Genomic DNA, 108,663 nt, shown 5'->3' on the forward strand with positions numbered 1-108,663 from the left:
GCGCAGTGTTTGAACTGCTCGACTGTCTCGCGGAGGAGTGGGTCGGCCCCTTCGGGAGTGTCGAGTTTGATGACGGCGGTTCGACGGTATCCCACTGTGTTTCACATATTTCCCTGTGGTTATTTAATAGTAGGGAGTCGGCCTGCCTTCGTAGCGTGGTTTGTGTACCGAGTTGTCGGCTTCCTCCCCGAGGTCAAGCCTCGGAGCATCCGCCTTGACTTTTCTGTGAAGCCGTACTCGCCCGCCGCGTCGGCCCACTCGATTTCGAAGTCGTCGAAGCCGGCGGTGAAGTATTCGAGGCCCGCGACGGTGCCGTCCCACCAGAGGTTGTTGACGGTGTCGCCCTGCCCGAGCGCGCTCGCCATGTCCGGGAACCACGGGAAGTGGGTGAACACGTTCGTCGGCGGTTCGTCCAGCGTGACCGTCCCGACCGGCGACAGTTCGGCCGTGTAGCCGGAGTCGTCCGTCTCGGTTTCAGTCGTCGTCTCGGTGGCTTCCGTCTCGGTTTCGGTCGCCGTGGCGGCCTCGGTCGTCGTCGCCGTCCCGTCGTCGCCCGACTGCCCGGCGCAGCCCGCGAGCACCCCGCCACCGAGAAGCGCGCCACCGTACTTCAGGTAGTCTCTCCGCGTCGGCCCCGCGTTCTCGTCGGTCTGTTTCATACGAATTAGGCCCACCTAAACCAATATAGGTGCTTCGAAGTTTAGGCCGGGCTAAAAACAAGTGACACGACGGGGCGCGGCCGTCGCCTCACCGGCGGTCGGCGCTGACGCTAGGGTTCGGACACGTCGACGACCTGCTTGCCGATGTTGTCGCCGGAGAACAGGCCGAGGAACGCGTCGGGCGCGTTCTCCAGGCCGTCGACGACCGTCTCGCGGTGTTCGAGGTCGCCCGACGCGACCCACGACCCGAGTTGCTCGCTTGCCTGTTCGAACCGGGTCGCGTAGTCGCCGACGAGCAGTCCCTGCACTTTCGCCCGCGGCGCGATGAGCTGCGGGAGCTTTCGCGGGCCGGTCGGCACGTCCTCGTCGTTGTAGTGGGCGATCTGTCCGCAGACGGCGACGCGGGCGTCGAGGTTCAGCTTCGTGAACACCGCGTCGGTGATGGGACCGCCGACGTTGTCGAAGTACACGTCCACGCCGTCGGGCGCGGCGTCGTCGAGCGCCGCCCGGTAGTCGTCGACATCCTTGTAGTTGATTGCGGCGTCGAAGCCGAGGTCGTCGGTGAGCCACGACACCTTCTCGTCGGAGCCGGCGAAGCCGACGACGCGACAGCCGTTGAACTTGGCAATCTGGCCGACGACGGAGCCGACTGCACCGGCCGCGCCGGACACGACGACCGTCTCGCCGGGCGAGGGGTCGCCCACTTCGAGTAGGCCGAAGTACGCCGTCCGGCCGGGCATCCCGAGCACGCCGAGATATGCGGGCAGGTCCGCGACGGATGGGTCGACGGGCGCGACCTCGCTCGCGTCGAGGACGCTGTAATCGGCCCACGTCCCGTTGCCGGTCACGAAGTCGCCGGCGTCGTACGCGTCGCTTTTGCTTTCGACGACTTCGCCGACGACGCCGCCCTGTAGTGGGTCGCCGACCGACCACGGTTCGGCGTACGACTCCGCGTCTCGCATCCGCCCGCGCATGTACGGGTCGACGGAGAGATACCGCACGCGAACGAGCAGCTCCCCGTGTCGCGGCTCCGGGAGGTCGCCCTCGCGGAGTTCGAAGCTGTCCATGTCCGGTTCTCCTTCGGGCCGTTCGGCAAAAATCCACTCGCGGTTCGTTTCGCGCATACCCGAACACCGACCCGCGACGGTAAGGACGGTGTTGTTTCCAGCAGCACCGTCCGGTTCGACGCGGCGGCAGGCTCCGCCTCGGGTCGGGGGCGCACCACCTTCGCCGAACCCAGCCCCTATTTGGCCGGGGCGACTACGTGACGGCGAACGATGCAGGTCGCAGTCATCGGCGCGAACGGCGGTATCGGACGGGAACTGCTCCCGCGACTCGCGGACGCCGGCCACGACCCCATCGGCGTCGTCCGCGACGAATCGCAGTTCGAGGCGGTCCGCGACCGCGGCGGCGAGCCACGACTGGGCGACCTCGAAGACGACTTCGACGCGGCGCTCGACGGGGCCGACGCGGTCGTCTTCACCGCCGGCTCCGGCGGATCGACCGGCGCGGACAAGACGCTGATGGTCGACCTTTGGGGCGCTCGGCGGGTAGTCGACGCCTGTGTCGACGCGGGCATCGACCGCTTCGTGATGATTAGCTCGGTCGGCGCGGGCGACCCGCTCGCGGGCCCCGAGCCCCTGCGCCCGTATCTGGTCGCCAAGCGCTGCGCGGACGACCACCTCGAACAGTCGTCACTCGACGCCACGATTCTCCGCCCCACGAGGCTCACCGACGCGGAGGGCACCGGAACCGTCTCGCTGACCCTCGACGAACGTGACGACACGCCCGAGATTCCGCGAGCCGACGTCGCCCAAGCGGTCGTCGCCTGTCTCGATATCGACCGGACGGTCGGCGAGACGATGCACCTCACGGGTGGGGACACGCCCATCGAGCAGGCGCTCGGTGGCGACGACTGAGTCGATATTATATGGATATAGACACTTAGTACAGATGATAGAAGTGCAATAAATAAGCAATAGCGAGAAGCAAGACCAGTTTTTGCTGCTCCCAATAGAGCAACAAATTCGACATTCTAGTACTTCTATTGAGTATCTTTAGTAGACATGTACAGATAGCAGCGACTATCTGCAGTCCCTTATTCAGTACGCACAGTCTCGAGAATAATGCGCTAATGTAAACATGCACAGAAACAACATTACTATATTAGGTATTTATCTACCCATATCCGAAGATACATTTAAGAAGCGTGGTCAACTAAGAGTAGTAACCACGTATGAGGACACCCACAATACGTGCTGTGTGGGAAGAGACGACAACTGTCCTCGGAAGTAACCTCGACGGGATGGTACGTGACTCGCCAGCTACCCGTTACCGGTCGGCGTCTTGTGTTGCCGTTTGTACATTGATGCGCCTAATTGTTGATGGAGTCACCGACAGCAACTTTACGAGTCGCGAGCTGTTGGACGACGAAGAGCGTGATAATCACGCCAGCGCCCGCGTACTGAACTGTCGAGTTGGGATACACCATCGTGAGGACACCAACCACAAAGAACGCCACTCGAGTGCCGAGTTGCGCCAATTTGCCGTAGCCAAAGCGGTAGTTGATTCCGTGGATGATACTGATGCCACCCAGCAAGATGAGCAGCCCGGTGAAGACGGCACCGCCACTGAGTACCCCTGAGACGATGACAGGGTGATAGATGAACGAGAACGGCAAGACGAACAGTGGGGCGGCGACTTTGATGGCCTCGTAGCACGTCTCGACGAAGTCAGCATTCGCGATACCGGCGGCGACCGCAGCACATGTCGCAATCGGTGGCGTGAGCCCCGAGAGAATCGCGCCGTAGAAGACGAAGAAGTGGGCAGCCAGATCGGGGACCAGGAAGCGACTGACGAGCGTTGGGGCCACAAGGAGTGCCACGACGGTGTAGGCGGCAGTCGTCGGCATCCCCAAGCCAAGGAGGATACAGATCACCATCGAGATAAGAACGGCGACGAGCATGATGCCACCCGAGATATCCATCATCGAGAGCGTGAGGATTCCGGGGACGCCCGTGGTCATCAGAATATCAACGACGCCGTTGATCGCCGCGAGAATAATGGCGATGGGTGCCGTGATGATCGCTCCACGCCGGAAGCCAGCCACCGTGTCCGAGAGCGTCTCTCGAGTCGCGGCCGTCACCGAGCGTGACTCGTACGCCGCCTGGAAGACAGGGAATGTGATGCCAGTAATCAACATCGTGATTGCGGTGTACAGCGCGGATGTCATCACTGTTAGCTGAATGACGCCGAGCGTGTACACTAACACGCCGAACGGAATGATGAACTTGACCGTGTCGACGATCGTGTCACGACGAGTCCGGACCTCCAGTTCGTCGAGGACTGCGTCAACGTCAATCGAGTCGAGCTGATTGCTCGCGATGTAGTGGACCGCGAGAATTATACACACCATCATAATCATCGCCGGGATGAGCCCCGCGGTGATGACGGTCACGTAGCTGATGCCGAGAAGCGAGGCCATGATGAACGCACCCGCACCCATGACTGGTGGAAGGACCTGTCCAGTCGTGGACGCGACCGCCTCAATCCCCCCTGCTGTCGAGGGCTTGATACCGTTTTCTTTCATCATCGGGATTGTGAACGACCCGGTCATACCGGCGTTTGCGGTCTGTGAACCGTTGATCGAACCGATAACCGCACTTGCGACGACAGCGGTCTGTGCAACGCCCGAGTCGATGTACTTCGACGTTCGGACGGCTCCACGGAAGATGAGGTCGAACGCACCGTAGCTCTCCAGCAGCCCCGCATAAAGCAAGAAGAGCGCGATCCACGCCGCGACTAACTGAGTCAGGAAGCCGTAGAAGCCGGTGATGTCGAGTGCGAGCAAGAGGAGCAGTCGACTGTAGCTCAACCCGCTGTGCCCGAGGATTCCGGGAATCAGATCACCGAAGTAGCCGTACAGGAGCGCACCCACAAGGATGCTAAGGAACGTCAGCCCAAACGAACGCCATGAGAGGTAGACAATTGCTGCGAGGAATGCAGCTGCCAAGGCGTACTCGTGTGGAAACGCGTAGCCAACACGGTCGATGTACAGTTCCCTGAAGTGCAGGTTGACGTAGACGGTGATGGCAATGGTGATCACCAACGACCCGAGTAACAGGGCTGCGTCGAGATAGTCCCGATCAGCGATGACGTCTTCGAGTTCGTTGAGGATGTACACCCCGATTGCACCGGCAATGAACAGGACACCATACTGTGCCCGCGGCATCGACACGGTGTAGGCATAGAAGATAACGAGTGCCCACAACGCGAGAGCAGCGAGCGTTACCGTCCCACCCACCGCGTCTTCCAGGTCTGTTGATCTCAATCGCTGGATACGTCTTGCTACCATGGTTCATTCTCACAGTAGATTCAAACATATAAATTAGTTATGGTAGACTCAGTCATATGGCGACGTCTCGCGTGACAGCAGACAAACGAATCCGCACCTGAGACGTCCGAGTACATCGGCTCTCAGTTTCCGGGGAGCGTGACTGAAGTCGTTGGGAGGCAATCTCAGCTGACGAAAACGGGAGTGGGGCAGGTTGTAGGCTGTCGGGCGGTCAGGAACTAGGCAACGATGACTGGACATTCGGCGTCAAGCAGGACACCCTGTGTGACGCTCCCGAAGAGCACTTTCCCAACCGGAGAGCGACTGGCGGGCGCCATGGCAATCGCGTCGGCGTCACAATCCGCTGCAGTCTGTACGACCGTCGCCGCTGGGTCGCCGTGAGCCGCCTCGAACGTCCAGTCGATTCCGTGCTCGTCCAGTTTTTCGCGGGCGACAGTTACGCTCGATGGCGGATCGTACTTTTCGAAGAGTTCCTCCGACGTCACGTGTCCACCGCTGTCGTCGATTGCATCGAACTCCTCGAACACGTTGAGGATCGTGACGGTGACGACTGACTCGGCAGCGGGGAGATCGGCAACTGCGTCGACTGCGGCTGCTGTCCGGTCTTCATTCCCGTCGACCGCAAGTAGCACGTGATACATGGGTTACTCAAGGAGTCGTTCTTCGAGGTCGCCCACAACATCCAGTGTCGTTGCCGAGCCACCGATGTCCGGGGTCCGCGGTGCGTCCGAATCTGCTAGCTGTGCACCGACGCCGTCCCAGAGCGTCTCGGCGAGGTCGTCCTCTTCGAGATGCTCGAACATCAACGACATCGACAACAGCATCCCGACCGGATTCGCGATGCCCTCTCCCATGATATCGAAGGCGCTCCCGTGAACCGGTTCGAACATCGAGGGGAATTCCCCGCTTGGGTTGATGTTCGTCGACGGGGCCATCCCAAGACTCCCGGAGATGATGCCACCGATGTCGGTGAGGATATCGCCGAACAGGTTAGATGCGACGACGACGTCGAACTCGTTGGGACGACGAACGAAGTCCATACTCCCGGCATCGACGAGGAGTCGTTCGACGGTGATGTCCGGGTATTCCTCGCTAACCTCCTCGACGATTTCGTCCCAGAACACCATCCCGTAAGCCTGTGCGTTCGACTTCGTGATATTGGTTAGTTTTCCACTCCGCTCTGTCGCGGCCTCGAACGCGGCCCGGACGATCGCTTCGGTCCCCTCGCGTGTGTAGACCGCTGACTGGACTGCGACTTCGTTCCCGAATCCTTGGTGTTCGCGTCCACCGACGTCGGCGTACTCGCCTTCGGTGTTCTGCCGGTAGACAACGAGATCGATATCGCCGCCCTCGTAGCCACGAAGCGGGCTTTCGACCCCATCAAAGAGATACGAGGGGCGCTTGCAGATGTGCTGGTTGAATCCCTTGGTGATCGGGAGGCGAAGGTTACGGAGCGTAACGTGATCCGGCACATCTGGGTGACCCACCGCACCGAGCAGAATCGCGTCAAACTCTTTGAGCGTCTCCAAACCGTCGTCGGGCATGAGCGCACCCTCTTCGAGATACCGCTCGCTTCCCCAGTCGAACCACGTCGTCTTGATCTCGACGCCGTGGGCCGCAGCAAGTTCGATGAGAAGTGGCTCGGTTGCCTCTGTCACTTCAATTCCGATACCGTCGCCTGGAATCACCGCTATGTCATACGACATCGGTCCGATTGATGCTCTATCTTGATAAAAATATTTGGGTGGCGACCAACCAAGGGGGTATCTCGATCCCAATCCGGCTGCCACAGGACCGACCCCCTGACGATATTTTGAGTACCAATCAAATATTGGAATTAACAATAAGATTTATAATTGATGTACATGAACGTCAAGAGCGGATGTCTAAGCAAGCACACAGCGCACGGACTAGACGGAGTATTCTCAAAGCAGCCGCTGCGGGTGCCGGGACCGTTGCAATCACCGGCTGTCTCGGTGGCGACAGCGGATCCGATAGTGGGTCCGGCAGTGGATCCGGCGGCGATTCAGGGTCGGACGGCGGCTCGAGCGATGATTCGGGATCAGACGGCAGCTCTGGCGGTGGCTCGTACCAACTACGGATGGGCGGCTCCTCACAGGGGAGTACGGCGTTCAACTCGATGCAAGCACTTGCTCGAGCACTCAACGAGCACAGCGACTCCCTCCGAATGACCGTCGAGCAGACCCAGGGGAACGTCGCCAACATGTACCAGTACGACCAAGGCAACATCCCTGCCATCGCGACGGACAACAACACGATCAACAAAGCGGTCAACGAAACGGACCGATTCAACGATGAACCGGTCGACAACATCGGCTATCAGTCGTTCCGGTTCAACGGTCTCGACATCTTCTGGGTTGCCGTTGAAGGCTCTGGAATCGAATCGACCGCAGACTTCGCGGGCAAAACCGTCTACCCGATTCAGCCGGGCTTCGGGACGCGACTACTCACCGAAGAGGTGATGCGAGTCGCCGGAATGTGGGAGGAGGTCGACATCATCAACGTCAACACGAGCGACATCCCTGGTGCGATCGAAGAGGGACGCGTTGACGCTGTTGCGGTGTACGGGTCGAATCGCGTCGAACTGACTGGCTGGGCAAAGCAGATCGACGCTCGAAACGACGTCTATCTCGTCGATGTCGCCGACGACTTCAAACAGGCCATCGAAGAGGTCGGCGGCGCACGTTTAGCCGAAATCGAGCCGTACGGGTGGAATCAGGAGGTCACGAAGGTTACCGACTCGATCGTCAGCTGGAATCTTGACCTGCAGTGTCTGCTCGGCCCGGAAGTGCCAGCAGACGCCGCACACGAACTGGCTCGGATCAGTCACGAACACGGCGAGACGATCCGAGAGGCCGACCAGACGTACGCTGACCACTCTGACCCGGCAGATCATCCGTCTTTAGTTAAGCGAGAAACCGCGTGACTGCGGCGGCTTATCGAGGCATCTTTCGGAAAGAGTGAGGAAGCCGAGTCTGTGCACGACAACGGCTCCTCATCTCGGATTATGCGTCGGCTCACTACACTGTTTCCTTCCGAGTTCCTCAAAGAGCACGCCGAGGAACTCGGCGTGGTCGAACGTGACCGCAAGCTCCAGATTCCGGCCTTCGTCTGGGCATTTGTGTTCGGCTTCGCCGCAGGCGAAAGCCGAACACTCGCTGGCTTTAGACGATCTTACAACTCGACTGCCGACGAGACGATTTCACCGGGCGGCTTCTATCAGCGGTTGACGCCGGAGCTTGCGGAATACCTCCGCGACCTCGTCGAACATGGTCTCGACGAGGTCGCTGTTCCTAACGCCGTTGACGCTGATATCGACCGATTCAGAGATGTGATGATTGCTGATGGAACGGTGTTGCGGTTACACGAGTTTCTTTCAGATCAGTTCGAAGCACGCCACGAGGAGCAGGCTGGAGCGAAGCTCCACCTGCTCCACAATGCCACTGAGCAGACGATTGAACGGATCGACGTGACCGACGAGAAAACACACGATAGCACGCTATTCAAGACCGGATCGTGGCTTGAGAACCGCCTCGTGTTGTTCGATCTTGCGTACTTCAAGTACCGCCGGTTTGTGCGGATCGACGAGAACGGCGGTTACTTCGTGAGCCGGCTGAAACAGAACGCAAACCCGGTGATTACGGCTGAATTACGGGAATGGCGCGGGCGCGCCATTCCCTTAGAGGGGAAGCAGCTCCGCGATGTTCTCGACGACCTCTCGCGGAAGTACATCGATGTAGAGGTGGAAGTAGAGTTCAAACGAGGACCGTACAACGGGACGCGGTCGCTGGATACGAAGCGGTTCCGCGTCGTCGGCGTCCGCAACGAGGACGCCGACGACTACCATCTGTACGTGACAAATCTGTCGAGAGAGGAGTTCTTTCCGGCTGATTTAGCGCAGATCTACCGGTGTCGGTGGGAAGTTGAATTGCTGTTCCGTGAGTTGAAGACGCAGTACGAACTGGATGAGTTCGACACGAGTAACGAGCACGTGGTGAAGATCTTGCTGTACGCAGCGTTGCTGTCACTGCTTGTGAGCCGTGATCTGTTGGATCTAGTCACTGAACAGGCTGACGATGAGCTCGTGTTTCCGCCGGAACGCTGGGCGGCGACCTTCCGGTCGCACGCCCAGCTCATTCTCCACGAACTCGGTGAGCACCTCGGTTATTCGCCACCGCCGCTGTTGGAGCGGCTGATCGAGGACGCACAGAAGATCCACAAGCAACGACCGATCTTACAAGAGACGCTCGCTACTGCTACGCAACCGAGGTGTGAGTCTTAACTAAAGACGAATGCCCGGCAGATATGGCCACCGCAGTCATTCCAGAACATCCGGTTCACCCGGGTGTTGCTGAGTTCTACAAGGAACAAGACGTGTGGGATGACTCCTGGACCGTCGGCGACGAAGCGTAACGAAACCAAACTGACGGACGTTTCGTTTTTTATGATAGTCACCGATTGTACTTCGTACCTAGTATGTTCGTATATAAAGTTCCGTATTATGACACACTCGATGCTGATTGGCGGCCAGTATGGGGTCTCACTTCGCTGCGTTCGAAGACGGATGGATGGACACGCGAACAACCGTAATGATTGTTGAGTGAATATGTGTGAGTATGACTCACACGAACACTACGTGTGTACGGCGAGACACGCGCGCCAATCCGAAGTGAGACTCCGAGTGTTCTGTTCCACATGGTGAAACTTTATATATAACCGTCGAGAATCGAGACTAACGGAAACACAAAACATGAAAACGACACACAAGCTGTTCAGGATTATCGAGGAACTACGAGACCGAAATGGGGCTCGAGTGTCGGAACTGGCGACCGAGTTAGAGCTGCCCAAGAGCACAGTTCACCGTCACCTCAAGACACTTGAGGAACGAGAGTACGTGATGAAGACGGGAGATATCTACTATATCGGCTCCCGATTTCTTTACATCGGTATGGGTGTAAACAACCGTCACGATGCGTTCGCACAGATCGAACCGAAGGTCAAAGCACTCGCCGCAGAGACTGATGAACGCGCTCAGTTCATGATCGAAGAGCACGGCTATCTCGTGTACATCTATCGCGAGACCGGAGAACACGCCGTTCAGACGAACACGCAGCTCGGAAAGCGAATGCCGATTCACGCGACTTCTGGCGGAAAAGCGATTCTCGCTCAACTGACCGATGACCAAATCTCTCGCATTATCGAGCGTCATGGGCTCCCAAAAGTCACCGAGAACACCATCACGGACGAAAACGAGCTCTACGACGAACTACGCGAGATCAGAGACGAGGGCGTCAGTTTCAACGACCAAGAGTATATCAGCGGTCTCCGGTCCGTCTCAGTCCCAGTTCTCAAGCCGAACGGACAACCGTTGGGTGCCATCGGTATCTCTGGTCCGCAGAATCGATTCAAAGGCGAATTCTACCGCGAAGAACTGCCAGACAAACTCCTGGGAGTCGTCAACGAGGTAGAACTCAATATGAAATATCAGTAGCACGACTGTCGTGCGAGTGAAGCGACGTTCGTGCCACATATTACAGACATAATATTGTAATCTTTTGCAACATAGACCACCAACAATTATTATATTCCGCAAAATGGAATTTTATATAGTACCTGTTGTTTCGTAGACACCCGCCGGCCGGCCCGATGCTGGGTCACGGTTGATACATTCTCATGCGGCCCACGGCTCACGTAGGGAAAAACAGAACGTCGTATCTACACAGATAGTCAAGGCGAGTGCCTCGAGACGACTCACGTCGACGTGATCACCATTACACGAAGATCGTTTACGTTTGTCCCAGTCGGCCCCGAGCGAAGCAGTGCCCCAGCGGCCTCAAGGTGTGGATAGACGTCGTTTTGTGTGAGTCCAGTTCGTGCAGCCTCTCGGTCATCTAGTAGCTCGGCATCAACGAGTGCCCCAGCGGCGTCGGTGTTGCCGTCGATGCCATCGGTGTCAACCGCCCCAACGACGACGCCTGGTGTCTCAAGTTCGAGTGCGGCACTCAACGCGAACTCTTGGTTTGGTCCGCCATGTCCGTCGCCCGAGACGGTTACTGTTGCTTCGCCGCCGGAAAGGACGACCGCCGGTGGCTCGACCGGTCGTTTCGCGGCGAGCGCTTCCTCTGCGAGACCGACGTGTACTTTCGCGATTTCGCTCGCTTCGCCTCGGACATGTGATGACAAGATCATCGGCTCGTACCCGTGTTCGTGAGCGACTTCAGCGGCACTCTCTAGCGCGGTTCCGTTATCTGCCAAGACGTGAACGTCCACACCAGCGAAGGCCGGGTGGTCTTCTGTAGGCGTTTCTGGGTGCTCTCCTTGGCAGCCGTCTTTGAGGTGGCGCACAACCGGTTCAGGCGGTTCGATGTTGTAGCGGTCGAACACCGCTTGTGCGTCGTCGTATGTCGTCGGGTCCGGTGAGACGGGGCCGCTCGCCACTGCACCCAAATCGTTCCCGACGACATCGCTGAACACGAGCCCGATGACATCCGCTGGCGAGGCAGCGACCGCGAGACGACCTCCCTTGATTGCCGAGAGATGTTTTCGAACCGTATTGATCTCCCCAATAGTCGCACCGGCCCTGAGAAGTGTCTCGGTGACTGCCTGTACGTTACTGAGGGTGAGCGCACCCGCGGGAGCAGGGAGAAGAGCGCTCCCCCCACCCGTCACGATGCTGAGCACGAGATCGTCTGTCGTCGCGTCCGACGCTAGTTCCAATAGCTCAGCCGTCCCTGAAACGGCGGACGCATCTGGAATCGGGTGAGACCCCTCGACACAGCTGACCCTCGAGAGTGAAACAGGGTCGTCTGTTACGACCAGTCCGTCATCGATTCGGTCGGACAAGCACGTCTCGAGGGCTGCAGCGACGTGACCAGCGGCGTTGCCACCACCCAACACGAGCAGGCGGTCGTAGTCGTCGAGGTCGTAGTCGTGTTCGCCGACGTGTAACGTGTTGTCTACCACCGAAACAGTCTGTTCGATAACCGACTGCGGGTGTGCAGCGCGAATCCCCGCCTCGAGGCAGTCGAGTACAAGTTCGTGTTCGGATGTGGCTGCAAGGGCAGCCTTGTTTGCAAACATCGGTCGATACTCTTAACCACGAACTCAAAAATGTACTGGCGTTTCGTGTCTCGTGTTGATGGACAGCTGCGCGACGTTGTCGTGTTTTCACAAGCCTATTCTCTCTCGCTACGAGATAGTAACTGCATCTATCAATATTGGAAATAAATAACAATATGGATACTAGTTTTCAGGTCTGGGTCAGTCAAACCCAGGAGAACGTAGTTGTCACCATATGTCTCGGAATGCCTCCAATAAGATACATGTTTACACTTCAAATAAGCTATCTCAACTATTTTTACCGTTATTTATTTTCTTATAGTGTTTCACATCGACAGTCGTCCCAGATAATGGAGCGAAAATGGATTACACTAGTGTTGGAGTATTGTATTAATATGTGTCAATTACCTCGGGGCAAACCATGCTCGAAGAGCGATAATAATCGACAAAAAGCACAAAACTAGCGTGTGGCTCATCTGCTCAGCACAGCAGAACGACAAACGATTTCAGCCCACGCCGAGCAGATATGAAAACCGTGAGTACGACACCGGACACGGCGGGCACGCAACGCGAGATACTGGGCATCGTCGTCGGCTTCTTCCTGCTTTCGACGGCGGCGGCGGCTTACGAAATCGCGCCGGCAAGCGTCTTTCCGGCAATTCAGGAGTCGCTCGGCCTGAGTTCGAGCGCGGCGGGCTGGCTCGTGAGCATCATGTACGCGACGGCGGTCGTCACGAGCGTCCCCATCGGCGTCGTCCTCGACCGCTTTTCGGTGCGCCGCGTGGTCGGATTGGCGACCGTCGCGCTCGTCGTCGCCGGCGGCTGGGGCTGGTATGCGGCCACCGCGGGCGCGTTTGGCTGGCTCCTCGTTTCGCGGGTGCTCGGTGGCCTCGCATACGTCACGTTCTGGAACGCGGGCGCGAACGTCGTCGGGAGCGCGGTCCCCCCGGAACAACGCGCGACCGCAGTCGGCGTGTTCACCGCGAGCGCGCCGGTCGGGTTCGCCCTCGGCCAGTTCGGGAGCCCGCTCATCGCGAACGCCGCCGGGTGGCCGGCGATTCTCCCGCTGTACGCCGCCATCGCCGTCGTCGGCGTCGTGTTCTTCGCGCTCGCGACGCGCCGCCGCGTGCCCGGGGTCGACGCACCTGCGCCCGACCGGGCGGCGCTCAGCGAACTGTTCGCCAGCCGGGCGGTCTGGACCGTCTGCGCGCTCTGTTTTCTCGCCTACTCGCTGTATCTCTTCGTCAACACGTGGCTCCCGAGCTTTCTCGCCAGCGAGTTCGAAATCTCACTGGCGGCGAGCGGCCTCCTGACCGCGCTGTTCCCCGCCATCGGCGCGGTCGCGCGGGCGAGTAGCGGCGTGATTACCGACCGCGTGTTCGGCGGGCGTCGCCGTCGCGTCATCGTCTCGTCGTTCGCCGTCGCCACGCCCGCAATCGTCGCGTTCGCGTTCGTCTCGGGACTCGACGCGGTCGTCGTCGGAGTCGTCGTCGTCGGCTTCGCCATCCAACTCGTGATCGGGCTCATCTTCTCGTACATCGCCGAACTCGTCGCCCCCTCGGTGCGGACCACGGCCGTCTCGATCCTGACGAGCGTCGGGCTCTTGGGCGCGTTCGCCGCGCCCATCGCCGGGGGCGCGATTATCGACTACGCGGGGTACGAGCCGGCGTTCTTCGCCGCGGGCGGCGTCGCCGTCGTCGGCGTGCTCTTGGCGCTCCGCGCACCGGAGCCGAGCCGGGTTTGACATCCTCCCCGCGCTAAAGCGCGAGGATTCCTCCGTTGGGGGTTCGGCTATGCCGATTCCACGGGGGCAACTTTCGGGTTTGTGCGCACTTCTTTGGGACTTTCGTGAGGGTATGGTTTCCCCGACCAATTGTGGTCGTCCCACTCGAATCGCACGGGCCGTGCCATCGGCCTGATTTCGCATTCGCTGTTCTCTCGAAGGAACGTCTTAGACGCCGTGAGGTCAGCGTACCCCTCGAATCCGCACGGACACGTCAGCGTGTCCCCGTGGCGAACCGTCTCCTCGTGGTCGCCACACTCAGGACATGTCTGACTCGTCCACGCTTCCGACTCGGCTTCGAGGCTGATGCCGTACTCCTCACAGACACACGCGAGACGGTGGATGAACTTCTTGAACGCCCAGAAGTTGTGCGTTTTCTCGTTCACCCTGGCCGACCAGTGCGTTTTCAGCACGTCGGTCAAGTCGCCTACGTACACCGTCGCCACGCCCTCGTCGTACAGTCGTTCAACGAGGTCGCGTACCAGCGCGTTCTGTGCGTGGTCACGACGCTTCGTCCGCTGTCGGTACAGCCGTCGAATTCGCTTGGAACTGTATCGTCCTTCACGGAGTTTCGACTGTAGGCGGGCGATTTCGTCTGTCGTCTCGCGGAACCGTCCGAACAACTCCCGACCGTCGTAGAGGTACTGGTTCCCAGTAGTCGTGGAACACGCGACGAGATTGTTTGCGCCAACGTCGAGGGCGGCTTCGTGAGAAGCCAGTGGTGAATCCAGTCGAGAATCAGGTACGGTGACTGGTTGGGAAGCCCTGAACGTGTCGCTCACTTCGTCATACTCAAGTTCCAGACGACCTTGTTTGCCGTCCCACTTCGGGTTGCCTCGGACTTCGAGGCGGAGTCGTTCGTGGTAGCCGAGTCCGTATTGGTCTTTCAGTTCTTGCCCGACAGGGATTTCGAGACGGCTACGCTTCCTCCACTCAATCGTGTACTGGTTGCACCGAATGTAGGTGCGGAGTTCGCGTCCGTTCTCTTCGTTGCCCCAGTACGATGGTGGGTTGGCGTACTCGCCTTTCTCCTTGAGGGCAAAGAACGACCGCCACGCTTCGCTGTTCTTGCGCGTGACCTGTTGGACAGTCGCGCTTCCGACGACGCCGTTGTAGCGTCCTCGGTACTCGGAGGTATCCCACACGTCACCGTCGCCAAAGTAGCTTTGACGACGTTCGTAGGTCAGTTCGTTCCACAGGGAGGCTGAGGCATCGAGTAGCCGTAGGAGGCACTCTTTGTCGTTCTCGGTCTGTGGGTCGACCTCGAAGGTGTTGACGCGCTTCATTCGTCGCCACCCTCCTGTTCAGCGATGTACTGTTCGACAGCGCCCTTCGAGGCACTCCCCGCGGTACCGACGTAGTAGGAACGAGTCCACTTCACGCGGTCGTCGTACCGCTGGTTATACTTCCGCGCCGAGATGCCCTTGACCCAGTTGACGATGAGGGACGGGGCGTTCTTGGGCGGACTCCCGATGAACAGGTGTACGTGGTCGGGCATGACCTCGGACTCGGCCAGTTCGAGGCCCTTGTCCTCACAGATTTCCGCGAAGATGGTTTCGAGACGTTCCTTCGTCTTCCCCGTCAGGTGCGAACGCCTGTATTTCGGCACGAACACTATGTGGTAGTAGAGTTCGTATTTCGCGTGACGGGTACTCTTCACCAGCTATGCATACTATCATGGTCGGACGGCTTAAAAATTGCGTTGGAACCCCGTCTATGTCATCGACGGCGGTTGAATACTGTTGGTCGGCTTCATCCCCGCCCTGAAAGGCGAGGCTTTCGCCTCGAATTTTTTCGTAAGCCCACCGTTGCGTCGTGTTTTTTTACCCGTGACTGCCGCGCCGTCGCCACGCCTATTTATATATTAACTATCCAGTCACGTTATGTATGAGGGGAACGGACGAGTAGGTATGGCCCGCGCAGTCAATCCCGTTCGAACCGACTACTCGAACATTCAGATGGGGCTGATGGGAACGCTCATCGTCGCTGGAATCGCGGTGCTGATGATTCCGTTCACGCCGTTCATCCTCCTCGGTCTGGTGTGGAGAGCGCTCCACTAACGCGTCGCCACGCCACAAGACCCCACTTCAGCACGTGTTTTTCTGACCACGTTGACCGCCGAGCGACACCAGCCCGCCGGCCGCGACGAACGACACGACCACCGAGTAGTCGTCGCCCTGACCGACGACCCGACGACAAACAATATTTTTTAGACATACATATAAGATATCTAGAAAATTAGGTATCGTCGGTGTAGAGATAGATATTCAGAAACCCCGATTGGTGCGTTCGAAGCCAACGATACGCTCAGTTTCCTATATCGAAACGCCAAATCGCGGTTCCTGACCGTCTAAAATCTAAAACAGCGTTTAACGCCACTTTCAGCGCGTCATTCCGGAATATATCGCGCGCTCATAGACTGTCCGCTGAAATCATAGAATATCTGAATACTAACAGAATTTATAAATTTTCTGTCTAAGAATCGGCTGGGAACCGAACCGATTCCGTGAGGCCGCTTCCCTCTGCGGTCGAAGCACCGACGCGACTGCAGACGGCTTTGTAGTCACTCGTCGCGCCCACCACGTCGTCGAGCGCCGGGTCGACCACGAGTCCGAGCGGTCGTCTACGTACCGAGGTCGAAGTCGTTCTGGACGAGTTCGACGAGTCGCTCGACGGCCTGTTCGCCGTCGCTGCCGTCGGCGGTGATGACGATTTCCTCGTCCGGGCCGACGCCGAGCGAGAGAACGGCGATGCTGCTTTTGGCGTCTACTTCCGTCTCCCCGCCGGCTTTCCGCACGGAGATGTCCGTCTCGAACTTCGACGCCGTCTGGACGAACATCGACGCGGGGCGCGCGTGGAGACCGGTCTCGTGCTCTACGACTACTGTCGCTGATTTCGCTGCCATCCGTGCGACCATTTCCCACGCCGGTACTAAAGGCTTTACCGCTTGGAGAGGGTTTTTGCCGGCGGACGCGGACTAGACGCGTGCGATGTTCGCAAGCCCAGCGTATTCAGCGATAGCTACGAGGGACCGATGAGCGACCGCCGAATCTCAGGCGTCGGGGTGACGCCGCTACTCGGTGTCGGCACGGTCGTCCAGTACGATTCGACGGTCAACCTCGACGACGACGAGCGGTCGGCGGCCGACCCCGAGACCGAACGTCGGCGGTTCGAAGAGGCACGAGAGACGGCGGCGGACGAACTCGCTCGCGAGCGCTCTCGGACGGCCGAGCGCGTCGGCGCGGACGAAGCGGAGATATTCGACGCACACCAGCAGTTCCTCGCCGACCCGCAGATTACCGACGGCGTCGAAACCGCAATCAACGAAGACGGCGTCACCGCCGAGCGCGCCGTCTCGCGGGCGTTCGAAGACCCGATCGCCACCTTCGAGGACGCGGATGGGATGTTCGCCGAGCGCGCGGACGACCTCCGCGACGTCCGCGACCGACTGCTCCGCATTCTGCTCGACCGCGACCGAGTCGACCTCTCGGCGCTCCCTGAGGGGACGGTGCTCGTCGCCGAACGACTCACGCCCAGCGACACCGCGCAGTTAGACCCCGACGCGGTCGCGGGGTTCGTCACGGTCGAGGGCGGGCGCACGTCCCACGCCGCCATCATGGCCCGGTCGCTTGCGATTCCGGCGGTCGTCGGCGTCGACCCCGACGCGCTCGACCTCGCCGATGGGACACGGCTCGTCGTCGACGGGACCACGGGTGACGTGACCGTCGACCCGGACGCCGATGCCGTCGCCGCGGCGCGGGAATCGGACGGTGCGACGGTCCGACACGACCCCGTCACGACGGCCGATGGGCGGCACGTCGAAGTCGCCGCGAACGTCGGAACACCGCGGGAAGCGGTGGCGGCCGGCGAGCGCGGTGCGGACGGCGTCGGGCTCTTTCGAACGGAGTTCCTCTTTCTCGACCGGGAGGCGCCGCCGGACGAAGACGAGCAGTACGAAGCGCTCACCGAGGTGTGCGAGGCGTTCGACGGGTCGCGCGTGGTCGTCCGAACGCTCGACATCGGGGGCGACAAGCCGATTCCGTACGTCGACTCCGACCCCGGCGACAACCCGTTCCTCGGCGTTCGTGGCGTCCGGTTCGCACCGGGCGAGCGACCCGAGCTGTTCGAAGAACACGTCCGCGCGATTCTGCGCGCGGCCGCCGGGCCGGCGCAGCTCGCCGTGATGTTCCCGCTGGTGTCGACAGTCACCGAACTCGACGCGCTCCTCGACGAAGTGAACGCAATCGCCGTGGAACTGGACGACGCGGGCGTCGACTACGCGGTTCCTGAACTCGGCGCGATGGTCGAGACGCCGGCGTCGGTCTTTCTCGCCCGCGAGTTCGCCGAGCGCCTCGACTTCCTCAGTATCGGGACGAACGATCTCACGCAGTACGTGATGGCCGCGGCCCGCGACGACGACCGCGTCGCCTCGTTACACGACCCGCTGCACCCGCCGGTCCTCCGCGCCATCGCGCGGACGGTCGAGGCCGCCCACGAAGGCGACGCCTGGGTCGGCATGTGCGGCGAGATGGCCGGTGACCCGGACCTCACCGAACTGCTCGTCGGACTCGGCCTCGACGAGCTGAGCATGAGCGCCGTGACGATTCCCGACGTGAAAGCGGGCGTCCGGGCCGTCGACGACGAGTCGGCGGCGGCGCTCGCCGAGACAGCCCTCCGCGCCGAGACCCGCGAGGACGTTCGGGCGCTCATCGACTGAGGGTCGGAAGACCGGCCGCTCGTCCGAGATGAAGCGGACCCCACGGCGTGTTCTTTCAGTTCGTTCAGCCGTCGAAATCCACACAGCGCTCGACGACGAGGTCGAGCAGCCCGTCGGCGTCGCGGCGCTTCGTCAACTCGGCGAACTCCTCGGCCTGGAAGAGCTTCGCGAGGTTCGAGAGGAACGACGAGTAGCCGTCGGTGTCTGTCACGAGAAGCAACACGACGACTTCGGCCTCGACGCGCTCGTCGGGGTTGTCCATGCTTCGGAAGGCGACCGACTCGCCCGCGGGCGGCAGTCCGAGGAGCACGGCCTGTTCTGTGACGTGGTCGGGGTCGGCGTGGGGGATGGCGATGCCGAACCCCATCGTCGGGATGTCGAGTCCCGTCGGGTAGTCGGCTTCGCGTTCCAAAAGGGCGTCCGCGTAGCTCTCGTCGGCCCAGCCTTGGTCGTAGGCGTACGCGCCGAGTTCTGTGAGGACCGCTTCGTCCGTCTCGCCAGTCAGTTCGAGGCTTTCGGTTCGCATCGATGAGTCGTACGCGGGTCTCCGAGAAAAGTGTTGGTGCCGGTTCGCCGTCGGTGCCGCGAACCGCGGCGGCTCGTCGCGGCCGAGTCGCGAACGCCGACGGGAGACTGTAACTGTAACTGCGCGGTCAGTCGTCCGAGCGACCCTCTGCGCCCGTCGCGTCGACGCTCGAGCCGATTTTGTTGGGCAGGAGGCCACCGCCCTTGCCGGTGTGACGACGCTCGACGGTCTCTCGCGCTTTCTCTTCGGACGCGCCGGCGACCATGTACATCCGCTGGGGCCACATCCGAAGCGCGACCCAGATGCCGAGGACGATGACGAGTGCGACCGCGAGTGCGACCGGTGCCGGGATGAGGGCCAGGATGCCCGTCGCGGGCGACCCCGCGTCAGCGACGGGCGACGTGATGAGCCCGCGGCCACCGAGGTCGAAGCCCGCGCTTCCCGCCGCCTGCGTCAGGAGGGGAGCCACCGCGGAGGAGATGTAGTGCAGCGGAATGAGCAGGATGGTCCCCGTGACGACCATCTTCACGATGTTGCCGTTCATGATGGGAACCATCAGCGCGAAGAAGAACGGGAACGTCGCCAGGTCGATCCCCCACAGGACGTCGTTGCCGGGGAGGATGATCGACATCACGATGGCGATGGGGACGATGAGCAGGCTGGACGCGATAACCGACTCGTGGCCGATGAGGATAGCCGAGTCGAGGCCGATCGCCATGTCGCGGTCTTCGAACCGCGAGGTCATGTAGTTCCGAATCGACTCCGAAAGCGGCGTCAGCCCCTCCATGAGGATACCGACCATCATCGGGAGGATATGCATCACCGCGGCGAACGAGATGCCGGCGGTGAGAATGGCGTACCAGCTCTCGGCGACGAAGAGCGCGTTACTGTAGGCGGCGATACCGATGACGAGTCCGATAGCGAGACCGACGAAGATTGGTTCACCGAGGATGCCGAACCGGTCTTGAATCGCGTCGGGGTCGGCTTCGATGTTCCCGAGCGGCGTCTTATCCACCGCCCAGTGAATCGGAATCGCGGCGACGGCGTAGGGTGCCGAGGTCCCGTGTGGAATGGAGATGCCGGGCGTGTCGAACGTCTCTTCGACGGCCGGTTGCGTCCAGTCCGCGGCCACGAGGACGAACAGCCCCAGCGTCAGCCCGACTGCCACCGAGTACAGCCAGTTGTTCGTGCTCATGTAGACCAGCCCGCCGATGAAGGCGAAGTGCCAGTAGTTCCAGATGTCCACGTTGAGCGTGTAAGTGAACCCGATCGCGAAGAGGACGAGGTTCATCACGACGAACAGCGGAATCATCCAGACGCCGAGTTCCGCGATACCGAAGGCGATGGCGGCGGCGGCGGGCCAACCGACGTCGACCGCCGGCAGCGTGATGCCGGTCACCTCGACCATCTGTTGGGCCAGCGGACTGATGTTCTCGCTGAACAGCCCGATGACGAGATTGATGCCGATGAAACCGATGCCGATGAGGATGGACGAGCGCGCCGCCTTCAACACGTCCACCCGGAACGCGAGCGCGATGAGGAAGATGATTATCGGAAGGAGGACGCTCACGCCCAACGATTGGATTACGCTGTTGATCGAATTCAACAGGGAACTCACACCACTCTGTAAGAGTACTTCTGGTACTGCCATGCTATTAACTCACAACCCTGTCTCAGGATGAGAGTGAGCCCACATAAACATTGCTATCGTTCGTGAAAAATCCGCGTCGCCGACGTGTCAATCAGTCTTCGAGCGCCGCGGCGATGTCGTCGAGGACTTCGTCTTGACCGATACCGGTCATGAACGCCGTCGTGTGGATGACCGGGATGTCGAACTTGTCTTGGTTGAGTTGCGTCGTGGTGACGATGAGGTCGAAGTTCCCCGACGAGACCTTGCCGGGAGCTTCCGTCGCCTTCGCCTTGGCGATGGTGCCGATGTCGAGGCCCCGCGCGGGGAGCTTCTCTTTCAGCGCTTCCTTGACGACCGTCGACGTCGCGACCGATGTGCCACACACTACGAGGATGTTTTTCGCTGTCATTGTCGTGTATTGCACATCATCGATGACCACTAAAAAGATTGCGCCGGTCTGACGCGCCGCAGTCACCGAATGGGGCGGGACGGCGCGGCGCGAGACGGCGCGGCGCGAGACGGCGCGGCCCGCTGTCGGCGACCGTCTCAGGGGAAACTCGCGGCGATGTCGCGGAGGAGCGACTCCGGGTCCGACGCGAGCGATACGGCCGACGCGGCACCGGTCGCGTGACCGCCCTGTTCGAACGCGAGGCGGACGTCCTCGGCGGTCGAGATGCCGCCGCCGACGAGGACACGAGTACGCGGGTTCTCCGCCTCGACCATCGACATGAAGTCGCGAACGCGATCGGGGTGGGTCTGCGTGATCGCGCGGTCCGACGAGATGTCTTCGGGCATCTCGTATATCATCGAGTCGGGGTCGAACTCAGCGACTGCGCGACCCATCTCGATGCTGTCGACACAGACGACCGAGTCGAGGCCGAGGTCGTGGCAGCGCTCGATTTTCCACACGAGGTCGGACAGGGTGTCGCGGTTCTCCGCGTGATTGATGACGACACCGTCGGCCCCCGCGTCCGCGATGGTCTCCGGGAGGATCTTCCCCATCCCGCGACCGGGCTCGACGGCATCCATCGCGGGCGCGGTGATGGCGAGGTCGGTGTGTTCGGTTATCAGCCGGATGTCCGGCAGTTGCGGCGTCAACACGAAGCGCGCGTCGGTCTCCGCCTCTATCGTTTCGAGCATCCGCGCGAACGCGAGCGCGTCCTCCCCGCTCGTGTCCGGGTACACCTTGAAGTTGACCTGAAAGTGGGGGTACGGAAGGTTCATGAGTGAGTTCGGGAGGTGGTTCGGCGGGTCATAGCAACGTCTCCGCCTCCTCGATGGTCGCGCCCTCGTGGACGATGGCCGAGAGCGCGTCGATGATGGCCGCGGGGTCGTCCCGCTGCCAGACGTTTCGGCCGAACATCACGCCCTCCGAGCCGGCCTCCACGGCACCGTGGACCATCTCCAGCACCTCTCGGTCCGTCTCGACGGTGGGGCCACCGGCGATGTACGTCGGCACCGGCGCGTTGTCCACAATGCGCTCGAAGCCCGTGGGTGGATACGGCGTCTTCAGGATGTCCGCGCCGAGTTCGAAGCCCAGGCGGTTGGCGTTGACGAGGTAGTCGGTGTCGAACTCGTCGTCGACGCGCTGGCCCCAGAGGGTCGGCTCGACGATAAGCGGAATCCCCGCGTCGTCGCAGTCCTCGGCCGCGGCTGCGACGAACTCGGCGTTCTCCTTCAGCACGTCGGTGTCCTCCCGGCCGAAGACGAGCGCGACCTTCGCGGCGTCGGCGACCTCGGCGCAGTCTTCGACGCTAAACACTTGTGAGTGGATCTCTGCGTTCTCGATGTCGCCCGGCATCGTCGAGTCGTACAGGAGGTCGAGCGTGCCGATAGTGTGCACGTCGGCGGCGTTGATTCGGTCCTCGAAGCGCTTCAGGAAGGGCACGCTCGCCAGGATACCGTCGGGCCCGGCGTCCAGTACCGTGTCGAGGAGCGCCGCGGGGTCTTCGAACCCTTCGAGGGAACCCCAATGGAGGCCGTGGTCGATAGCAACAGTCACCGATCGTCCGAGTCGTTGGTCCGTCATGGCTGTTATTGTAGAATCGTCGTGGTAACCGTTCGCTCGCGCGGGCCGCACAGTTCGAAGAACATGACCTCCTCCCAAGTCCCGAGGTCGAGTTCCCCGTCGCGAAGAACGAGAAGGACCGGACGCTTGATCATCGCGGAGATGAGGTGCGCGTGAGCGTTCGGCTGCTCGCCCGCGGTGATGTGGTCGAGGTCGTGGTAGTAGCCCTCGTCCGGGGGGGCAATCTCCTTGAACTTATCAATCATGTCGTCGAGAAGCTTCTCTTCGTACTCGTTGGTCGAAAGCGCCGCAGACGTGTGCGGCGTCGACACGTACACGAGCCCATCGGTCACGCCGAGGTCCTCGATGGTCGCTTCCACCTCGGGAGTGACGCTCAGAATCTCGAACCTGCTGTGGCTCTCGATGGAGAAGCTCTCTGTCTGTATCTCCATACACCGTAGCTCAGAGAGTGAGCGTAAATAGTTTTTGCCGACAGTGTTCCGAACACCGCACAGCGGCCCTTAGACACCAAATACCTCGGTTCCACGCTTCTTGCTCCGCCGCTCGACCGGTATCGACGGTCTGTCCCGCTGTCTCACCGAGTCGAACGGCTGTTCTACTCAATGGAACAAACTATTTACGGCTGCCTCGACGACACCTCGCTCATGACAGAGAACACGCCCCACCGGGTCGAGACGAGTCGGAAGACGATTCGGGTGCTCGACGCGCTTCGAGAACACGGGTCGAGTAGCGTCACGTTCCTCGCACGGGAACTCGGGATGAACAAGAGTACCGTCCACAACCACCTCAGTACGCTCGAAGCCGAGAAGTTCGTCGTCCGCGACGGGACCAATTACGATCTGAGTCTTCGACTCCTCGAGTTCGGGGGATACGTACAGCACCGCCACTCGCTGTATCAGGTGGCGAAACGCGAGGTCCACCGATTGGCGTCCCAGACCGGCGAACTCGCGAACCTGATGGTCGAGGAGTACGGACAGGGCGTCTATCTCGCCTCCGAACAGGGTGAGCGAGCGGTCGATTTAGACATCTATCCCGGCCTCAGACGGCCGCTCCACGCTATCGGACTCGGAAAGGCGATACTGGCGCACCTCCCTCCCGAGCGCGTCGACGACATCATCGACGAACACGGCCTTCCCGCGGAAACCGACCAGACAATCACCGACAGAGCGGAACTCGACGAGCAGTTGGCGACGGTCCGTGACCGGGGCTACGCCGTGGACAACGAGGAACTCATCCGAGGGCTCCGGTGCGTTGGCGCACCCATCATCGCAAAAGACGGGACCGTCCTGGGTGCAATCAGCGTCTCGCAGCCCGTCAGCCGCATGAATAACGAACGGTTCACCGACGAGGTTCCCGACATCGTCCAGAGCGCCGCCAACGTCATCGAACTCCACGCGAACCACTAGAGATTACATGTATATTTTTGTAATGCCCGTTCCGACTACGCTTGCAGGCCGCCACCGGCCCCGACGATGCGGTTCAGTCAGAGTGAACCACTGTTCTTAGATACGGAATGGATAGAATGCCGACGATAGTTCGTGTTTGTCCGTTTATTTCTCATATTTCGGTGTCAACTCTCGGAATGACAGCGTCATCGAAATGTATGTCAATTGAACGTGCTCTCGCCCAGATGGTGTGCTAACACTCATCAAATAAACTCCGCTGCGGTCAGTCGGCCACACTGCGCGCTCGCGCGCTCGACGGGTTACTACCCTCGGAAGGATTTAACTGCGTCCTACGTGACCCCGTGGTATGGAGAGCCCGCAACTGGTCGGCGTTCATCTCGGTACTGCGAGCGTGCACGTCGATGTGTACAGCACCGACGGCGAACGACTCGCCGGCGGTGAGGCGCCGGTCGCCGAGCAGACGACGCTCGCGTGGGAGCGAGCGCTCCACGAAGCGGCACCGGCGCTGCCACAGACCGGTATCGGCTCGGTTGCGAGTACGTCGGGGACGGCCGTACTCGTCGATAAGTACGGCGAGCCGGTGTTCCCGCCGCAGATGTACTTCGATTCCGCGCCCGAACAGGCATCGAAGCTCCGCGACCTCGACCTGTCCAGTCTCTCGATTAACCAGAACATCGCGTTTTCTCCGACCAGTCCCCTGCCGAAGATTCTGAAGCTTCGCGCGGAACACCCCGAAAAGTTCCAGCGGGTGGAGTGGATTCTCAGTCCGACGACGTGGCTGTTGTATCGGCTCCGGTTCGACGCGTCGACGCCGTGGCACGACATCGAGACCGACTGGACGAACGCGTTGAAGTTCGGTGCCGACGTGACGACGCCCCTTCCCACGTGGTTCGAGTCGCTGTTCGAGACGCTCGACCTGCCTCGGTCGCTCTTTCCGGCGATTCGACCCCCGGGGTCGTTCATCGGCGTCGCCGACGGTCAGTTAGCCGAGCGGACCGGCTTCGAGGGCATCAAACTCTTTCAGGGGCTCACCGACGGCAACGCGTCGGTGCTGGCGAACGGCGGCGTCAAAACGGGGGAGTTCAGCATCACCTTCGGCGCGTCGAGCGTCGTCAAGTACGTCTCGGAATCCGTCTCGCCGCACCCGGCGCTGTACTACCACCGTCACCCCATCGACGGCTATCTTCCCGGCGCGTCGTTCGACACCGGCAACCTCCTTCGGTGGTTCTTCGACCGCATCCTCAACTGTACGCCGGAGCGCGGGCTCGAACTCGCCCGACAGGTCCCGAGCGGACAGGGCTACGAAATGTTCCTCAAGGGCAACCGAAGCCCGTTTTTCGACGCCGACGTCGCGGGGTCGCTCCTCGGTCTCAACTACGACAACTCCCTGTCGACCGAGGAGGTCCACGGCCGACTGGCGCGCGGGCTCATTACCGGCATCATCCTGACCGAGTGGACCTACATCTCGCTGGTCGAAGAACACTTCGACACCGACATCGACCGCGTGCTCGTCATCAACGACGGGACGCCGACGCTCGACGGCAACTACGACTGGTGGAACACGCTCCGCGCGTCGATCTGGGACCGTCCGGTCGTCGAGATGGAGCCGCGGACGACCGCCGGCGCGGTCATGGCCCCCGCGCTCATCACGTCGATTTACAGCGATGTCGAAACAGCAGCGGAAAACCTCCTCCGAGAGCGTGGCGTTATCGAGCCGGACCCATCGGTCGGCGCAGACTTCGATACGCAAAAAGAGGCGTACTTCGACCGATGGCGGGACATCGCGGAGTTCTATCAACGGGAGTGACGCCGAACGCACCGGCTTTGCCTGCCGGCTGTACGACAACCGGCGACACCGACGGCGCAGACATGAGCACCGAGACGATCGCGTCGAAGGTGAGATCGAGACTACGAGCACGTCCCGTGTTTCGTGAAATGAACCTCGGGAGAGTTACAAGCATACACTTGTAATCTAAAATGTCCATCGCGCAGCTGACCGAATCACGTGAGAACTCGGTGTGAAAACAGTTTCCAACACGCATGGAACCGAACACACGGCGAAACCAACCAGCAGCGACTTCCCCAACGGGTTACGTGCCCGTTGGTCGCTTGCTTGCCGCCGAGATACCCAGACAACGCTCGAGACCGCGTGCTTGCACGGGTATTACCGGGAATATCTGGGGACCACGTGAGCCAACCCGACTAGTGTTTCCAACTGAAGTGGAAATGTCCGTTTCGACTGCCTTTATTCGTAATCGTGGCATTATAACGGGAAAGACAAGCGAACTATCCACTCGCTCGCGACGCAGGAGACCGTTTGGAAAGAGGTTCCTCGTGAGCGATTACGACACACCGCTTACCCCCGGGATGGAGACAATGAGCACTATCCGAAACGGTGCTGATGAAACGGGCAACGACCCGATACAGAGACGCTTTCTTGATCAGGCCTCGCTTCTGCAATAGTGACCGTTCCGAACCGTGTCCTGAACCCAAATATTTAATCAGGTTGGAAATGGTGTGTTATCGTATGGCAACCAACAAACCACGAACGCTGGAGGCGGTTGAACGGTCTCTCGAACTCATCGAGGCACTGGTCGAGGAGGACTCGCTAGGGGTGACGGAACTCTCGGAGCGAACTGGACTTCCAACGAGCACCGTCTACGTGCACCTGCAGACGCTTCGGGAGAACGACTACGTCGTCAAGGAAGGGAGCAAGTACCGACTCTCGCTTCAGTTCCTCCACTATGGGGGCAAGATTCGAGAACGGCTTCCGGTCTACCGACATGGACGGAAGGTCGTCCACGACCTGGCCAAAGAGACTGGCGAACTGGTCAATCTCGCGATTGAGGAGAACGGCCGCGGTGTCGTGATATTCATGGCACGCGGCGACAACGCTGCTGTCGACCTCGCACCCGTTGGGAAGCACTCGTACCTCCATCGACCGGCTTTCGGGCGGGCCATCCTCTCGTGTTTCTCCGACGAGGAGGTGAACGATATCGTCGACAAATGGGGGCTTCGAGCGGTCACCGAAAACACCATCCATACGCGTGAGGCGCTCTTCGAGGAACTCGAAGCGACCCGAGAGCGCGGGTACGCGATCGAGCGAGACGAAGGAGACGTCGGAATCAGCTGTGTCGGCGCGCCGATTCAGGACATCGAAGGAAACCCCGTTGGCGCGATCAGCGTGACCGTCCCCTCGAACAAACTTCGGGACGACCGCGTCGAAGAAGAACTCTCACACAAGATTCTCAATGGAACCAACATCATCGAACTCAAGATAGAACACGCATAACCGACGAGACACCATTTCCACGCTGGTTGGAAATTCCGCCGAGTCCACCTGACGGGTTCTATGTACCTGTCACGCTCGCTCGATGGCGACGCGAGCGGCGGTTCGAATCGCGTCGACCATACTGGACTCGGAGGCGATTCCCTGTCCCGCAATATCGAACGCCGTCCCGTGGTCAACACTCGTTCTGATGATCGGCAGTCCGACCGTCATGTTGACGCCGCTGACCGTGTCGGTGCTGTCGAAGCCGAGCATCTTGATCGGGATATGTCCCTGGTCGTGGTACATCGAGACGACGCAGTCGTACGCGCCAGCGGCTGCCTTGACGTAGACGGTGTCCGGCGGAATGGGCCCTTCGGCGTCGATACCAGCCTCACGGGCCTGTTCGACGGCCGGTTCGATGGCGTCGTCGTCTTCCGTCCCGAGGAGTCCCCCCTCGCCGGCGTGAGGATTCAAGCCAGCGACGGCGATCGTCGGGTCGTCGATTCCCAGGTCGTGTAACCCCTGATTAGTGACAGCGATGGTGTCGAGGACGTTCTCGGTTGTCACGAGGTCGCACGCCTCGCGAAGCGGGACGTGTGTGCTCACGTGCGTGACGCGAAGCCCCCCCTCGATAAGCATCATCGAATAGTTATCTGTCTCGGTGTACGCCGCGAGCATCCCGGTGTGGCCCGCGAATTCGCTTCCCGCCTGGGCTGTCGCTTGCTTGTGAATCGGGGCCGTCGCGATGGCGTCGATGTCGCCTGCGATGGCGAGTTCGATCGCGCGTTCGATGTACTCAAGCGAGGCGCGGCCGTACGCCTCGTCGATTTCGCCGTAGGTCAGCGACGCGACGTTGTCGAGATCGAGTACGAACAGCGTCGATGGGTCGGATCGAACGTCTGCGACGGACTCGACCGCTTCGACCGACAGGTCGCTATCACACTGGTCGACTGCGTGCCGAATCACGTCCGCGTCGCCGATGACCACGAGGCTTGCGTCCTCGGTCACCTCGGGTGCTGCTTCGACGATTATTTCGCTTCCGATGCCACCGGGGTCACCCATCGTCACGCCGACGAGAGGTCGCTCTACTGCTGTCATCACGGCGTACCGATGAAGTCGAGGCAATTAACTATTGTCGTCGGGTCACCGAACGACCCCGCCTTGGTCACGAGGAGGGTCTCGTCGGCCGCTCCACCGCGAATTCGGGTGAGTGGAATGCCGTCGGCGAGTTCGATTCCCGTCAGTTCGAGTGACTCCGCGTCGAGTTCGTCGAGTACCGCGATGGTCGTCGAGCCACCAGTCGTGAACAGACCGGTCAACGGCCGTGTCTCGTGGACTCCGCGGACGGTCGCACGCAACGTCGTCGCGATTCGATCTTTGACGGCGTGCTCGTCGAGTCCGAGCGCGTCCGCGTTCCGGGTCACTACGTCGACGGCGCGAGAAGACGGAGCCGACGTGACGATGGCGAATCCGTGAGCGCGCTGCGCGGCGAGAACCGGGCCGACAGCTTCGGACGCCGCTTCCGTTGGACGCTCGAGCATCGTCTCGGGGTCCAGCGCAACGATCGCTTGGTCCGGAACCCGCGCGAGTTGCCCGAACGAAGTCTCGCTGACGCTCCCGACCACGCCGAGGACCGATTGGCCCCCACTTACTGCGGTCGAACGCGACAACGCCCCCGCGAGTCCGCCACTCCCCGCATAGGCGACGGTGGCTGTGAGTCGGCTGGCGGCGTCGGCAAGCGACCGAAGGTGGGTGTGAGTTGTGGCGTCGGCGACGACGACTACCGGCCCGTCGCGGTTGCGGTCTATCTCGGCGAGTTTCGACCGGACGTGTCCTGTTCCCTTGGTTACGACGTCCAGCGGGAGTGTTTCGACGGGATACGCGAGCGATGAGAGCAGCTCGACCACCGACGACGTTGCAGGCAGGTTCTCTGAGTCGGTAAGCGTCTCGAGCACGGGGTCACCGTCGACCAACTGGACGCCGTCTTCGGTCGTCCGCCCGTTACTGGGAAACGCCGGTGCAAGCAACAGGATGTCGGGCGTCGCGGCGTCGAGCACCGCCGCCAGTTCGTCGGTGACGTTCCCGCGGAGCGTGGAGTCGAGCTTGTTGTACAGAAGCGTGGTGTCGTGTTGTGACACGGCGGCGCGAACCGTTTCGTACGCCGCTGCCGGTGGTGCTTCCCGTGTCTCCGTATCGACGACGAGGACGTCGCAGCTCGTCGGTGCGCTTGGGTCGAACACCACGTTCGTCCGATACCCACGGCTGGCGAACTGGCTCCCGGTGTCGTTCGCTCCGGTGATATCGTCTGCAATAACAACTGCGTTCAACTCGGTCATACCGTCTGAGTCTTGGTTGCCAGCCTATGAATGTTCGGCCGTGCCATGATAAATGTCAACAAGGATTAGAAATGTATTTACATTACAGTCAAGAAGCGTAATTCCATGGCATCGAACGAATGCCGAGACAGTGATAGGACCGCTACGAGACGCCGAACCGTCCTCAAGGCCGTGGGGGGCTCAGCAGTCGCAGGGCTTGCAGGCTGCGTTGGCGGTGGTGGGGGAGACGGCTCGGGCTCAGGCTCGGGTTCGGGATCCGGCGACGGAACCACCACGGGGACCGTGAACGAAAACGGCTGGCCTGACTACAGCGGGCGCGAGATGCGCGTTGTCACCGACGAGTGTTCGGACGTGTTCAAGCGCGTCTGGGAAGACGCGTTCGCCGAGTTCGAAAACAAGACGGGCGCGTCCGTCACCCTCGAATGCGGCGCAGAGGGACAGAGCATTCAAGAGCGTATCATTCAGCTTATTCAGTCCGGCAACCCGCCGGAGCTGTTCCCGACATCGGTGACGCAATCGACGCAACTCCAGAACCAAGGGACGCTCGCTCCGATGACCGACTTAGTCGAGACGGTCACGGACCGATTAGGCATGCCCCACGAGCGGTCGTTCCTCGAACGCGACGGCGAACACTACACGATTCCCTTCTTCGCGATTCCGTACCTGCAGTGGTACCGAGAGGACATCGCCGAGTCGAAACCAGACTCCTGGGAGAACATGGTTGGCTGGATGGAGGAAGCCAGTGGTTCGGACGAGGTGACCGACGCGACGCTGCTTCCGTGGTCGACGCACTACTGTAGCGAACTCGTCGCTCAGTGTTTCCTCCGAAGTAACGGTGCGAACATGGCGACTCGAAACGATGACGGTGAGGTTGTGGTCTCGATCGACCAAGGAGAGAACCGCGAGCGCTGGATCGAAATGCTCGAATTCCGCAAGCAGCTCCAGCCCTACACCGGCCCCGGTTCGGACATCGGCTGCGAAGAGCGGATCAACGCACTTCATACTGAGTCGTCGGCGCATACGACGTACGGTGGTGCGCGGCCGAAGATTCAGTCCATCGAACGCGAGCGTGACTTCCACGAGCATATTCGCGCCGCTCCGATCCCGGGGCCGGACGGACCGGGGAAGTTCTTCGGCGTCATCAAGTCCATCTGCTCGTTCCAGGGGTCGAACACGGACATGGCCAAGACGTTCCTCGATCAGTTCATCTTCCAGCCGGAGTACTACGAGCGCTACATCAACATTCAGAACGCGCCGCTGTACCCGAAACAGAAAGAGGAGATCGACATGCGCGAGAAGCTTCCGGACTCCTACACCGACGCGGATATCGAGGCGTGGAAGTCGGTGACCGACGCGATTCCACCGGCACACGAGACGAGTCCGCCGAACCCGTACGTCGATTCCATCTTCACGACTCGGCCGGGCTCGACTGCCATCTCACTCGTGATCAGCGAGGACATGGACCCAGGCAAGGCAGTCGACCAAGTCGCAGCGAAGGCTCGCGAGTCGCTGAACCAGGCGAAGGGGCCATGAGAATACATGCGTAGACACATCGGCCACAGGCACGCTCACCTCACCCTGTCGAGGAACCCGTAACCAGAGACCAGCAGACCAGCCTCCAAGTACACTCGAATCCACACATCGACTCACATACGACCTCAACAAACAGATGAAACACGAACTACACGGCGTAAATCCACCGCTTATCACCCCGCTCGACGCCGACGGTCAGTTGGACGAAGACGCGTTCAGAGATGAGATTCGCTACCATCTCGGTGCTGGCGTCTCAGGCGTCGTCGTCGGCGGAAGCACCGGCGAAGGGATGCGAATGACCGACGACCAACTCAAGCAACTCTACGACGTCGCGGTCGACGAAGTGGACGGCGACGTTCCCGTGGTCGCGGGAGTCATCGCACGACAGACGCGCGAGGCCACCGTAAAAGCGGAACTGGCTCGTGACGCGGGTGCGGACTTCATCATGGCGATGCCACCGACGGGGTACGTCGGCTCGCACATGGCCGACAACGACTCGATCCGCGACTACTACCGCGCAATTGCGGACGTTTCCGAGTTACCAATCGTCATCTACGACGTCATGTCGTTGCTCGACCTCGACGCGGAACTCGTCGGTGACCTCGTCCGGGACATCCCGGAAGTCGTCGGCATCAAAGTCAGCAGCACGCTCGGCAATCTGACGCACTATCTCCGAGCCATCGGCGATGACGGCTTCGTGCTCGGCGGGATGAGCATCGGCCAGTTCCCAACGTACACATTGGGTGTCAACGGCGGGATCGTGGGTATCAGTAGTGTCTGTCCACGCATCTCCGTCCAAATCTGGGAAGCCACACAACGTGGCGATTACGACCGTGCCCGAGACCTTCATTTCGCGCTCGTCCCGCTCATCCGCGCCGCGATGGAGAACTACGAATCGAACTTCCCCGCTGGCGAGAAAACGGCGATCGACGTGCTCGGACGCGATGCGGGCTGTCTCTTCCATCCCTTCGACGGAGTCGAAGACGGTGACGAGAAGCGCGCGGCCATTGAGGACGCAGTCTCACAGATGCACGACCGAGGAACGAGAGAAATCGTCCACGCCGACGATTAGGACGGAAAAACTCGGCCAGCACTGACCGGTCTGTCCGTCAGACCTCGAAACAGCCTGCCGATTGGATGGGCCCTTTCAGCGACCCGTCCCGCGTCTTCGATAGCCGCTCCCCTTGAGACGAACGCGCCGACGATCGTCGAGCGGACACTCGTCGTCGCTGGCGTCGGTTCTGCCGTGGGAGTTCCAGTTCTCGAGTCCCGCTCGCAGCACGACCGCAAAAACAGTTCTCGGCTCGGTTCGATTCGCGCCGAGCGTTCGAGGTTACCAGTCGACCCAGTCTCGGTCGGCGATCCGAAGCTCGCGGTCGATGTCGTCGATCCGAGCAAGTTCTTCCGCGGTGAGTTCGATTTCCGCGGCTTCGAGATTCCCACGGATGTGCGCCTCGCTCGACGCCTTCGGGATGGGATTAACGCCGTCTTTCGAGAGCAGCCACGCGATGGCGACCTGTGCTTGGCTGAGGCCGTTTTCGCGGGCGATGTCGGTGATCTCCGGAATCTCGAAGACCCTCCCGCGGGCGAGCGGGGAGTAGGCGACGACTTCGATGTCGTGACCGCGACAGTACTCGAGGAGGTTCGGTTGCGGGAGGAGTGGATGAAGCTCGACCTGGTTGACGTCGATTGGGGCGTCGCAGGCCGCCTGCGCCTCGTCCAGCAGTTCGGGAGTGAAGTTACTGACACCGATATGCCGAATCAGTCCCTCGTCTCGGAGTTCCGAGAACGCGCCGAGCGTGTCGGCGGCGTCGTAGTCCTTCGCTGGCCAGTGAACGTAGAGGATGTCGAGATAGTCCACGCCAAGGCGGTCGAGGCTCTCGGCGACTGCGTCGGGGACCCGGTCGGACGCGAGGTCGCCCGGCCAGAGCTTCGTCCCAAGGGTAATCTCCTCTCGGTCGACGTCCGCTCGTTCGATTCCATCGCCCACGTAGGCTTCGTTTTCATACAGCTGTGCGGTATCGATGTGTCGGTAGCCCATCTCTAGTGCCGTTCGTACGCTTTCGGCACAGGCCTCCGGATCAGTGTTCTGCCACGTCCCGAAGCCTACTCTTGGCTCGCTAAATACCATGATCGTCAGTACGTTCTCGGGTGATCCTATAATAATCTATGGGGGGACGCGAGAAGACAGTGGATCGGGTGACTGGAGTCTTCGTTCGTCTCTCGAACAGCTGTGACTGTACTGATGGGAAGGTTTTTACCGTTGGTTCATGAAGAATTGGCACGTTCCATGAGTACAATCAACAAGCATGGCTCCCGGGCTCGAGAGTTACGAGACGAGGTGTTCGAGTTCCTCTCAAAAAAGAAGGTATTGGCCGCGCTGACGATTCTCCCGCCGATGCTACTCTTCACGTTCGTGAATCTCGTTCCGATTATCGGCGTCATCGGCGCGAGTTTCTTCAACATCAACGCCTTCTCGAACGAGTGGCAGTGGATCGGGACTGCGAACTTCGAGTCGCTCCTGACGAGCGACTCGTTCTACGATGCGCTCAACCGGTCGGTGATATACGCGGGTGGCTCGGTCGTCATTCAGGTGATTTTCGGGACGACTCTCGCGCTATTGCTCAACCGGTCGTTCAAGTTCGTGAATATCGCGCGCACGTTCGCAATTCTCCCGTACCTCATCCCGAACGCCGTCATCGGCTTCATGGCGCTCTGGATGCTCAATTCGCAGTGGGGAATCGTCAACCAGCTCGCCGTCCAGATCGGTCTCACCCAAGGGTACGTGTCGTTCTTCGGAGACCAAGGATCGGCGATGCTCGCGGCGATTCTCACGAGTAGTTGGAAAGACTCTATCTTCGTCACGGTGATGGTGCTCGCTCGACTGCAGGCTATCCCCGAGAGCTTCTATGAGGCGGCGAAGATGTCCGGTGCGACGGCCTACCAGCGATTCCGAGATATCACCCTGCCGAACCTGAAGGGTGTGTTCTTTATCGTGCTGCTGCTGCGTGCGGTGTGGATGTTCAACACCTTCGACTACATCTGGGTCCTCACGCAAGGAGGACCGCGAGGAGCGACGACGACCGCACCCATCTACGCGTACAACATCGCCTTCGGGACGAGTCGGCTCGGCATCGCCGCGGCCGTTTCGACCGTGCTGTTCCTCGTCTTGTTGGTCGCGGCAGTGTTGTACTTCCGGATCTTCGAGCCGTCTGAGGAGGTGCGTGCAGAATGAGCATTCGTAACGACATCGGACGCAAGTGGTCGAACGTCAAACAGCGGACCGTGGACAAGCCGTGGAACCCGCTGACGCACCTCTCGCACCAGGGTCGGTCGACGGGGTGGAACTTGACGCTGAACGCCCTGTTGGTGCTGCAGCTGTTCGTCGTCATCTTCCCCATCTTCTGGATGGTCAGTACGGCGCTACGGCCGACGGACATGATTTACAACGTTCCGCAAACGCTGCTACCGCAGATATTCTCCGTCGAGAACTTCGTCAACACGTTCGAGGGGACGAACTTCCCGACGTACTTCAAAAACAGCATGATTCTCTCGGTGGGCGTCGTCGTGGTCACGACATCGATGTCGACGCTGGCTGGCTACGGGCTCACGCGCATCGACATCCCACACAAGAAGACGTTCGCGAGAATCATTCTTTTCGGGTACATGTTCCCGCAGATTCTGCTCGCGATCCCGATGTTCATCTTCTGGAGTCGCATCGGCCTCATCAACAGCCACCTCGGCCTCATCTTGGCGGTTACTGCGACCGCCTTGCCGTTCGGCATCTGGTTGATGTGGAAGTTCTTCCAGAACGTTCCCATCTCGCTCGAAGAGTCCGCCCAGATGGCGGGCGCGTCGCCGTTCCGGGCGTTCTACGAGATCGCACTACCGATGGCGAAACCCGGTGTCATCGCGGTAGCCATCTTCTCGTATGCAACGGCGTGGGGTGCGTACACGATTCCCCGCATCATCATGCCGACGAGTGAAAACTGGCCGCTCACCGTGGGTATCCACATGTTCACGATTCAGAAACAGACTCTCTGGGGAGAGGTCATGGCCGCGAGCGTGATGATGGTAATCCCGGCGTTCATCTTCGTCTTCGCGCTCCAGAAGTACCTCCTCGAAGGGTTCGAAGTCGGCGGACAGATGTAACAGTCGACCACGCGGTCCTTCGACACCCCTCTTATTTTCGTCCGTTCTGGCAGCAGAGATCCTGCGTTCACCGAAACGTATAATGTCCCCGTCGAATAACGTGTGAGTGGTTGTCAATCAATGACTATTGAGGTTAGCTCCCTGCGAAAAGAATTCAGTTCGCCGTCCGGAACGATCACGGCCGTCGATGGTATCGACTTCAGCATCGACGAAGGCGATTTCTTCACGTTCGTCGGCCCGTCCGGGTGTGGGAAGACGACGACGCTCCGTTGTATCGCGGGCCTCGAAACGCCGACGAGCGGGAGTATCCGGTTCGACGGCGAGGACATGACGGGGAAACCGGCTCACAAGCGGAATCTGGCGATGATGTTCCAGAACATCGCCCTCTACCCACACATGAAGGTGAAAGAGAACATCTCCTACCCGCTGAAAGTCCGGAACGTTCCGAAGCAAGAGCGACACGAGAACGCCGAAGAGGCCGCGGACATCATGCAGATTCGAGAACTACTGGAGAAGTACCCCGGCGAACTCAGCGGTGGCCAGCAACAGCGGGCGGCCTTAGCGCGAACAATCGTCCACGAACCGGAGGCGTTCCTGATGGACGAGCCGCTGAGCGACCTCGACGCGAAGCTGAAAGTCGAGATTCGCAAGGAGATTCAGCGCGTCCACGACCGCGTAAAGAAGCCGACGATCTACGTGACGCACGACCAGGAGGAAGCGATGACGATGAGCGACCGTATCGCGGTGTTCAACGACGGTGGTATCGAACAGATCGGGACGCCGGACGAACTCTACCAGCGACCTGCGAACCGGTTCGTCGCGAACTTCATCGGCAACCCATCGATGAACTTCTTCGACGGGACTATCGACCGCGCGAGCGGTGAGACGGCCATCGTCGCCATCGACGGGCAAGACGTCGAACTCCAAGTGGTCGACTCAACGGCGCTCAGCGTCGGCGACGAAGTCACGGTTGGCGTCCGCCCCGAAGACGTCACGCTTGACCGGAACCACGGAGACCTCGAAGGCGAGATCACTCTCATCGAGCGAATCGGAAAGCAGATGCTGGCAACTATCGAGGGACCGCAGGGCGAGGTTCGGGTGACGCTCCCGGCCGACAACTCCTACGAGAAGGGCGAGGAGATCCGCCTCGCTATCGAGGCCCGGGCGACGCACCTCTTCGGCTCCCGGGACGACGTCGTGACTCGCGGACCGGACGTGTGACGAGGTGACCGATGAGTTGGATGCGACAGCGTGATTCAGTCGTGCTCGACCGAGTCCGGAACCCAGCGTACACAGGCGAGAACCGGTGTCTCCCCTGTACTGGCGTAAACGCCGCCTTGGCCATCGCACTCGCTGGACTCGTCGCGTGGGTTGGATTGCCACTCCTGAGTGCGGTCGTCCTCGCGGTGTCGGCCGCAGTCATCAGCCTCCGCGGGTATCTGATACCCGGCACACCGACGCTGACACAGCGATACCTTCCCTCGCGGGTGATGGCGTATTTCGAACACGGGCCGGAACAGACGGCCGTCGATTCGCACTCGGAGCCAGTCGACGTGACCAACGCCGACCACGACACCCTCCTCGTCGACAACGGCGTACTTGTACCGTGCGACGGTGGGGCCGATTTCTGCCTGACGGACCGTTTTCACGCCGCGTGGACGAACGCCATCGACACGATTGATTCCGACGTGGACACCGCGCTCTCGGTGTCCGCGTTCGTCGATGCTGATCCGTCTGAGGTGGTTGTCGACGAATCGGCTGCTGACTTCGCCATCTCCGTCGATGGGGCACACGTCGGTCGGTGGCCATCTCGAGCCGCCTTCCTCGCCGACGCGGCCGGTGCGGTAGCGCTGGCCACCGAGCTCCCGAACTGGCACGATCTGTCTTCGAGAGTACGAGGCGTGGCGCTCGGTGAGCTTCGACTGTTCCTCGAACGCTGCCCAACCTGCGACGGTGAACCGAACATTCAGCAGCGAACTGAAGAGACGTGCTGCCGAACGCGAACCATCACGACGATGCGATGTACGGACTGCAACGCGACGTTTGTCGAAGTCGTCGGTGCGTAGCTCGGCTCCACGACCGGCTGCGATATCTTTAATATCCCCGCCCCAACTCTGTGAAACAGACACATGTTAGCGTCACCCAAGAGCGTCGAGAGTGCCGAACACACTATCGTCTACCACAGTGATGATGAGTTCTCAGCGTGGCCGTTCAACGGCGGGATGTGGAAGACCGATGACGGCGTCGTCGTCGGGTTCATCAACCACGACTGTGATTACTCAGTTCCGGAGAATCTCCACGACGCTAAGGTCGTTCGCTACGGGAGCGTCGTCTCTCCGACCGAGAATAAGCAGAATCAGTTGAGCCACGCGCGTATCGAGACCTACGGGTCCATCCGTGCGATGCGCACCACCGACGGCGGCGCGACGTGGACGGACGACGGCGTCATCTCGGACAACGTCGAGACCTCTGAACAGGTCCTCTACAACGAGATTCCGGACATCGAGGCGCACGACTTCTCGAATCAGAATACGCTCATGGCCTGTTGGTCTTCGCCGCATTCGGCTGCCTCTGACGCGGTGCCGTGGGTGAAACTCTCCGACGATGGGGGGGACTCGTGGAGCGATGCGAAACGGCTCCCCATGTTCGACTTCGAGCGAATCCAGGGCCGCCCGTCGTACATTACTCGTGAAGATGGCACCCTCCTGTTGATGCTAACGGGGAAAACCAGCACCGACCCCCACGACGTGCCGATCGTGTACGCGTCGTTCGATGGGGGACAAAACTGGTCGTTCCTGTCGCAGATCGGTGGGAGCGAAAAGTACCGCATGCTGTGTCCCTCGCCAGTACTGCTTGACGACGGGACGCTTGTCGCGGCCGTGCGCTGTAAGATTTCCGTCGACTGTGAGTGGACCGAGATCTATCGCTCAACTGACGACGGGCGAAACTGGACGTTCGTCTCGCGAGTGAACGACCTTGGCGCACCGAGCAAACTCTTGGAGTACGATGGTTCACTCGTGTGTATCTACGGATATCGCCATCCACCGTACGGTATCCGCGCACGTGTGAGTCACGACGACGGTGCCACGTGGAGCCGCGAGTGGATTCTCCGTGACGACGGTGCGAACTACGACCTCGGCTACCCGCGCGCGGCCGTGCTCGACGACGGGACGATTCTCGCCACGTACTATTTCAACCAACAGGACGATGAAGTCGCCGTCGATGGTGGTCCTCGACACATCGCGGCCACCAGATTCGACCCCGAGGAACTACTCTCCAACCGGTGATGACCCGACGAACAGCCGCGTCTCTACCGCCCTCCGCTTCGCAATAGAACAGCCTCCGTCGAACCTCGAAACTTCGGTTCGAATCGCCTCTTCTAGTGTTTTGCTTCCTATCCGCTCCGCAGTCTCTGAGAGTGGGTATTGACGCAGATGTAGAGGAAGGCCCAGGACTTCACTCAAGGATGATTTGGACAGACGAATATTGTTTATTTGTAACACACCTATGGAGCATATATAGTTATTTTATAAAAAATAAAAGTATATATTTAATATTTCTTCAAATATACCCATTCCTGATATTCAGAATATATACTAATCGGGCAAATATTCCAATATAGTTGTACTTTTACCCCCGTATTCATGACATATCTGATTTCCCCTCATTGAAAGGACTCTCAGTTGTATTCTGAGTCATTATTGTTATATCTATGCTATTCTATAAAACGCCAACGTGACTCTATTCGCTTGGACGCAGAGGGTCTCGAACGGATGCCATGGTTCGGCAGCCACCTACTAGGTACGGTCGAACTCGTCGTCTATCATCGCCAGCGCCCCGCCGGAGTTGAACAGCAGGCGGCTCACGACCACCCACGTCGGCACCGCGAGGACGACCAGCGCGACCGTGCTCGCGATGGGCGACAGCGGCGGCAACAGCCCGCGGTAGAACCACACGATGGCAAACGTCAGGACGATGCGGAGCATCGGTTTGACGGCGATGCTCATCTGTCGTCGTCACCCTGACCCCGTCCGCGACCGTCGGTCGCGACCGTCGGTTCGGCGTCGAAGTTCTCGATGCTGAACCGCTCGTCGACGTCTTGTGCGGCGCTCGGGACGCCCGCCCCGGTCTCGAACTCGTCGACGTGAATGCAGGCGGCCTTGTGGCCGCCGGTCGCGCCCGCCACCTCGTCGAGCGTCGGGTCGACCGACGTGCACTCTTCTGTCGCCTCGGGACACCGCGGATTGAACGAACAGCCGGACGGCGGGTCGAGCGGCGAGGGGACCTCGCCTTCGAGCACCTGCCGCTGCCGCGCCAGCTCCGGGACCGGCTGGGGAATCGCACCCAACAGCGCCCGCGTGTAGGGGTGCTGCGGATTCGAAAACAGCTCGTCGGCGTCCGCGAGTTCGACGATTTCGCCGAGGTACATCACGGCGACGCGGTCACAGACGTGGCGAATCACGCTGAGGTCGTGGGCGATGAACAAAAGCGTTAGGTCGAACTCCTCCTGAAGGTCCTCGAGCAGGTTGAGGATCTGCGCCTGAATCGACACGTCGAGCGCCGAGACGGGCTCGTCGGCGACGATGAAGTCCGGGTCGACCGCGAGCGCGCGGGCGATGCCGACGCGCTGGCGCTGGCCGCCGGAGAACTCGTGGGGGTAGCGGTTCGAGTACTGCGGCGGGAGGCCGACCGTCTCCATGAGTTCGTCCACGCGGGCGTCGCGTTCGCCCTCGTAGAGGCCGTGAATCTCCATCGGCTGTTTGATGATTTGGCCGACGGTCTTCCGGCGGTTGAGACTCGATGCGGGGTCCTGGAAGACGATTTGGATGCGCTTTCGCATCTCCGTCATCTCCCGGTCCGACAGCGCCGTCAGGTCGGTGCCGTCGTAGCTGATCGTCCCCTTCGTGGGTTCGTCCAGCCGGAGGACCGACCGCGCGGTCGTCGATTTGCCCGAACCGGACTCGCCGACGAGGCCGAGCGTCTCGCCGCGCTCGATGTCGAACGAGACGCCGTTGACGGCCTTCACGGTCTCGTCGGCACCGAGCAGACGGTCGATGAAGCCGTCGTTCTGCGTGAAGTACTTGTGGAGCCCCGAGACGGACAACAGCGGGTCGTCGCTCATTGGGACGCACCCCCGTCGGTCGCCGGCGTCGCGGGACTGCCGCCGTCGGCCTCCGCACGCTCCATCTCGATGGCCGACTTCGAGAGGTTGTAGCCGCGCGCGTGGAGACACGCCGCTTCCCGGCCGGGTTCGACCTCCCGCAGTTCGGGGTCGTACGACTCGCACTCGGCGGTCGCGTGGGGACACCGCGGGTGGAACGAACAGCCCGACGGCAGGTCCGTGAGGTTTGGCACGTCGCCCTCGACGGGCGTCAGTCGGTCGGTGTCGTCGGTGAGCCGCGGAATCGACCGCATGAGGCCGCGGGTGTAGGGATGCCGTGGGTTCTCGAAGAGTGCGTCCACCCCAGCGCGCTCGACGACGCGGCCGCCGTAGGCGACGGCGACGCGGTCGCAGGTCCCGGCGACGACGCCGAGGTCGTGGGTGATGAGGATGATGCTCATCCCGTACTTCTCCTGGAGTTTGTCGAGGACGGTGAATATCTGCGTCTCGATGGTCACGTCGAGCGCCGTCGTGGGTTCGTCGGCGATGAGCACGTCCGGCTCGCAGGAGATCGCCATCGCGAGGAGCGCGCGCTGACGCATCCCGCCGGAGAACTGGTGGGGGTAGTTGTCGACGCGCGAGGTCGGTTCGGGGATGCCCACGTCGGCCATGAGTTCGATGGTCCGCTCGCGGGCCGCCGCGTCCGACACGTCCTGGTGAGTCTTGATGACCCGGCTGATCTGGTCGCCGACGGTGAACACGGGGTTGAGACTCGTCATCGGGTCTTGGAACATCATCGCGATGTCGTTGCCCCGAATCGACCGCATCTCCGCCTCGCTCTTTTGGAGCAGGTCGTCGCCGCGGTAACGGACGCTTCCCCCCTCGATGCGACCGGGGCTGTCGACGAGTTGGAGCATCGACAGCGCGGTCACGGACTTTCCGGAGCCCGATTCGCCGACGATGCCCAGCGTCTCACCCTCGTAGAGGTCGAACGACGAGCCATCGACGGCTTTGACCGTCCCCTCGTCGGTGTAGAACCGCGTGACGAGGTCGCGGATTTCGAGCACCGGCTGTTCGTCCGGTTCGGCGCTCATCGCTCGCCTCCGTCGTTTCGGGGGTCGAGCGCGTCGCGCAGGCCGTCACCGAGCAGGTTGAACCCGAGGATGGTGACGACGATGACGAGCCCGGGGAACACCGAGTACCACCACTCGCCGCTGTAGAGGTAGCCGCGGGCGTTCGACAGCATCAGCCCGAGACTCGCGTTCGGCGGCTGGATACCGAGCCCGAGGAACGACAGCGCGGCGCTGGCGAGGACGGCCGTCCCCATGTAGAGCGTCCCCTGGACCACGACGGTCGGCAGGGTGTTGACGGCGATGTCCTTCACGAGGATGTGTCGGTCGCTCGCGCCGAGGGACTTCGCGGCGTCGACGTAGTCTTCTTCCATCTCCTTGAGGACCGACCCGCGCATGACGCGTGCGAAACTCGGGATGTAGACGACGCCGATGACGGCGATGACCTTCACGATGTTCGGGAGGGTGAACGAGCCGTACTCCGTGCTTCCGACCCCGAGCACGCCGAGCACCGCGATGGCGAGGATGAGACTCGGGAAGGAAAACAGGATGTCCATGAAGCGCATGACGACCTCGTCGACCCAGGTGTTGCGGTAGTAGCCGGCGATTGCGCCGGCGGTCACGCCGAGCGCCATCGCGAAGCCGACGACGCCGAGCGAGACGGTCATCAGCGTCCGCAACCCGTAGATGATGCGCGAGAGGATGTCCCGACCGTGGTGGTCGGTACCGAGGTAGGCCGTCGTCGTGCCGACGACCTCGCCGGCGTCGTTCTCGACGATCATCTCGGTGCCCATCGGCATCGGGTTGTGTTCGCCGTCCGGTGCCTCGAACTGCGTCGTCGGGTCGTGGGGGGCGAGAAACGGCGCGAACAGCGCGGTCAGGAGCATCGTGAGGATAATCGCGGTCCCCACGAGCGAGAGGGTGTTCTTGCGGAACTCCTTCCAGAACATCTCGAACTGACTGTGGTGCGTACCGGGGGCTTGCGCGGCCGGCACCGCCTCGTCCGTGTGGTCTGTCGTTGCCATGTTAGTTTCCATCGTGTCTGATGCGGGGGTCGAGGTAGGCGTACAGCACGTCCACCGCGAGGTTCGCGAAGACGAACACGCTCGCGATGAACAGGATGAGCGCCTGGATGATGCGGTAGTCGCGGCGGTCGATGGCCAGTATCAGAAGCTTGCCGATACCGGGGAGGTTGAACACCGTCTCGGTCAGAATCGCGCCGTTCATCAGTTGGCCGAGTCCGACACCGATGACGGTCACGACGGGGATGAGCGCGTTCTTCGAGGCGTCCTTGAGGACGATTTCGCGCGCGCCGATACCCATCGCGCGGGCGGTCTTGACGTAGTCCTGACTGAGCGTGTCCAGCATCTCCGAGCGCATCATCCGGGCGATGAGCGCGGAGTAGGCCGTCCCGAGCGTGATGACCGGGAGGAACAACTGCTGGAGGTTCGCCACCGGGTCGACCCACGGCGGCGTCCAGCCGCCGGTCGCCCACGGGAACGAAAACTGCACCGCGAAGATCATGATGAGGATGATTCCCAGCCAGAAATCGGGAATCGAAATCCCCGACAGCGCGGCGATGCGCGCGGCGTGGTCCGCGGGCTTGTCCTTGCGGACGGCGCTGATGATGCCCGCCGGGATGGCGATGAGAATCGCCGTGATCATGCTGAGAATCGACAGCTCGACCGTCAGCGGGATGCGCTCGACGATGATGTCAGTCACGGGCGTCCCCTGCTGGACCGTCCACGACACGCCGAAGTCGCCTTGGATGGCGTCGAGCATCCACAGACCGTACTGGACGTACAGCGGGCGGTTGAGCCCCATCTCCAGTCGAATCTGCCTGACGAGTTCCTCGCTGCTGAGCGGGCCGAGCATCACCCGCACCGGACCGCCCGGTGCGAGGTGGACGAGCGCGAAGACGACGACGCTCACCCCGAGGAGGACGGGAACGCTCAACAGCAGGCGCTTGAGGACGAACCGGAACATGCTCACGGCTGAGTCACCTCCCGGGTCGCCGTTGGAACTCGACGTGGCTGGCGCGAACGCGTGTGCATCTGTTCGTCACTCACCCTTCGAGACGAAGCGGTAGTTGTCTTGGAACGTGCCCACGTCGTAGTCGTTGACGGCGTTGCGCCACGCCTCGAGTTTGTTGACGTAGGCGATGTCGATCTGGATGCCGTGTTCGACGAGGTACTCCTCCAGTTCCCAGACGATTTCCTTCTGTACTTGTTCGTCCGTCGACGCCTGCGCCTCGCGGAGCTTCGAGACGTACCACTCGTGGCCGTTCGAGAAGTCGCCCTCGGCGTCTTCGGGCGCGGCGGGGCCGCTCGGCGCGTAGATGTCTTCGAGGTCGTCGGAGGGGTGGTGCCAGTTGTTGTGGTTGTGGTTGTTGTCGGCGTAGCCGGCATCGAGCCACGACGTGGCAACCGGAATCGACTGCGCCCAGTCTTCCATCGCGGCGTGCCACGTGTCCGTGCTGTACACTTGGTTGAGGAGCGTGGACTTGTCGACGGCGGTGACGCTGGCTTCGATGCCGATTTTCGACAGTTGGTTCTGGATGACGACGGCCTCGTCTTTGAACCACGACCCCTTGGTGGCGATGATGTCCATCTCGAAGCCGTCGGGGTTGCCCGCGAGTTCGAGTTCTTTCTTGGCCTTCTCGGGGTCATACATCTGCATCTCCTTGAGCTTCGGCGAGGTCCAGTCGCTGTCGGGGTACCACGGTCCCTTCTGGACCGCGCCCTGCCCGTAGAACACCTCGTCGAGAATCTCCTCGCGGTCGATGCCGAACAGCACCGCGCGGCGGTTGTGCCGGTTGCTCATCGGGTTGCCCTCGGACTCCATGAGGTTCACGTACAGTACCTGGGTGAAGTTACCGGGGACGGACTCGGTCGTGATGTCGGGTTGGCCGCTGAGGCTCTCGAAGTCCTTCGGGGGAACCTTGTCCGTCAGGTCGAGCTGGCCCGAACGGAGGTTCGCGAGGCGCGTGGAGTCCTCGCCGATGAAGTTGAACTTGAACTCGTCGACGGCGGGCGAGCCCTCCTTCCAGTAGTCTTCGTTCTTCTCGAGGAGGACGTGACTTCCGCTTTTCCACTCGACGAATTTGAACGCGCCGGTGCCAGCGCCGGAGGGGTCCTGCGTGAGGTCGGTCGCGAGGCCGCTCGGTCCCTTGCCGTCTGCGGTGTCGCCGCGGGAGCCTTCGGGGACGATGCCTTCGAGGCCGCGGGTGAGCCACCAGTTGAGCGTCCCGAACGGCTGGGAGAGGTTGAGCCGAAGCGTCCGGTCGCCGACGATTTCGGTGTCCTCGACGAACGGGAGGCGGCTCTTGACCGGCGACTTGTTGTCGGGGTTGAGAATCCAGTCGACGGAGTACTTGAAGTCCTCGACGGTCACCTCGTCGCCGTTGTGGAACGTGATGCCCTCGCGGAGCGTGTACTCGAACGCCGTCCCGCCGTCGACGGGGTCGGGAACCTCGGTCACGAGTCCGGGCTGGAGTTCGGAGTCGGGCGTCAGTTCGATGACCTCGTCGTAGATGAGGCCGCCGATGGTGCTGGTCGCGGTGTCCGTCCAGAGCGCGGGGTCGAAGTTCCACGGCTCCGCGGCGAGTGCGACGTTGACGCGGACGGTCTCGCCCGAGTTGCCCGACGAACCGCTGTCGGTGCTCTCGCCGCTCGTCTCGGTTCCGTCGGAACCGCCGGAATCGCCGCCGGTACAGCCCGCAAACGCGGTCGCCCCGACCGCGCTCGCGGCCGCAATAAATTGCCGTCTGTCCATGTTTATCTCGGTAATGTTGTCGTCTGCCATTGTTTTCTGGAGCTACGTACACACCCTTGTAGCGGTACGCGTGATACCTTAGCTCATGAAACACCGTTATTTATAGCTTTGGCAACCCCTCACAATCCTGGCACTATCTCGCAATGGAGTTCCGGACGCGTTCGTTGTGCTACCGCTTCCCAAACAGTTTAACCGGGTGGTTGCAATGTCGGCTTCATGGCGTACGCCAGCACGCTCTCCCTGCGAGAGTTACGACAGGACCTTCACGCCCACCCCGAGTCCGGGTGGAAGGAGTTCCGCACGACAGCCCTCATCGCCGCCGCGCTCGACGACCGCGAGTTCACACTCCACCTCGGCCCGCACGCCGTCGCCGAAGACGAGCGACTGGGCGTCCCCGACGACGACGCGGTCGCGGCCGCAGTCGAACGCGCACGCGAGGAAGGCGCACCCGAGGCCTACCTGGACCGGATGGACGGCATCACGGGGCTCGTCGCCGAGAAGCGCTTCGGCGACGGGCCGACTGTCGGCGTCCGCGTCGACATGGACGCCCTCGAACGCACCGAATCGAGCGACGAGGAACATCGCCCCGCGAAACTGGGCTTCGCGAGCACGCACCCCAACGAGATGCACGCGTGCGGCCACGACGGTCACACCGCCATCGGCCTCGGCATCGCCCGCGACCTCGACGACAACGGCGGATTCGACGGCACGCTCCGACTGTTCTTCCAGCCGGCGGAGGAAGGCGGCCGCGGCGGCAAGCCGATGAGCGAGACCGACCTGCTCGCGGACATCGACTACTTCCTCGCGCTCCACCTCGGCCTCGGCAACCCCACGGGGACGGTCATCGCCGCCTACGAGAACCCGCTTTCGAACGCGAAACTCGACGTGACCTTCGAGGGCGCGCCGAGCCACGCGGGCAACGCGCCGAACGAGGGGCGCAACGCGCTCCACGCGGCGACGACCGCGGTCCAGAACCTCTACGGGATTCCGCGCCACGCCGACGGGACGACCCGCATCAACGTCGGGAAGTTCGAGTCCCCCAATCCGCAGAACATCATCGCAGAAGAGGCGCGCCTCCGCGTCGAGGTCCGCGGCGGGACCGCCGACCTGAACGAGTACATGCTCGAGAAGGCGCGACGCATGCTCGACCACGCCGCGGGCATGCACGACGTGTCGGTCGAGACGGGCCTCTACGGAAAGACGGCGACGTTCACGGCCGACGACGAGATGGTTGAGGCCGTCCTCGCGTCGGCGGCCGACCTCGACGACGTGACCGAAACGGTCCCGCGACTCGACATCGGCGGCAGCGAGGACGCCTCCTACCTCATCCGGCGCGTACAGGAACACGGCGGGAAGGCGACCTACGTCGGCATCGGTGCGAGCAACGAGTTCGGCCACCACACCTCGCGGTTCGACATCGACGAAGACGCCCTCGACATCGGCGTCGACGTAGTGTGTCAGACGATTCGAACGCTCTAACGCGGCGATTCGACCCGGCTGTTCGACCCCGACCAGCCGCGCGTCTCACCCGTCATCGCCGCCGTCGCCCCGTAGAATCTGCCACGAACACACACAATTATTAGACATCGTTTGCGAGTTGAGTCGCACATGCAGGCCTCCCAGCAGCGACTCCGCGAGGACATCGAAGCGAACGCCCGCTTCGGCGACATCGACGCGCCGGCGGGACGCGGCCGCACCGTCCTGACGGGGAGCGACGCCGACCGCCGCGCCCGCGAGTACCTCGTCGAGCGACTGCGCGACGCCGGCCTCTCGGTCCGCATCGACGCCGTGGGTAACGTCGCCGGGCGGTGGGTTCCCGCCGGAGCCGACCCCGACGCGGCCCCCGTCGCCGCCGGTAGTCACCTCGATTCGGTCCCCGAGGGCGGCATCTTCGACGGCCCGCTCGGCGTCTACGCGGCGCTCGAAGCGGTTCGGACGCTCCAACAACGAGAGACCGACCTCGCCCTCGACCGCCCAATCGACGTGGTCTCGTTCACCGAAGAGGAGGGCGCGCGCTTCTCGCACGGCCTGCTCGGGTCGTCGGTGGCGACGGGGGCGCGAGACGCCGACGACGCGCTCGCGTTCCGAGACGCCGAGGGCACGACCCTCGACGCCCACCTCGACGCCATCGGCTTCCGCGGGACTGACACCATCGACGCCGCGGCGTGGGACGCGTGGGCCGAACTCCACATCGAACAGGGAACAGTGCTGGAGTCCGCGGGCGCGGCGGTCGGCGTCGTCGACGCTATCACCGGCATCACGACCTGCGCGGCCGACATCGTCGGCGAGGCCGACCACGCGGGCGCGACGCCGATGGACGAGCGCCGCGATGCGCTGGTCGCCGCCAGCGAGTTCGTCGTCGATTTCCGGGCCGCGGCCGACGATGTGGCGCAGAGCCAGAGCCAGACTGCCGTGGGGACCGTCGGCCAGTTCGACGTGGCCCCGAACGCGCGTAACATCGTCCCCGGAGAGGTCACGCTGCAGATGGACATCCGCGACGTGAACTACCGGGCGATGAACGCTATCGCCGAACGGGCCGACGCCGCGCTCGCGCGCCTCGAAACCACCCACCCGGTCGAGACGACGTTCGACCGCTACCGCGACCAGCGCCCCAGTCAGATGGCCGACGACTGCGTCGGCGCCGCCCACGACGCCGCCGCGGCCGAGGATATCGACGCGAAACGCATGCATTCCGCGGCGATGCACGATACTGCAAATGTTGCCGAGGTAACCGATGCCGTACTCCTGTTCGCTCCGTCCGCGGACGGCCTCTCGCACAACCCACGCGAATGGACCGACTGGGCGGACTGTGCGACCGCAGCGTCGGTTCTCGCGGGGACGCTCGCACGCCTCGCCGGCGCGTGAGTTGCGGCCGACGGCCTGCCTCGTTGTGAACTAGGGTCCCGTTTTCAGACAGTTCACGGCCAGATTCGCGTCTCTGTCGCGATTCCGTCGCGGCCGCGGTGTCTGTCTCGATATGTGGCACGCAGCCCCGAACTGGACCGTCTCTCGGGCAGACGTTCGTATTCCGGCGGTCTGGAGGCGCTCGAACGCGAACCACAGTTTTTCCGTCCCGCTTCAGTCGAACCCTCTCCTCGTGAATCATCGAGTTTACCCTGCGAAACCTGCAGCCATTCGCTCTGCTCCGCGGTGTTGTCATCAAATACAACGGTTCTCCGAGTCGTGTGTGGTTCGACCGCGAATAGCGTCACCGAGCGGCCGAGTATCCGCGGAGAAGCCGATTCCACGCATCTGACAAGTGAGGTCGAGGGCGGCGGCCGTCACTTCCGGTGTGTCTCGAGGGAGACGCACATTCGCGCTCGCGCTGGGCGAGGGTGGCGGGCGGCTCCGGTTTCGAGTTGGGGTTGACAAGTATCGACCGAAGCCGCCTTCGAGCGGCGGTCTCAACACCGATTGTCCCCATCACGTTTCGATTGCAAGATATTCGGAACAGCTATGACACCCGATAGACGTTCTCGTAGCATGCCCGAGAACCCCAACACCGATGCGCCGTCCCGCACGCTGAGCACGGTGGACACGGCGGTCAGCGTCGTCCGGGCGCTCGAGGAGTTGAACGGGGCGCGCGTCGCCGAGTTAGTCGACTATCTGGGCCTCTCGAAGTCCACGGTGTACAACCACCTCGCGACCCTGCGGAAGAACAACCTCGTCGCCAAGGAAGACGACAGCTACCATCTCAGCCTCCAGTTCCTCCTCCTGGGCGAGTACGTGCGCAACCAGCAGATACTCTACCAGGTCGGCAAGGAGGAAGTCGAGGCGCTTGCGGAGAAGACCGGCGAGTACGCCCACCTCTCGACCGAACAGCACGGTCTGCGCATCAGCCTGCTCAAGGTGCGCGGCGAGCGCGCGGTCGGCAGCCAGTACCAGCGCTCGAAGATTCAGCGACCGGACAACCTCCACGCGTCGTCGACCGGGAAGGCCATCCTCGCGTTCCTCCCGCGCAGTCGGGTGGAGGAAATCGTCGACCAACACGGCCTGCCGGCGAAGACCGAAGCGACGATTACCGACCGCGACGCGCTGTTCGACGAGCTCGACGCCATCCGCGAGCGGGGGTACGCCTGCAACGACGAGGAGGAAATCGAGGGCCTCCGCGCGGTCGGCGCGCCGATCCGCGACCGCAACGGCACCGTCCTCGGCGCGCTGAGCGTCTCCGGACCGACGAGTCGCATCAAGGGCGAGCAGTTCCGCGACACCATCCCCGAGATGGTCACGAGCACGGCCAACATCATCGAGGTGAACATGAACATGGCCGCGCGGAGTTCGAACGCCGGGCGCTTCGACTGAGCCGCCCACCCTCGACTGCCATGACATAGATATGCCCGTAATCTTTTGCGGCATCTCACTCGATTTCGGGTACGGTGTTCGGTCGAGAGGATCGGCGTTCTGACCGCCGTTTCGACTGTCTCACCGGGGCTCGTCCTCGAGCCGTCATGGAAACACGATCAGGTGTGTGAATACCGTCGGTGTTGTGAGTCGGAGAACCGTCCCGCAGCCGTCGGCGGCCGTTCGAAGCGGGCGAGAACTGACCGGTCAGTCTCGTCTCTCGTGGGTGAACGGGGTCTCTCCGATGTCGATACGCTCCAAGGTGATCGTCCGTATCTCCATGTCTTCGAAGACGGCACCCCATCCGCCAACGACGGCCGTTTCATCGCCCGTGTCGAGTGTGAGGTTCTTGTACGCTCCCAGGTCAGACAGTGCCAGTCGTGACGGCGGTCGCTCGTCTCCGTAGAACGAGATGTCGGCGACGCTCCCTTCGACAGTCGTCTCTCCTCCATCCGGAAGATCGACGCCTTCGACGGTGGCCCCGAGTTCGAACCCGCTTTCCCAAAGCGGGACGATATCTCGAATGAACTCTTCGATGGTCACGTAGGTGAACTGGTCTTCGGCGTCGAGGTAGACGGTCGGGTAGAGGTTCCACAGACAGGTGAGGAAGAACCAGTGAAAGACAAACGGCAGGATACGGTCGTAGACGAGGACGCCGTAGTCTTCGTCGGAGCGCGTGTTCGGTCCGAAACACGTCCGGTTTCGGTCGATGACGACGAGGAACGGTCCCGGAATGGTGCACACACGAAGTTCCGAGAGCACCCCACTCGGGTCGAACGCTGCTGGCGGTTCATCGCCCTGGTCGATGTAGACGGACGCACGAACGACGACACCTCGGTCGCGGGCCGCTTGGAGCGCTGGGGAGAGCGACTGGAGTTGTTCGAACGACCCGGCAACCTCCACGACGGTTTCTGCGTCGTCGATGAGCTCCTGTGCGTTCTCGACGGCTGTCTCGACACGCTTGGTGACGCCGACTCGCGCGTCCATCCGCTCGGGGGTCCGGTATCGCTCGCGGACCGCTTCGGCAGCCTCGTTGAGGAGTTCGCCCCTAGTTTCGAGGTCTGCCATCGCCGCCTCCGGGTCACACGGTTGCACGTAGAGTTTCTCTCGTTCGATCGTTTCGACGTACCCCTTCGATTCGAGGCTCCGGAGAACGTCGTACACTTGCGAGACGGGGACGGCGCTCTCACGGCCCACTTCGATAGCAGGCGAGACGCCCATCTCGAGGAGTGTGAGATAGGCGTCGGCTTGGTACGACGTGAGGTCCGCGTACTCGAGTGCTTTCGTCAGCGTTTCGCGGTCCATACTCGCACTCACACCATCATTCACCATGAATACTTCGCTGATGCCCGACCCTTTTTCGAGGAGCCGGTTGCGTTCGACCAGTACCAACATTACGGGCGTAATTTTGTAATGGTACTGTGCCCTCCAGCCCAGAGACACTCTAGAATATGACAGCTAAGCCGACGTCACGACCTCACGTCCCGACCGAGGAACGAACCGACTCACCCGCCACGGACAAATACGCCGTTAGAAGCCGTCAAGCAGGCGTTTGTGATGTCAGTGAACTTATTTTTCATCACCCTATACAGAAAATTTGCTTGTGTATGATGTCTTATAGTTCGAATCAATCTGAAACAGAGAATCAAGAATAGAGGTTCTAAAGCCATATTTAAGACGATGAGAACTCTCACAGACATCATTGTACTCTGAGTTATTTTCTCAAACACTAGTCTATATGACCTGATGAAAATATTATGTATGTTTCATGTGGTCGAATGTCACGAAGTGGGGCCCTCCGGAAAACACCGAATGAGAGTCCAGAGGCGTCCATGAGGGCGTTCACAAAGCCCGGGGCGACGGCTCACAGGAGACAGTTCCGCGTCTGTTCTCGACGCATCGTCGAGCGGGAGGAACCGTTTGGCTGAGCTCTCGACGAAGAACTGCCAGGAAGGATATCGCCGCAAAAAACCTCGCTCGGAACGGGGTCTTCAGTCCGCGACGGGGTCGGTCAGTCGGATTTCGGTTCGACGGTGATCGTGACGTCTTGCTCGCCGATACGAAGGGTGTACTCACCCGGAATCGCCGACACTCTCCCAGTTTCGTCGACGCGCCCAATCGATGCCGCATCAATGGGAATCGACACCGTCTCTGTAGCGCCGGGGTCGAGCGAGACACGCTCGAACCCGCAGAGTTCCCGGACCGGGGTTATGCGCGTTCCAGCCTGGTCGGTGACGTACACCTGTACGACGGTCGAACCGTGTCGATCCCCGACGTTCTCCACGGGAAGTTCGACTGTCGTGGTCCCGTGGGGAGACATCCGTTCGTCCGTCACGGTCATCGAGCCGAACTCGAACGCAGTGTAACTCAGCCCGTGACCGAATTCGAAGAGTGGGTCGTACGACGGAAGATGCTCGTCGGGGCCGATCGGTGCCGGGTGCGGGAAGTGATTGAACCGGGTTGGAAGGTGACTCGCGGACCGGGGGACCGAAATCGGTAATCGCCCGCCGGGATCGCACGCCCCGAAGAGCGTCTCCGCGACGGCTTGGCCACCCATCGTCCCCGGGTAGTACGCCAGCAACAGCGACGGGAGATGCTCCGCCATCCACTCCACGGCCAGCGGTCGACCGGTGACGAGGACGCCGACGACAGGCGTCCCCGTCTCGTACAACGCCGTCACGAGGTCGCGCTGCGCATCGGGGAGTTCGAGCGTGGTCCGGTTCGGAAACTCGTCGGGAGCGGTCCCGCTCTCCGCGGTCGGCCCGAACTCGTGGATATACCAGTTTTCTCCGACGGCGACCACTGCGACGTCCGCATCCTTCGCCGCTTCGACTGCGGCGTCGATATCGACCGCTTCGGTTATCGTCGTTCCCTGCTCGTAGGTCACCGTCCCATCACACACGGATTCGATTCCGTCTTTGATTGAGATGACATCGGTGCCCGCCTCGTCGGGGACACTCCAACCACCGAGTTGGTGAATGGGGTTGTCCGCGTTCGGCCCAGCGACGAGGACGTCGGCAGCGGGGTCCAACGGGAGCGTGTCGTCGTTCTGCAGGAGCGTCATCGACTTCCGCGCGGTCGCTAACGCGTCGGCCCGGTGCGCATCGGCACCGACGACATCTCGCGCTTCGTTCGCATCGACGAACGCGTCTTCGAAGAGCCCGAGCCGGAATTTGAGGTCGAGGACGCGCCTGACGCTCTCGTCGAGAACGTGTTCTGCAACCGCCCCCGATTCGACGAGCGAGACGAGGTGGTCCGCGTGCGCGACCGCATCGACTGATGCGACATCGAGTCCAGCGTTGCGAGTCATTCGGACCGACTCACGGTGGTCGCTCGCGACGTGGTGGTCTTCGTGGAGCATTCGGACCCCGTTCCAATCCGAGACGACGGTGCCATCGAACCCGAGTTTCCCTCGGAGAAGGTCTGTGAGATAGTCGCGCGAGGCGTGTGCGGGTTTCCCGTCGATTGCGTTGTAGCAGGGCATAACGGACGCGACTCCCTCGTCAATCGCGTCGACGAACGACGGTAAGAAGACGTTTCGAAGGAGGTACGAGGACACTTCGACGGGGGCAGTATCTTCCCCTCGTGCGGGCTCGCTATAGGCCGGGAAGTGTTTCGCGGTTGCCGCCACGGCGGTTGGGTCGCCGAGACCGTCGCCCTGGTATCCGCGTACCATCGCACCCGCCATCCGTCCGCACAAAAATGGACTCTCGCCGAACGTCTCGAAGGTGCGACCCCACCGCGGCTCTCGGGCAACGTCACACGTGGGCGAATAGTTCTGCTGTGCCCCCGACTTTCGGACTTCGGTTGCAGTGGCCGCTGCTGCGCTCTCGACGCCGTCTTCATCCCACGTTGCCGCCATCCCGAGTCCGTTCGGGAACGCTGTCCCTTCGGCGACGTACGCGTGACCGTGGACAGCATCCACGTTGAACAACAGCGGGATGCCGAGTCGAGTCTTCGACAGCGCGACTTCTTGCAGGTGGTTGACCGTCTCGACCACGTCGTCGATTCGAGAGTCGAGCGCCCCGGCCCATCCGAACGACGCAACAGCGCCGACTCCGGATTCGACGATTTCGTCTTCGACCGTTTCGACCGATTTGAACTCGTCGAGCTCTCCCGCCCACGTGCCGACGAGTTGCCCGGCTTTCTCTTCGACCGTCATTCGGTCGAGAAGGTCCGCGACGCGCTTGTCGGTCGGTAGAGTCTCATCTCTGTAGGGGGGATGCTTGCTTTCTGACTGCATACAGCGAAGAGAAGACCACTACTACTTATACATTTGCCAACGCGTGGCTATCGTCGCGCAGACGGTCGTGTTTCGCGACGAGCGCGAAACCGTGTCGTGCCCTCCGACGCCGACGTGTTCGGGTGGCGCTCTCGGGAGCGTTACAACAACGAACTACCGCATCTAACCAAATATTTATTAATAATGGCTATGGTTTGTTATCAGTACGCCATGTCAGACAGTACTGACCGCTTTAGCGACTTGATCAGCCGGCGCACTTTCGTCGAACTAACCGGGACAACCGGAATCGCAGCCCTTGCGGGGTGTAGCGGTACTTCCACCGGAGGGGGAACGACTGACGACGGTGGGTCGAACGGGGACACGACCGGGTCCAACGGGGACGAGACTGGCGGTGACGATTCCGAGTCGAGTGGGACGACTGTCCTCGACAAGAAGATGGTCGGTGCCACGAACAACGGCGTCCCGACGAACCTACACCTAAACCCGGAGGCGACACAGAACTACGACGAACGAGCGGGGAACTTCGTCTTCGAACGGCTCGCGGCCTACAACTTTGCGACCGGTGAGTTCGAGCTAGCCGCGCTCGATTCGTGGTCGATCGACGGGCAGACGGTGACGCTCACGCTCCGCGACGACCTGTTGTGGGATACTGGCGAAGACGTGACTGCACGTGACGTCCTGACACAGTTCCGCCTGATGAAGAAGATGAACGCGTCGCTTTGGGACTTCACCGAGAGCGTCGAACAGGGCGAAGACGACAAGACCGTCGTTCTCAACCTCAAGCGACCATCCAACCCGGAGGTCATCAAACACACGCTCGCCAACGGGTCACTCCGACTGTTCGCGCACCATCCGACCTTCGAACGCTTCCTCGACAAAGAAGCCGAGGAACTCCAGCAGTTCAAATATGAAGGAGACGTGGTTGCGAGCGGTCCCTTCTCGGTCGCGTCGAAGTCGAAGCAGTCGTGGGAACTCACGAGGAACCCCGAATACTACGGCGCTGACAACATCAACTTCGCGGGCATCTCGCTTCTCTCGCGGGCAGACAACACCGCACTCCAACAGGGCCTGATGGGCCGCGAACTCGATTTCGTCACGAGCCTCTTCGCGCCGCCGAAGATCGTCGACAACTTCCCCGACTCCGTCGAAGAAGTCACTATCTCTGCGAAATGGGGGTACGGTGTCCTGTTCAATCACGACGACCCCGACTTCGGGAAGCGAAACGTCCGGCAGGCGGTCGCTCACGTCATCAACCGCCAGCAGGTCGTTGATAACGCAGGGCCGCGAACGAAAGCGCCCGCACCGAAGGTTACGGGTATCGCCCCGGACGACCAGGAATCGTGGCTCGGTGATGCGTACGACTCCTTCGAGGGGTACGGCGTGGCGGCGTCGCAGACGGACAAAGCCGCTGCGCTCCTCCGCGAGGCCGGCTACTCGAAGGAAGACGGCACGTGGACGCACAGCAGCGGTCGAACCCTCGGTGGGACGTACTACACCCCCGCTGGCTGGACGGACTGGACCACGGCGACGAACACTGTCGTCGACCAGTTGAACGCGTTCGGCTTCGACTTCGAAATCAGCCAGAAGCCGACGGGAGATCTCTACGGCGGCTACATCGAGTCCAACTTCAAGATCGGCGCGTTCTACTGGATGCCCGGTGGTGCACGGTCGGCGTTCCCATACTTCCCGCTCCGCTGGCAGCTCACTAACCCGGACATCGACGGCGGCCACAACTTCCCGGAGGGCGAACAGACTGTCCCCGGGATGGATGGCGGCGAGATGACTATCGACCCACTCTCGGTGGCACAGGAGATTTCGACCACGCAAGACCGAGCCACGACGGAGGAACTCATCAAGCGTGTCGCCTGGCACCACAACCAGAACCTTCCAATACTGGGGCTGGTTGCGAAGCTCGAACAGTCGTGGCTCACCAACGACGAGTGGGACATCCCGGCGGAAGGGAGCGACGACCGAGCGATCAAGTGGCCAAGCGAGTGGCTCCCGCGCCAAGGACACCTCATGGCCGAGCAATAATCGGAGTGGAGCAACGTAACCATGAGTAACTACTACGTCCGTCGGACGGCCAGGGTGTTCGCGACTATCTTCGCGGTCGCGACGCTCACGTTCGGGCTGATTCGCCTCCTCCCAGGCGGCCCCTTCACGCAGTTGCGCGCGCAACTGCTTCGGCAGGGTGTTCCGGCATCGGAGGTCGACGCCCGGATTTCGAATCTCCAGAACATCAACCCCAACGCGCCGCTCTGGCGGCAGTACCTGGATTACATGGGTGCCGTCGCGCAGGGGAACTTCGGCGAGTCAATCTCGCTGGGCGAACCGGTGGCACAGGTCATCGCCGAAGCGGTGCCGTGGACGGTGTTCGTCGTCCTGGTGTCGACGATTCTCATGTTCGCCGTCGGTATCTTCCTTGGGTCGTTACAGGCCTACTGGGAAGGTTCGCGGTTCGACAAGGCGTTCAGTGGCGTCTCGATCGGCCTCATGTCCGTCCCCTTCTACGTCGTCGCCGTCATCTCACTGTACGTCTTCGCGTACCAGTGGGGATGGTTGCCGACAGCGGGAACAGTTGGGACCAACGTCGAGAAAGAACTGAGCGTCCCGTTCTTGCTCAGCGCACTCGAACACAGTCTCTTGCCCATCTTCTCGTACACGCTGGGCGGGATTGGCGGGCAGGCGTTGGCCATGCGCGGGAACAGTATCCAGGTGCTCGGTAACGACTACGTCCGGGTCGCGAGGCTCCGCGGACTCGCCGACCGCCGTATCGCAACTCGGTACGTCGCGAGAAACGCCATCCTTCCGATGTACACTGGGTTCTTGCTGCTCCTCGGATTCCGCTTGTCGGGGACCGTCATTCTGGAGCAGATATTCTCGTACACCGGCCTCGGCTACTACATGTTCGCCGCGCTGAAGGCGAACGACTACCCGCTCATGATGGCGACGTTCCTCGTCATCACCGTCGCGCTCATCGTCGGCGTCTACATCGCCGACCTGACCTACAGCAAGATCGACCCGCGAATCAGTGCCGGAGGTTCTGATGAAGCGTACTGAGAGAGCGGAGTCCAGCGCAGCGGAGTCCAGCGCAGTGGTTACGGACGGTGCCGGGGTCGACTGGCGAGGGTCGGCCTCGTCGTCGGTGACGGTGACGCGCGAGGAGCGACTTCGAGAGTTCTACGAGGAAACGATCTTGAAACCGATGCTCGTCGCGTGGTCGGACAGCAGAACCCAACTCGGACTGCTCATCATCGGGTTCTACGTGTCGTTGGCGCTCGTGGCCGTCTTCGGTCTCTGGCGAGAGCCCTCGACGAGTCAGGCCCCGCGGTACCTGACGCTGTTCGAGAACATGCAGTACCCGCTCGGGACGACTGCGTCGGGGACGGACCTCGCCGCACTCATCATCCACTCGACTCCAGACATCTTGCTGATGGTCACCTCGGGAGGACTCTGGGCGACCGGTATCGCTGTCCTCGTCGGGACCGTCGCTGGGTACAAGGGTGGTTCGGTGGGACGCGTGTTGATGTCGGTGTCGGACTTCGTCATGGCCATCCCCGGGCTCCCGCTGGTGATGATTCTCGCGATTACGTTCAATCCCAAGAACCCGATCCTGCTCGGAATCGTCATCAACATCAACTACTGGGCTGGCCTCGGCCGGTCGATCCACTCACAGGTGCTGACGATTCGAGAGAACAACTACGTCGAAGCCTCCCGGACGATGGGCGTGAGCACGCCGCGAATCATCCTGAAGGACGTGATTCCGAACATCATGCCGTACGTGACGGTCAACTTCGTGTTCGCCGCCCGGTACGTCGTGTTCGCATCGATTGGACTGTTCTTCCTCGGCGTGTTGCCGTACTCCGACCAGAACTGGGGCGTCACCCTGAACTTCGCGTACAATGGTGGTGCCCTGTTCTCTTGGAGTGCCGCACACTGGCTTCTCGTCCCGATGGCCGCGATTATCGGCCTCTCGGTCGGCCTCATCCTCCTCGGTCAGGGGATGGACCGCGTGTTCAACCCGCGCGTTCGCACTCGGCTGACGGGGGAGTCTGAGTCGACTGCTTCGGCCGACGAGAAAGACACCGGCATGACGGAGGTTCTGTAGATGACTGCCAAACAACGTGAAACGACGACCCCTACGACAGCTATGACGACAGACGACCCAATCATCGAGATCAACAACGCGGCCGTCACGTACGACGGCGGCGAGACGTTCGTGTTGGACCACGTGAGCATGTCTATCGAACGCGGCGAGATTCTCGGCATCGTGGGCGAGAGCGGAAGCGGCAAGTCGATGTTCGCCGACTCGATGCTGGATGCCATCCCCGACCCCGGACGACTGTCCGGTGAGATACTCTACCACCGCGACGATGGGACCACAGTCGACGTACTCGAACTCTCCGACGACGAACTTCGAGAGTTTCGGTGGGAGGAGGTGTCGATGGTCTTCCAGGGCGCGATGAGTTCGTTCAACCCGACGATGAAGATCGGCGGACACTTCAGAGAGACGCTGAAGGCCCACGACACCGACGTTACGTCGGGAATGGAGTTCGCCCGCGAACTCCTCTCAGACCTGTACCTCGACGCGGACCGTGTGCTGACGTCGTACCCACACGAACTCTCCGGCGGGATGCAACAGCGGGCACTCATCGCCCTGTCGCTCATCCTCGAACCCGAAGTCCTCGTGATGGACGAACCGACCGCCGCACTCGACCTCCTGATGCAGCGTTCGATTCTGACGCTCCTCGAGGACCTACAGGAGAAGTACGACCTGACGATGGTGTTCATCACCCACGACCTGCCGCTGGTCGCCGAACTCGCCGACCGGATGGCCGTCATGTACGCCTTCCAACTCATCGAGGTCGGCGACCGTGAGCAACTCATCGCGAATAGTGGGCACCCATACACGCGAGCGTTGCTCAATGCGACGCCCGACATCGAAGCACCGCTCGGAGAGATGCGACCAATCGAGGGACAGAGTCCAGCACCCATCAACGTTCCACAGGGGTGTTCGTTCGCACCGCGATGTCCACTCGCCACCGAAGAGTGCCGAGTTGAAGACCCGGCGTCCACGCAACTCGACGACGGCCACGCCGTTGCCTGTCACTACGCGGAAGACGCACGAGACGAGATTGCGCTGCACTTCGACCGTTCCGAGGAGTCCGTTCCGGTCTCGGGAGGTGGAGAGTCGTGAGCCGTGCCGGCGAATCGTCGACTGAGTTCGACCAACGCGACGAGCCACTCATCTCACTCGAAAACGTCGAAGTCCACTTCGAAAAAGACCAAGGGCTGTTCGACCTCTTCGAGGACCCGGACGTGGTCAAAGCAGTCGATGGCGTCTCGCTCGACATCGAGGAGAACGACGTCCTCGCACTCGTTGGGGAAAGCGGGTGTGGAAAGACCACACTCGGGAAGACGACCATCGGACTCCAGCGACCGACGGGCGGGACGGTGACGTACAAAGGACAGGACATCTGGGCCGCGAAAGACGGCAGCGGAGAGATACCGTTCGACGAGATTCGGTCGTCGCTCCAGATCATCCATCAGGACCCGGGGAGTTCGCTCAACCCAAACCGGCGGATTCTGAACATCCTCGCAGAGCCGATCAAGCTCACTCACCCAGAGGTCGGGACCAACGAACGCCGCGAGCGGATTCACGCGCTCCTCGAACGCGTCGGGATGAACCCCGCAGCGGACTTCGCGGACCGGTACCCACACCAGCTCAGCGGCGGGGAGAAACAGCGCGTGGCGCTCTGTCGCGTCCTCTTGATGAACCCCGACGTCATCCTCGCAGACGAGGCGATAAGCGCACTCGACGTCTCCTTACGGGTCGAAATGATGGACCTCATGCTCGACCTGCAGTCGGAGTTCGACACCTCGTTCGTGTTCGTCTCACACGACCTCTCGAACGCACGGTACTTCGCAGAACACGGGGACGGTCGAATCGGGGTGATGTATCTCGGAAATCTGGTCGAAGTCGGGCCGGCAGACCAACTCATCGGCGACCCCAGTCACCCGTACACGAACGTCCTCCGCTGGGCGACGCCGAACTTGTCCCGACAGTCGGGCGAGGCTGGTGAGCCGCCGATGCGGAAGATAGATATTCCAGACCCGGTCAACCCACCGAGCGGGTGCCGGTTCCACACGCGCTGTCCCGAAGCCCGTGAGGCGTGTCGGGAGGAGTTCCCACAACTCCAACAGTCCGGCGAGGCCGCTGGCCATCGCGTCGCCTGCTTCAGAGACGACCCGAACCACACCTATTGGGATAGTGACCCGCTGACGGAGGAGGGTGACTGATGTGAATGAGTGGTTGTCGCTTCCGCGTCCCCCGTTGGCCACCGGTGCGAACCCGTCCTCCCATCTCGACCGGAATCCGATCGATATCGGTCGAATCGAGAGCTTGATAATCAGTGCTGGACATGACACTGTATGGCACGATTAGAGACAGTTGTCGACGTTATCTGCGACCAGCGTGACCGGTTCCCGCTGTTCGTCGCAATCGGCATCGTGATGGGGCTCCTCCTCGGGTTTTCGCTGTTGTATCTCGAACCGGGAACTGCCGCGTACGCGATCGCGCTCGTCGACATTGGCCTCGTCGCGGTTACGGTGGTCGGGTTCGGCGGCGGCTTTTGGCTCTGTACGAAGCGGTCCGTAGGGGAATGATGGAGTACTGGCGACAGCGCCGAACACTCGGTGGGGAACAGCCAGTCCCACGAGAAGCGTAGCAACTACGCGACGCCCAACCGCTGCTAGGCAATAATGTAAGAAAGCCATCCACATAGAAATAGCATCAGAATATTTATATTTTTACCACTGTTCTGGCAACAGGCATGACTCGCCTGAGATAGCAGCGATGTGGGTGATAAACTCGTCAACTATGCTCGGATTTGACGGCTTAATATTGGTTATATTTTGCAAGTGTACTGAGCCAGTTACTTCTTGATTCCAATCTGACTGGACACCGAAAAACCGTTCTGGGTACGCTACCCGCTCCAGACAGTATCGTATTATCACCAGAATGGCGTCTTTCTCGGCGTCGACCACCAGTATCGGTCTCGGTCCCGAGTTCGTACCCCCTCGAGTGAAAGCCACACAACCACCACCATATTCAACTGTTTGAACAATATTATAAATCTTAAACTGCCTCGGCGGTTGGTTGTCGAGGCCGGTCGATGACGTGTATTCTAGAGAGTGAATCCCACAAACAAAATCTGAATTTAATATCAATATATTTGACATTCTGTCCATGTTCGGAACGGGCGTATCACTCAGACGACAACGAACGAGTTGCTCGGTTCAGTGGGCTATCCTCGTATCGGAACGCGACTCCATCACCGACTGAGTTGGACCGTCAGTGCAGTCGCGCTTCCAGCGACTCGACGAGCGGGTCGTTGCCAATGTAGACTGGGACGCGGTCGTGGATGCCGTCGGGCGTTCCCGAAAGGAGCGACTTCTCGCCGTCCGACGACCGCCCGCCGGCGCACTCGATGATGTAGCCGATGGGAAAGCCCTCGAACTGCTGTCGGAGTTTCCCGCTCGGCGCGTCAGTCTGGGCGGGGTACGCGAAGATGCCGCCGTAGTGGAGAATCTGGTTCACGTCGCCGATCATCGATCCGCCGTAGCGAAGCTTCATCCCCTCGGTGCGTTCGGTCTCGCGGGCGAACGCCTCGAAGTCGTCGAACCAGTGGTTGGCCCGGCCGCCGAAGCTGAAGATGGCGGGGTCGTCGGGGAGCGTCAGTTCCTCGCGGAGCGGGCGCTTGATGCCCGATTCGATGATGTACTCGCTGACGACGCCGTCGCGGGCGGCCACGAGCGTCGTCACCGGGCCGTAGAGAATGTAGCCCGCGGCGAGCAGGTTCTCGCCACCCGTGGGGAGCGGTTCGCCGTAGATGCTGTAGAGCGTCCCCATCACGTTGTTCGGCTTCAGGTTCGTCGACCCGTCGAGCGGGTCGAGCGCGACCGACACGCCCTCACCGATGTCGATGACGTCGGGGCGCTCCTCGCTGGCGTACTCGCCGACGCCGTCGAGGGGACGGAGTCGCTTCAACAGCAGTTCGTCGGCGTAGGTGTCGGCTTCCAACTGGCGCTCGCCGCTCGGGTTCGTGCCCTCCTCGTAGACGCGTCGGCCGGGCAACCCAGCCCGAATCGACGGCGCGGCCGCACAGAGCGTCTCGACGACGGCGTCGACCACGTCGTCCTCCCGACTCGATGGGTCTGTCATGCGTTCGATACACCCTGCGGAGTCGCGGCTGCGCCGAGGCGATTCGACGGGACGCCGACGGGCGGCGCGCGGACGGGCGTCGGGGTGGTCGTCATCACCTACAGATACCGTGGACGGAGTATAGTTCTGTCCCCGCGTGTAAGCGTTGCACCGCATCGACCACGGAGTTGGCGGCGGGTTTTCGACTTGGGCGCTGTTGAAGTCCTCCGCTGGTGGTGGTTGTTGGACTCGTGCTGAATACGACGCGCGAGTCGGCTATGAGTTCAGCACTCAATATGGACCGCTTACCTCGGTATGTACAGTGTTGGTGAGACAGGCCCTCTGTATCGGGACTCGCTGCCCTATCTATAATGTATATCCAAGCAGTGTAGTCGAATATGGTTGAGGCGGTCAGAACTATCTTCGGGGTAGTTATTCTTGCTAGCTCGTTGTGGTTTGGCTCCCGAGCGATCACCGCTGGGATGCTCTCCCATTCGATGTCGGTATCCGAGGCCGAGAGTCCATCAACGCTCGTCGGTGGCGAGACAGTCGCCATTGAGGGAACGGTGAACGTCAGGAGTTCACCGCCACTAAGCAACTCAGTCCCGATTGACGAGGAGGAGTCGATTGGTGCGTACGTGTGGCGGCTCAAGAAAGCCGAGTCGTATAACTACAACCTTGATGCCGAAGAGCTCGGAGCGGATATGAATCTGATTACGTATGCATCCGGAATTGAGTCTGGAACGTTTACCGTCAACGACGGTCAACGCGAGATCTGGATCGACACAGACTGGTTGGCTCAGACCCACGGCAGCACCGACATCACAACAGTGTCTTCGGATTGGACGGTATCGACCTGGCTGTCGAAGCGTAGCTGGGAATCGCAGTACATCCAACTAGAGGACCACTGGATTGCCGTACCCGTTGCCGATGTAGATGGCTCGGATCTAGGCGCCGACGACGAGAGCCTCGATGATACGTATTTTGAGGCGAGAGCTATCGTCGATGGCGAGGAGTTGGCCGTCTGCGGGGAAGTCACGGTTGAGCAGGGCAGGCCCGTACTCCACGGGAGCGACGAGACGCCGCTGGTGCTTTCTGACCAAGGATTCGAGGAATTCAACAGCAGTCTTCGTCGGCAGGTCCTGAAGTACGGACTGGCCTCGGGCGGGTTTGCGGTCATCGCCAGCCTCGCGTTGGGAAGCGGACTGGGAATCGGTTGAAACCGACGGCGTCTCGTGATGCACCAGCGTCGAGTCACGGACCATCATGCAGCTGTGAGAGAGAACAGATAGAGAAACAGTATAATCGAACTGCCAAACGTCAATGCTCCGTACAGCAGCACAGACTTCCACGAGGAGGTTCGGCTGAACCAACTCGACACGAGAGACCCGACTGCTGACAGTCCCAGAAGGCCGTACACGATTGGCATTCCTTCCATCGAGAGATAGCCACCAATAACGTCCACAGCGATCATTGTAGAAAGGAGTCCAAAACAGATAGCGAGGACGCCAGCGGTGGACCGTCGCTTAACAGTCAACCTCACACTAGTACGTGACAATTCGCTATAACAAATTCGTTGTGGCTCAGTGGAAACAGGTTACTGAGCGGCGAATAAGCGTTCGAACACGACCGTCGGGAACTGCGGTTCGAGTCGGCTCGGCGGCCGCCCCTTCCGGTCGACGCGCTCCGCCGTGACCCGGCGGGTGATGCCGTCTTCGGCGAGTTCGTAGAGGATGCGCTTGACCGTCGCCGCCGAGAGGTCGACCGATTTCGCGATGTGCTGGCTCGTCGCCTGCACCGACTCCTGTTGGTCGGGTCGTAACGCGAGGAGTTCGTGGAGCACCTGCTGGCGGTTCTCCGGGAGCGCGAACACGCGGCCGAGCGAGACACAAGGCCGCGGCACTGCGGCGATTCCCGCGGCGGTGTCGGCGGCGGTGATGCTCTGGTGTCTGTTCCGGGCCGCCTCATCGGCCGCGCCGAACAGCGCCGCGAGCGCGTCGTGAGCGTCGCCGTCGGCCCACTCGGCGATGTCGCGAGCCAGTCGGTGGTCGAGCGTTCGCTGAGACCCCGCGGCCGACGCCCGGGTCATCAGCACGTCGATGAGCACCTGACTCTGGTACGGTTCGAACTGGATCTCGCTGGCCGTGTAGTCGGTCAGCACCGTCTCGTCAGGCGACGAGCGCCCGATGGCTAACCAACTGACTTTGCTCGGAAGCCCGGCACAGAGGTCGACGAACGTCTCGCCGTCGAGCGTCCCCGGCTCTTCGAGGTGGTCGACGGCGACGATAGCACCCGTCTTCGGGCCGTCGAGCGTCGCTTTGAGCCGCGACTGGAGCGCCTCCGTCTTGATGCCCTGCTTCGGCACCGACTCGTCGACGAGCGCGTCGAGCACGGCGTGATAGAACGCGAACGCGCTCGTCGTCTCGCGCGCGTCGACGTAGACGAACCGCGGCGCAAACGTCGCCTGCACGCGGGTCGTCGTGTGGATGGCGGCGTTGTTGACGCTCGACACGCGGACGAGGCGGTCGAAAAGCGCCGTCACGACCGCCGACTTCCCCGACCCTTTGGGGCCGTAGACGTAGGCGTTCGGCGGGAGGTGGCCGTCGAACACCGGGTCGAGGTAGTCGAGCAGTCGCTCCAACACCGGCCCGCAGTTCACCGGGTCGTCGATGTGCGCAACCGGCGAGAGCGAATCGTAATCGACGAGGAGGCGAGGCTCACCGTCACGGCGCTGCCGACGTTTGATCCTCGCTTCGATGTCCATGTCGTGGATGATAGTTCCGAAATGGGAGGTATATCAGTTCTGACTGCTCACGGCAGCGGCACCGCGCCGGCCGTGGTGAACACGCCGGCGATGGCGAGCAGGCCGAGGATGAACGTGGTCGTCACGATGGAGGCCGCGGGCGGGTCAAAATGGGTGCTGCCGTGCGCGTAGAAGACGCGCTCGTACACCTCGCCGAGGACGCCGCCGAGGACGCCGAAGCCCGCGCCGAGGACGAGCGCGACGGGGACGCTCGCGCCGTCGAGCATGGCCATGCTGGCGATGAACGTCGCCGGGAGGCTCATGTGGTGGGTGACGGGTATCTTCTCGACGCCGAGGTTCAAGAACAGCAGGCTCGTCGCGGAGATGCCGAACGGGATGAACAGGCTCCCCGTGCGCGCGAAGATGTACGCGCTGAGGATGCCGACGGCCATCCCGACCGCGGCGACGCCGCTCCACTTGTACTGGTGCGGGAGCCACGGTTCGACCGCGAGGCGGTACGAACCGCCGGTGGCGGTCCCGCCGTCGGTCATCGCCTCACGCTTTTTGCCCGTCTCGAACGGCGACACGTCGAGGAAGCCCTTGCCGCGGGGGGTCCCGACGAGTTCGTAGCCGAAGGCAGCGCGGGCGAGCAGCGCGGTCACGACGACGCCAACCGCGGGCGGGTCGAGCGGGAGCGCGAGCCCCCCAGAGGTCTGTCGAATCGCCATCCCGATGACGCCGAAGACGCCGCCCACCGCGAGGATGTCCGGCCGGGTGCCGAGCGCGTACGCGATGTCCTTCGCCGGGTGGTAGTCGCCGTCGGCGGGCTCTGGCATGCCGTCGTTTTTCGCGGCGTAGGCCGCGGCAGCGACGCCGCCCGCGAAGGCGACGTGGGGACCGAAGACGGGACCGAACGCCAGCGGGCCGACGATGCCGGCACCGTAGCCGCCCGCGGCGTCGGCGACGAGGCTCCCGCCCCCGACGAACTCCGTGGAAACGACGTTGCCAGCCTCGCCGACGAGGACCATGATACCGGTGAAGATGAACGCCGGCAGCGCCCCGAGGGACGCGCCGAACATCCCGCCCGCGAACGAGGCGATGACGAGCACGAGGATATCGATGGCTTCGAGGCCGAACACGATGGCCATCTCACTCGCCCCCCTCGCCTTCGTCTTCGCGCGCCCAGTCGAGCGAGCGGTCGACCGCGTCGTGCCAGCGGTCGTACATCTTGTCGACGCGCTCGGCGTCGGCCTCGGGGGAGAACTCGCGGTCGACCTGCCAGTTGTCGCGGAGTTCGTCGACGGTGTCCCAGTAGCCGACCGCGAGGCCGGCGGCGTACGCCGACCCGAGGGCGGTCGTCTCGTCGACCTCCGGCCGGGCGATGTCCGTCTGGATGATGTCGGACTGGAGTTGACAGAGGAAGTTGTTCTTGACCGCGCCGCCGTCGACGCGGAGCGCGTTCAGTTCGACGCCCGAGTCCGCTTCCATGGCCTCGGCCACGTCGCGGGTCTGGTAGGCGATGGATTCGAGCGTCGCGCGGACGATGTGCTCGCGGCGGGTGCCACGGGTCATGCCGACGATGGTGCCGCGGGCGCGACCGTCCCAGTGGGGCGCGCCGAGGCCCGTGAACGCCGGGACCATGTAGACGCCGTCGGTGGATTTGACCGAACGCGCCAGCTCAGCGGTCTGGGCGGCGTTGTTGATGAGGTCGACGTCTTCGAGCCACTCGATGGCCGCGCCGGTGATGAAGATGGAGCCTTCGAGGGCGTACTGGACGGGCTCGCCGGAGAGCTGGAACCCGATGGTCGTCAGGAGGCCGTGGTCGGACGAGACCGCCTCAGTCCCGGTGTTCATGAGGTAGAACGAGCCGGTGCCGTAGGTGTTCTTCGCGTCGCCCTCGTCGAAGCAGGTCTGGCCGAACAGCGCGGCCTGCTGGTCGCCGAGCGCGCCGGCGACGGGTATCGAAGCACCGAGGAAGCCGTCGGCGTCCGTGTGGCCGTAGAGGTTCTCGTCCGAGGACGGCCGAACCTCCGGAACCATCTCTTTGGGCACGTCGAACTCGGCGAGCAGGTCGTCGTCCCAGTCGAGCGCCTCGATGTCGTAGAGCATCGTCCGCGAGGCGTTCGACACGTCAGTGATGTGGTTGCCCGTCAGGTTGTAGATGAGCCACGCGTCGATGGTGCCCATCAGAAGTTCGCCCTCCTCGGCCCGACTGCGGAGGTCGTCGCCGCGCGAACTCTGGAGTTTCAGCGGCTCCGCCTTGTCGAGAATCCACTCGACTTTCGTCGCCGAGAAGTAGGCGTCCGCTTCGAGGCCGGTCTTCTCGCGAATCCACTCCACTTTGTCTTCGGCCTGGAGCTCCTCGACGCGGTCGGTCGTCCGGCGGTCCTGCCAGACGAGCGCGTTGTGGACCGGCTTGCCCGTCTCGCGGTCCCAGACGACGGTCGTCTCGCGCTGGTTCGTGATGCCGAGCGCTTCGAGTTGCGCCGCGTCGAGGCCGGCGTCGGCCAGCCCGGCCGTGATGACCTGCTTCGTGTTCTCCCAGATTTCGAGGGGGTCGTGTTCGACCCAGCCCGGATTCGGGTAAATCTGCTCGTGTTTCTCGTAGGCGTTGCCGACGACCTGCCCGCTGTGATCGAAGATCATGAAGCGCGTTCCGGTCGTCCCCTGGTCGATCGAACCGACGTATGTGTCTGTCATGTGTGTTCCGTGCCCTGCCCAATTTGTTATTGCTGGTGTGGGCTTACCAGTAAACAATATATTGAATCGTTATAAACGTACCTCTCAGACTGATTTTCGTCGGTGACACACGAGAAACGACTGTCGTTCGAGTGGATAGTGAGAGAATCAAAAACTGCAGTATGAGCGCTATAAACCCGAATTCAGAACTTATTCAGTGCTCGTTCGAAACAGGTCAAAGCTCGGCGACAAACGTCTTCTTCACCGAGAACAGTCGTAGAATCATTATATTTACTAGCAATGTGCGACAGGTAGTATCGATCCGACTCGGATGTGCCGGCGAACGTGTTCGGGGCAATCGACTCGGTAGTCTCCCGCGAGGTTCGACGTGTATGGCAGACACCACCCTCGACGTGCGCGAACTTCCACCGGTCGAGCGCCACCCGAAGATTCACGCCGCGTTCGACGACCTCGACGCAGGCGAGTCGCTGACGATTCTCAACGACCACGACCCCAAGCCGCTGTTCTACGAGATGCAGGCGGAGGTCGACGCCTTCGACGCCGACAACTACACCGTCGAACAGCGCGCGCCCGACGAATTCGCGGCGACGTTCCCGAAAAAGTAGCGTCGTGACCACGGGTCGTGGCCGCGGTCCCGGCTCGTCTCCTTCCTTTCTCCATCCTCGGCGAATATGTTCGGAGTCACCGGTAGGACTCCGCGCCGCGCTAGTCCGCGTATGAGCGCCATTCCCGCCGACATCGACACGGCTCGTCAGCCACCGATGACGATTCCGCTCCGGCACTTCGTCGTCGCCATCGGCTTCCTCGTGGCCGCGGTGGGCCTCCGAGTCGGTCTCGCCGTCGGCGTCGCTCCCGGTGCCGCCCGCCTCGCGCACGTCCATCTCCTCGTCGCGGGCTGGGTGTGCGTCACCATCATGGGCGCGATGACGCAGTTCGTTCCGGTCTGGTCCGGCGTCGACCTCCACTCCCGACGGCTCGCGACCGCACAGTTGTGGGCCGTCGGCGTCGGTCTCGTCGGCGTCGCGGGGTGCTTCCTCCTCGGCGCGTTCGCGTTGCTGCCGGTCTTCGGTGCCGTCGCCCTCCTCGGCTTCTGGACGTTCGCCTACAACATCGCGCGCACGCTCTCTCGACTCGACGGGGTCGACGTGACTGAGCGCCACTTCGGCCTCGCAATCGGCGCGCTCGTGGTCGTCACCGCACTCGGGTTCCTGCTCGCGGTCGACTTCACGCGGCCGCTTTTCGCCGGCGTCGGCGCGACTCACGGGACCGTCCGCGCGACCCACGTCACGCTCGCCGTCTTCGGGGTCGTCGTGACGACCGTCGTCGGCGCGCTCTACCAACTCGCGACGATGTTCACTCAGACGAAACTCCGCGGCGTCGACGTGTGGCTCCGCCGGGGCGAGGAGGTCGGCTACCCACTCGGCGTCGTCGCGCTCGCCGGCGGCCGACTCGTCTCTGACCCGACGCTCGCGCGGGTGGGCGGCGCGCTCGTCGCGCTCTCGCTGCTCGGCATCGCCGCGATTCTCGCCCGCCGCCTCGTCGAGTCGTCGGTCGACTGGACGCCCATGCTCACCCGGTACGCCGTCGCGGCCGTCGCCCTCGCCGGTTGGGCCGTCCTGACGCACCCCGCGTGGCTCGCGGCTCCACTGGCCGGAGACCGCCTGTTCGGTGCGCCGGGTACCGACTCACTGTTCCTCCTCGGGTTCGTCGGGTTCGTCGTGCTCGGGACGCTCTATCACGTCGTCCCCTTCATCGTCTGGGTCCACCGCTACAGCGACCGCCTCGGCCTCGAACCCGTGCCGATGCTCGACGACCTCTACAGCACCCGCCTCGCCCGCCTCGACTTCGGCCTCGTCGGATCGGGCGTCGTCGCCGTCATCGCACACGACCTCGCCGGGCTCTCCTCGGCTGCTGAGACGGCCGGCTGGACGCTCGTGCTCATCGGTATCGCGGTGTTCGCCGCGAACCTCCTGCGAGTTATCTGGCTCCACAGTCCGCAATCGTTGGTCGGCGGCGCGGCCGCGTCGGCTGTCGATGCGGACGACGGCGCGGACTGAGACGGTGCGTCAGAGACGCGTCTCGAATTCTCTCAGAGGCCGAGCAGTTCGCGCGCGAGAAAGAGAATTGCGAGCAGACTCGTCAGGACGAGAATCGCCGCGAGACGCAGGACGCCGGCCGCTCGTCGTCGGTCCTTCGGGAGCGATTCGGCGACTCCGGACAGGGCGGTTCCGACTATCATAAACAGCAGCCACCCACCCGACAGGGACTGTTCCACGATGGCATACTGCCAGTACAGAGCCGAGAAGACGACCGCGCCACAGAGCTGGACGACAGGAAAGAGGCCGCCGGAGGGCTCGCTGAACACGGTTTGGTCCACGATGGAGGGCATCGAACACGTCATCTCCCGCGAAGGACAAAAGCGCACCTGCCGTCACTCACCTGGTTCGTTCCCTCAGTCTCGTTCGCTCCCGGTCGTGTCTCCCCCGAACGGGTTCGGCCGCAGGCTTACCGACTGCGCGGCCGACGACTCACTCGTGATGCCAGAACACGCCGCGCTCGACGAACTCCCGCCGCAGATGCACGCGCCCGTCTTCGAGACCGACCGCCCGAAAACCGTCAGGCTCCGCCTCGAAGCCGGCGACGGGGTGCCGGCGCACTCCCACCCCGGCTTCGACATCGTCTTCCACGTCGTCGACGGCCGGATGGAACTCTCGCTCGACGGCGAGACGCACGAGGTCGCGGCTGGAGAGCTGCTGCGGTTCGGCGGCGACCGCGACATCTCGCCGCGCGCCCCAGTCGATAGTTCCGCGGTGCTCGTGTTCGCGCCGGTTGACGACGACTAAACCGTGGGGTCACGACGAACGAAAACGGACGCCTCGGCTCTGTTGAAATCCTCTAGACCTGACAGAATGTGCGTGCTGAATACAGAGGGTGTCACTCGTAGACGGATGTAATAGATATTTCCGTCCCGTTCGTGACGTAAACATTCACCCCCCGCCAGCCGGATGACGAGTCCAGTATTGCCTTCACTTCTTTTGTCTGTATCTCTCCTGCAACCCTGATGATGATTTCGTACTCACCGGATGTTTGAAACACGTTTGTAAACCCTTGAGACCTTGATTCAGTCGGGTTCTCAGTACGAATCGTCTCCGAGAACACCGCTTCGCCCGATCCATCTAATACTTCCACCGAAATATCAGACGCGACCTCCTCACTCCACTGGATTGAAAGCCAGCCGACATCATCTTCTGGCTTTCTTGAGGCAGTTTCTGGTTCTGTCGAATCAGTTCCCGGTGTGCGTACCGATGGTGCTTGGTCAAGTGCGGTACATCCAGCGACAGCCACGGAGAGAGTAATAGTTTGGAGCAGGGGACGGCGGCGCATGATTTTGAATCCACTCACAATCACAAAAATTCCTGTGAATTTACAATTACACACTCTGTATCGCACAGTCCGGTTACGCCAGTAACAATCCCTCACTCGTGACCGACTTGCGCACTGTATTCAGCGCGCACATAGGAACCCATCATCGACTGAGGATTTCAACAGAGCGACGCTACTGTTTTTCGCCCGACAGCCGATTCAGCGCCGCTTCGAACTCCTCGGACAGCGAGTGTGCCGCCGGCTCGTCGCCGTCGCGCTCGCTCGTCGTCGGCCCGTCGTCCCGAGTTGACTCGTCGGCCGCCTGCACGTCGTCCGGGTCCATCGCGTCGAGTTCTGCGTTGATGGCGTCGGCCTGCTGGTGCATCGGTGCGACGCGGACCCGGACGCGGTCGTAGTCGTGGCGGTCGGCGAGGCCGTTCCACGCCCGGAACGCGCCGACGGTGAGCGTCTTCGACTGCGGGCAAAACGGCGTCGTCGGCGTGAACTCCGCGAGCAGGACCGACGGGTCGTCGCAGTCCTCCGCGTAGCGGAAGCCGGCGTCCGGGTGTCGCCGGTCGAGGTTCAGCCGCGCGAGGTTGTAGCCGAACGTCACGTCGTAGACGCCGCGCGCTTCGAACAGGTCGCGGGCAACCCGGTGGACGGCGACGTGGTTGTCGCCGTCGAGGACGCGGTGCCCGTCGAGAAAGGCGTCCGGGTCGGGCAGGTGTTCCGGGACGAACTGGTCGATATCGTCGAAGCGGTCGGCCTGCGACCCGCCGCCGAACAGGGATGGGATGTCTGGCATAGTCCGAAATGGGGTCGCAACGGGCGTAGGCCCACCCCCGAACACGTTCACCTCAGCGTTCGAGGGTGCTGTCGCTCCGGTTGGCTCGGGGCGGTGGATTACGTACTGAACCACCCACCAGTCTCGAAGTGGCTTTATCTGTGGTCTACATCTACTGTACGCCACTTGAGGAACGATGAGTTCTAACCAATCGCTCGAAATTCTTGCCGTGGCGATTCTCTATCTGTGCGTGTTTGTGATGGTCGTCGGACCAGCTATCGAGTCGATACTCGGCTTTGAAACGCTCTCGGTGGATGCCACAAGAGGCGGTGAACGCGCGTGGGACTTAGTCTCGAAGCCGCAGGGCTGGGTTTTCTGCCTCGGCTACGTCCCAGTTCATTTCGCGTACCTGTTCGTCCGCGCACGACTCGCTGGCGAGTCGGTTGACAGCTACTGGGACTGACACGCCAATATGTGTGAATACGCCCACTATGTTTTGCACGAACCGTCTGACAGACGTTGGGTGGGTCTCAGCGGGTGTGCTGAATCGACTGTGTGTCTCGGTCACGGGAAGGAAGTGCTGATGCAGTCGGGTCCAAGAGTAGTACAGACAGAGCGGACACCTCCCCGAACGCAGGGGTCTCAAAATATCGCCACGACAGAGACGGCTTCGGACGCACTTATCTCCGGTTGATTACTCGCTGTATCCGGTCGCGAACGTCGTCCGCGGAGTCGTATATCTCGTTGTCAACCGAAGCGAGCACCTCGTCGACGGGTTTCCACCCGCCCTGTGTTTCGACCTCGTAGTCGCCGTAGTTCTCGACGACTTGCTCCGTCGTGGTCGGGTAGTCCTGAATCTCGAGCGCGTCGTCGAGGTCCCCGAGTTGCTTCCCGGGTTCGGGTTCGTCGGCGCGGTCACGCGCCTCTTGGAGCGCTCGCTCGCGCTGGCGCTGTTCTTCCTTGGCCGCTTGCGCATCTCGTCCCTGTTTGTCGTCTGGCATCCTTGGCTTCGAATTTTGAAAGCGAACGACATAATCCTGTGGCCGTTTCTCGAGGGTCGCTTCCGAGACACGACCGCTCAGGCTACCGGCGACCGACTCTCAAGCGTTGCACGCGGGTGCTCTCAGCATCGGGAGCTTCCGACAGAGACAGATAGAAAAACAGCGGCCAGTCGGTGACTGCCGGTCGGTGCGGCGACACTACTGCGGGTCAGGGTCGGGGTCGAATATCTCGGGGTCTTCCGGTCCCTCGGCGCGGACGACCGCCATACAGCCCTTGCGGACGACGCGCGACAGCGAGTGGTCGACGAGCTTGAAGTCGCCGGGGACGGGCGAACTCATCGTCGCGATGGTCGTGCTCCCCGGCGGGACGAGCCGCGTCTGGATGTGCGTCTGCGGCTCCGTCGTCAGCGAGCCGTCCGGATAGAGCGTCTCCCAGACGCTCCCGATGGGGTGGAAGCTACTGGAAAGGTTCGGGCCACCGTCGACGAAGTACACCCGGACCGTCTCGTCGAGTCCGACCGTCGCGGCCGGCCCCCGACCGTTGGGCGTCCACGCGTACTTCTCGCCGTTCATGAGGACGTACGTCGGGTCCTCGTTCCGCATGGCCTCGTAGTCGAAGTTGTGCTGGCCCTCCTCGCCGGCGTCCTTGTCGGTGTAGAGTTCGTGCTGGCCGAGGTATATCTCGTGGTCGACCTCGGGAAGTCCCTCCGGCGGCTCGACGAGGATGAGCCCGAACATCCCGGCGCTGATGTGCATGTCCATGTTCGGCACGGCACAGTGGTAGATATACGCGCCGGGGTAGGTCGCCTTGAACCGCAGGTGCGCCGTCTCGCCGGGGTTCGTCATCGTCGCTTCCGCGCCGCCGCCGGGACCGGCGACCGCGTGGAAGTCAACGTTGTGCGGCATGGTGTTCTCCTCGGGGTTCTCGAACGTCACGTTCACCGTGTCCCCCTGCCGGACGCGGACGAGCGGGCCGGGGACCTGCCCGTTGTACGTCGTGTAGGTGAACGTCACGCCGTCTTCGATCTCCGCGGTCACCTCCTCTGGCCGGAGCGTCACGTCGACTTCGGCGGGCTCGCTCCGGTCGATGGGACCGGGGATGTCCGTCGGGTCGGCCGCGACTTGATCAACCAGGTTCGTCGAACTCTGCTGTGTCGGTTCCTCCGTCTCGTCGAGCGACTGCGCGGAAGTCGGTGCGTCCGTCGCGCAGCCGGCGAGCGAAGCGACGCCACCGAGTCCGAGCCACTGGAGCGTCCGTCGCCGAGTCGTAGATAGCATTTGTGTCTCCCTCCGGTTGAATCGAGTGCCCGAACACGGGTATAAACGAACAATGGTTGTCCGGTTTGGAGACGCGCTCCGAACATCTTCGCGAGTCGTACCACGCCGTGAGACGCGGAAGAGCGCGGCCGCTCACGAGCGCGCGAATCTCGAGAAGGCGAACGGGGGTTCAGTCGTCGCCGACGAACCGGTCGCGGCGGTACCGACACTGTTCACAGAAGAACTGCGCGACTCCGGCCGGTTGCGTTCCGGTGAAGGCCATCTTCGTGCCGCAGTCGGGGCACCATTCGGAGTGGGTGGTATTCGTGTGGTCTGAACTCATACCACGTACAAACCCGTGAGGAGTTATTACATTAACGATTATGCCAAATTAGGCACGATTGATACGTTTCGGGACGCAGGCGGTGCCAACGCCGGCGCTGACGAGGGGCGCGCAGGCGGAGCGGCGGCGGCCGCGCCGGATCACGGCTCCCAAATCGCGGTGACGACGCCCTCGTCGCGCTCGGCGGAGCAGTAGGCGAACCCCCGGTCGTCGAGCTTCGGGTAGAGGAACTTCGGCTCGCGGTCGTTGAGTTGGACGAACACGGTCTCGCCGTCGAGGTCGGCGAGGTGATTCATCGTCTCCGTGAGCGGTTCCGGCGGCGGCAACTCCCGTACGTCGAGAAAACTCACCGTTCGTTCGCTCGGTGCGTCGAGTCCATCGAGGTACGCTTCGTGCTCCATGTTCGAAGCGTGGGGCCGCCAGAGCAGGAAGTTCACCCCGAACGTGTTCGTCCCGCCGCCACCGGTCTATGGCCGAACGTGTTCGGGGCGGGGCTCACCTTCCGCGCCGTCAAACCACCCGACCAGAGCCATGTCTCGACCGCCACACGTCGACACCGATACGGACGCGGGAAGTGACGCGGGCGCGCCGCCGACCGCGACCGCCCCGCCGGACCCGTCGAGCATCGACACCTCGCGGCGGCCGTTCGTCCTCATCTGGGAGGTCACGCAGGCGTGCGACCTCGCGTGCGACCACTGCCGGGCGGACGCGACGCCCGCGCGACACCCCGACGAACTGACCACCGCGGAGGGAAAGCGCTTGCTCGACCAAGCCCGTGAGTTCGGCCCGGGCCAACTCGTCGTCCTCTCCGGCGGCGACCCGCTCGCCCGCGACGACCTCGTGGACCTCGTAGAGTACGGAACCGACCTCGGCCTCCGGATGACGCTCACGCCGAGCGGGACGTCCTCGCTGACGCCCGAGACAGTCGCCGACCTCGCCGACGCGGGCGTCAAGCGAATGGCGCTCAGCCTCGACGGCGCGAGCGCGGCGTCGCACGACGCCTTCCGGGGAGAAGAGGGGAGTTTCGACCAGACCGTCGCGGCCGCCCGCGCGGCCCGCGATGCCGGCCTCCCGCTTCAGATAAACACGACCGTCTGCGCCGAGACGGTCGACGAACTCCCCGCGCTCTGCGACCTCGTGGCCGACCTCGATGCGGTGCTCTGGTCCGTGTTCTTCCTCGTCCCCGTCGGGCGCGGGCGCGTCCTCGACTCGATTTCCCCCGAGCGCGCCGAGCGCGTCATGAAGTGGCTGACCGAGGTGAGCGACGAAGCGCCCTTCGGCGTCAAGACGACCGAAGCACCCCACTACCGCCGGGTCGCCATCCAGCGCCGACGGGACGCGAGCGATGCGCCTCCGACCGACGGCATCGGCCGCCGACTCGGTATCACCGCGGGCGACGGCTTCGCGTTCGTCAGCCACACCGGCGACCTGTTCCCGTCGGGCTTCCTCCCCGCGTCCGCCGGCAACGTCCGCGACGGCGGACTCGTCGAGCGATACCGCGAGAGCGACCTCTTCCGGTCGCTCCGGGACCGCGACGCCCTCCGCGGGAAGTGCGGCGCGTGCGAGTTCCGCCACGTCTGCGGCGGCAGTCGCTCGCGGGCGTACGCCCACACCGGTGACCCGCTGGCCAGCGACCCGCTCTGCGGGTACGTGCCCGCCGACTACGACGGCCCGATGCCCGCAACCCGGTCGGCGGGCGACTGACGCCTCGGGAATAGCGTCGCGTGGGAGCCAACCCGAACACGTTCGGGATAATCGCTTGCATCCGTCGCCGCCGAGGTACAGTTGATGATGCGCGACACCAACCTCACGAGACGGCGCTTTACGGCATTGACTGCGACGGCGGCGCTGTCGACGGCGCTCGCCGGCTGTTCCGGCTCCGGCGGCGACGCCGCGAACGCGGCCGATGGGGGCGAGGGCGACGCGACGACTGCCGAATCGACCGCGGAGCCGACGACCGAATCCGGCGGCGACGGCGGTTCCGGCGGCGGGAGCGCCCCGCAGTTCGACGGCTGGTTCGACAACGTCGATAACTACGACGGCGTCACCGACGAGACGGGAAGCTCGACGGTGACGGTGACGGTGGGTGCGCAGGCCAACGGTGGGGCGTTCGGGTACGGCCCGGCCGCCGTTCGCGTCTCTCCGGGCACAACGGTCGTCTGGGAGTGGAACGGCGAGGGCGGCTCGCACAACGTCGCCGCCGCCGACGGCGGGTTCGAATCGGAACTCGTCGGCGACAGCGGCCACACGTTCGAACACACCTTCGAGGAGACGGGGACGTACAAATACGCCTGTACGCCCCACGAGACGCTCGGCATGAAGGGCGCAGTCGTCGTCGAGTAGCCCCACATACCTCTTTTCGGCCCGTTTCTCCCGTCGTCGGTCGGTTCTCTACCGCCCGCGAACTTCTTCTCCCGGTGCGACGAATCTCTCGTATGCCTCGGTCCTCGACCCTCGCCGCCGCGCGCCGCCGCCCGTCGCTCACGTTCGCCCTCGCGGGCGGCGCGTTCGCGCTCTGGTACGTTCTCGCCGACCCGGTGGTCGAATTGCTGACCGGCGGCGACCCTGCCGTCCCCTCCGGACCGATGGCGGTGCTCGTCGCTGGAGGATTTCTCGGCGGTGGCCTCCTCGCCAGCCTGCTCTGGCGGCGACTCGGCGGGCCGAACTCCCGCGTCCGCGGCGCGCTCGTCGGCGGCCTCGTCGGGTTGCTCGCGCTCCCGGTCCCGATGTACCTACTCGAACTCGCAGTCGTCGTGATGGAGGGAAGCCCGTTCGAAGCGCCGGTCGGGATGGGACCGGTGGCGGCGCTCGTGCGGAGTGCGGTCCTGTTTCTCGTCGTCCCGCTGTTCCTCGGGGCGCTGGGCGTGATTGCGACCCTCGGCGGGACGGTCATCGTCGGGGCCGCGACGGGGCTGGCGCTCGCGTGGGAGTGAGTCGGCAGTCCGATGTCAGGGAAAAACAGAGACGGTGAATCAGTCGTCGGCTGCGCTGTTGTGTGTTTGTTATCTGATGGGGTGGTGTGACACAGACAGAGGCTGTATGCAGTAATTCGCTATCCTTCGTTTCGCACCGAAGTGGGTGAATAGACCGAGGAAATCACGTGCGAGTTGGTCATCCGAGCGAACTGGGGGTCAGCGTGTCACCGAGAACGTATAGTGGTATTCCAAGCAGAACCCCGATAACGCCAAATACAATGAATACGAGCGCTGCTGGACCTCGCACTCGCTCTGTCAGTGGAATTGAGTTGACTAACGCAAGCACATATACCGAGAACACGAGTAGATGAGAGAGAATAATCGGCTTACGACTACTCTGCCGAGAAACATAACCCACAGGGAACATTGCTGCGAGTGAAAGGGACAAGTATAGCGAAATCTCGATACTATTGGAACCGAGGAGACGAAGAACTGCAGAGAATTGAAGTCTATTCGCAGCAAGGAGAGCGACCACAACTCCAACCAGCGATGCAAGCCAACATCCGATGGCAGAGCAGTATGGGTATCGCTGATGTACAAACGAAAATAATCCAAGAGTAAAGTAGACACCTCCAACTGAGAACAGCCACGGAGTTGAAGCTCTAATGAGAGGGACCAAAGAAGGATACAGTGGATGTCCGAGGAAGTAGACACTAATTACAAACACAGCGACACCAATTCGATTACTGTCGATACTTCGGTTTTGTAGCAACCTCCTCAGCAAGCGCTGTATTGTATAGAAAGACCCAGTAACGATAGCAGCCGGAAACACGACGAGCCAGATTAGATTAGTAAGAACCACATCCATGAATTAGAACACTAACAAATATTTGATAAGTTTTGTGGGGTTGTCTATCGCTTCGTATCTCGTCAGATGAGAGCTGGCCAGAGACCGACTCGCGCTCGCTACTCAGCACGACTTCGAAAAGCTAGCAGAAAATAGGCGGCTCGACAGAGCCGCGCCCGTTAGTCGTCGCCCAGGATGCCCTCGGCGACGGCCATGTCCTCGACGCTCGGGTCGTCGGCGGACTGCCGGAGGACGAACCGCTTTCTGACGAGGTCGGCCGCGTAGATGACCGTCCCGAGGATGATGAGGGTGTCGCCGGGGAGCCGCGCCCAGAACAGCGTCTGAATCAGCGGCTGGTTGTAGAAGGCGACGCTGCGGGCGGCGGCGTAGCTCCCGGTGAACGCCGTCTCCAACTGGAGGAAGCCGACCGGAAGGACGGAGACGAACACCATCAACACGAGGCCGACGTTCCAACACCAGAAGGCGGCGCGCAGCCACGAGCCGTCCCAGCGCTCGGCGTCGATGGAGAGCTGGAGCATGTAGGTGACCATGCCGAGCGCGAGGAAGCCGAACGCGCCGAACATCGCGGCGTGGGCGTGGCCGACCGTCAGGTACGTCCCGTGCTCGTAGTAGTTGATGAGCGGGAGGTTGATGAAGAAGCCGAGCACGCCCGCGCCGACGAAGTTCCAGACGCCGCTGGCGACGATGAACATGAACGGTAGGCGGTACGGGAACGACTCGCCCGACATCGCGCGGTACTGCCCGAGCGCCTCGTAGAGGATGAACACCAGCGGGATCAGTTCGAGCGTCGAGAAGACGCTCCCGATGGGCACCCACATGTCGGGCATGCCGACCCACCAGTAGTGGTGCGAGACGCCGATGATGCCCGTCCCCATGACGAGCAACGCCTGGAGCATGACCGCCTTCTCGGCGCTCCGGCGCGACAGGAGGTTCATCGACACCAGCGTCAGGCCGACGATGGCGACGATGAAGAACTCGAAGGCCCCCTCGACCCACATGTGGACGACCCACCAGCGCCAGAACTCCGTGACGGCGATGTTCGTCTCGGGGGTGAAGAGAAAGCCCGCGGTGAACAGGAGGGCGATAGAGCCGCCGGCGTACAGAATCATGTGCGCCAGCCCGTACGGCGGCTCCTTGTCGAGAAGCGGCTTCAGGCCGCGAACGGCCAGCGCCGCCCAGATGAGGAAGCCGGCGAGGATTCCGAACTGCCAGAGCTTGCCGACTTCGAGGTATTCGAGCCCCTCGTTGCCGATAATCCACCACAGCGAGCCGTCGATGTAGCCGTTCGCACCCAGCCAGATGCCCGACATGCCGCCGACCACGACGACCACGATAGCGCCGAGGAGGACGTTGATGTACGTCGACTGCTTCGGCGGCTCGTAGCCGGTCAGAAGCGGCGGGAGGAACAGCCCCGCGCCGAGCCACGTCGCGGCGATCCAGAGGATGCCGAGGTCGATGTGCCACGTCTTGGCGATGGCGAACGGCAGCAGTTGCAGGATGGGCACGCCAAATAGCGACTCGATGCCGAAGAAGCCGGCGCGCTCGATGTAGAAGTGTGCGAGCAGGCCGCCCAACAGCACCTGCGCCAAGAACAACCCTGCGGCGACCGGGATGAACCGGAGCGCCGCCCGCTGGCTCGGGAAGACGCTCACGTCACCCGGTTCGGGCACCGTGATATCCTCGGCCGATGGCTCGGGGAGTTCGACCGACTTGTACAGCCAGATGCCGAGGCCCGCCCCCGCGACGAGAAGCACCATGGCGATGACGCTCCACGTCATCGAGGCGGCGGTGGCGTCGTTCCCCGCGCCGGGCTGGTACGGCCAGTCGTTCGTGTACGAGTGGGTGCCGTCGGGACGGTCGGTGTGGGAGAACCACGCCGTCCACATGGCGAAGTCTGCGAACGCCCGCGCCTCCTCTTCGGAGTCGATCATGTTCACGGGCACGCCGCGCTCGTGGTCGCCCTCGTGGTAGCGCTCGACGTATTCCTGTCGAACCTGCTCGTGGGCGTACACCTCGGCCGCGGTGTACTGTATCGCGCCGCCCTCGTAGCTGTCGTCGAGGTCGGATTTCACCACGTCGGCGACTGCCGCTTGGTCGGCGGAGTCGAGTTCGTCGTAGGGTTCACCGTACCGCTCTTGGGCGTAGTAGTTCCGCATGAACTGGACTTTCAAATCCAGCGCGTCGGCGGTGTAGTCCGCGCCGTAGTACGCGCCGTTGCCCAGTATCGACCCGTGGTTCATCAGGCCGTCTTTCTGGAACACCGTCTTGCCCTCTCGAATCACGTCGCCGCTGACGACGACGTCGCCGTCGGGTCCGACCACCTCGTCGGGGATGGGCGGGGCCTCCTGGTAGGCGAACCACGCGCCCGCACCCATCACGACGAGGTTGAAGACGAACACCACGACGATTGCCTTCGCGATGGTCTTGCGTTGAATCTCCATACAGGTCGTGGTTCACACGCCTCCTATAGGCTACACGCGCCGGTTCCCGACCTCGAACAGCCCGGACGAACATGTTCGGATAGCCGCTCTTTGAGCCGGAAGCCGTTCTTCGAATCGTCATGACGACCGACTCGCGACCCGCCGACCACGACCACGAAACGCCCGACTCGGCGACCGACCGCGTCCACGACACCTCGTGGTCGGCGAACCTCGAACTCCCGCGGCACGCCGCCGACCGCGACCTCGTGGTTGCGGAGGCGGTCGCCGCGGTCGAACACACCACCGCCGGTCACCACGTCAACCTCGTCACTCACGGCGACCACGGCCATCCGGAGACGTACCTGTACGACGCGCTCATGGAACGGTTCGACGGCGTGGCGTACGAGTACGTCGAGCAATGCGGTTGTGGCGGGCACGTGACGCGGGTGTTCGTCGGGTAGCCGCATCTCGGTCTCGAACGTCCAGACCGGTGCCTGCACTCGCGGCGAGCCGGTGGCTAGCTACCCCGACGAGTCCGGGGTTTCAGCGGTTCCGTCGCCGGCATCCGTCTCGGCGAAGAACTCGAACGCCAGTTCGCCGTCGAGGACGTGCGTGTGCTCGAAAACCCCCGTCTCGACGAGTTCCACGGTACTGTCGACGGCGAGCCTGCGGGCCGATTCCGGCCATTCGGTGACCGCGAGGTTGAGAAACGCGGTCTCGTCGGCGAGTTCGCCGAACCGATGGACTTCGACGACTGCGGCCGTCTCGTCTCGGAACAGCGACACAGACGGGTGAGGTCTGCGGCCACCCTCGAACGGCCCCCGTAGCGAGAGTCGCGGCGGGGACCCGTCACCGTCGGGTGCCGTAAAGCGCTGTGTGAGCGACCGGAGTTCGGTGTCGCGAGAGTGTGAAATCGAGACGGCGAGCGGTCTCGGGAGGGGCCCGGACGTGGGGTCGACGCCCACGGTGGCGAGGTCTCCGTCGTCTCCGTCCCCGTCGAACTGGAGGTATTTCCCCCTGTCTCGGGGGTTGTCGTCGGGCTCGACCACCGGGTCCGTGTGTTCGGTTTGCGGGCCGAGAGAGCTACATCCTGCGGTCAGGGTGGAGGCGGCGGTCAGGGCGGACGCAAGGAACACGCGACGGCGCATAGTTGTCAACACGTTGGCGGCAGTAACAATGTTCTGGACCGGTGACACGGCTGTGGGTGCTTCGGCAGCGTCCCAGTTCTGTTCGCTGTCGTCCGGTCACAACCCCGGCACACTGTCGACCGCGACCTGGTTGTTGCGGCGGCGGTCGCCGCGCTCGCGTCGATACTGTACCTATTTATCGGGGAACGCGAATGACTCGCCCATGGCCTCGCAACTCGTTTTGGCCCTGCTGGCAGGCGTCTTCGCCGGAGCCCTGTTCGGCCTGATAGAAACACCGATTCCGGCCCCGCCCAACCTCGCCGGAATCTTGGGTATCGTGGGAATTTACCTTGGATACAAGGGAATCCAGCGGTTGGGGTTCCACGTTGATATCTCGGGAGTGCTCGCGTCGCTGTTCTGAGCGCGCAGTTCGAGAAAAACAGTTCGGCCCGACACTGAAACCCCCCGACTCCTCCCGCGGACGACTTACTCCGACTCCCCCTTCGGATACGTCTCGCCCGCCGACTCGCCGCCTTCGCCTTTGAGCCACATGAACGCGCCGAACAGCGCGGGCGACGCCAGCATCGCGCCGAACGTCCCGGCCAGCGCGATGCCGCCGAGGCGCTCCGCTTCGGGGTCGCCGAACGGCTCGGCGACCTGCGCGTTCGACCCGCCTTCGTCGTCGGTGACGACGACCGCGCCCTTCATGCCGAGCGTCTCGTGGGGCGTGCAGGCGTAGGTGTACGTCCCGGCCTCGTCGAAGGTGTGTTCGAACGTGTGGTCGCCGGCGCTGACGAGGTCGGACTCGAAGCTCCCGTCCTCGGCGACGACGTTGTGCGACCCGCCCTCGCCGGTCCACGTCCACGCGACGGTCGTCCCCTTCGAGACGCGAATCGCCGCGGGACCGAAGCCGAACGCCCCGCCGTTGGCCTGCGACCCGACCTCGACCGTCACGCGCTGGAGGCCGGTCTGCGCCTCGACGCCGTCGAAGTTCGAGGTGTTCTCGAACCACGCGTCGAGGTCAACGTCACCCTCGCCGGCGCTCTCGGTGGACTCCGACTCGCTCTCGCCGGTCGAGTCGGCCGCCTCGGTCGCGGTCGCGCCGCCGGCGTCGCCGACGACGATTGCGCCCTTCATCCCGAGGGTCTTGTGCGGCGTACAGACGTATTTGTAGACGCCCGCCGCGTCGAACGTGTGTTCGAACGTGTGGCCGCTGTCGCCGACGAGTTTGGACTCGAAGCTCCCGTCGCTGGCGGCGACGTTGTGCGACCCGCCCTTGCCGTTCCACTCCCAGACGACGGTCGTCCCGGGGTCGACGCGAACGGCGGCCGGGCCGAATCCGAACGCCCCGCCGTTTGCCTGCGCGCCCACCGTCACCGTCACCGTCGAACTCCCCGTCTCGTCCACCACCCCCTCGTAGTTCGAGGTCTGTGCGAACCACGAGTCGAGGTCGGTCCCCGACTGCGCTCGCACGGAGTCGGCGACGCCTCCCAGCGCGGTGGTGGAGACGGCCGCGCCGCCGAGGAGTCGAAGTACGGTTCGCCGGCCGAGCGTCGGAGATGTGGGATCGTTCGAACTCATGATTGAGTGCGGCGAGGCGGTGGGCCCGCCCCGCTCGACACTCGACCGTCGGTGGCCCGGTGAAAAACCCGCCTCGCTGGTTCCCGAAACGCGGCCGAGGGCCGAACATGTTCGGAACTACCTTTGTCCGTCGGGGACGACTTCGTTTCACTACCGATGCCCCGGGCAACACTCTCCATCACGCTCCCCGAGCAGGTCTGGGTTTCCGACCTCTCGGGCCGCTATCCGGACGCCGAGTTCACCGTCCTCGCGGCGATGCCGGCCGACGAGACGGGTGTCGGCCTCGTCGAGATACGGGCGGCCGACATCGAGCCGGTCGTCACCACCATCGACGAGTACGACTCGGTCGTCTCGGTGACGATTCTCGAAGCCCAGCCGGAGCGCGCGCTGGTGCAGTTCGAGACGACCGAACCGCTGTTGATTCTCACGCTCAGCGAGGTGGGAATTCCGCTGGAACTGCCTATCACCATCGTCGACAGCGAGGTGACAGTCGAGGTGACCGCGCCGCGGGAGAACCTCTCGGAGCTGGGCGAACAGCTCACCCAGTTCGGTATCCCGTTCGACCTCGTCTCAATCCATCAGTCGATAGACACGGAATCGCTGCTCACCGACGACCAGTACGCCCTCCTCGAAACGGCGGTCGCTGAGGGCTACTACGACACGCCACGGACGTGCACGCTCACCGGGCTCGCCGAGGCCGTCGGGCTGGCGAAATCGACGACGAGCGAGAAGCTCCACCGGGCGGAAGGGAAAGTCATGAAGGCGTTTCTCACGCGAGACGACGCGACGATCTAGCCCTCAGTCGTCGGTCTGGTCGCTGACGGCCGACCACATCGTCGAGAGTTGGTCCGAGGCCGACCGCGACGGCGACGACACGGAAAGCGAGAGGTCGCCCGGTTCGCGCGTCACGACCACCTCTTCGAAGCCGAGCGCGTAGCGGGCGGCGTCGCGGCCGCGGTCGCGTTTCTCCAAGAGCCCCGCCTCGACCATCTGTTCGAGCTTCCGGTACACCGTCGAGCGCGGGAGGTCGCACGCGGCGGCGATGTCCGAGGCGGTCATCGGCCCGTCGAGCCGCTTGAGCACGGTCCGGCACTGTGAACTAGTGAGGGCGTCGAACACCGTCTCGAAGTCCGGTTCGAGCGCGTCAGAGAGTGGATTCGTCGACATCTGCGTGAGAGTGGGTTACTCGGCGGCGACCTGCGCGCCATCGGTTCTGCTCCCGATACGCCACCGGGACGTATGAAAGTCGCGGGGTGCCAGCGTCGGTGCAGTCGAACCGATGGCCGTCGATTCGAACTGGCACGCCCGGTTCGACCGTTGCCCCGCCCGGTACGTATCGACCGCGCCGAACATGTTCGGAGAACTCCTGACTGGCGGGAACCGGCGAGACGGTATTCCATTCCCCCGGGCCAACGACCGACTGTAATGAGCAACTACGTCGGTGCACCCGGTTCGACGGTGTCGCGTCGCGAATTCCTCGCCGCAACGGGGAGCGTCGGAGCGCTCGGCCTCGCGGGGTGCGCAGCGCCCACGAACGGCGACGGTAACGCCGCCGTCGGCGCGGACGAGACGACGGTCGCCCAGACGAGCGAGTCGGCGCTGCCGTACACCAGTCCGCCGGAGGTCGTGCAGGTCGACGAGCAGGGCGGGAAAGTCACCCTCAAGAGCGCGCCGGCGCGCCACGCGGCCCACCCCCTCGAAACGATGGGCGGGCCCGTCGAACTCCCGCAGGTGTGGGCGTTCAGCGCCGACGACGGCGAACCGAGCGTCCCCGGGCCGATTCTCCGGACGACCGAGGGCAACGACATGGAAGTCACGCTCGACAACACCGACGGGATGCGCCCGCACACGGTCCACTTCCACGGCGTCCGCAAGGCCTGGAAGGACGACGGCGTGCCGACGACGACGGGCATCCGCGTCGACCCCGGCGAGAAACACACCTACACCATCCCGGCGAACGTCCCCGGGACGCACCTCTACCACTGCCACTACCAGACCCACCGGCACATCGAGATGGGGATGTACGGTATCCTCCGCGTCGACCCGAAGGGGTACGAACCGGCCGACAGGGAGTACTTCATGACCGTCCGCGACTGGGACTCGCGGCTCCCTCGGCAGATGGCCGGCGAGAACGTGAGCTACGACCCCCGGAACCGGAAGCCGGACGTGTTCACCGTCAACGGGAAGAGCGCGCCGCGGACGCTCCACCCCGAAGACGGCTCGCCCATCATCGTCGAACAGGGCGACACCGTCCGCATTCACTACGTCAACGCGGGCTACATGAGCCACCCGATGCACATCCACAACCACCGCTTCCAAGTCGTCGAAAAGGACGGTGGCGTCGTCCCCGAGGCCGCCCGCCACGACATGGACGTGACGAACATCGCGCCCGCAGAGCGCCACACGATAGAGTTCACGGCTGACGCCCAACCCGGCATCTACCTCATGCACTGCCACAAGGTCAACCACGTCATGAACGGGAACTTCTACCCCGGCGGCATGCTCGGCGGCGTCGTCTACAAGGAGGCGATGGACACCGACATCTTCGCGAAGCTGATGGAGTACGCCGGCTACGAGGGCTGAACGAGTCGGGTCGTCGCGGCGCTCACGCGCGTCTCCGTCTTCTCGCGACTGCTTCAGAGTGACCGCCCGCGTTCGAGTCGCCCCGCGAGTGTCAACTATCGAGGCGGCAATAAGATTTTTATTCGTTATAGAATAACAATTTTCTCAGAATGTTTGATGAACAATCTCATACAAGCTCTGACGAGTCGGAGTTCAGTAGGAGACAGTTCCTCGGTGGTCTCACGTCGTTGGCCGCGGCGACGTCGTACACACTCGACGTTCCCGACGGGGTCGCCGCCACCGTCTCGAACGACGACGACGGCCCCGTACAAACAGTCTCGTCACCCGACGGCTCACTCGTCGTCCGGGTCGACGTCTCGAACGGGACGCCGACCTACGCGGTCACGTCCGACGGCCGACCCGTCGTCGAACCGTCGGCGCTCGGCTTCGAGTTCGCGGACCAGCCGGCGTTCGGGACCGACCTCGCCGTCACCGGTACCGAGCGGTCGACGGTCGACGAGCGCTGGTCGCCCGTGTGGGGGCAGTACGACGAGATTCGCGAGCACTACAACGAACTCCGCGTCGGTCTCGCGGAGACCACCGCGCCGGAGCGAACCGTCACGGTCGCAATCCGCGCCTTCGACGACGGCATCGGTCTCCGCTACGTCTTTCCCGAGGCGTCCGGCTTCGGCGACTTCGTCGTCACGAGCGAGCGAACGGAGTTCGCGTTCGCCGGCGACTTCACCACGTGGTGGGTGGAAAACGACTTCAACAGCTACGAGTACGCCCACGATCGGACCCCGCTGAGCGACATCGGCGACGAGAGTTCGTTCGGCGGCGCGCACACCCCAATGACGATGCGAGCCGACGACGACCTCTATCTGAGCGTCCACGAGGCGAGCCTCGTCGATTACGCGGCGATGGCGGTCGAACCCGTCTCGGCGGGGGCGACCACCTTCCGCTCGACGCTCGCGCCGCTTCCCGACGGGACGAAAGTGACCGCGAGCGCGCCGCACGCGACGCCGTGGCGGACGCTGCAGGTCGGGTCGAGTCCCGGCGACCTCGTCGAATCGACGCTCGTCGTGAATCTCAACGAGCCGCGCGACCCCGCGGACTTCCCGCAGGGGACCGACTGGATAGAACCGCAGAAGTTCCTCGGCGTCTGGTGGCTCATGATAACCGGGCGCGCCGACTGGCAGTATCAGGGTCCGCAGACCGGAAACCACGGGGCGCAGACGAAGCGCATGAAGCGGTACATGGACTTCGCCAGCGAACACGGCGTTCCAAGCGTCCTCGTGGAGGGGTGGAACGAGGGCTGGCGCACTTATCCCGGTGACGGCAGCGCGATGGACTTCGACGAGCCCTACCCCGATTTCGACATCGAGGCGGTGGCGGCGTACGGCCGCAGTCTCGACCCGCCGGTGGCGATGACCGCCCACAACGAGACCGCGGGCAACGTCTCGAACTACGAGTCGCAACTCACGGGCGAGTCGAGTCCGTTCGCCTTCTACGACGACCTCGGCATCAACTCGATAAAGACGGGGTACGTCGCGGACAGCGGCGTCACCATCGACGGGGAGACGTACAACCACCACTGCCAACCGCTCGTGAACCACCACCGGTTAGTCTACCGCGAGGCGGCCAAACACCGGCAGATGCTGGAGGTCCACGAGCCGCTCAAGCCGACCGGCGAACGGCGGACCTTCCCCAACGTCATGACCCGCGAGGGCGTCCTCGGACAGGAGTACGACGCCTTCGGCTACGTCGACCCCTCCCACCACGTGACGTTCCCCTTCACCCGGATGCTCGGCGGCCCCGTCGAGTACACCCCCGGAATCTTCGACACCGACTCCGGGTCCGGAGGCATCGAGACGACGCGAGCCAAACAACTGGCGATGTATCCGACGTACTTCAGCGGCCTCCAGATGGTCGCCGACCTCCCGAGTTCGTACCTCGCCGACCGGAGCGCCACGGTCGGCGTCGGCGACGTGGCGCAGGCCGAGTACGCGGACTTAGCGGGCGTTTCGACCGCTGCGCGGTGGGCGGGCGCGCAGGGAGGCCGGTACGTCCCGGTCGACCCCAACACCGTCGACGCCGGCGCAGGGCTCTCGTGGACCGTCGAGAGCGTGGCCGAAGACGCGACGTACGACCTCCACCTCCGGTACGCCAGCGACGGGGAGAACAACGCCGTCCCCGAGGGGACGCCGCGAACCGCCACGGTGCTGGTCGACGGGAGCGAGCAGGGACAGGTGACGCTTCCGCCGACCGACTACTGGGACGACTGGAACGCGGTTTCGACGCCGGTGTCGCTGTCGGCGGGCGACAACGAGCTCGCGGTTCGACTCGGCGATGGCGACACGGGCGGATTCAACCTCGATTCCGTCGCCGTCACGCGGACCGGCGAGCCAATGCCGGACCCGGAGACGGACCCGACGCTCGGCCCGACCGTCGACGCCTTCGACTTCGTCGAGTCGGTCCCGGCCGGACCGTGGAGCGACACCCGCGTCATCGACGCCGAAATCGGCTCGTACTCGGTGGTCGCGCGACAGCACGACGACGAGTGGTTCGTCGGCGCGATGACCGACGGAAACGGCCGCGCCCTCGATGTGCCGTTGGACTTCCTCGACGACGCACCGGGCGAACGCAAGGGCCACACCAAGAACCGGAACGGCGGCCACGGCGGGTCGAACGGCCGCGGTCACACCAAGGGAGCGTACGTCCTCGAACTCTACTCCGACGGCATCGACGCGGCGTACGACTCGAACCTCGACGCCGTCCGCGTCGACGAGGCAATCGTCACCGCGGACACGACCGTCCTCGCGTCGATGGTCGAGACCGGCGGCACCGCGATGCGACTCCGGCCGGCCACGAACGACGACCTCGCGCGACTGCCGCGGTACCGGCGACCCGAACAGGAGGTCGCAGTCGAGGTGCGCGACGACCCGTTCGTCGGCGAGTCGTTCGTGACCGCGACGGGGTCGAACGACGGCGATTACATCGGCGGGACGACCATCCGTCTCGTCGTCGACGGCGACCTCGCCGCGACCTCGAACGTGCGGTTCGGACCGGGGACGACCGACGCGCGGGACGAGCTCTCGTACACAATCGAGACGCCCGGCGAGTACGAGGTCACCGTCGTGACGGCGGACGGCGAGACGCTGGCCGACGAGACGGTGGCGGTGAGGCCGCCCGAGACGGTCGCCGACCTCGCCGACCCGTCTGGAGACGACCACGGCCCCGGCGGGTACGTCTATCCGACGAACGCGGCCTTCGAAGACGGGGCGTTCGACCTCCGGTCGGTCACGGTCGAACAGACGCCGAGCCGATACCAGTTCAGCTTCGAGGTGGAGAACCTCTACAACGCCTTCGGGAGCAGTCGGGGCTTCTCGCCGCAGTTGTTCCTCCTGTGGGTGCGCGACCCCGAACTGCAGGGCGGGACTGACGAGAGCCTCGACGACCTCGGGGCGAACGTGACGTTCGACGCGCCGTGGCACTACCGCCTCGAACTCAGCGGCTTCACCAAGAGCGCCGTCGACGCAACCGGCGCGGCGCTCACCGATGCCGAGGGGAGCGCGGTCACGCTCGGCGAGGCGGTCGATACCGACGCGAACACCGTCACGCTGACGCTCGACCGGGCCGCCTTCGACGGCGTCGACGCCGCCGACCTCGAAGTCGTCGCCGCGGTCCAGTCCGAAGACCGGGGGTCGCTCCGCCCAGTCGCGGAGACGGCCGGCGAGTACATCTTCGGCGGCGCGAAGGCGGGCGCGGTCGACGCCGCGCCGCTCCTCGCCGACCTCGTCACGCCCGACGGGCGGTCGCAGTCCTCGGTCCTCGACTACGCCGCCGGTCAGCGCGCGACGATTCCGTTCGTCCCGCTGGAGTAGGTCGGCGCGGCGGCCTGACGTGACTCTCGCTCAGGCTGTCGAAATTGTCCGAACGCCCCCAAACGGTGCGCCTCAACGTCCAGTTCTCCGAACACGTCTATCCACCCCATATATACACCGACGATAATGGAGGTCCGATTTCTTTTGATTCGCGGGGGAAGCGCCGGCGATGGGACTCCCTGAGATGGACTCGGCTGTGTTGTTCGGCCTGATTACGATGGTGACGTGGGGGATTTGGATCATTGTAGGCAACGCCGCGTCGGAGTCCATCGACCCGAGGACCGCCGCCGCGATCTCGTATCTCGTCGCGGCGCTTCTCGCGTTCGGCTTCATCATCGTTTCAGACGCATCGCTCACAGTCACGGCGAGAGGGGGACTACTCGCCGGCGTGGCCGGGTTGTTCACCGGGATCGGTCTCATCTCGATGTACATCGGGTTCACGCGTGGGTCGACGACAGTCGTCTCCACGCTCGGTGCGATGTACTTCGTCGTCGCGGCCGTCCTCGGAATACTCGTTCTCGGAGAGAACGTCACACTCACGAAACTCACGGGAATCGCGTTCGCGGTCGTCGGAATCGTCTTGGTCACCCAGTAAGTCGGCGGACGCTCTCTCGGCGGAGTCGTGCGACCCGCGGCTGTCACAACTGTTATTAGCTAGTTGTATCACTAGGTAATCAATGGCGTCAACGCAACTCCAACACGCCCGAGAGGGACGCGTCACCCCTGCGATGGAACGCGTCGCAGAGCGCGAGCACCGCGACCCCGAGTTCGTCAGGAAGCAGGTCGCCGAGGGGCAGGCGGTCATCCCCGCGAACCGGAATCACGACTCGCTCGACCCGATGGTCATCGGCCGCGAGTTCGCCACGAAGGTCAACGCGAACATCGGCAACAGCGAGACGACGAGCGACCTCACAGAAGAGTTGGAGAAGCTCCACACCGCGGTCCACTACGGCGCGGACACGGTGATGGACCTCTCGACGGGGTCGAACCTCGACGAGATTCGAGAGGCGAACGTCGCGTACTCGCCGGTCCCCATCGGTACCGTCCCCATCTACGAGGCGGTCAAGCGCGTCGATAGCCCCGAAGAGATCACCCGTGACCTGCTCCTCGACGTCATCGAGAAACAGGCCGAGCAGGGCGTCGACTACATGACGATTCACGCGGGCGTGCTGATGGAGCACCTCCCGCTTACCGACGGCCGGAAGACGGGCATCGTCTCCCGCGGCGGCTCCATCCTCGCCCAGTGGATGGAAGAAAACGGCGAGCAGAACCCGCTGTACGTCGCGTTCGAGGACATCTGCGACATCTTCGCCGAGCACGACGTGACGTTCTCGCTCGGCGACGGCCTCCGACCCGGCTGTCTGGCCGACGCCGGCGACGACGCGCAGTTCGCCGAACTCGACACGCTGGGCGAACTCACGCAAACCGCGTGGGACTACGGCGTGCAGGTGATGGTCGAGGGCCCCGGCCACGTCCCGATGGACCAAATCGCCGAGAACGTCGAACGCCAGCAGGACGTCTGCGACGGCGCGCCGTTCTACGTCCTCGGGCCGCTCGTCACCGACGTGGCACCGGGCTACGACCACATCACGAGCGCCATCGGCGCGACCGAGGCGGGCCGCGCCGGCGCGGCGATGCTGTGTTACGTCACGCCGAAAGAACACCTCGGGCTTCCCGACCGCGAGGACGTGCGCGAGGGGCTCGCAGCCTACCGAATCGCCGCTCACGCGGCCGACGTTGCGAACGACCTCCCCGGCGCGCGCGACTGGGACGACGCACTCTCGGAGGCCCGCTACGAGTTCGACTGGACGCGGCAGTTCGACCTCGCGCTCGACCCCGAGCGGGCGCGGTCGTACCACGACCAGACGCTCCCCGGTGACAACTACAAAGAGGCGCGCTTCTGCTCGATGTGCGGCGTCGAGTTCTGTTCGATGCGCATCGACCAAGACGCGCGCGAGGCTGACGGCGATATGGAGACAATCGCGACCGCGACCGACCTCGACGCGTCGCCCGCGGCCGACGCGAACCTCCCTCCGGTCGGCGCGCACGACACCGACCGCGTCCCCGACGAAATCGAAATCGGCGGCGTCACGTTCACGCCCGAGTCGGCCCACGGCGACGACTGACAGCCGACGACGCAACGGGCCACTGGCCGAACCCGTTGCGCGCGACCACCCCGTGTCGGTGGGTTCTTTTTCCGCGTCGCTGAAAGGGAGTACCAATGGTCCTCGGCAGTCTCGTCCCGTCGTCGCCGCTCGCGAACGTCGTCGTGATTCTCCTGACGACCGGGGTCATCTGGGTCGGCAGCGGCTGGCTCGAAGAGTCCGCCGACCACCTCGCGGCGTACTACGGGCTTCCCGCGGTCGTCCAAGGCTCAATCATCGTCGCCCTCGGGTCGAGCTTTCCCGAGTTCGCCAGCGTCGCCATCGCCGCCACCGCGGGCGTCTTCGATATGGGCGTCGGCGCAATCGTCGGCTCGGCCATCTTCAACATCCTCGTGATTCCGGCGCTGTCGGGGCTCGCCACCGACGGCGACCTCGAAACGAGTCGGCTCGTCGTCTACAAGGAAGCCCAGTTCTACATGGTCGCCGTCGCCACGCTCGTTGTCACCTTCTCGCTGGCAGTCATCTACTTCCCCGCGCCCGACGGCTCGGCGCTGACGGGGGAGCTCACCCGCCCGGTAGCGCTCATTCCCCTGCTTCTCTACGGGCTCTACCTGTTCATCCAGTGGCAGGACGTTTCGGAGTACGAAAGCGAGGAGGCGGGCGTCGCCGACGGCATCGGCCGGGAGTGGGCGCGCCTGCTCGGCGGCCTCCTCGTCATTCTCATCGGCGTCGAGCAACTGGTCGGGAGCGTCGAATCGCTCAGCGGGACGTTCGGCGTCCCGACGTTCCTCGCGGGGGTCACTATCGTCGCCGCTGCGACGAGCCTCCCCGACACGCTCGTCAGCGTCCGCTCGGCCGCCGACGGCAACAGCGCGACGAGCCTCGGCAACGTCCTCGGGTCGAACACGTTCGACCTGCTGGTCGCCATCCCCGTGGGCGTCCTCATCGTCGGAAGCGTCCCGGTCGACTTCGCCGTCGCCGTCCCCATGCTGGGCGTGCTGACGCTGGCGACCGTCCTGCTGTTCGGCCTGCTCCGAACTGACCTGTCGCTCTCGCGGCTGGAGTGCTACGCGCTCGGCGCGGCGTATCTCGTCTTCGTCGGGTGGATTATCGCCGAGACCGCGGGCGTCACGAGCCTGCTTCGGAACTGACGGGCGGAAGCGGCCGGCGTCCGCCGCCGCCGACTGCGGGCCGACGCCCGACGCCCCGACCTACTCGTCTCGTGGCTCTCTGACCGTCACCACCGGCACCGGCGAGGTCCGGACCAGTTTCTCGGCGACGCTCCCGAGCATGTATCGGTCGAAGCCCGTGTGGCCGTGGGTGCCCATCACTACGAGGTCAACGTCGTGTTCGTCGATGTACGCGAGGATGCCGTGGTGAATCGACACGTCGCGGCCGACGGACTCGCGGACCGTCTCGACGCCCGCGGCGGCCGCCACGTCGCCCGCTTGTTCGACCGCGTCGCTCGCCCGCTCTTCGAGTTCGTCGATGAGGAGCGGCCCGCGGATGTCCGCGCCGAAGGCGGCGACGTTGACGACCGAGACCGCGTGGAGCGCGGCGTCGGTCGCCGCCGCCAACTCGCTGCCGAACGTGACCGCCGCGGTCGCACAGGCGCTCCCGTCCGTGGGCGTCAGCACGTCGGCGTAGGGGTACGCGAGGTCGGTCGCCGCGTCCGGTCGGATAGTGAGTACGGGCACGTCTGACCGCCGGACGACGCGCTCGGTGGTGCTCCCGAGGAGCAGGCGGCTCAGCCCCGTCCGCCCGTGGGTCGGCATGACGACGAGGTCAACGTCCTGTTCGGCGGCGTACTCGGTGATGACCCGATACGGCTCGCCGCGTTCGATGCTCGTCACGACCGCCGCGTCGGACTGGGATGCGCGTGCCGCGGCGTCGCTCACGAACCGCTCGCCATCGGTTCGGCGGCGCTCGCCTGCCGCTCCGTCGCCTTCGTCTCCCTCGTCGCGCAGGTTCGGGCGTCGCTCGGGCTTCGGCGGAGCGACGTGCAGCAGGTGGAGGGTCGCGTCGTGGGCGTCGGCCATATCGACGACGTGGTCGAGGACGGCGTCGGCGCCCTCACTCCCGTCGGTCGGGAAGAGCAGTCGGTCGAACATGGTTCGATATTCTCGGCGAACTCACAAAAGCGACGAGGGTGGTCGCCGCGAGGTGAGAAGTCGACCGCGTCCTCGCCGTCAGCGCCGAAGTGCCCAGACCGCCAGTCCGATGACCTCCCGAAGCGTTACGCCCGCTGCGAACACGTACACCGTCTGCAACGGCAGTTCGAGGAAATCGATGGCCGCCACCGCGAGTGACATCACGATAGCCATCCCGACCCACCCGAGTGCGAACCGGCGTTCCGACGCCGACGTGTGCGTACCCAACTCGACCATACTCCCTGACTCGGTTGAACGTATTTAATTTCTCGTGCTGACACGACGGGGTCGCTGTCGCGGCCAGCCGAGGCGGCTCGACGCCGCTCGGCGTGCGTTACTCCTCTTGGGCGTCGACCACCGCGACGCCCGCGAGGTTCACGATGTCTTTGACTTCGTCGCCGCGCTGGAGGACGTGGACGGGTTTGTCCATGCCGACGAGCATCGGGCCGATGGCCTCCGCACCGCCGAGACGCTGGAGGAGTTTGTAACCGATGTTCCCCGCTTCGAGGTTCGGGAACACGAGGACGTTCGCCGGTTCGTCGAGCTCCGCGAAGTCGTAGCTGTCGGTCAGCATCTCCTCGACGAGGGCGGTGTCGGCCTGCATCTCGCCGTCCACCGGGAAGTCCACGTCGGGGTCGGCGTGCAGTTGTTCGACCGCGTCGCGAGGCTTGCGCGTCCCCTCGTTCGTGACGCTCCCGAAGTCCGAATACGAGAGGAGCGCCGCGCGGGGTTCGACGTTGAAGCGCCGGGCGAGTTCGGCGGTGTGTTTCGTCACCTCGGCGAGCACGTTCTCGTCGGGGTCGAGGTTGACCGTCGCGTCGGCACAGAAGATAACGCGGTTCCGGAACGTCAGCATGTAGACGCCGGCCGCGTAGTCGGCGTCGTCGGCCGTGCCGATAATCTGCAGCGGCGGGCGGAGCGCCGACGGGTAGTGGTGGGTTAGCCCCGTCAGCATCGCGTCCGCGTCGTCCATGGCGACCATCACGCTGGCGAAGTAGTTCGAGTCGCTCCGCACGAGTTCGGCAGCCTCCGTCCGGGTGAGGCCCTTGCGCTGGCGGCGCTCGTAGAGGTGGTCGACGTAGTGGTTCCACTCGCCGCTTTCGGGGTCGGCGATGGTCGGGTCGAAATCGAGGCCGAGGTCCTCGGCGGTGCGGAGAATCTCTTTCGTCCGGCCGACGAGGAGAGGTTCGGCGATGCCCTCTTCGACCAACTGGCTCGCGGCGCGAATCATCTTCTCGTCTTCGCCCTCGGCGAGGACGACCCGCTTGGGGTTCGTCGCCGCCTTGTTGAGGACGACGCGCATCATCTCGCGGGACTTCCCGAGGCGGGCCTCCAACTCCTCGCGGTAGTCGTCGAGGTCGCGCTCGCGGCGGGCCGCGCCGCTCTCCATGGCCGCCTCGGCGACGGCGGGCGTCACCTCGTAGAGGACGCGTTGGTCGAGCGGCTTGGGGATGAGGTAGTCGGGGCCGAACTGGAGCGGGCCGTCGCCGTAGGCCTTGACGACCGCGTCGGGCACGTCCTGTCGGGCGAGGTTCGCCAGCGCCTCGGCGGCCGCGCGCTTCATCTCCTCGTTGATTTCGGTCGCGCGCACGTCAAGTGCGCCGCGGAAGATGAAAGGGAACCCGAGGACGTTGTTCACCTGATTCGGGTAGTCGGAGCGCCCGGTCGCCATGATGACCGTGTCGTCGCGGGCGTCCTTTGCGTCCTCGTAGGCGATTTCGGGGTCCGGGTTCGCCATCGCGAAGATGATGGGGTTGTCGGCCATCGACCGCACCATTTCCTGGCTCACGATGCCGCCGACCGAGAGGCCGACGAGCACGTCCGCGCCCTCGATTGCGTCTTCGAGGTCGCCGTCGTCGACGCCGCGGGCGAACGGTTCGGCGTACTCGTCGAGGTCGCCGGCGTCGGCCCGCGACTCCGAGAGGACGCCGTCGATGTCGCACAGCGTGATATTCTCGTGGGGGATGCCCAGCGAGACGTAGAACCGCGCCGTCGCCGTCGCGGCCGCGCCCGCCCCCGAGAAGGTGACGTTCAGCGACGACAGCTCCTTGTCCGCGATGTCGGCGGCGTTCAAAAGCGCCGCGCCGGAGATGATGGCCGTACCGTGCTGGTCGTCGTGGAACACGGGGATGTCCATTCGGTCGCGCAGGGACTCCTCGATTTCGAAGCACTCGGGGGCCTTGATGTCCTCCAAGTTGATGCCGCCGAACGTCGGCTCCATCGCGGCGACCGACTCCACGAACGCCTGCGGGTCGTCGTGGTCGAACTCAACGTCGAACACGTCGATGTCGGCGAAGCGCTTGAACAGCACGCCCTTGCCTTCCATCACCGGTTTCGACGCCTGCGCCCCGATGTCGCCGAGGCCGAGCACCGCGGAGCCGTTGGAGACGACGCCGACGAGATTGCCCTTCGCCGTGTACTCGTAGGCCGCCGTCTCGTCGTCGGCGATATCGAGACACGGCGCGGCCACGCCCGGCGAGTACGCCAGGCTCAGGTCGCGTTGGGTGTTCGTCGGCTTCGTCGTCGCAATCTCCACTTTCCCCGCGGGCGGCCGCCGATGGTAGTCTCGGGCGTCGTCTTCGAGCGTCATTGCTCGTGATGGGTACGGTCAGGTAAGTAGACTCTTCGCTCCGACAGAGACACACCAATGGATAATCATGTAGAATTCGGCGGCTCGGCACCGGACTTTCGCGCCGAGAAGGCGGGCGGGTCCGAACGAGGCGGGTCGCGGTCGACGCGGGGGCCGACTCGCGCGCCGCGCAATCAACGGAGCGAGTCGTGCGGCATCGTGTACAACTGTACGCTCTCCGCGATGGACACCTCCTCGAAGTGGTTCTTCGTTACGAACAGGTCCGAAACGTCTTCGACCTGTTCGATCGGATAGATATGCTTCGCGCTCCCGTAGCCATGGTAGACCTCGACCGGAACGGCGAACGCAACCTCTCCCTCGTCGACGTCGACTGTCGCCCCGAACGTCAGCCCCTCGTCGTCGTCGGCGACTGTACAGATGGTCGACGGTACGGTTTCCCCTGCATCGTATCTCTCTTTGGCCATTCGTTGACAACCCACACAATTTTTCATTACTGTATGCAGTATCTCTCCCTACCCATACTCCGGAGACGTACTGCTCAAGTTCCAGCCATATGTCCAACGAGCACCGTGATAATTATTACTCAACTCGCAGAACTAACTGATGAGTTGATACGTTTGATGCGGGTGTGGTCACCGGCCGTCGGCTTACCGCGCCACGACCGGAACGCGGTCTCTGAGTTCTGGGATCAACCGCTGAACGCGTCGTTCGGGTCTCTTATACGCGAGCTGCTCGGTACCAACCACCGCCGCGATCGGTCCGAACCGATACGGTCGTCGCCGCGTAGTCACGCATAGCTGTCTCTGAGCTGTCTGGTCGAATCAGTGGCACGTCTGCGAGTTCTGGACCGTTCGACCCATGGTAAACTATCGGATAGGTCGGCCCCGATGTCTGGTCGTCGAATGCGACTCGCGCTCGCGAGTCGAGCGCGATGTGGAGGGGAACGACAGCGCGACCACGACCCACTCAGCGGAGCGCGTCGTGGGGAATCGTGTAGAGCCGAACTTCGTCTGCGACCGCCACCTCGTCGGTGTCGCCGCTCGTGACGAACAAGTCCCAGATGCGTTCGACTTGCTCTGTCGGATAGACGTGCTTGGCGCTCCCGTACCCGTCGTAGACGTCGACGGGGACGGCGAACGTGATTTCTTCCTCCTCGGCGGGGACCGAGCAGATGTCTACTGGTACTGTTTCACCCACTTCGTAGTGTGTAGCCACCATGTTGTATGGAACGTTCCTTGTCAGCACCTACGAATCCGCATTTTCACGGAGTACTGAAGGCACTCATTCGGTTAGAGATTCATGTAACAGCCAATAATTGTTTCTCCGAGTGACAGTCGAGAGGACGATTCCCATCGGCGAGTCACCGGGAGACAGGATTGGTAGCCATGTTCACAGCTGATGTAACAAGGTTAGAGTTATTATATCCACCCATTCTGCGCTTGTGAGGTCCCGAAGGCGTTCTCGCGGTGGTTCGGTCGGGAGTCGCGAGACTCACCGACATCGCGGCCCAGTCAATTGTTTCCAGCGTACGGTACAATTATACTATTTCAATAAACACTTGCGACTGATGCGAGCACGGATAGCAGTTACACTAGGGGCAGTGCTGTTCGTCTGCTCGGTCGCATTGGTTGGGGTTAGTGCGGCAGAGGAGATTCAGCAGCCACCGGACACAGAGGTACAACCAGTAAACGAAAGCGGGGTTCTCGAGGTGGTGTTCATCGACACGGAGTCGGGCGAAGACTACCACTTCGAAGGGGGTGATGTGGACACGTCGTCGCTCCCGCGAGGGGAGTATCTCGTCGTCACCTACGTACGGACCGACGGCGGCATCGAAAAGCAGACCGAACGCGTCGAACTCACGGACGATTCGACGGTCACGGCGAGCGACGCCGAGTCGTCCGACGAACTCCTCAGTTCGGTCAGCCACGACTCGGACCCGGGAATCGATGTGGCGGCGAGCGTCGCCTACGAGTACGGCGAACCCTCGTACGACAGCGATGGGACCGTCGACATCCGCGTGAGCGCGGTGAACGTGACGACAGACGAGTACGTGCCGGCGAACACGTCGCTCACGGTCGAAGTCGAGACGCCGAACGGGACGGACACGTTCAACGTGACGACCGGAGAAAACGGGACGGCAGTCGTCGACTACGACCTCACCGGACGCGATAACGGGGAGTACCGAGTGTTCGTGACGTCAGACGTGAGCGGATACACCGGCTACGCGAGCTTTACCGCGGGCCCGCGGGCACAGCTCGTCCCGCAGTACTACCGTCAAACGACGCCGCGGAACAGCACCGTTGGCGTCGCCGTTCACACGAGCGTCGACGGAGATCCCACGACCGGTGACCCGGTTCACGTCGAGATTCGGGCACCCAACGGGAGCGTAACCGAACAGAACGTGACGACAGGGGCCGACAGTTTCGCTCGGCTCAACCTCACGACGACGCAGAGCGGGTCGTACGTCGTTCGCGCGACCGGACCGAACGGCGAAACCGAGCGCGCGACCATCGATTCTGCGGAGTACATCAGTAGCGTCAACATCCCGAACTGGTGGGAGCTTCGGCCGGGCGAGCGCGCGTCGATTTCCGGAACGGTTCTCACCGAGACGGGCGAACCGCTGGCGAACGAGGAGATCACGCTGCGCGTCGAAAACGAGAGCGATACGGTCCTCGAGACCCAGACGCTCACGACGACCGCCAGCGGCCAGTTCGTGACGTCGTGGGACGTGCCGGCGAACCAGACGGAGTATCGCGTCCACTACGACGTCACCCTCGAGACGAACGGCGTTCGAATCGCTGAGGACGCCGAACTCGAAGTCGAAAACCGAACGACTGAGGACGACGAACCGGTGCCGGACGAACCGGCGGCAGAGGTGGAGGTCCGGACGGGTGGCGACGTCAGCCCGGACGGGAGCGTAACGGCGACGGTCATCGTCGAGAAAAACGACACGGCAGTGAGTAACCAGGACGTTCGCGTGCTCTCGGGAGTCGACGCGACGGTTCTCGATTACCGGACCGTCACGACGAACAGCACCGGGGCGGCGAGCGTCTCGTTCGACCTGCCGCAATCGCTTGCGGACTACCACAACAGGAACATCCGACTGCGCGCGACGACGACTGTCGACGACAGCACAGTCGTCGGCTACGGCTACACGGACATCTCGCAGGGCGAAACCGACCTCGACGGGGAGTACGGAACCGAACCCGGCCAGTCGGCGAACGGGTCGATATCGTTCACCGACGCGGACGGTTCACCCGTCTCGAACGCGCCCGTCGCGTACATCGGTGCGCGCAACGGCTTGCGAGCCGGCGTGTTCGCGACCGGGCTGGTGACGACGAACGCCAGCGGGCAGGCGTCGTTCACCTACGACGTGCCCGCGGACGCGCAGCTCTCGGTCGCGCTCGCGGCCGACAGCCGGACGCGGGACTTCAACTACTGGACGTCGCCGTCGCTGAGCCAGTACGCCATAAACGTCCGCGTCGGGGACCGCGGGAACGGCTACACCGAAGTCGCGCCCGGCGAGACGGTGACAGTCAACTACGACGTGCCCGACGAGACGGTCGAAGGCGGCGTGCTCACCGTCTACTCGTGGGATAGCGACGCTGAAGACCGCGTGCTCACGACCCGGACGTTCGAGCCGGGCGAGAACGCGACGGTCAGGATTCCGGCGACGACCGAAGCCGACAGCTACTCCGCGATGGTCCAGACCGTCACCGCAGACGGTCGGCTCTCGTCGGACGAGGGCTACATCGACGTCAACCAGAGCGCGGAGCCGGTCCGCGAGACCACGTCGGTGTCCGGCCGCATCACGACGACCAATGGAACGCCGCTGGTCAACGATACGGTCGCGCTGTTCAACGGGGCGCTCGATACCCCGACGGCCGCCGCGACGACGAACGACACCGGGTTCTACAACACGACGCAGGATATCGCGGAGTTCGACCAGTCGGTGCTTCAGGACACCGAGTATCACGTCGGCTTCTACCAGTTCAACGGAAGCGAGTCGGCCGCCAGAGCCGACGCGTGGCCGCGCGACGGCGTCGCGGACATCTACGCGGTCGACCGAATCAACACGTCACAGACGACGACCGTCGACGCGGAGATTCCCGAGGGCCACGTCCTCAACGTCTCCGTGACGGCCGAAAACGGGACTGCGGTCGAAGACGCGCGGATTCGTCTCGGACACGCCAACGGCTCCGTGAGGGTGGTGTACGGCGGCCTGACGAACGCCGACGGACTACTCACCCTCAGTAATGCATCCCGTCCCGGCGTGGAAGTCACCGGCAACGTGACCGTCGAGGTCCTGCCGCCGGCGGACTCCGACGCGTACGAGGAGACGATTCAACAACAGCGCGTCACCGTGACGAACGACACGGAACTCTCGTTCACGCTCGCCGCGAACGAGACGGACGACACGGAGTCGAACCTGACTGGCTTCGTGGAGGCCGCCGACGGGACCGTCCCGCCAGGTGAGGTCGTCCTCGACACTCGGCTCGGCGCGACCGACGGCGACGTGTCGTCGCTCGGACCGAACGGCGAGTACGACCTGACGGCCGCCCGCGGGGCGTATCAGGTCTCCTTCGTCCAGCCGAGTAGCCAGGTCGACGGGGTGCCGGACATCTACCCGCTGCACCGCGTCTACGCCGACAGTTCGACACATCTCGGGAGCGACGAGCTGCCGAGCGCCAGCCGGCTCAACGTGACGGTGCTCGACCGTCAAGGTGAGCCGGCCGACGACGCGACGGTCGTCGTCGCCTACGGCGGAAACCGCGTGTTCGACTCCGTCAGCGGAGAGACCGACAACAGCGGTCAGTTCATCTTCGGCCAGACAAAGGGTGTCGAAGTCGCCGGGCCGAACGCGGTTCCCAACGATTACGGCGGCAACGTGCAGGTCCAGGCCAGAGGACCGAACGGAACCTTCGTCGGGACGCGGCTGAACGTCACGTCGGACACGAACCTCACGGTCCGGTTGACCGACCGAGTGAACGTCACCGGCCAGTTCGTCCGGCCGGACGGCGAACCGGCGGACAACCGGACCACGGTCGTCCTCGGCGATACGAACGGGACGTCCGGCGGCGGCTTCGCTCGCACGGCCGACGACGGTTCGTTCGGCGTGGCCGTCGCGGAAAACGGGACGTACAACGTGAAGTTCCGACAGGAGCGGTACGACGAACAGGGCACGAGCTTCCCGCGTGACGCCGTCCCGGACGTCTACGCGGCGACGTCGATTGACGTGGGGACCGCCCCGAACGACGTCGGAACAGTCGGGCTTCCCGAGGCACACCTGCTCAACGTCTCCGTCGTCGACGCCGGCGGCGACCCAGTCGAGAACGCGCGCGTGACGGTCGACCACCGCAACAACGGTTCGGTCGGCTTCGTCTCCGGAAGCACGCTTCCGAACGGGACGATGGTGCTCGACGCGACGGGCCGTCCCGGCGTCGAACTCGCCGGCGACCTCCGGCTGACCGTCGAAGCGCCGCCGAACGCGACCGACCTCGAAGGCGTCGAGACGACCGAGACGCTCACGCTCACCGGAGACCGAACCGTGACGGTCCAGTTGGGTGACGACGAGACCAACGCGACGCCGGACGCGGTCAACGTGCGGGCGCTCGCGACGCCGACGACCGCGAGCGTGAACGAGACGGTGACCGTCGACCTCGTCGCGACGAACGTGACCGAGGGCGTCGGCGCGTTCGAAACGACGCTCAACCTGACGAACGGCACGGCGGGAACGATCACCGACGTGACCGTCCTCGGCTCGCCGAACGGGACCGACATCAATCGCGGCCCGGAGAACGACTCGGTCGCAATCGATGCGTTCGGCATGGACACGGCGCAGACTGGGACCGTCACCTTCGCCCGCGTGAACGTCACGCTCACGTCCGCCGGAACGTCCGAACTCGCGGTGTCGGAGACGGTGCTGGGAAGCGAACCCGGTACCGAGTACGACGTCGGCTCCGAGAGCGGCGTGACCCTCACCGCGGTGGACCTCGAACCAGTCGGCGCATCTGACGCCGCGCCGACCGACCCGGACGGCGACGGAACGTTCGAGGACATCAACGGTGACGGAAACGTGACCATCTCGGACGTGCAGGCGATGTTCGCGAACCGGAACAGCCCGGCCATCACCGACAACGCCGACGAGTTCGACTTCTCCGGTAACGGCGAGGTCAACGTCGTCGACGTGCAGCGGCTGTTCGTCGAGATTCGGGACTGAGACTGCGCCCTCGCGGGAGCGCCCGCGACGACGTTTCTTTTCTTCGGGACCGTCGGACGCTCGTCCTGTGGGTCGACGACGTGTGGAGCCTCCGTCATCACGAGCGTTCGAACGGCGACCGCTCACCACGGCGCGACCAGAGAGTGCGGAGACTCGGCGGCGGGCGGGAACGCAGCCACACACCCAGAGTTCGGACAGGACGACGAAAGAAAGAAAAACCGACCGGTCGCCGACGACACGGCCGCGAGCGACCGCGGAAGCGGCGTGTCGGATGTCAGGCGGGACGACCGCGAACGTCGGCGAAGAGACGCTGCACGTCGACGATGTTGATGTCGCCGTCCCCGGTGAAGTCGAACGCGCCGCGCTGCTGTCGGAGCGCGTCGTCGTCTCGGTTCGCGAACATCGCCTGCACGTCCGAGACCGAGACGTTCCCGTCGCCGTTGATGTCCTCGTAGACGCCGTCGTTGTCAACGTCCGTCGGGAGGCGGTCCGCGACGATTGCGGGCGGTCCGGTACGCTGTCCAACGGTCACCGAGGTGTTAGACACGGTTCCGACGGTGTACGGCTCGTTATCCTCGTCGCCGAGCGCCGTGACGGTCGCTTCGAGCGTCGCGGTTCCGCTGTGAGTGCCACGAACCGTCACCGTCGCGACGGTGACCGCGCCGGTGTCAGGCGTATCAGCCGCCGCTGCGGTGATAGAGATTCGGTCTCCGTTTGGAGAGATATCGACCGACCGGAAGCCGGGGTCGCCGGCGAGCGTCGCGTTTTCGAAGGTGACCGGCGAGCCGGCGGCCGTCGAAACCGAGATGTCGTACGACCGGACGCCGTTCGTCACGTTCTCGACGACGACGTCGACCGCGGTCTCGTTACCCCGCGAGACCCGGGACGACTCGGGGTCCAACCGCACCGTAACGCCCTCCGAGTCGCTCACCGCGGTCACGTTCACGGTGTCCGAGTCGGTGTTCCCGGCGGCGTCAATCACGCTGAGTTCGACAGCCGTCGTTCCGGGCCGAGCGAACGACGTGGTCACCGTCGGGGTCTCGGTTGTTCGCTCGACGGTTCCGTCTCCATCGAGGTCCCACTGATAGGTGTCGATACCGACGTTGTCCGTCGAACCGCTCGCGTTCAGCGTCACGGTCGTGTTGACCGGTGTCGTCAGGTCGTCGCCGGCGTCTGCGACCGGAGCGGTCGTATCTTCGCCGGCGTCGGCGTCACCGACCGTCAGCGACCCGTTCACGGTTCGCGACACCGAGTACGCGACGTTGTCGCTGTCGCCGAGAGCGTTCACACTGAGCGCGACCGGCGCCGTGCCCGTGCCGTTGGCGGTGAAGGTCACGGTCGCAATCGTCACGTTCGACCCGGTCGCGGTGTCAGCGGTCCCGGCAGTGATGCGAACCCGCTGGCGGTCGTCTCCCGGGGTGACATCGGAGAACCCCGGGTCACCCTTAAGTTCGACATCGGCAACGCTGGCGACTCCGTCCCGCTCGAGCAGGACCGAAACGTCGTAGGACCGGACGCCCTCAGAAGCGTTCTCGACGACGATATCGACCGTCGTGGTGTCGTTCGCTTCGACCGACTGGTTTACCGGTGAGAGGCGAACGGTCGTCTCACCTGCGGCCTGTGCGAGCGGGGCGAACGCGAGGCTCCCGGCGACCGCAGCGAGCAACACGACCCCGACGAGCAGCGAGCGAGTGTGGAATGACATCGTGAGTAGTTAGAGTTGGTCGAAGAGCGCGGAGACGTCGATGACGTTGAACGCGCCGTCTCCGTTGAAATCGAAGAAGCGACCGTGCTCCTGTACGGCCGCGTCGTTTCGGTTATCGAAGAGCGCGGAGACGTCGATGACGTTGAACTCACCGTCTCCGTTGACGTCCTCGTAGACGCCGTCGCCGTCCGGATCGGTCGGCGGGTTACGGTCGGACCCTATCGCGGGCGGGCCGGACTCAACGGTGATCGTCGTGTTATTGACCGCCGTGACGACGTACGCGTCGTTGTTCTCGTCACCGAGCGCCTGAACGGTCGCACGCACGTCCGTGGTTCCGGCGGCGTCGGCGAGGAGTGTCACGTTTGCAATCACGACCGACCCGTTGTCGGCCGTGTTCGCGGCCCCCGCGGTCACGCGAACGGACGCGTCGCCGTCGGAGACGTTCGCGTTCGAGAACTGCGGGTCGCCGGCGAAGGAGACGTCCTCGACGGTCGCGACCGACGCGTTCGAGACGTGGAGCGTCACGTCGTACGAGCGAACCCCGTCCGTGGCCCGCTGCACGACGACGCTGACGTTCGTCCGCTGGCCGGTCGTCGCGACCGAATCGGAGCGGAGATTCACTGTCGTTCCGGTCTCGTTCGAGACGCTCACGGTGACGGTGGCCGTGTCGGACTTCCCGTCGCCGCCGCGGTCGGTCACAGTCACCTCGTAGGTGTACTCGCCGGGTGTCGTCAGCGTCACCGACCCGCTCGCACCGGACGGCGCCGGGGCGTCACTCGTCGGTGCCGAGACGACCTCCCAGTCGTACGCGAGTTGTTCGCCCTCCGGGTCCGACGAGTCGGTCGCATCGAGCGTCACGCCCGACCCCGCGCGAACTTCGTCGGGCGACGCCGTGACCGAAGCGGTCGGCGCTCTGTTGACGTCTCCGACGTTCACGGTGACGGTGGCCGTGTCAGACTTCCCGTCGCCGCTACGGTCAGTCACCGTCACTTCGTAGGTGTACTCGCCCGGCGTCGTCAGCGTGACATCCCCGCCGGCGCCCGATGGTGTCGGAGCATTGTCGACGGGAGCAGACTGGACTCGCCAGTCGTACGTGAGGCGCGTCCCCTCGGGGTCCGAGGAGTCGCTGGCGTCGAGCGTGACCGACTGGCCTTCGTCGAGAGTCGACGGGGACGCCGCGACTTCTGCCGTCGGCCGCTCGTTGACATCTCCAACGATCACCGTGACGGTGCTCGCGTCGGACTTCCCGTCACCGCCGCGGTCGACGACAGTCAGCTCGTAGGTGTATTCGCCCGGCGTCGTCAGCGTGACATCCCCGCCGGAACCCGACGGAATCGGCGGGTCGGCGACAGGGGCAGACAGGACCCGCCACCTGTACGTCAGCGCCTCACCCTCAGGGTCCGAGGAGTCGCTGGCGTCGAGCGTGACCGACTGGCCTTCGTCGATAGTCGACGGCGAGGCCGTGAGCGAAGCGGTCGGTGCGGGGTTTACGTCGGCGACGGTCACGGTGACGGTGGCCGTGTCGGACTTCCCGTCACCGCCGCGGTCGGTCACGGTCACTTCGTAAGTGTACTCGCCCGGTGTCGTCAGCGTGACATCGCCGCTCGCACCGGACGGCGTCGGCGCGTCGCCCGCCGGTGCCGAAACGACCTCCCAGTCGTACGTGAGTTGTTCGCCCTCCGGGTCGGACGAATCGCTGGCGTCGAGCGTGACCGACTGCCCCTCGTCGAGAGTCGATGACGAGGCGGTGAGTGAAGCGGTCGGGGCTGGGTTCACGTCGGCAACGGTCACCGTGACCGTCGCCGTATCTGACTTTCCGCCGCGGTCAGTCACCGTCACTTCGTAGGTGTACTCGCCCGGCGTCGTCAGCGTGACATCGCCGCTCGAACCGGACGGCGTCGGGGCACCGCTCGTCGGCGCGGAGACGACCTCCCACGCGTACGAGAGGCTCGTTCCGTCCGGGTCCGACGACCCGCTTGCGTCTAACGTGACCGACTGGCCCTCGTCGATTTCCGTCGGCGTCGCGGCAAGGTCCGCAGTCGGCTGTTCGTTCGTGTTTTGAACGGTGACGGTGACCGTGTCGCTCGCCGTCGCGCGCCCGTCGTCGGCGGTGACTTCGAACGTCAGTTGACGGCTACTGCTGTCGATTTCGGGCGCTTCGAACGTCACCGAGCTGCCGCTTCCCTCCGCCGTCCCCGGGCCGCCCGTCTGCGTCCACGAGTAAGACAGGGAGTCGCCGTTATCGTCACTGCCGGAGGCGCGCAAGGTGAACGACCGTCCCTCGTTGACCTCGTTCGGGCCTGACGCCTGGACCGACGGGCGAGCGTTGACCTCGAACTCGACCGACTCGCCGACGCGATTCGTCAGCGCTCGGAACCCGTTGTCGTCCTCGACGTACGCCTCGACGCGGTAGTCCCCCGCCGGGAGGTCAACCTGGAGTTCACCGCCGCGGTCGGTGTACGTCTCGGTCCCGAAGTCGGTGCCGTCGATACCAGCGACGATCCACGTCGTTCCCGAATAATCGATGCTACCGTCGGGGTCCGTCGAGTCGTAGATATCGAGCGTGACCGTCGCACTGCCGCCCGCCGGTGCCGAGACGACCGACCCCGGTCCATTGATGTCCGGGTACGGACGCCTGTTGACGTGGAGCGTCTCGGTCTCCATGACGCTCTGTCCGCTCGAATCGGTAACCCGGAGCGTCACGTCGTAGTCGCCGCCGTCGTGGTAGACGATGTCGATAGACTCCCCGGTGTACTCGTACTGGCCGTCACCGTCGACATCCCACTCGTACGAACTGATGCGATTATCGTCGCTCGCCGAGGCAGTTATCGTGACCGTCTCGCCGTTGTTCCCGTTCCTGTCGTGCGGGTTCGGGACCGACGGGTCGAAGCTGATGTCGTCGATGACCGGTGGGTCGTCGGACTCGGTGACGCCCACGGTGAACTGCCGCGTGGTATCGGAGGAGTCGTCGGACGCCGCGAATATCTCAATCGGTGGGTCACCAACCCCGCTTCGGTACTCACTGGGCGTGTACTGCACGTCCTGTTCGTAGTAGCCCGAACTGTTGGTTCGAGCGCTTCCGGACGCCACGAGCGGGTTCGAGATCAAGTCGTCCTCTCTCAGCTCCCATCCCGCGTACGTGTTCGAACCCCAACCGAAGAGCGTGACATCGGTCGTGTCTCCTTCGACGACGGGCGTCTCGACCGAGTCGTCGGCGAGGTAGATCGTGCTACTCGTTCTGCCCTTGTCGACCGTCGCAGACTCGATGTCGTCGCGAAAGGCACCTCGCAACACGACCGCCCGAAGTTCGATACCGGGGTCAAGGAACGACTCGTCACTGGCGGCGTTGTCCAGCGCGTCCGCCGGAACGCGAATGGTCGTCTCTCCCGAGTCCGACGTGACGGTCTTCGAAGCGACCTGATCGTCCGTGAGTTCAGTGCTGTCCTGCTCGATAATCCGGATGTCGTAGGAACTCTGTCCGGACAGCGAGTAGTCCACAGTAACGGACACCGGCTGGCCGCTCGCAATCGAATCGACCGGTGCGTCGTACATCGTCGTGTTGACCGACGTGATACTCACCGAGCCGGAGAGCGCTGCCTCGACCGTCCCGTTGGTCGCTTGAGTTCGGGCCGCCGTGTCGTTCGCTTGCGGCGTCACCGTCTCGTTCGCCGGCGCTTCGGTGGCGTTCGTCTCCGGAGTTTCCGTCTCATTCGGGGATGTGTCCGACTCCGGCGTGTCCGTCTCGTTCACCGGTGCTTCGGTTGAATTCGTCTCCGGAGTTTCAGTGGTGTTCGTCTCCGGTGTGTCCGTCTCATTCACCGGTGTTTCGGTTGAGTTCGACTCCGGCGTGTCCGTCTCATTCACCGGTGTTTCAGTGGAATTCGTCTCCGGAGTTTCAGTGGAATTCGTCTCCGGAGTTTCCGTCTCGTTCACCGGAGTCGAAGAATCAGGTGTTTTGTTGTCTTCAGTCACTTCCTCCGAATCTTTCGACCCATCGGTCTGGTTTACTGGCGTCGTAGTTTGATTCGAAGTCGAATTTGATTCGTTGGCTCTGGTGAATCGCTGGACAGCGTTGGCTTCGACCGTTAGAACTAGGGAGTTGAAGCGGGAAACCGTCGATGATTCATGTCTAAGATC

90 protein-coding genes and 2 pseudogenes are annotated in these 108,663 nt (G+C 63.1%); 44 read left to right on the forward strand and 48 right to left on the reverse strand.

The annotated features are described in order from the left end of the window. Positions 1–218 precede the first annotated feature (218 nt). Positions 219–659 (reverse strand): annotated as a pseudogene (locus tag AM590_RS07340) (ABC transporter substrate-binding protein); the annotation flags it as partial. Between the two features lie 110 nt (positions 660–769). Next, positions 770–1,783, reverse strand: coding sequence for an NADP-dependent oxidoreductase (locus AM590_RS07345; protein ID WP_058826903.1), 1,014 nt, complete (start codon positions 1,781–1,783; stop codon positions 770–772). Between the two features lie 153 nt (positions 1,784–1,936). On the opposite strand from AM590_RS07345, the gene AM590_RS07350 reads away from it, so the two are divergent. Then, positions 1,937–2,578, forward strand: coding sequence for an SDR family oxidoreductase (locus tag AM590_RS07350; RefSeq protein ID WP_058826904.1), 642 nt, complete (start codon positions 1,937–1,939; stop codon positions 2,576–2,578). 455 nt (positions 2,579–3,033) lie between these two features. Here AM590_RS07350 and AM590_RS07355 read toward each other — a convergent pair whose 3' ends face one another. The 3 genes from AM590_RS07355 to AM590_RS07365 all read right to left on the reverse strand — a co-directional run bounded on the left by AM590_RS07355 (position 3,034) and on the right by AM590_RS07365 (position 6,719). Beyond that, positions 3,034–5,013, reverse strand: coding sequence for a TRAP transporter fused permease subunit (locus tag AM590_RS07355; RefSeq protein WP_253805895.1), 1,980 nt, complete (start codon positions 5,011–5,013; stop codon positions 3,034–3,036). A 218-nt stretch (positions 5,014–5,231) separates the two neighbouring features. Beyond that, entirely contained in the window at positions 5,232–5,654 is a 423-nt protein-coding gene (locus AM590_RS07360) for a universal stress protein (RefSeq protein ID WP_058826905.1), read from the reverse strand. Positions 5,655–5,657: 3 nt separating this feature from the next. Beyond that, positions 5,658–6,719, reverse strand: a complete 1,062-nt coding sequence (locus AM590_RS07365; RefSeq protein WP_058826906.1) for an isocitrate/isopropylmalate dehydrogenase family protein — start codon at positions 6,717–6,719, stop codon at positions 5,658–5,660. A 395-nt stretch (positions 6,720–7,114) separates the two neighbouring features. Between AM590_RS07365 and AM590_RS07370 the strand changes: the two genes are divergently transcribed. The 3 genes from AM590_RS07370 to AM590_RS07380 all read left to right on the forward strand — a co-directional run bounded on the left by AM590_RS07370 (position 7,115) and on the right by AM590_RS07380 (position 10,525). After that, positions 7,115–7,960, forward strand: coding sequence for a TAXI family TRAP transporter solute-binding subunit (locus AM590_RS07370; protein WP_256364935.1), 846 nt, complete (start codon positions 7,115–7,117; stop codon positions 7,958–7,960). A gap of 81 nt (positions 7,961–8,041) precedes the next feature. Next, positions 8,042–9,316 carry an IS4 family transposase gene (locus tag AM590_RS07375; protein ID WP_058826907.1) on the forward strand — a complete coding sequence of 425 codons (1,275 nt, stop codon included), beginning with the start codon at positions 8,042–8,044 and terminating at the stop codon, positions 9,314–9,316. Between the two features lie 468 nt (positions 9,317–9,784). After that, entirely contained in the window at positions 9,785–10,525 is a 741-nt protein-coding gene (locus AM590_RS07380) for an IclR family transcriptional regulator (protein ID WP_058826908.1), read from the forward strand. Positions 10,526–10,785: 260 nt separating this feature from the next. Here the strand turns inward: AM590_RS07380 and AM590_RS07385 are convergent, their stop codons facing one another. Then, on the reverse strand, positions 10,786–12,114 hold the full coding sequence (locus AM590_RS07385) for a glycerate kinase (RefSeq protein WP_058826909.1): 1,329 nt from the start codon (positions 12,112–12,114) through the stop codon (positions 10,786–10,788). Positions 12,115–12,628: 514 nt separating this feature from the next. Here AM590_RS07385 and AM590_RS07390 point away from each other — a divergent pair. Next, positions 12,629–13,837: a nitrate/nitrite transporter gene (locus AM590_RS07390; RefSeq protein WP_058826971.1), complete on the forward strand. Its 1,209-nt coding sequence runs from the start codon at positions 12,629–12,631 to the stop codon at positions 13,835–13,837. Between the two features lie 47 nt (positions 13,838–13,884). Here AM590_RS07390 and AM590_RS07395 read toward each other — a convergent pair whose 3' ends face one another. Further along, positions 13,885–15,162 carry an RNA-guided endonuclease TnpB family protein gene (locus tag AM590_RS07395; protein ID WP_058826910.1) on the reverse strand — a complete coding sequence of 426 codons (1,278 nt, stop codon included), beginning with the start codon at positions 15,160–15,162 and terminating at the stop codon, positions 13,885–13,887. Continuing rightward, complete coding sequence (gene tnpA, locus AM590_RS07400) at positions 15,159–15,539, reverse strand: IS200/IS605-like element ISHla16 family transposase (protein ID WP_058826911.1); 381 nt, start codon at positions 15,537–15,539, stop codon at positions 15,159–15,161. Before tnpA ends, AM590_RS07395 begins: the two co-directional genes overlap by 4 nt. A gap of 247 nt (positions 15,540–15,786) precedes the next feature. Between tnpA and AM590_RS20790 the strand changes: the two genes are divergently transcribed. Next, positions 15,787–15,936: a hypothetical protein gene (locus AM590_RS20790; protein ID WP_172795772.1), complete on the forward strand. Its 150-nt coding sequence runs from the start codon at positions 15,787–15,789 to the stop codon at positions 15,934–15,936. Positions 15,937–16,499: 563 nt separating this feature from the next. Here AM590_RS20790 and AM590_RS07405 read toward each other — a convergent pair. Continuing rightward, positions 16,500–16,781 (reverse strand): HPr family phosphocarrier protein, encoded by a 282-nt coding sequence (locus tag AM590_RS07405; RefSeq protein WP_082677685.1) that lies wholly within the window; start codon positions 16,779–16,781, stop codon positions 16,500–16,502. Between the two features lie 129 nt (positions 16,782–16,910). Here AM590_RS07405 and ptsP point away from each other — a divergent pair, with 129 nt between their 5' ends. Beyond that, complete coding sequence (ptsP, locus tag AM590_RS07410) at positions 16,911–18,593, forward strand: phosphoenolpyruvate--protein phosphotransferase (RefSeq protein WP_058826912.1); 1,683 nt, start codon at positions 16,911–16,913, stop codon at positions 18,591–18,593. A 64-nt stretch (positions 18,594–18,657) separates the two neighbouring features. Here the strand turns inward: ptsP and AM590_RS07415 are convergent, their stop codons facing one another. The 6 genes from AM590_RS07415 to AM590_RS07440 form a co-directional block, all read right to left on the reverse strand. Further along, positions 18,658–19,119, reverse strand: a complete 462-nt coding sequence (locus tag AM590_RS07415; RefSeq protein ID WP_058826913.1) for a PTS sugar transporter subunit IIA — start codon at positions 19,117–19,119, stop codon at positions 18,658–18,660. Positions 19,120–19,246: 127 nt separating this feature from the next. Next, positions 19,247–20,689: a PTS galactitol transporter subunit IIC gene (locus AM590_RS07420; RefSeq protein ID WP_058826973.1), complete on the reverse strand. Its 1,443-nt coding sequence runs from the start codon at positions 20,687–20,689 to the stop codon at positions 19,247–19,249. A 172-nt stretch (positions 20,690–20,861) separates the two neighbouring features. After that, positions 20,862–21,158 carry a PTS sugar transporter subunit IIB gene (locus tag AM590_RS07425; RefSeq protein ID WP_007275964.1) on the reverse strand — a complete coding sequence of 99 codons (297 nt, stop codon included), beginning with the start codon at positions 21,156–21,158 and terminating at the stop codon, positions 20,862–20,864. 137 nt (positions 21,159–21,295) lie between these two features. Further along, positions 21,296–21,973 carry a triose-phosphate isomerase gene (locus AM590_RS07430; protein ID WP_058826914.1) on the reverse strand — a complete coding sequence of 226 codons (678 nt, stop codon included), beginning with the start codon at positions 21,971–21,973 and terminating at the stop codon, positions 21,296–21,298. A gap of 28 nt (positions 21,974–22,001) precedes the next feature. Next, positions 22,002–22,778 (reverse strand): class I fructose-bisphosphate aldolase, encoded by a 777-nt coding sequence (locus tag AM590_RS07435; protein WP_058826915.1) that lies wholly within the window; start codon positions 22,776–22,778, stop codon positions 22,002–22,004. Between the two features lie 5 nt (positions 22,779–22,783). Then, complete coding sequence (locus tag AM590_RS07440) at positions 22,784–23,209, reverse strand: secondary thiamine-phosphate synthase enzyme YjbQ (RefSeq protein WP_058826916.1); 426 nt, start codon at positions 23,207–23,209, stop codon at positions 22,784–22,786. A 213-nt stretch (positions 23,210–23,422) separates the two neighbouring features. On the opposite strand from AM590_RS07440, the gene AM590_RS07445 reads away from it, so the two are divergent. From AM590_RS07445 to AM590_RS07455, 3 genes are all read left to right on the forward strand, one after another. Then, complete coding sequence (locus tag AM590_RS07445; RefSeq protein ID WP_058826974.1) at positions 23,423–24,184, forward strand: IclR family transcriptional regulator; 762 nt, start codon at positions 23,423–23,425, stop codon at positions 24,182–24,184. A gap of 346 nt (positions 24,185–24,530) precedes the next feature. Continuing rightward, positions 24,531–25,991, forward strand: coding sequence for an FGGY family carbohydrate kinase (locus AM590_RS07450; RefSeq protein ID WP_058826917.1), 1,461 nt, complete (start codon positions 24,531–24,533; stop codon positions 25,989–25,991). A 720-nt stretch (positions 25,992–26,711) separates the two neighbouring features. After that, positions 26,712–27,476: an IclR family transcriptional regulator gene (locus tag AM590_RS07455; RefSeq protein WP_004041993.1), complete on the forward strand. Its 765-nt coding sequence runs from the start codon at positions 26,712–26,714 to the stop codon at positions 27,474–27,476. Between the two features lie 69 nt (positions 27,477–27,545). On the opposite strand, the gene pdxA is transcribed toward AM590_RS07455, so the two are convergent. Both pdxA and AM590_RS07465 read right to left on the reverse strand, forming a co-directional pair. Further along, complete coding sequence (gene pdxA / locus AM590_RS07460; protein WP_058826918.1) at positions 27,546–28,553, reverse strand: 4-hydroxythreonine-4-phosphate dehydrogenase PdxA; 1,008 nt, start codon at positions 28,551–28,553, stop codon at positions 27,546–27,548. Further along, entirely contained in the window at positions 28,553–29,791 is a 1,239-nt protein-coding gene (locus AM590_RS07465; protein ID WP_058826919.1) for a four-carbon acid sugar kinase family protein, read from the reverse strand. The genes pdxA and AM590_RS07465 overlap by 1 nt, the downstream gene beginning before the upstream one ends. Before the next feature lie 282 nt (positions 29,792–30,073). Between AM590_RS07465 and AM590_RS07470 the strand changes: the two genes are divergently transcribed. Both AM590_RS07470 and AM590_RS07475 read left to right on the forward strand, forming a co-directional pair. Next, complete coding sequence (locus AM590_RS07470; RefSeq protein WP_253244417.1) at positions 30,074–31,324, forward strand: ABC transporter substrate-binding protein; 1,251 nt, start codon at positions 30,074–30,076, stop codon at positions 31,322–31,324. A gap of 136 nt (positions 31,325–31,460) precedes the next feature. After that, on the forward strand, positions 31,461–32,396 hold the full coding sequence (locus AM590_RS07475; protein ID WP_058826920.1) for a dihydrodipicolinate synthase family protein: 936 nt from the start codon (positions 31,461–31,463) through the stop codon (positions 32,394–32,396). Positions 32,397–32,657: 261 nt separating this feature from the next. On the opposite strand, the gene AM590_RS07480 is transcribed toward AM590_RS07475, so the two are convergent. Then, positions 32,658–33,455, reverse strand: coding sequence for an aldo/keto reductase (locus tag AM590_RS07480; RefSeq protein WP_058826921.1), 798 nt, complete (start codon positions 33,453–33,455; stop codon positions 32,658–32,660). Positions 33,456–33,614: 159 nt separating this feature from the next. On the opposite strand from AM590_RS07480, the gene AM590_RS07485 reads away from it, so the two are divergent. From AM590_RS07485 to AM590_RS07505, 5 genes are all read left to right on the forward strand, one after another. Beyond that, positions 33,615–34,559, forward strand: coding sequence for a carbohydrate ABC transporter permease (locus tag AM590_RS07485; RefSeq protein ID WP_042663637.1), 945 nt, complete (start codon positions 33,615–33,617; stop codon positions 34,557–34,559). Further along, positions 34,556–35,476 carry a carbohydrate ABC transporter permease gene (locus tag AM590_RS07490; protein ID WP_004042001.1) on the forward strand — a complete coding sequence of 307 codons (921 nt, stop codon included), beginning with the start codon at positions 34,556–34,558 and terminating at the stop codon, positions 35,474–35,476. The genes AM590_RS07485 and AM590_RS07490 overlap by 4 nt, the downstream gene beginning before the upstream one ends. Positions 35,477–35,596: 120 nt before the next feature. Then, positions 35,597–36,697 (forward strand): ABC transporter ATP-binding protein, encoded by a 1,101-nt coding sequence (locus AM590_RS07495; RefSeq protein WP_058826922.1) that lies wholly within the window; start codon positions 35,597–35,599, stop codon positions 36,695–36,697. An 11-nt stretch (positions 36,698–36,708) separates the two neighbouring features. Continuing rightward, a complete protein-coding gene (locus AM590_RS07500; RefSeq protein ID WP_253805898.1) occupies positions 36,709–37,542 on the forward strand; it encodes a hypothetical protein in 834 nt (277 codons plus the stop codon). A 63-nt stretch (positions 37,543–37,605) separates the two neighbouring features. Continuing rightward, on the forward strand, positions 37,606–38,763 hold the full coding sequence (locus AM590_RS07505; protein ID WP_058826924.1) for a sialidase family protein: 1,158 nt from the start codon (positions 37,606–37,608) through the stop codon (positions 38,761–38,763). A 510-nt stretch (positions 38,764–39,273) separates the two neighbouring features. Here the strand turns inward: AM590_RS07505 and AM590_RS07510 are convergent. The 6 genes from AM590_RS07510 to AM590_RS07535 all read right to left on the reverse strand — a co-directional run bounded on the left by AM590_RS07510 (position 39,274) and on the right by AM590_RS07535 (position 45,451). Beyond that, entirely contained in the window at positions 39,274–39,483 is a 210-nt protein-coding gene (locus AM590_RS07510) for a hypothetical protein (protein WP_058826925.1), read from the reverse strand. After that, complete coding sequence (locus tag AM590_RS07515) at positions 39,480–40,598, reverse strand: ABC transporter ATP-binding protein (protein ID WP_058826926.1); 1,119 nt, start codon at positions 40,596–40,598, stop codon at positions 39,480–39,482. The genes AM590_RS07510 and AM590_RS07515 overlap by 4 nt, the downstream gene beginning before the upstream one ends. Beyond that, positions 40,595–41,671: an ABC transporter ATP-binding protein gene (locus AM590_RS07520; protein WP_058826927.1), complete on the reverse strand. Its 1,077-nt coding sequence runs from the start codon at positions 41,669–41,671 to the stop codon at positions 40,595–40,597. The genes AM590_RS07515 and AM590_RS07520 overlap by 4 nt, the downstream gene beginning before the upstream one ends. Continuing rightward, a complete protein-coding gene (locus AM590_RS07525) occupies positions 41,668–42,672 on the reverse strand; it encodes an ABC transporter permease (RefSeq protein WP_049967499.1) in 1,005 nt (334 codons plus the stop codon). Before AM590_RS07525 ends, AM590_RS07520 begins: the two co-directional genes overlap by 4 nt. A gap of 1 nt (position 42,673) precedes the next feature. After that, positions 42,674–43,633, reverse strand: a complete 960-nt coding sequence (locus AM590_RS07530) for an ABC transporter permease (RefSeq protein WP_042666462.1) — start codon at positions 43,631–43,633, stop codon at positions 42,674–42,676. Between the two features lie 75 nt (positions 43,634–43,708). Then, entirely contained in the window at positions 43,709–45,451 is a 1,743-nt protein-coding gene (locus AM590_RS07535; protein ID WP_058826928.1) for an ABC transporter substrate-binding protein, read from the reverse strand. 186 nt (positions 45,452–45,637) lie between these two features. Between AM590_RS07535 and AM590_RS07540 the strand changes: the two genes are divergently transcribed. The 3 genes from AM590_RS07540 to AM590_RS07550 all read left to right on the forward strand — a co-directional run bounded on the left by AM590_RS07540 (position 45,638) and on the right by AM590_RS07550 (position 49,723). Continuing rightward, entirely contained in the window at positions 45,638–46,900 is a 1,263-nt protein-coding gene (locus AM590_RS07540) for an amidohydrolase (RefSeq protein WP_058826929.1), read from the forward strand. A gap of 129 nt (positions 46,901–47,029) precedes the next feature. Further along, on the forward strand, positions 47,030–48,286 hold the full coding sequence (locus AM590_RS07545) for a M20 family metallo-hydrolase (protein WP_058826930.1): 1,257 nt from the start codon (positions 47,030–47,032) through the stop codon (positions 48,284–48,286). A 618-nt stretch (positions 48,287–48,904) separates the two neighbouring features. Next, positions 48,905–49,723, forward strand: coding sequence for an IclR family transcriptional regulator (locus AM590_RS07550; RefSeq protein WP_042666421.1), 819 nt, complete (start codon positions 48,905–48,907; stop codon positions 49,721–49,723). Positions 49,724–49,969: 246 nt separating this feature from the next. Here AM590_RS07550 and AM590_RS07555 read toward each other — a convergent pair whose 3' ends face one another. Both AM590_RS07555 and AM590_RS07560 read right to left on the reverse strand, forming a co-directional pair. Then, positions 49,970–51,067 carry a TrmB family transcriptional regulator gene (locus tag AM590_RS07555; protein ID WP_058826931.1) on the reverse strand — a complete coding sequence of 366 codons (1,098 nt, stop codon included), beginning with the start codon at positions 51,065–51,067 and terminating at the stop codon, positions 49,970–49,972. A gap of 706 nt (positions 51,068–51,773) precedes the next feature. Next, a complete protein-coding gene (locus AM590_RS07560) occupies positions 51,774–53,924 on the reverse strand; it encodes a glycoside hydrolase family 3 N-terminal domain-containing protein (RefSeq protein WP_058826975.1) in 2,151 nt (716 codons plus the stop codon). 516 nt (positions 53,925–54,440) lie between these two features. On the opposite strand from AM590_RS07560, the gene AM590_RS07565 reads away from it, so the two are divergent. The 6 genes from AM590_RS07565 (at position 54,441) to AM590_RS07590 (ending at position 60,671) form a co-directional block, all read left to right on the forward strand. After that, positions 54,441–56,039, forward strand: coding sequence for an ABC transporter substrate-binding protein (locus AM590_RS07565; RefSeq protein ID WP_058826932.1), 1,599 nt, complete (start codon positions 54,441–54,443; stop codon positions 56,037–56,039). A 21-nt stretch (positions 56,040–56,060) separates the two neighbouring features. Then, on the forward strand, positions 56,061–57,065 hold the full coding sequence (locus tag AM590_RS07570; RefSeq protein ID WP_042666418.1) for an ABC transporter permease: 1,005 nt from the start codon (positions 56,061–56,063) through the stop codon (positions 57,063–57,065). Positions 57,066–57,099: 34 nt separating this feature from the next. After that, positions 57,100–58,113 carry an ABC transporter permease gene (locus AM590_RS07575; RefSeq protein WP_058826933.1) on the forward strand — a complete coding sequence of 338 codons (1,014 nt, stop codon included), beginning with the start codon at positions 57,100–57,102 and terminating at the stop codon, positions 58,111–58,113. A 42-nt stretch (positions 58,114–58,155) separates the two neighbouring features. Further along, on the forward strand, positions 58,156–59,202 hold the full coding sequence (locus AM590_RS07580) for an ABC transporter ATP-binding protein (protein WP_157575442.1): 1,047 nt from the start codon (positions 58,156–58,158) through the stop codon (positions 59,200–59,202). Beyond that, positions 59,199–60,305: an oligopeptide/dipeptide ABC transporter ATP-binding protein gene (locus tag AM590_RS07585; RefSeq protein ID WP_058826935.1), complete on the forward strand. Its 1,107-nt coding sequence runs from the start codon at positions 59,199–59,201 to the stop codon at positions 60,303–60,305. Before AM590_RS07580 ends, AM590_RS07585 begins: the two co-directional genes overlap by 4 nt. 132 nt (positions 60,306–60,437) lie before the next feature. Beyond that, the gene (locus AM590_RS07590; RefSeq protein ID WP_042666412.1) at positions 60,438–60,671 is read left to right on the forward strand and encodes a hypothetical protein; all 234 of its coding nucleotides are present in this window, start codon (positions 60,438–60,440) and stop codon (positions 60,669–60,671) included. Between the two features lie 688 nt (positions 60,672–61,359). Here the strand turns inward: AM590_RS07590 and AM590_RS07595 are convergent. Beyond that, positions 61,360–62,229, reverse strand: coding sequence for a class 1 fructose-bisphosphatase (locus tag AM590_RS07595; RefSeq protein WP_058826936.1), 870 nt, complete (start codon positions 62,227–62,229; stop codon positions 61,360–61,362). Positions 62,230–62,606: 377 nt separating this feature from the next. Here AM590_RS07595 and AM590_RS07600 point away from each other — a divergent pair, with 377 nt between their 5' ends. Continuing rightward, positions 62,607–63,428, forward strand: coding sequence for a hypothetical protein (locus AM590_RS07600; protein WP_058826937.1), 822 nt, complete (start codon positions 62,607–62,609; stop codon positions 63,426–63,428). 377 nt (positions 63,429–63,805) lie between these two features. Here AM590_RS07600 and AM590_RS07605 read toward each other — a convergent pair whose 3' ends face one another. From AM590_RS07605 to glpK, 3 genes are read right to left on the reverse strand one after another with little or no spacing between them, the layout of a single operon-like run. Further along, entirely contained in the window at positions 63,806–64,972 is a 1,167-nt protein-coding gene (locus AM590_RS07605; RefSeq protein ID WP_058826938.1) for a Cdc6/Cdc18 family protein, read from the reverse strand. 47 nt (positions 64,973–65,019) lie between these two features. After that, positions 65,020–66,099, reverse strand: coding sequence for a hypothetical protein (locus tag AM590_RS07610; protein ID WP_058826939.1), 1,080 nt, complete (start codon positions 66,097–66,099; stop codon positions 65,020–65,022). A gap of 1 nt (position 66,100) precedes the next feature. Beyond that, a complete protein-coding gene (gene glpK, locus AM590_RS07615; protein WP_058826940.1) occupies positions 66,101–67,651 on the reverse strand; it encodes a glycerol kinase GlpK in 1,551 nt (516 codons plus the stop codon). A gap of 371 nt (positions 67,652–68,022) precedes the next feature. On the opposite strand from glpK, the gene AM590_RS07620 reads away from it, so the two are divergent. Then, positions 68,023–68,256, forward strand: coding sequence for a DUF2249 domain-containing protein (locus AM590_RS07620; RefSeq protein ID WP_058826941.1), 234 nt, complete (start codon positions 68,023–68,025; stop codon positions 68,254–68,256). Positions 68,257–68,367: 111 nt separating this feature from the next. After that, positions 68,368–69,708 (forward strand): hypothetical protein, encoded by a 1,341-nt coding sequence (locus tag AM590_RS07625; RefSeq protein ID WP_058826942.1) that lies wholly within the window; start codon positions 68,368–68,370, stop codon positions 69,706–69,708. Positions 69,709–69,740: 32 nt separating this feature from the next. Here the strand turns inward: AM590_RS07625 and AM590_RS07630 are convergent, their stop codons facing one another. Next, positions 69,741–70,040: a hypothetical protein gene (locus tag AM590_RS07630; protein ID WP_058826943.1), complete on the reverse strand. Its 300-nt coding sequence runs from the start codon at positions 70,038–70,040 to the stop codon at positions 69,741–69,743. 148 nt (positions 70,041–70,188) lie between these two features. On the opposite strand from AM590_RS07630, the gene AM590_RS07635 reads away from it, so the two are divergent. Then, positions 70,189–70,494: a cupin domain-containing protein gene (locus AM590_RS07635; RefSeq protein WP_058826976.1), complete on the forward strand. Its 306-nt coding sequence runs from the start codon at positions 70,189–70,191 to the stop codon at positions 70,492–70,494. 91 nt (positions 70,495–70,585) lie between these two features. On the opposite strand, the gene AM590_RS20430 is transcribed toward AM590_RS07635, so the two are convergent. Together AM590_RS20430 and AM590_RS07640 are read right to left on the reverse strand one after the other, a co-directional pair. Next, on the reverse strand, positions 70,586–71,035 hold the full coding sequence (locus tag AM590_RS20430; RefSeq protein ID WP_157575443.1) for a hypothetical protein: 450 nt from the start codon (positions 71,033–71,035) through the stop codon (positions 70,586–70,588). A 172-nt stretch (positions 71,036–71,207) separates the two neighbouring features. Beyond that, positions 71,208–71,819 carry a hypothetical protein gene (locus AM590_RS07640; RefSeq protein ID WP_058826944.1) on the reverse strand — a complete coding sequence of 204 codons (612 nt, stop codon included), beginning with the start codon at positions 71,817–71,819 and terminating at the stop codon, positions 71,208–71,210. A gap of 175 nt (positions 71,820–71,994) precedes the next feature. On the opposite strand from AM590_RS07640, the gene AM590_RS07645 reads away from it, so the two are divergent. Further along, on the forward strand, positions 71,995–72,261 hold the full coding sequence (locus tag AM590_RS07645) for a hypothetical protein (protein WP_058826945.1): 267 nt from the start codon (positions 71,995–71,997) through the stop codon (positions 72,259–72,261). 217 nt (positions 72,262–72,478) lie between these two features. Here AM590_RS07645 and AM590_RS07650 read toward each other — a convergent pair whose 3' ends face one another. From AM590_RS07650 to AM590_RS07660, 4 genes and pseudogenes are all read right to left on the reverse strand, one after another. After that, complete coding sequence (locus AM590_RS07650) at positions 72,479–72,799, reverse strand: hypothetical protein (RefSeq protein WP_042663623.1); 321 nt, start codon at positions 72,797–72,799, stop codon at positions 72,479–72,481. A 198-nt stretch (positions 72,800–72,997) separates the two neighbouring features. Then, complete coding sequence (nirK, locus tag AM590_RS07655) at positions 72,998–74,077, reverse strand: copper-containing nitrite reductase (protein WP_058826946.1); 1,080 nt, start codon at positions 74,075–74,077, stop codon at positions 72,998–73,000. Positions 74,078–74,246: 169 nt separating this feature from the next. Continuing rightward, positions 74,247–74,399: an HVO_2142 family zinc finger protein gene (locus AM590_RS20435; protein ID WP_157575444.1), complete on the reverse strand. Its 153-nt coding sequence runs from the start codon at positions 74,397–74,399 to the stop codon at positions 74,247–74,249. A 140-nt stretch (positions 74,400–74,539) separates the two neighbouring features. Next, positions 74,540–74,898, reverse strand: a pseudogene (locus AM590_RS07660) (DUF2249 domain-containing protein). A gap of 32 nt (positions 74,899–74,930) precedes the next feature. Between AM590_RS07660 and AM590_RS07665 the strand changes: the two are divergent. The 3 genes from AM590_RS07665 (at position 74,931) to AM590_RS07675 (ending at position 77,332) form a co-directional block, all read left to right on the forward strand. Beyond that, entirely contained in the window at positions 74,931–76,103 is a 1,173-nt protein-coding gene (locus tag AM590_RS07665; protein WP_058826948.1) for a TIGR04053 family radical SAM/SPASM domain-containing protein, read from the forward strand. Between the two features lie 84 nt (positions 76,104–76,187). After that, positions 76,188–76,742, forward strand: a complete 555-nt coding sequence (locus tag AM590_RS07670) for a halocyanin domain-containing protein (RefSeq protein ID WP_058826949.1) — start codon at positions 76,188–76,190, stop codon at positions 76,740–76,742. 92 nt (positions 76,743–76,834) lie between these two features. Then, positions 76,835–77,332, forward strand: coding sequence for a hypothetical protein (locus AM590_RS07675; protein WP_058826950.1), 498 nt, complete (start codon positions 76,835–76,837; stop codon positions 77,330–77,332). A gap of 1,008 nt (positions 77,333–78,340) precedes the next feature. Here AM590_RS07675 and AM590_RS07680 read toward each other — a convergent pair. Beyond that, the gene (locus tag AM590_RS07680; protein ID WP_058826951.1) at positions 78,341–80,623 is read right to left on the reverse strand and encodes a nitric-oxide reductase large subunit; all 2,283 of its coding nucleotides are present in this window, start codon (positions 80,621–80,623) and stop codon (positions 78,341–78,343) included. A 119-nt stretch (positions 80,624–80,742) separates the two neighbouring features. On the opposite strand from AM590_RS07680, the gene AM590_RS07685 reads away from it, so the two are divergent. Next, entirely contained in the window at positions 80,743–81,063 is a 321-nt protein-coding gene (locus AM590_RS07685) for a CGCGG family rSAM-modified RiPP protein (RefSeq protein ID WP_058826952.1), read from the forward strand. A 60-nt stretch (positions 81,064–81,123) separates the two neighbouring features. On the opposite strand, the gene AM590_RS07690 is transcribed toward AM590_RS07685, so the two are convergent. Next, complete coding sequence (locus AM590_RS07690) at positions 81,124–81,750, reverse strand: hypothetical protein (RefSeq protein ID WP_172795773.1); 627 nt, start codon at positions 81,748–81,750, stop codon at positions 81,124–81,126. 202 nt (positions 81,751–81,952) lie between these two features. Between AM590_RS07690 and AM590_RS07695 the strand changes: the two genes are divergently transcribed. Further along, positions 81,953–82,150 carry a XapX domain-containing protein gene (locus tag AM590_RS07695; protein WP_058826953.1) on the forward strand — a complete coding sequence of 66 codons (198 nt, stop codon included), beginning with the start codon at positions 81,953–81,955 and terminating at the stop codon, positions 82,148–82,150. 65 nt (positions 82,151–82,215) lie between these two features. On the opposite strand, the gene AM590_RS07700 is transcribed toward AM590_RS07695, so the two are convergent. Next, complete coding sequence (locus AM590_RS07700) at positions 82,216–83,310, reverse strand: halocyanin domain-containing protein (RefSeq protein ID WP_058826954.1); 1,095 nt, start codon at positions 83,308–83,310, stop codon at positions 82,216–82,218. Positions 83,311–83,466: 156 nt separating this feature from the next. Here AM590_RS07700 and AM590_RS07705 point away from each other — a divergent pair, with 156 nt between their 5' ends. Next, on the forward strand, positions 83,467–84,105 hold the full coding sequence (locus AM590_RS07705; protein WP_058826955.1) for a helix-turn-helix domain-containing protein: 639 nt from the start codon (positions 83,467–83,469) through the stop codon (positions 84,103–84,105). 3 nt (positions 84,106–84,108) lie between these two features. Here the strand turns inward: AM590_RS07705 and AM590_RS07710 are convergent, their stop codons facing one another. Next, positions 84,109–84,477, reverse strand: coding sequence for a helix-turn-helix domain-containing protein (locus AM590_RS07710; protein WP_058826956.1), 369 nt, complete (start codon positions 84,475–84,477; stop codon positions 84,109–84,111). A gap of 258 nt (positions 84,478–84,735) precedes the next feature. Here AM590_RS07710 and AM590_RS07715 point away from each other — a divergent pair, with 258 nt between their 5' ends. The 5 genes from AM590_RS07715 to AM590_RS07735 all read left to right on the forward strand — a co-directional run bounded on the left by AM590_RS07715 (position 84,736) and on the right by AM590_RS07735 (position 93,012). Beyond that, a complete protein-coding gene (locus AM590_RS07715; protein ID WP_058826957.1) occupies positions 84,736–85,893 on the forward strand; it encodes a multicopper oxidase domain-containing protein in 1,158 nt (385 codons plus the stop codon). 149 nt (positions 85,894–86,042) lie between these two features. Next, positions 86,043–89,756: a glycoside hydrolase family 97 catalytic domain-containing protein gene (locus tag AM590_RS07720; protein ID WP_058826958.1), complete on the forward strand. Its 3,714-nt coding sequence runs from the start codon at positions 86,043–86,045 to the stop codon at positions 89,754–89,756. 169 nt (positions 89,757–89,925) lie between these two features. Beyond that, the gene (locus AM590_RS07725; RefSeq protein ID WP_058826959.1) at positions 89,926–90,351 is read left to right on the forward strand and encodes an EamA family transporter; all 426 of its coding nucleotides are present in this window, start codon (positions 89,926–89,928) and stop codon (positions 90,349–90,351) included. Positions 90,352–90,433: 82 nt separating this feature from the next. Continuing rightward, positions 90,434–91,882: a phosphomethylpyrimidine synthase ThiC gene (gene thiC / locus AM590_RS07730; protein ID WP_058826960.1), complete on the forward strand. Its 1,449-nt coding sequence runs from the start codon at positions 90,434–90,436 to the stop codon at positions 91,880–91,882. 95 nt (positions 91,883–91,977) lie between these two features. Further along, a complete protein-coding gene (locus AM590_RS07735; RefSeq protein WP_058826961.1) occupies positions 91,978–93,012 on the forward strand; it encodes a sodium:calcium antiporter in 1,035 nt (344 codons plus the stop codon). 60 nt (positions 93,013–93,072) lie between these two features. On the opposite strand, the gene AM590_RS07740 is transcribed toward AM590_RS07735, so the two are convergent. The 5 genes from AM590_RS07740 to AM590_RS07760 all read right to left on the reverse strand — a co-directional run bounded on the left by AM590_RS07740 (position 93,073) and on the right by AM590_RS07760 (position 97,819). Further along, positions 93,073–93,972 (reverse strand): universal stress protein, encoded by a 900-nt coding sequence (locus AM590_RS07740; RefSeq protein ID WP_058826962.1) that lies wholly within the window; start codon positions 93,970–93,972, stop codon positions 93,073–93,075. 78 nt (positions 93,973–94,050) lie between these two features. After that, positions 94,051–94,248, reverse strand: a complete 198-nt coding sequence (locus tag AM590_RS07745) for a hypothetical protein (RefSeq protein WP_058826963.1) — start codon at positions 94,246–94,248, stop codon at positions 94,051–94,053. Between the two features lie 97 nt (positions 94,249–94,345). Next, positions 94,346–96,601 carry an NADP-dependent malic enzyme gene (locus AM590_RS07750; protein WP_058826964.1) on the reverse strand — a complete coding sequence of 752 codons (2,256 nt, stop codon included), beginning with the start codon at positions 96,599–96,601 and terminating at the stop codon, positions 94,346–94,348. Positions 96,602–96,774: 173 nt separating this feature from the next. After that, positions 96,775–97,065 (reverse strand): hypothetical protein, encoded by a 291-nt coding sequence (locus AM590_RS07755; protein ID WP_058826965.1) that lies wholly within the window; start codon positions 97,063–97,065, stop codon positions 96,775–96,777. Positions 97,066–97,567: 502 nt separating this feature from the next. Beyond that, positions 97,568–97,819 carry a hypothetical protein gene (locus tag AM590_RS07760; RefSeq protein WP_058826966.1) on the reverse strand — a complete coding sequence of 84 codons (252 nt, stop codon included), beginning with the start codon at positions 97,817–97,819 and terminating at the stop codon, positions 97,568–97,570. Between the two features lie 493 nt (positions 97,820–98,312). Between AM590_RS07760 and AM590_RS07765 the strand changes: the two genes are divergently transcribed. Next, on the forward strand, positions 98,313–102,821 hold the full coding sequence (locus tag AM590_RS07765; RefSeq protein ID WP_253805902.1) for a dockerin type I domain-containing protein: 4,509 nt from the start codon (positions 98,313–98,315) through the stop codon (positions 102,819–102,821). Between the two features lie 274 nt (positions 102,822–103,095). Here AM590_RS07765 and AM590_RS07770 read toward each other — a convergent pair whose 3' ends face one another. Next, a complete protein-coding gene (locus AM590_RS07770) occupies positions 103,096–104,526 on the reverse strand; it encodes a PKD domain-containing protein (RefSeq protein ID WP_058826968.1) in 1,431 nt (476 codons plus the stop codon). Positions 104,527–104,535: 9 nt separating this feature from the next. Further along, positions 104,536–108,078, reverse strand: coding sequence for a PKD domain-containing protein (locus tag AM590_RS07775; RefSeq protein WP_172795774.1), 3,543 nt, complete (start codon positions 108,076–108,078; stop codon positions 104,536–104,538). Between the two features lie 82 nt (positions 108,079–108,160). On the opposite strand from AM590_RS07775, the gene AM590_RS20440 reads away from it, so the two are divergent. Then, positions 108,161–108,550, forward strand: coding sequence for a hypothetical protein (locus tag AM590_RS20440; protein ID WP_172795775.1), 390 nt, complete (start codon positions 108,161–108,163; stop codon positions 108,548–108,550). The last annotated feature ends 113 nt before the right edge of the window (positions 108,551–108,663 follow it).

Source organism: Haloferax sp. Q22 (genome assembly GCF_001482285.1).
Classification (GTDB): Archaea; Halobacteriota; Halobacteria; order Halobacteriales; family Haloferacaceae; genus Haloferax.

Excerpts from the sequence above, each read along its gene's own strand:
- AM590_RS07650 (WP_042663623.1), bottom strand. The coding sequence starts at position 72,799 with ATGCCAGACGACAAACAGGGACGAGATGCGCAAGCGGCCAAGGAAGAA.
- AM590_RS07640 (WP_058826944.1), bottom strand. The coding sequence starts at position 71,819 with ATGCCAGACATCCCATCCCTGTTCGGCGGCGGGTCGCAGGCCGACCGC.
- AM590_RS07775 (WP_172795774.1), bottom strand. The coding sequence starts at position 108,078 with ATGTACGACGCACCGGTCGATTCGATTGCGAGCGGCCAGCCGGTGTCC.
- AM590_RS07565 (WP_058826932.1), top strand. The coding sequence starts at position 54,441 with ATGGTCGGTGCCACGAACAACGGCGTCCCGACGAACCTACACCTAAAC.
- AM590_RS07630 (WP_058826943.1), bottom strand. The coding sequence starts at position 70,040 with ATGCCCTCCATCGTGGACCAAACCGTGTTCAGCGAGCCCTCCGGCGGC.
- glpK (WP_058826940.1), bottom strand. The coding sequence starts at position 67,651 with ATGACAGACACATACGTCGGTTCGATCGACCAGGGGACGACCGGAACG.
- AM590_RS07375 (WP_058826907.1), top strand. The coding sequence starts at position 8,042 with ATGCGTCGGCTCACTACACTGTTTCCTTCCGAGTTCCTCAAAGAGCAC.
- AM590_RS07505 (WP_058826924.1), top strand. The coding sequence starts at position 37,606 with ATGTTAGCGTCACCCAAGAGCGTCGAGAGTGCCGAACACACTATCGTC.
- AM590_RS07530 (WP_042666462.1), bottom strand. The coding sequence starts at position 43,633 with ATGTTCCGGTTCGTCCTCAAGCGCCTGCTGTTGAGCGTTCCCGTCCTC.
- AM590_RS07760 (WP_058826966.1), bottom strand. The coding sequence starts at position 97,819 with ATGGTGGCTACACACTACGAAGTGGGTGAAACAGTACCAGTAGACATC.
- AM590_RS07720 (WP_058826958.1), top strand. The coding sequence starts at position 86,043 with ATGTTTGATGAACAATCTCATACAAGCTCTGACGAGTCGGAGTTCAGT.
- AM590_RS07610 (WP_058826939.1), bottom strand. The coding sequence starts at position 66,099 with ATGGCCATCGTGTTCGGCCTCGAAGCCATCGATATCCTCGTGCTCGTC.
- AM590_RS07700 (WP_058826954.1), bottom strand. The coding sequence starts at position 83,310 with ATGAGTTCGAACGATCCCACATCTCCGACGCTCGGCCGGCGAACCGTA.
- AM590_RS07455 (WP_004041993.1), top strand. The coding sequence starts at position 26,712 with ATGGCAACCAACAAACCACGAACGCTGGAGGCGGTTGAACGGTCTCTC.
- AM590_RS07350 (WP_058826904.1), top strand. The coding sequence starts at position 1,937 with ATGCAGGTCGCAGTCATCGGCGCGAACGGCGGTATCGGACGGGAACTG.
- AM590_RS07345 (WP_058826903.1), bottom strand. The coding sequence starts at position 1,783 with ATGCGCGAAACGAACCGCGAGTGGATTTTTGCCGAACGGCCCGAAGGA.
- AM590_RS07680 (WP_058826951.1), bottom strand. The coding sequence starts at position 80,623 with ATGGAGATTCAACGCAAGACCATCGCGAAGGCAATCGTCGTGGTGTTC.
- AM590_RS07600 (WP_058826937.1), top strand. The coding sequence starts at position 62,607 with ATGGTTGAGGCGGTCAGAACTATCTTCGGGGTAGTTATTCTTGCTAGC.
- AM590_RS07555 (WP_058826931.1), bottom strand. The coding sequence starts at position 51,067 with ATGGACCGCGAAACGCTGACGAAAGCACTCGAGTACGCGGACCTCACG.
- AM590_RS07440 (WP_058826916.1), bottom strand. The coding sequence starts at position 23,209 with ATGGAGATACAGACAGAGAGCTTCTCCATCGAGAGCCACAGCAGGTTC.
- AM590_RS07515 (WP_058826926.1), bottom strand. The coding sequence starts at position 40,598 with ATGAGCGACGACCCGCTGTTGTCCGTCTCGGGGCTCCACAAGTACTTC.
- AM590_RS07605 (WP_058826938.1), bottom strand. The coding sequence starts at position 64,972 with ATGGACATCGAAGCGAGGATCAAACGTCGGCAGCGCCGTGACGGTGAG.
- AM590_RS07540 (WP_058826929.1), top strand. The coding sequence starts at position 45,638 with ATGGCGTACGCCAGCACGCTCTCCCTGCGAGAGTTACGACAGGACCTT.
- AM590_RS07550 (WP_042666421.1), top strand. The coding sequence starts at position 48,905 with ATGCCCGAGAACCCCAACACCGATGCGCCGTCCCGCACGCTGAGCACG.
- AM590_RS07500 (WP_253805898.1), top strand. The coding sequence starts at position 36,709 with ATGAGTTGGATGCGACAGCGTGATTCAGTCGTGCTCGACCGAGTCCGG.
- AM590_RS07405 (WP_082677685.1), bottom strand. The coding sequence starts at position 16,781 with ATGGCAGCGAAATCAGCGACAGTAGTCGTAGAGCACGAGACCGGTCTC.
- AM590_RS07495 (WP_058826922.1), top strand. The coding sequence starts at position 35,597 with ATGACTATTGAGGTTAGCTCCCTGCGAAAAGAATTCAGTTCGCCGTCC.
- AM590_RS07365 (WP_058826906.1), bottom strand. The coding sequence starts at position 6,719 with ATGTCGTATGACATAGCGGTGATTCCAGGCGACGGTATCGGAATTGAA.
- AM590_RS07450 (WP_058826917.1), top strand. The coding sequence starts at position 24,531 with ATGGAGAGCCCGCAACTGGTCGGCGTTCATCTCGGTACTGCGAGCGTG.
- AM590_RS07475 (WP_058826920.1), top strand. The coding sequence starts at position 31,461 with ATGAAACACGAACTACACGGCGTAAATCCACCGCTTATCACCCCGCTC.
- AM590_RS07645 (WP_058826945.1), top strand. The coding sequence starts at position 71,995 with ATGAGTTCTAACCAATCGCTCGAAATTCTTGCCGTGGCGATTCTCTAT.
- AM590_RS07595 (WP_058826936.1), bottom strand. The coding sequence starts at position 62,229 with ATGACAGACCCATCGAGTCGGGAGGACGACGTGGTCGACGCCGTCGTC.
- AM590_RS07665 (WP_058826948.1), top strand. The coding sequence starts at position 74,931 with ATGTCTCGACCGCCACACGTCGACACCGATACGGACGCGGGAAGTGAC.
- AM590_RS07690 (WP_172795773.1), bottom strand. The coding sequence starts at position 81,750 with ATGCGCCGTCGCGTGTTCCTTGCGTCCGCCCTGACCGCCGCCTCCACC.
- AM590_RS20790 (WP_172795772.1), top strand. The coding sequence starts at position 15,787 with ATGGCCCGCGCAGTCAATCCCGTTCGAACCGACTACTCGAACATTCAG.
- AM590_RS20435 (WP_157575444.1), bottom strand. The coding sequence starts at position 74,399 with ATGAGTTCAGACCACACGAATACCACCCACTCCGAATGGTGCCCCGAC.
- AM590_RS07735 (WP_058826961.1), top strand. The coding sequence starts at position 91,978 with ATGGTCCTCGGCAGTCTCGTCCCGTCGTCGCCGCTCGCGAACGTCGTC.
- AM590_RS07385 (WP_058826909.1), bottom strand. The coding sequence starts at position 12,114 with ATGTTTGCAAACAAGGCTGCCCTTGCAGCCACATCCGAACACGAACTT.
- AM590_RS07355 (WP_253805895.1), bottom strand. The coding sequence starts at position 5,013 with ATGGTAGCAAGACGTATCCAGCGATTGAGATCAACAGACCTGGAAGAC.
- AM590_RS07725 (WP_058826959.1), top strand. The coding sequence starts at position 89,926 with ATGGGACTCCCTGAGATGGACTCGGCTGTGTTGTTCGGCCTGATTACG.
- AM590_RS07520 (WP_058826927.1), bottom strand. The coding sequence starts at position 41,671 with ATGAGCGCCGAACCGGACGAACAGCCGGTGCTCGAAATCCGCGACCTC.
- AM590_RS07545 (WP_058826930.1), top strand. The coding sequence starts at position 47,030 with ATGCAGGCCTCCCAGCAGCGACTCCGCGAGGACATCGAAGCGAACGCC.
- AM590_RS07755 (WP_058826965.1), bottom strand. The coding sequence starts at position 97,065 with ATGGCCAAAGAGAGATACGATGCAGGGGAAACCGTACCGTCGACCATC.
- AM590_RS07695 (WP_058826953.1), top strand. The coding sequence starts at position 81,953 with ATGGCCTCGCAACTCGTTTTGGCCCTGCTGGCAGGCGTCTTCGCCGGA.
- AM590_RS07480 (WP_058826921.1), bottom strand. The coding sequence starts at position 33,455 with ATGGTATTTAGCGAGCCAAGAGTAGGCTTCGGGACGTGGCAGAACACT.
- AM590_RS20430 (WP_157575443.1), bottom strand. The coding sequence starts at position 71,035 with ATGCGCCGCCGTCCCCTGCTCCAAACTATTACTCTCTCCGTGGCTGTC.
- AM590_RS07370 (WP_256364935.1), top strand. The coding sequence starts at position 7,115 with ATGGGCGGCTCCTCACAGGGGAGTACGGCGTTCAACTCGATGCAAGCA.
- AM590_RS07740 (WP_058826962.1), bottom strand. The coding sequence starts at position 93,972 with ATGTTCGACCGACTGCTCTTCCCGACCGACGGGAGTGAGGGCGCCGAC.
- AM590_RS07770 (WP_058826968.1), bottom strand. The coding sequence starts at position 104,526 with ATGTCATTCCACACTCGCTCGCTGCTCGTCGGGGTCGTGTTGCTCGCT.
- pdxA (WP_058826918.1), bottom strand. The coding sequence starts at position 28,553 with ATGACAGCAGTAGAGCGACCTCTCGTCGGCGTGACGATGGGTGACCCC.
- AM590_RS07510 (WP_058826925.1), bottom strand. The coding sequence starts at position 39,483 with ATGAGCATCGCCGTCAAACCGATGCTCCGCATCGTCCTGACGTTTGCC.
- AM590_RS07745 (WP_058826963.1), bottom strand. The coding sequence starts at position 94,248 with ATGGTCGAGTTGGGTACGCACACGTCGGCGTCGGAACGCCGGTTCGCA.
- ptsP (WP_058826912.1), top strand. The coding sequence starts at position 16,911 with ATGAGCGACCGCCGAATCTCAGGCGTCGGGGTGACGCCGCTACTCGGT.
- AM590_RS07620 (WP_058826941.1), top strand. The coding sequence starts at position 68,023 with ATGGCAGACACCACCCTCGACGTGCGCGAACTTCCACCGGTCGAGCGC.
- AM590_RS07705 (WP_058826955.1), top strand. The coding sequence starts at position 83,467 with ATGCCCCGGGCAACACTCTCCATCACGCTCCCCGAGCAGGTCTGGGTT.
- AM590_RS07360 (WP_058826905.1), bottom strand. The coding sequence starts at position 5,654 with ATGTATCACGTGCTACTTGCGGTCGACGGGAATGAAGACCGGACAGCA.
- AM590_RS07465 (WP_058826919.1), bottom strand. The coding sequence starts at position 29,791 with ATGACCGAGTTGAACGCAGTTGTTATTGCAGACGATATCACCGGAGCG.
- AM590_RS07710 (WP_058826956.1), bottom strand. The coding sequence starts at position 84,477 with ATGTCGACGAATCCACTCTCTGACGCGCTCGAACCGGACTTCGAGACG.
- AM590_RS07435 (WP_058826915.1), bottom strand. The coding sequence starts at position 22,778 with ATGACGGACCAACGACTCGGACGATCGGTGACTGTTGCTATCGACCAC.
- AM590_RS07750 (WP_058826964.1), bottom strand. The coding sequence starts at position 96,601 with ATGACGCTCGAAGACGACGCCCGAGACTACCATCGGCGGCCGCCCGCG.
- AM590_RS07445 (WP_058826974.1), top strand. The coding sequence starts at position 23,423 with ATGACAGAGAACACGCCCCACCGGGTCGAGACGAGTCGGAAGACGATT.
- AM590_RS07625 (WP_058826942.1), top strand. The coding sequence starts at position 68,368 with ATGAGCGCCATTCCCGCCGACATCGACACGGCTCGTCAGCCACCGATG.
- AM590_RS07395 (WP_058826910.1), bottom strand. The coding sequence starts at position 15,162 with ATGAAGCGCGTCAACACCTTCGAGGTCGACCCACAGACCGAGAACGAC.
- AM590_RS07425 (WP_007275964.1), bottom strand. The coding sequence starts at position 21,158 with ATGACAGCGAAAAACATCCTCGTAGTGTGTGGCACATCGGTCGCGACG.
- AM590_RS07525 (WP_049967499.1), bottom strand. The coding sequence starts at position 42,672 with ATGGCAACGACAGACCACACGGACGAGGCGGTGCCGGCCGCGCAAGCC.
- AM590_RS07570 (WP_042666418.1), top strand. The coding sequence starts at position 56,061 with ATGAGTAACTACTACGTCCGTCGGACGGCCAGGGTGTTCGCGACTATC.
- thiC (WP_058826960.1), top strand. The coding sequence starts at position 90,434 with ATGGCGTCAACGCAACTCCAACACGCCCGAGAGGGACGCGTCACCCCT.
- AM590_RS07590 (WP_042666412.1), top strand. The coding sequence starts at position 60,438 with ATGGCACGATTAGAGACAGTTGTCGACGTTATCTGCGACCAGCGTGAC.
- AM590_RS07715 (WP_058826957.1), top strand. The coding sequence starts at position 84,736 with ATGAGCAACTACGTCGGTGCACCCGGTTCGACGGTGTCGCGTCGCGAA.
- nirK (WP_058826946.1), bottom strand. The coding sequence starts at position 74,077 with ATGCTATCTACGACTCGGCGACGGACGCTCCAGTGGCTCGGACTCGGT.
- AM590_RS07415 (WP_058826913.1), bottom strand. The coding sequence starts at position 19,119 with ATGCGAACCGAAAGCCTCGAACTGACTGGCGAGACGGACGAAGCGGTC.
- AM590_RS07380 (WP_058826908.1), top strand. The coding sequence starts at position 9,785 with ATGAAAACGACACACAAGCTGTTCAGGATTATCGAGGAACTACGAGAC.
- AM590_RS07560 (WP_058826975.1), bottom strand. The coding sequence starts at position 53,924 with ATGACGGTCGAAGAGAAAGCCGGGCAACTCGTCGGCACGTGGGCGGGA.
- AM590_RS07430 (WP_058826914.1), bottom strand. The coding sequence starts at position 21,973 with ATGAACCTTCCGTACCCCCACTTTCAGGTCAACTTCAAGGTGTACCCG.
- AM590_RS07490 (WP_004042001.1), top strand. The coding sequence starts at position 34,556 with ATGAGCATTCGTAACGACATCGGACGCAAGTGGTCGAACGTCAAACAG.
- AM590_RS07535 (WP_058826928.1), bottom strand. The coding sequence starts at position 45,451 with ATGGCAGACGACAACATTACCGAGATAAACATGGACAGACGGCAATTT.
- AM590_RS07670 (WP_058826949.1), top strand. The coding sequence starts at position 76,188 with ATGATGCGCGACACCAACCTCACGAGACGGCGCTTTACGGCATTGACT.
- AM590_RS07635 (WP_058826976.1), top strand. The coding sequence starts at position 70,189 with ATGCCAGAACACGCCGCGCTCGACGAACTCCCGCCGCAGATGCACGCG.
- AM590_RS07485 (WP_042663637.1), top strand. The coding sequence starts at position 33,615 with ATGAGTACAATCAACAAGCATGGCTCCCGGGCTCGAGAGTTACGAGAC.
- AM590_RS07675 (WP_058826950.1), top strand. The coding sequence starts at position 76,835 with ATGCCTCGGTCCTCGACCCTCGCCGCCGCGCGCCGCCGCCCGTCGCTC.
- AM590_RS07685 (WP_058826952.1), top strand. The coding sequence starts at position 80,743 with ATGACGACCGACTCGCGACCCGCCGACCACGACCACGAAACGCCCGAC.
- AM590_RS07580 (WP_157575442.1), top strand. The coding sequence starts at position 58,156 with ATGACGACAGACGACCCAATCATCGAGATCAACAACGCGGCCGTCACG.